General features: G+C 70.4%; 90 protein-coding genes. 32 read left to right on the top strand and 58 right to left on the bottom strand.

What is annotated here, in order from left to right; translation table 11 throughout:
* Positions 1-349: 349 nt before the first annotated feature.
* The 38 genes from ACSMTC_RS40475 to ACSMTC_RS40290 all read right to left on the bottom strand — a co-directional run bounded on the left by ACSMTC_RS40475 (position 350) and on the right by ACSMTC_RS40290 (position 25,222).
* Positions 350-793, bottom strand: coding sequence for a hypothetical protein (locus tag ACSMTC_RS40475; RefSeq protein WP_436565137.1), 444 nt, complete (start codon positions 791-793; stop codon positions 350-352).
* Positions 794-927: 134 nt separating this feature from the next.
* Positions 928-1,374: a hypothetical protein gene (locus ACSMTC_RS40470; protein WP_436565136.1), complete on the bottom strand. Its 447-nt coding sequence runs from the start codon at positions 1,372-1,374 to the stop codon at positions 928-930.
* A 79-nt stretch (positions 1,375-1,453) separates the two neighbouring features.
* Entirely contained in the window at positions 1,454-1,879 is a 426-nt protein-coding gene (locus ACSMTC_RS40465) for an ASCH domain-containing protein (RefSeq protein ID WP_436565135.1), read from the bottom strand.
* 87 nt (positions 1,880-1,966) lie between these two features.
* The gene (locus ACSMTC_RS40460) at positions 1,967-2,713 is read right to left on the bottom strand and encodes a hypothetical protein (protein ID WP_436565134.1); all 747 of its coding nucleotides are present in this window, start codon (positions 2,711-2,713) and stop codon (positions 1,967-1,969) included.
* Between the two features lie 43 nt (positions 2,714-2,756).
* Positions 2,757-3,605 carry a hypothetical protein gene (locus ACSMTC_RS40455; RefSeq protein WP_436565133.1) on the bottom strand — a complete coding sequence of 283 codons (849 nt, stop codon included), beginning with the start codon at positions 3,603-3,605 and terminating at the stop codon, positions 2,757-2,759.
* 107 nt (positions 3,606-3,712) lie between these two features.
* Entirely contained in the window at positions 3,713-4,423 is a 711-nt protein-coding gene (locus tag ACSMTC_RS40450; protein ID WP_436565132.1) for a GGDEF domain-containing protein, read from the bottom strand.
* Between the two features lie 27 nt (positions 4,424-4,450).
* Complete coding sequence (locus ACSMTC_RS40445; RefSeq protein ID WP_436565131.1) at positions 4,451-4,981, bottom strand: hypothetical protein; 531 nt, start codon at positions 4,979-4,981, stop codon at positions 4,451-4,453.
* 2 nt (positions 4,982-4,983) lie between these two features.
* Positions 4,984-5,841 carry an Lsr2 family DNA-binding protein gene (locus tag ACSMTC_RS40440; protein ID WP_436565130.1) on the bottom strand — a complete coding sequence of 286 codons (858 nt, stop codon included), beginning with the start codon at positions 5,839-5,841 and terminating at the stop codon, positions 4,984-4,986.
* Between the two features lie 3 nt (positions 5,842-5,844).
* A complete protein-coding gene (locus ACSMTC_RS40435; protein ID WP_436565129.1) occupies positions 5,845-6,255 on the bottom strand; it encodes a hypothetical protein in 411 nt (136 codons plus the stop codon).
* The gene (locus ACSMTC_RS40430; protein ID WP_436565128.1) at positions 6,252-6,449 is read right to left on the bottom strand and encodes a hypothetical protein; all 198 of its coding nucleotides are present in this window, start codon (positions 6,447-6,449) and stop codon (positions 6,252-6,254) included. Before ACSMTC_RS40430 ends, ACSMTC_RS40435 begins: the two co-directional genes overlap by 4 nt.
* Positions 6,446-6,721 (bottom strand): hypothetical protein, encoded by a 276-nt coding sequence (locus tag ACSMTC_RS40425; protein ID WP_436565127.1) that lies wholly within the window; start codon positions 6,719-6,721, stop codon positions 6,446-6,448. The genes ACSMTC_RS40430 and ACSMTC_RS40425 overlap by 4 nt, the downstream gene beginning before the upstream one ends.
* A 145-nt stretch (positions 6,722-6,866) precedes the next feature.
* The gene (locus tag ACSMTC_RS40420) at positions 6,867-7,580 is read right to left on the bottom strand and encodes a hypothetical protein (protein WP_436565126.1); all 714 of its coding nucleotides are present in this window, start codon (positions 7,578-7,580) and stop codon (positions 6,867-6,869) included.
* A complete protein-coding gene (locus ACSMTC_RS40415) occupies positions 7,577-8,008 on the bottom strand; it encodes an HIT family protein (RefSeq protein ID WP_436565125.1) in 432 nt (143 codons plus the stop codon). The genes ACSMTC_RS40420 and ACSMTC_RS40415 overlap by 4 nt, the downstream gene beginning before the upstream one ends.
* Positions 8,005-8,655, bottom strand: coding sequence for a RapZ C-terminal domain-containing protein (locus tag ACSMTC_RS40410; RefSeq protein WP_436565124.1), 651 nt, complete (start codon positions 8,653-8,655; stop codon positions 8,005-8,007). The genes ACSMTC_RS40415 and ACSMTC_RS40410 overlap by 4 nt, the downstream gene beginning before the upstream one ends.
* Positions 8,656-8,792: 137 nt before the next feature.
* Complete coding sequence (locus tag ACSMTC_RS40405; protein WP_436565123.1) at positions 8,793-9,104, bottom strand: hypothetical protein; 312 nt, start codon at positions 9,102-9,104, stop codon at positions 8,793-8,795.
* A gap of 33 nt (positions 9,105-9,137) precedes the next feature.
* Complete coding sequence (locus tag ACSMTC_RS40400; protein WP_436565122.1) at positions 9,138-9,620, bottom strand: hypothetical protein; 483 nt, start codon at positions 9,618-9,620, stop codon at positions 9,138-9,140.
* A 132-nt stretch (positions 9,621-9,752) separates the two neighbouring features.
* Complete coding sequence (locus ACSMTC_RS40395) at positions 9,753-9,989, bottom strand: hypothetical protein (RefSeq protein ID WP_436565121.1); 237 nt, start codon at positions 9,987-9,989, stop codon at positions 9,753-9,755.
* A gap of 92 nt (positions 9,990-10,081) precedes the next feature.
* Positions 10,082-10,825: a hypothetical protein gene (locus ACSMTC_RS40390; protein ID WP_436565120.1), complete on the bottom strand. Its 744-nt coding sequence runs from the start codon at positions 10,823-10,825 to the stop codon at positions 10,082-10,084.
* Between the two features lie 59 nt (positions 10,826-10,884).
* Positions 10,885-11,283: an RRQRL motif-containing zinc-binding protein gene (locus ACSMTC_RS40385; protein WP_436565119.1), complete on the bottom strand. Its 399-nt coding sequence runs from the start codon at positions 11,281-11,283 to the stop codon at positions 10,885-10,887.
* A 15-nt stretch (positions 11,284-11,298) separates the two neighbouring features.
* Positions 11,299-11,658, bottom strand: a complete 360-nt coding sequence (locus ACSMTC_RS40380) for a hypothetical protein (RefSeq protein WP_436565118.1) — start codon at positions 11,656-11,658, stop codon at positions 11,299-11,301.
* 30 nt (positions 11,659-11,688) lie between these two features.
* The gene (locus tag ACSMTC_RS40375; RefSeq protein WP_436565117.1) at positions 11,689-12,018 is read right to left on the bottom strand and encodes a hypothetical protein; all 330 of its coding nucleotides are present in this window, start codon (positions 12,016-12,018) and stop codon (positions 11,689-11,691) included.
* Between the two features lie 129 nt (positions 12,019-12,147).
* Positions 12,148-12,375, bottom strand: a complete 228-nt coding sequence (locus tag ACSMTC_RS40370) for a hypothetical protein (RefSeq protein WP_436565116.1) — start codon at positions 12,373-12,375, stop codon at positions 12,148-12,150.
* Positions 12,376-12,407: 32 nt separating this feature from the next.
* Positions 12,408-13,052 carry a hypothetical protein gene (locus ACSMTC_RS40365; protein ID WP_436565115.1) on the bottom strand — a complete coding sequence of 215 codons (645 nt, stop codon included), beginning with the start codon at positions 13,050-13,052 and terminating at the stop codon, positions 12,408-12,410.
* A gap of 145 nt (positions 13,053-13,197) precedes the next feature.
* Positions 13,198-13,953, bottom strand: coding sequence for a hypothetical protein (locus tag ACSMTC_RS40360; RefSeq protein WP_436565114.1), 756 nt, complete (start codon positions 13,951-13,953; stop codon positions 13,198-13,200).
* Positions 13,954-13,998: 45 nt separating this feature from the next.
* A complete protein-coding gene (locus tag ACSMTC_RS40355; protein ID WP_436565113.1) occupies positions 13,999-14,409 on the bottom strand; it encodes a hypothetical protein in 411 nt (136 codons plus the stop codon).
* A 78-nt stretch (positions 14,410-14,487) separates the two neighbouring features.
* Positions 14,488-16,617: a helix-turn-helix domain-containing protein gene (locus tag ACSMTC_RS40350; protein WP_436565112.1), complete on the bottom strand. Its 2,130-nt coding sequence runs from the start codon at positions 16,615-16,617 to the stop codon at positions 14,488-14,490.
* Between the two features lie 240 nt (positions 16,618-16,857).
* Positions 16,858-17,232: a hypothetical protein gene (locus tag ACSMTC_RS40345; RefSeq protein ID WP_436565111.1), complete on the bottom strand. Its 375-nt coding sequence runs from the start codon at positions 17,230-17,232 to the stop codon at positions 16,858-16,860.
* Between the two features lie 49 nt (positions 17,233-17,281).
* Complete coding sequence (locus ACSMTC_RS40340; RefSeq protein ID WP_436565110.1) at positions 17,282-18,424, bottom strand: hypothetical protein; 1,143 nt, start codon at positions 18,422-18,424, stop codon at positions 17,282-17,284.
* Positions 18,425-18,440: 16 nt separating this feature from the next.
* A complete protein-coding gene (locus tag ACSMTC_RS40335) occupies positions 18,441-18,986 on the bottom strand; it encodes a hypothetical protein (RefSeq protein ID WP_436565109.1) in 546 nt (181 codons plus the stop codon).
* 229 nt (positions 18,987-19,215) lie between these two features.
* A complete protein-coding gene (locus ACSMTC_RS40330) occupies positions 19,216-19,485 on the bottom strand; it encodes a hypothetical protein (protein WP_436565108.1) in 270 nt (89 codons plus the stop codon).
* A 232-nt stretch (positions 19,486-19,717) separates the two neighbouring features.
* Positions 19,718-21,433 (bottom strand): DUF2637 domain-containing protein, encoded by a 1,716-nt coding sequence (locus ACSMTC_RS40325; RefSeq protein ID WP_436565107.1) that lies wholly within the window; start codon positions 21,431-21,433, stop codon positions 19,718-19,720.
* 134 nt (positions 21,434-21,567) lie between these two features.
* Positions 21,568-22,146: a hypothetical protein gene (locus tag ACSMTC_RS40320; RefSeq protein WP_436565106.1), complete on the bottom strand. Its 579-nt coding sequence runs from the start codon at positions 22,144-22,146 to the stop codon at positions 21,568-21,570.
* A gap of 83 nt (positions 22,147-22,229) precedes the next feature.
* On the bottom strand, positions 22,230-22,382 hold the full coding sequence (locus tag ACSMTC_RS40315) for a hypothetical protein (protein ID WP_436565105.1): 153 nt from the start codon (positions 22,380-22,382) through the stop codon (positions 22,230-22,232).
* Between the two features lie 232 nt (positions 22,383-22,614).
* Positions 22,615-22,866, bottom strand: a complete 252-nt coding sequence (locus tag ACSMTC_RS40310; protein WP_014138019.1) for a WhiB family transcriptional regulator — start codon at positions 22,864-22,866, stop codon at positions 22,615-22,617.
* Positions 22,867-22,897: 31 nt separating this feature from the next.
* Positions 22,898-23,392 (bottom strand): hypothetical protein, encoded by a 495-nt coding sequence (locus tag ACSMTC_RS40305; RefSeq protein WP_436565104.1) that lies wholly within the window; start codon positions 23,390-23,392, stop codon positions 22,898-22,900.
* A gap of 92 nt (positions 23,393-23,484) precedes the next feature.
* Complete coding sequence (locus ACSMTC_RS40300) at positions 23,485-23,979, bottom strand: ATP-binding protein (protein WP_436565103.1); 495 nt, start codon at positions 23,977-23,979, stop codon at positions 23,485-23,487.
* Positions 23,980-24,246: 267 nt separating this feature from the next.
* Entirely contained in the window at positions 24,247-24,474 is a 228-nt protein-coding gene (locus ACSMTC_RS40295; protein WP_436565102.1) for a hypothetical protein, read from the bottom strand.
* Between the two features lie 103 nt (positions 24,475-24,577).
* Positions 24,578-25,222 (bottom strand): hypothetical protein, encoded by a 645-nt coding sequence (locus ACSMTC_RS40290; protein ID WP_436565101.1) that lies wholly within the window; start codon positions 25,220-25,222, stop codon positions 24,578-24,580.
* A gap of 439 nt (positions 25,223-25,661) precedes the next feature.
* On the opposite strand from ACSMTC_RS40290, the gene ACSMTC_RS40285 reads away from it, so the two are divergent.
* The 8 genes from ACSMTC_RS40285 (at position 25,662) to ACSMTC_RS40250 (ending at position 34,986) form a co-directional block, all read left to right on the top strand.
* Positions 25,662-25,988 carry a putative quinol monooxygenase gene (locus ACSMTC_RS40285; RefSeq protein WP_436565100.1) on the top strand — a complete coding sequence of 109 codons (327 nt, stop codon included), beginning with the start codon at positions 25,662-25,664 and terminating at the stop codon, positions 25,986-25,988.
* Positions 25,985-27,238 carry a helix-turn-helix domain-containing protein gene (locus ACSMTC_RS40280; RefSeq protein ID WP_436565099.1) on the top strand — a complete coding sequence of 418 codons (1,254 nt, stop codon included), beginning with the start codon at positions 25,985-25,987 and terminating at the stop codon, positions 27,236-27,238. The genes ACSMTC_RS40285 and ACSMTC_RS40280 overlap by 4 nt, the downstream gene beginning before the upstream one ends.
* A gap of 254 nt (positions 27,239-27,492) precedes the next feature.
* Positions 27,493-28,725 carry an NsdA family TPR-like regulatory protein gene (locus ACSMTC_RS40275; RefSeq protein WP_436565098.1) on the top strand — a complete coding sequence of 411 codons (1,233 nt, stop codon included), beginning with the start codon at positions 27,493-27,495 and terminating at the stop codon, positions 28,723-28,725.
* Positions 28,726-29,841: 1,116 nt separating this feature from the next.
* Entirely contained in the window at positions 29,842-32,160 is a 2,319-nt protein-coding gene (locus ACSMTC_RS40270; RefSeq protein ID WP_436565097.1) for a hypothetical protein, read from the top strand.
* A gap of 136 nt (positions 32,161-32,296) precedes the next feature.
* Positions 32,297-33,481 (top strand): DciA family protein, encoded by a 1,185-nt coding sequence (locus tag ACSMTC_RS40265; RefSeq protein ID WP_436565096.1) that lies wholly within the window; start codon positions 32,297-32,299, stop codon positions 33,479-33,481.
* A gap of 93 nt (positions 33,482-33,574) precedes the next feature.
* Positions 33,575-33,892: a hypothetical protein gene (locus tag ACSMTC_RS40260; RefSeq protein ID WP_436565095.1), complete on the top strand. Its 318-nt coding sequence runs from the start codon at positions 33,575-33,577 to the stop codon at positions 33,890-33,892.
* A complete protein-coding gene (locus ACSMTC_RS40255; RefSeq protein WP_436565094.1) occupies positions 33,889-34,188 on the top strand; it encodes a hypothetical protein in 300 nt (99 codons plus the stop codon). Before ACSMTC_RS40260 ends, ACSMTC_RS40255 begins: the two co-directional genes overlap by 4 nt.
* A 114-nt stretch (positions 34,189-34,302) precedes the next feature.
* Positions 34,303-34,986 (top strand): hypothetical protein, encoded by a 684-nt coding sequence (locus ACSMTC_RS40250; RefSeq protein ID WP_436565093.1) that lies wholly within the window; start codon positions 34,303-34,305, stop codon positions 34,984-34,986.
* A gap of 36 nt (positions 34,987-35,022) precedes the next feature.
* On the opposite strand, the gene ACSMTC_RS40245 is transcribed toward ACSMTC_RS40250, so the two are convergent.
* Entirely contained in the window at positions 35,023-35,436 is a 414-nt protein-coding gene (locus ACSMTC_RS40245) for a hypothetical protein (protein WP_436565092.1), read from the bottom strand.
* Between the two features lie 156 nt (positions 35,437-35,592).
* Between ACSMTC_RS40245 and ACSMTC_RS40240 the strand changes: the two genes are divergently transcribed.
* From ACSMTC_RS40240 to ACSMTC_RS40220, 5 genes are all read left to right on the top strand, one after another.
* Positions 35,593-37,224 carry a zinc finger domain-containing protein gene (locus ACSMTC_RS40240; protein ID WP_436565091.1) on the top strand — a complete coding sequence of 544 codons (1,632 nt, stop codon included), beginning with the start codon at positions 35,593-35,595 and terminating at the stop codon, positions 37,222-37,224.
* Positions 37,225-37,339: 115 nt separating this feature from the next.
* Positions 37,340-37,870, top strand: a complete 531-nt coding sequence (locus tag ACSMTC_RS40235; protein ID WP_436565090.1) for a hypothetical protein — start codon at positions 37,340-37,342, stop codon at positions 37,868-37,870.
* 17 nt (positions 37,871-37,887) lie between these two features.
* Positions 37,888-38,898, top strand: coding sequence for a quinone oxidoreductase family protein (locus tag ACSMTC_RS40230; RefSeq protein ID WP_436565089.1), 1,011 nt, complete (start codon positions 37,888-37,890; stop codon positions 38,896-38,898).
* Between the two features lie 339 nt (positions 38,899-39,237).
* Positions 39,238-39,798 carry a Uma2 family endonuclease gene (locus ACSMTC_RS40225; RefSeq protein WP_436565088.1) on the top strand — a complete coding sequence of 187 codons (561 nt, stop codon included), beginning with the start codon at positions 39,238-39,240 and terminating at the stop codon, positions 39,796-39,798.
* 153 nt (positions 39,799-39,951) lie between these two features.
* Complete coding sequence (locus tag ACSMTC_RS40220; protein ID WP_436565087.1) at positions 39,952-41,130, top strand: serine/threonine-protein kinase; 1,179 nt, start codon at positions 39,952-39,954, stop codon at positions 41,128-41,130.
* A gap of 814 nt (positions 41,131-41,944) precedes the next feature.
* On the opposite strand, the gene ACSMTC_RS40215 is transcribed toward ACSMTC_RS40220, so the two are convergent.
* From ACSMTC_RS40215 to ACSMTC_RS40205, 3 genes are all read right to left on the bottom strand, one after another.
* Positions 41,945-42,112 carry a hypothetical protein gene (locus tag ACSMTC_RS40215; RefSeq protein ID WP_436565086.1) on the bottom strand — a complete coding sequence of 56 codons (168 nt, stop codon included), beginning with the start codon at positions 42,110-42,112 and terminating at the stop codon, positions 41,945-41,947.
* Positions 42,113-42,152: 40 nt separating this feature from the next.
* Positions 42,153-42,953 carry a hypothetical protein gene (locus ACSMTC_RS40210; RefSeq protein WP_436565085.1) on the bottom strand — a complete coding sequence of 267 codons (801 nt, stop codon included), beginning with the start codon at positions 42,951-42,953 and terminating at the stop codon, positions 42,153-42,155.
* A 501-nt stretch (positions 42,954-43,454) separates the two neighbouring features.
* Positions 43,455-46,667, bottom strand: a complete 3,213-nt coding sequence (locus ACSMTC_RS40205) for a tetratricopeptide repeat protein (protein WP_436565084.1) — start codon at positions 46,665-46,667, stop codon at positions 43,455-43,457.
* A gap of 422 nt (positions 46,668-47,089) precedes the next feature.
* On the opposite strand from ACSMTC_RS40205, the gene ACSMTC_RS40200 reads away from it, so the two are divergent.
* The 4 genes from ACSMTC_RS40200 to ACSMTC_RS40185 all read left to right on the top strand — a co-directional run bounded on the left by ACSMTC_RS40200 (position 47,090) and on the right by ACSMTC_RS40185 (position 48,871).
* Positions 47,090-47,230: a hypothetical protein gene (locus tag ACSMTC_RS40200; protein ID WP_436565083.1), complete on the top strand. Its 141-nt coding sequence runs from the start codon at positions 47,090-47,092 to the stop codon at positions 47,228-47,230.
* Positions 47,231-47,842 carry a sigma-70 family RNA polymerase sigma factor gene (locus ACSMTC_RS40195; protein WP_436565082.1) on the top strand — a complete coding sequence of 204 codons (612 nt, stop codon included), beginning with the start codon at positions 47,231-47,233 and terminating at the stop codon, positions 47,840-47,842.
* Positions 47,843-47,845: 3 nt separating this feature from the next.
* The gene (locus ACSMTC_RS40190; protein WP_436565081.1) at positions 47,846-48,595 is read left to right on the top strand and encodes a hypothetical protein; all 750 of its coding nucleotides are present in this window, start codon (positions 47,846-47,848) and stop codon (positions 48,593-48,595) included.
* A gap of 111 nt (positions 48,596-48,706) precedes the next feature.
* On the top strand, positions 48,707-48,871 hold the full coding sequence (locus ACSMTC_RS40185; RefSeq protein ID WP_436565080.1) for a hypothetical protein: 165 nt from the start codon (positions 48,707-48,709) through the stop codon (positions 48,869-48,871).
* Between the two features lie 69 nt (positions 48,872-48,940).
* Here the strand turns inward: ACSMTC_RS40185 and ku are convergent, their stop codons facing one another.
* On the bottom strand, positions 48,941-49,759 hold the full coding sequence (gene ku, locus ACSMTC_RS40180) for a non-homologous end joining protein Ku (RefSeq protein ID WP_436565079.1): 819 nt from the start codon (positions 49,757-49,759) through the stop codon (positions 48,941-48,943).
* A gap of 99 nt (positions 49,760-49,858) precedes the next feature.
* Between ku and ACSMTC_RS40175 the strand changes: the two genes are divergently transcribed.
* From ACSMTC_RS40175 to ACSMTC_RS40160, 4 genes are all read left to right on the top strand, one after another.
* Entirely contained in the window at positions 49,859-50,230 is a 372-nt protein-coding gene (locus ACSMTC_RS40175) for a hypothetical protein (protein ID WP_436565078.1), read from the top strand.
* Positions 50,227-50,934: a hypothetical protein gene (locus tag ACSMTC_RS40170; protein ID WP_436565077.1), complete on the top strand. Its 708-nt coding sequence runs from the start codon at positions 50,227-50,229 to the stop codon at positions 50,932-50,934. The genes ACSMTC_RS40175 and ACSMTC_RS40170 overlap by 4 nt, the downstream gene beginning before the upstream one ends.
* Positions 50,935-52,020: 1,086 nt before the next feature.
* A complete protein-coding gene (locus tag ACSMTC_RS40165; RefSeq protein ID WP_436565076.1) occupies positions 52,021-52,989 on the top strand; it encodes a helix-turn-helix domain-containing protein in 969 nt (322 codons plus the stop codon).
* 49 nt (positions 52,990-53,038) lie between these two features.
* Positions 53,039-53,509 carry a sigma factor-like helix-turn-helix DNA-binding protein gene (locus tag ACSMTC_RS40160; protein WP_436565075.1) on the top strand — a complete coding sequence of 157 codons (471 nt, stop codon included), beginning with the start codon at positions 53,039-53,041 and terminating at the stop codon, positions 53,507-53,509.
* Between the two features lie 211 nt (positions 53,510-53,720).
* Here ACSMTC_RS40160 and ACSMTC_RS40155 read toward each other — a convergent pair whose 3' ends face one another.
* Positions 53,721-54,062, bottom strand: a complete 342-nt coding sequence (locus ACSMTC_RS40155) for a hypothetical protein (protein WP_436565074.1) — start codon at positions 54,060-54,062, stop codon at positions 53,721-53,723.
* 141 nt (positions 54,063-54,203) lie between these two features.
* Here ACSMTC_RS40155 and ACSMTC_RS40150 point away from each other — a divergent pair, with 141 nt between their 5' ends.
* Positions 54,204-55,772, top strand: a complete 1,569-nt coding sequence (locus ACSMTC_RS40150) for a hypothetical protein (RefSeq protein WP_436565073.1) — start codon at positions 54,204-54,206, stop codon at positions 55,770-55,772.
* 6 nt (positions 55,773-55,778) lie between these two features.
* Complete coding sequence (locus ACSMTC_RS40145) at positions 55,779-58,913, top strand: SNF2-related protein (RefSeq protein ID WP_436565072.1); 3,135 nt, start codon at positions 55,779-55,781, stop codon at positions 58,911-58,913.
* 541 nt (positions 58,914-59,454) lie between these two features.
* Here ACSMTC_RS40145 and ACSMTC_RS40140 read toward each other — a convergent pair.
* Both ACSMTC_RS40140 and ACSMTC_RS40135 read right to left on the bottom strand, forming a co-directional pair.
* Positions 59,455-59,709 carry a hypothetical protein gene (locus ACSMTC_RS40140; RefSeq protein WP_436565071.1) on the bottom strand — a complete coding sequence of 85 codons (255 nt, stop codon included), beginning with the start codon at positions 59,707-59,709 and terminating at the stop codon, positions 59,455-59,457.
* 40 nt (positions 59,710-59,749) lie between these two features.
* Positions 59,750-60,271, bottom strand: coding sequence for a hypothetical protein (locus ACSMTC_RS40135; RefSeq protein WP_436565070.1), 522 nt, complete (start codon positions 60,269-60,271; stop codon positions 59,750-59,752).
* 211 nt (positions 60,272-60,482) lie between these two features.
* On the opposite strand from ACSMTC_RS40135, the gene ACSMTC_RS40130 reads away from it, so the two are divergent.
* Together ACSMTC_RS40130 and ACSMTC_RS40125 are read left to right on the top strand one after the other, a co-directional pair.
* Entirely contained in the window at positions 60,483-61,646 is a 1,164-nt protein-coding gene (locus ACSMTC_RS40130; RefSeq protein WP_436565069.1) for a hypothetical protein, read from the top strand.
* 176 nt (positions 61,647-61,822) lie between these two features.
* Positions 61,823-62,113, top strand: coding sequence for a hypothetical protein (locus tag ACSMTC_RS40125; protein ID WP_436565068.1), 291 nt, complete (start codon positions 61,823-61,825; stop codon positions 62,111-62,113).
* A gap of 6 nt (positions 62,114-62,119) precedes the next feature.
* Here ACSMTC_RS40125 and ACSMTC_RS40120 read toward each other — a convergent pair whose 3' ends face one another.
* Entirely contained in the window at positions 62,120-62,368 is a 249-nt protein-coding gene (locus ACSMTC_RS40120) for a hypothetical protein (protein WP_436565067.1), read from the bottom strand.
* Between the two features lie 402 nt (positions 62,369-62,770).
* Here ACSMTC_RS40120 and ACSMTC_RS40115 point away from each other — a divergent pair, with 402 nt between their 5' ends.
* The 3 genes from ACSMTC_RS40115 (at position 62,771) to ACSMTC_RS40105 (ending at position 64,853) form a co-directional block, all read left to right on the top strand.
* Positions 62,771-63,406, top strand: coding sequence for a sigma factor-like helix-turn-helix DNA-binding protein (locus tag ACSMTC_RS40115; RefSeq protein ID WP_436565066.1), 636 nt, complete (start codon positions 62,771-62,773; stop codon positions 63,404-63,406).
* Positions 63,403-64,182, top strand: coding sequence for a hypothetical protein (locus ACSMTC_RS40110; RefSeq protein WP_436565065.1), 780 nt, complete (start codon positions 63,403-63,405; stop codon positions 64,180-64,182). Before ACSMTC_RS40115 ends, ACSMTC_RS40110 begins: the two co-directional genes overlap by 4 nt.
* Positions 64,183-64,310: 128 nt before the next feature.
* Entirely contained in the window at positions 64,311-64,853 is a 543-nt protein-coding gene (locus tag ACSMTC_RS40105) for a hypothetical protein (RefSeq protein ID WP_436565064.1), read from the top strand.
* Here the strand turns inward: ACSMTC_RS40105 and ACSMTC_RS40100 are convergent.
* The 6 genes from ACSMTC_RS40100 to mycP all read right to left on the bottom strand — a co-directional run bounded on the left by ACSMTC_RS40100 (position 64,810) and on the right by mycP (position 70,198).
* Complete coding sequence (locus ACSMTC_RS40100) at positions 64,810-65,727, bottom strand: IS5 family transposase (protein WP_436565063.1); 918 nt, start codon at positions 65,725-65,727, stop codon at positions 64,810-64,812. The genes ACSMTC_RS40105 and ACSMTC_RS40100 overlap by 44 nt on opposite strands.
* A 143-nt stretch (positions 65,728-65,870) precedes the next feature.
* Positions 65,871-66,374 carry a GNAT family N-acetyltransferase gene (locus ACSMTC_RS40095; protein WP_436565062.1) on the bottom strand — a complete coding sequence of 168 codons (504 nt, stop codon included), beginning with the start codon at positions 66,372-66,374 and terminating at the stop codon, positions 65,871-65,873.
* A gap of 494 nt (positions 66,375-66,868) precedes the next feature.
* Positions 66,869-67,177, bottom strand: a complete 309-nt coding sequence (locus tag ACSMTC_RS40090) for a hypothetical protein (protein ID WP_436565061.1) — start codon at positions 67,175-67,177, stop codon at positions 66,869-66,871.
* Positions 67,178-67,376: 199 nt separating this feature from the next.
* Positions 67,377-68,294 (bottom strand): zinc-dependent metalloprotease, encoded by a 918-nt coding sequence (locus ACSMTC_RS40085; RefSeq protein ID WP_436565060.1) that lies wholly within the window; start codon positions 68,292-68,294, stop codon positions 67,377-67,379.
* Positions 68,295-68,447: 153 nt separating this feature from the next.
* A complete protein-coding gene (locus ACSMTC_RS40080) occupies positions 68,448-68,846 on the bottom strand; it encodes a type 1 periplasmic-binding domain-containing protein (protein ID WP_436565059.1) in 399 nt (132 codons plus the stop codon).
* A 119-nt stretch (positions 68,847-68,965) separates the two neighbouring features.
* Complete coding sequence (mycP, locus tag ACSMTC_RS40075; RefSeq protein ID WP_436565058.1) at positions 68,966-70,198, bottom strand: type VII secretion-associated serine protease mycosin; 1,233 nt, start codon at positions 70,196-70,198, stop codon at positions 68,966-68,968.
* 826 nt (positions 70,199-71,024) lie between these two features.
* On the opposite strand from mycP, the gene ACSMTC_RS40070 reads away from it, so the two are divergent.
* The 4 genes from ACSMTC_RS40070 to ACSMTC_RS40055 all read left to right on the top strand — a co-directional run bounded on the left by ACSMTC_RS40070 (position 71,025) and on the right by ACSMTC_RS40055 (position 84,081).
* Entirely contained in the window at positions 71,025-82,814 is an 11,790-nt protein-coding gene (locus ACSMTC_RS40070) for a LamG-like jellyroll fold domain-containing protein (protein ID WP_436565057.1), read from the top strand.
* A gap of 1 nt (position 82,815) precedes the next feature.
* Positions 82,816-83,421 carry a hypothetical protein gene (locus tag ACSMTC_RS40065; RefSeq protein WP_436565056.1) on the top strand — a complete coding sequence of 202 codons (606 nt, stop codon included), beginning with the start codon at positions 82,816-82,818 and terminating at the stop codon, positions 83,419-83,421.
* Positions 83,422-83,599: 178 nt separating this feature from the next.
* Positions 83,600-83,920: a hypothetical protein gene (locus ACSMTC_RS40060; RefSeq protein ID WP_436565055.1), complete on the top strand. Its 321-nt coding sequence runs from the start codon at positions 83,600-83,602 to the stop codon at positions 83,918-83,920.
* An 8-nt stretch (positions 83,921-83,928) separates the two neighbouring features.
* Positions 83,929-84,081, top strand: a complete 153-nt coding sequence (locus ACSMTC_RS40055) for a hypothetical protein (RefSeq protein ID WP_436565054.1) — start codon at positions 83,929-83,931, stop codon at positions 84,079-84,081.
* Positions 84,082-84,258: 177 nt separating this feature from the next.
* Here ACSMTC_RS40055 and ACSMTC_RS40050 read toward each other — a convergent pair whose 3' ends face one another.
* The 5 genes from ACSMTC_RS40050 to ACSMTC_RS40030 form a co-directional block, all read right to left on the bottom strand.
* Positions 84,259-85,215, bottom strand: coding sequence for a replication-relaxation family protein (locus tag ACSMTC_RS40050; RefSeq protein ID WP_436565053.1), 957 nt, complete (start codon positions 85,213-85,215; stop codon positions 84,259-84,261).
* A gap of 349 nt (positions 85,216-85,564) precedes the next feature.
* A complete protein-coding gene (locus ACSMTC_RS40045; RefSeq protein ID WP_436565052.1) occupies positions 85,565-85,690 on the bottom strand; it encodes a hypothetical protein in 126 nt (41 codons plus the stop codon).
* Positions 85,684-86,046: a replication-relaxation family protein gene (locus tag ACSMTC_RS40040; protein WP_436565051.1), complete on the bottom strand. Its 363-nt coding sequence runs from the start codon at positions 86,044-86,046 to the stop codon at positions 85,684-85,686. The genes ACSMTC_RS40045 and ACSMTC_RS40040 overlap by 7 nt, the downstream gene beginning before the upstream one ends.
* A gap of 760 nt (positions 86,047-86,806) precedes the next feature.
* Positions 86,807-89,287 (bottom strand): helicase associated domain-containing protein, encoded by a 2,481-nt coding sequence (locus ACSMTC_RS40035; RefSeq protein ID WP_436565050.1) that lies wholly within the window; start codon positions 89,285-89,287, stop codon positions 86,807-86,809.
* Positions 89,288-89,399: 112 nt separating this feature from the next.
* The gene (locus ACSMTC_RS40030; RefSeq protein ID WP_436565049.1) at positions 89,400-89,918 is read right to left on the bottom strand and encodes a hypothetical protein; all 519 of its coding nucleotides are present in this window, start codon (positions 89,916-89,918) and stop codon (positions 89,400-89,402) included.
* Between the last annotated feature and the right edge of the window lie 209 nt (positions 89,919-90,127).

Raw genomic sequence — 90,127 nt, 5'->3', positions numbered from 1 at the left:
GCCTCCCCGCTAACGATCGTCGACGCCCTGGAGGCGCAACTCTCTCCTGGACATCTGACCGCCGTCGCGGAACTGCTGCTTGACCGTGTCGGGGCCAGCCAAGGCGCTCGTTGATGCCGGGGGTTGGAGGTAAGAGGCCCTTACCTTGAGGACGGCGTCGGCAGCCGTCCCGAACGCAAAAGAGGCCCTGTGCCAGCGGAACTGCGCTGGCACAGGGCCTCTGGGCATGCTGCTCGCTGATCGGGACTTGGAGTCAGACCCGGACGATGGGCTCCTTGAGGGTCAGGCTGGCCCCCTTCGGTGGCATCCGCTGCCTGTGCGTCGGGGACACCGACCGGGCCGAGGCGGGCTACCGGACGCGGCCGGGCCAGCGTTCGGCGAGGTCGTTGTCGCCCTGGACGTCGTAGCGGGCGATGATCCGCCAGGCTGTGTCGCACAGGTCGCGGGCGTAGCGCTCGCCGAAGGTCGGAAGGCCGCTACCGAAAAGCACGTACTCGCTGAGGTAGGACCACAAAGCCGGGCGGTCGCCGTCGAAGAACATCAGCAGGTGGTGACCGAAGCTGGCGACGGCGGCGGGGTTCTCGGCCTTGCGCAGGTGGGTGATGCCGGACTGCATCTTGGTGAGGATGTAGTCGAGGCCGACGGCGTTCGGATCGGCGTTTTCGAGCTTAACGATGCGCTCGGCGCCGTTGTTCACGGTGGCCCAGAAGGCGGTGTGGTCCCGGCCGGGGAGCATGGCGAGCAGCCGGGCGAGGTGGCGCAGGTCGGGGTCGGTGGTGAAGGCGTCGTTCACGGGTGTCCTTGTCGGTGGGATGGTTCAGCGAGCGAGGGGACGAAGCCGAAGGCGATCTGGCGCTGGAGGACTTGCTGGGCACGGCGAGCCGGTGGCCCGCCCGGTGCGGGCGGGCCACCGGTGATGGCGGTGGGTCAGTTCTGGAAGGTCTCGGTGCCCCACATGTCGGCCAGGCGCCCGTGGGAGGGGCGCCGCGCGTTGTGGGCCAGGTGCAGGCGCCAGGCGGTGGTGCGGATGTCGCGCAGGCACTCCAGGCCGGCCGCGCTCTCCTTGTCGTAGCCGAGGCCGCGGTTGACGACGTCGGCGACGGCCTGCTCCTCGCCGCCGAAGAACATCAGCACGTACTGGGCGAGCCATCCGGCCGACGCCTCGTAGTCGCTGCGGTTGCCCAGGCACTGCTGGATGTAGGGGCCGGTGTTGCCCAGGACGTAGGTGATGCGCTCGCGCTTCTGCTTCGGCGTCTCGTTCTCGCCGTCGGTTCCGGCGACGTCGAGGTCGATCCACCAGTCCTTGGCGTCCGGGCCGGGCAGCAGCGAGAGCAGGTCGAGCAGGTGGTCCAGATCAGTACGGTCCGTGCTCAATGGGTTCCCCTCCGTGGTGGTCTTGGTTCGCACCGTACGGGCCCCGGGATTGGGCCGGGGGGCTTTTGGTGATGTTCGTTCAGCTCGCTCCGCCGAGATCCGGCTGCTGCCGGGCGAGGGCGTCGTGCTGCTCGGGGTCCAGGCGCCACAGTCCGAGGCGCCCGGTGGCCGGGACCGGCCCGGGGAGCAGCTGGATGTCGGCCAGGCGCCAGTGGAACAGGCCGCTGTGGCCCCAGGGCCGGCAGCAGTCGCCGGTGTCCGGGTGGCAGTCGGTCAGGTTCGCGGTGGCGAGGATCGCGCCGCGGGTCGGGTGCGGTGCGTCCGGGCGGGCGAGGACGGCCTGGACGAGGGGGTCCGCTTGGCCCTCGCGGCTGGGGGTGCGGGCGGCGTGCAGGGCGATCGGGCCGCGATGGCTGGTGGGCCAGGACCGGTTCTCGATCTGCTTGTCTCCGGTGAGGATGCAGGCGAGCCAGGGCTGGCGGATCGTCAGGGCGGGAACGCTCACGCGATTGTCTCCGGTGTCGTGGGATGGGTACGGTCCCGGGCGGCCGGCGCTCCCTTTCGGAACGGCGGCCGCCCGGACGGGGCGCTGCTAGAACGGCGGTTCCTCGGAGTAGCCGGTCAGGACCTTGTGGTCCTGGTCGTCCTCGTCCTCGGGCTCGTCGTCGTAGTCGAGGTCCTTGTGGTCGATCGGGTCGGCGCCGTCGTCGGCTCCCTCCCACGGGTCGTACTCGTCGTCGTGCAGCGGGCGGCCGTCGGCCAGGCGCTCCAGGAACTGGGCGAGCTGGGTGACGGTGGTGACCACGGTCGGGGCTTCGCCGTCGGCGATCAGCTCGTAGTAGCGCGGCCGGCCCGCGTACTCGGCGGTGCCCGCGTCCTTGCCGGACGGCTGGTAGAGCAGCCGGGCGGAGGGCGTAAGTTCGCACGTGGCGGAGCCGTCGGCCGCGCCGAGCCAGTTCTCCGGCTTGGTGAGCGCTCCGCTGCTGAAGTCGAGGTGGATCGCCCCGGAGGCGGCCCTGGCGGCCGCGTTGGCGCTGGCGTCGGCGGAGATCTGCTCCGGCGAGGCGGCCAGCCGCGGGGCGGCGGGGAACCGCTCGATGCCGAGGTGGCGGCGCAGCGGGACCAGCACGTGGTGGGAGATCTGGTCGGTGAGGATGGCGGCGAGGGTGCCAGCGGCCAGGGCGAAGGTGATGCGGGTTTCGGTGGTGCGGGCCGTGAGGGCGCGGTAGGCGGTGAGGCCGGCGGCGGCTCCGGCGGCGACCGTGGCGGCCGAGTCGGCGGTGTCGACAATGGCGCGCAAGGTGCGGGTGCGCAGGTCAGTGGTCTGCTCGATGGTCACGGGGGTGTCCGTTCGTTCGGTGGTGCCGGGTCGGGGGGTGGGGTCAGCTGTTGGTGGGCCAGTAGCGGACCGGGCGGCGCAGGCGGTGGGCGTGGTCGATCTCGGCGCGGGTGCTGTCGCCGATGTAGCCGCCGGGGGCGACGACGAGGACCTCGTCGGCGAGGCGGATCTTGTCGCGGTGCAGCGCGTCCAGCTCCGGCTTGAGCTGCTCGCGGCTCGTCTCGTCGGCCCACAGGCCGTTCGGTGCCTTGAGGTTGCAGCCGGGGGCCAGGACGATGTGGCCCCGGGCGGTGAGTTCGGCGTTGGCCTGCGCCATCTCGGCCCAGAAGCGGGTGCTGCCGCAGATCGTGATGATGCGCCGGCCGCGGCGGGCCTGGCGGGTGCGCAGGTGCTCGACCTGGCGGTGGAGACGGTGGACGTCGTCGCGGACGGGCTGGAGGTCGAAGACGGTGATCGCGGTGGCGGCCGGGTCGTCGGGCGCCGCGGACTCCAAGTACCAGGCGCCGTCACCGGGCCAGTGGCTGACGTCGGTGCCGTCGGCGGGCTCGACGAAGACCGCCCACTTCTTGGCGGGTGGGTGGTTGAGGACCGTGAACAGCACGCCGGGGGTGGGGTCGTCGATGGCGTTGGCCCACTGCTCGGTGCTGCGGGCGATGCGGTTGGCGGTGGCCAGCAGGCGGCGCCGGTCGATGTCGTGGCCGAGCGCGACGTAGGCGGTGAGGCCGTCGTCCTCGTTCCCGAGCCACGTCACCGGCAGGCCGTAGGGCTGATCGAAGCCGTGCTCGGCGAGTTCGGTGGGGGTGGCGGTGGCGGGCTTCCAGACGGCCTCGATGACGTTGCCCAACTGGTCCACGGCCAGCTCGAAGTGCGGTGCGGTGCCGGTGTCGGTCACTGCGGTTCCCTCCGGGGTGTGTGATGAGGAGTGGGTGAGGTCCTGGTGGCGGCCCGCCAGGACGGCGGGCCGCCACCACGGGTCAGCAGTGCAGTTCCTTCCCGGTGTTAGGCGGCGAGAGTGTGGGCGGGGGTGGTCTGGCGGCGGCCGCGGCGGCCGCGGCCCTTGTCGGCGTACATCGCCTGGTCGGCGGCGTGCAGGAGCGCCGACAGGCCGAGGTCGGGGTGGTCGGGGGTGCGGGTGGCGGTGCCGATCGAGGCGCCGACGGCGAGGACCTGGCCGTCGTGCTCGACGGGCTGCTCAAGCAGGCCACGGAGCTTGGCGATCCGCTCGGGCAGGTCGGTGGAGTCGGTGTCGAGGACGGCGGTGAACTCGTCGCCGCCGAGTCGGCCACACGCGGCGGCAGGGCCGGCCCAGTCGGCGAGGCGGCGGCCGACGGCGGCCAGGACCGCATCGCCGGCCTGGTGGCCATAGGTGTCGTTGACCGCCTTGAAGTCGACCAGGTCCAACATCAGCGCAGCGGGCGCCGCTGCCGTGGTGAGCAGCTGCTCGGCGGCGGCGGTGAAGGCAGCGCGGGTGGGCAGGCCGGTGAGCGGATCGCGGCGCGCGGTCTCCAGGCGCCGGGCGAGGTCGTCGCGTTCGGCCAGCAGTGCCAGGGCGGCGGGCAGCAGGGCGGCGACGTCGCGGTGCAGGGTCCAGGCGGCGTCGATCGCCGGGTCGGAGTCCGGTCCGGGGCCGAGCGCGTGCTGGTAGCGGGCGAGGCTGGCCTGGGCGCGGGCTATCGCCTCGGGCAGGTCGGCGGTGATGGTTCCGGGCATGGCGGTGCTCCCCTCGATGGCGGGCGGTCAGGACTGCTTAGGCTGCAGGGCGATCAGGCGGCCGACGCGGACCTGGTGGTGACAGGCCCAGCCGCGGTGCGGATGGTCCGGGTCGACGGCGAGCACCACGTGCTGCTCGGTGGCGAGCGTCCAGGCCGCCCAGGGCAGGTCGATCACGTGCGGGCTGGAGGCGTTGACGCGGGTCGCGGTGGCGATGCGCAGCAGGAACAGCGCCATCCGCTGGCTGTAGGAGGCCGGGGACTCGCTCTTCGTGCGAGCCGGGGTGGAGGCGCTGGCGTAGTCGCCGAGCGGGCGGGTCGCGGTGCCGGCCGGGCCGTAGGGCCGTTGCTGGTGCAGGTCCCAGGCGGGGTCGAGCAGGTCGGCGTCGGGCGGGCAGTAGCCGATCACGGCCTCGCTGCCGCCGCCGGGCAGCGGCCGGGAGGTGTAGAGGAGGGCGTAGGCGCCCCAGTCGGGGCCGGCGCCGCCGCCGGTGCGGGACAGGGTGACCTGTCCCGCACCGGTGAGGTGGCCCGGCACTACGGTCGGGCGGGCGGCCATGGTCAGCCGGCGAGCGTGTCGGGGTGCGCGGCGTACCAGTCGCGCAGCACCGTCTGGGGGATGACGCCGCGGTCGGCGACCGGGCGGCCGGTCTGGTTGGCCCAGGCGCGGATCGTGTTGCGGACCGTCTTTTCGGCGGGCTGCGGCAGCTCAGCACCGCCGGCCGGGTTGGTCGGCGCCGAGGTGGTGGTCTTGCCGGCCTTGGCGTCGCGCAGGGCCTGCTCGGCGCGGGCCAGCTGCGCCTTGAGGGTGGCGACCTTGGCCTCGTGCGCGGCGACGGCCTGGTCGGCGGTGCGCTGCGCGGTGAGCTTCTCCAGCGCCTGGCGGGCCTGCTCGGCCAGGCGCTGGACCTTGGCCTGCGGGTGCTGGGCGGCCCAGGCGAGGAGCTCGTCCACGGCGGTGCCGAACTCCGATCCGGTCTCGGGGGCCGGGTGCTGGGCGGCGAGGGCCTGCAGCTCGTCCTCGGTCAGGCCGGTGGCGGCGAGGATCTTGAGCGGGCTGTCGCCCTTGGCGCGCATGGCGAGGGCGACCTCGCGGGTCACCGGGTCCACGGCCGCCAGGACGTCGGACGACTCGTCGGTGGTGGTGAGGGTGTCGGACACGGGGGTGCCTCCGTGGGTCTGGTCGGGACGGTCGGCGGTGCCGGCCTGGGTGGCGAGGTGCGGGCGCAGCGCTGCGAGGTCGTCCTCGCCGCGGGGCAGGCCGAGCGCGGTCAGGAGCAGGACCAGGTCCTCCTCGTCGCGGGCGCTGCGGGCGGTGCGCACCGCGGCGTCGGCGTCCTGCTGCGGCTCGGTGGGGGACAGGTCGATGCTTTCGGCGGCGATCATGACGGTGGCCGGGTTGGCGGTGTCGCTGGGCATCGGTCAGCCGATCGCGGTCGGCGCGGTGAGGAAGCGGACGTCCCAGGACGCCAGGGTGTAGAGGTGCAGGACCTCCAGGAGCAGTTCGTCGATCTCGCCGTCGCCGGTCGGGTCGTCCGGGTCGGACACGTAGAGGGTCGGCGGGCTGGTCAGGCGCAGGTGGATGGCCAGGCGGTGGGCGGGGGCGTCGTCGGGGTCGACGTCGTCGCGCAGCTCCCAGATCTGGCCGGGCGCGGCCAGGATGAGCGGGTCGCCGTCGGTGGCGCGCTCGCAGGCCAGGCGTAGCGCGACGGGCTCGGGCAGCAGGTCGTTGCGCTGGAGGGCGGTGGCGGCGCGGCGGATGATCTGAGCGGCCAGGTGCGGGCCGAGGATCAGGTCCAGCGGCACGGTGTGGTCGTGGTGGTCGGTGCTCATGCTGCGGTCCTCCTCGGGGCGGTGGTGCGCAGGGCGGCCAGGAGCTGGGCGCGGTGTTCGGCGGCGAGCGGGTCGGCGGCGACCGGACCGGGCTTGGTGGTGGGGGTGCGGCGGCGGGTGGGCGGGGCGGGGCACTGGGGGACGAGTTCGGCGGCCAGGCGCCGGTCGAGGTCCTCGGGCAGGTGGGTGCTCACCGCGGTCCCGCCTTCCTGGGGGTGACGGGGGCGAGCAGCAGCCGGTGGAGGAGGGAGGCGTCGTCGCGGGCGTGGCTGGCGGGCCGGCCGCATGACCAGCAGTCGGCCTCGGGCCCGGACCAGGCCACCGAGCAGGTGTCGCAGGCGTAGCGGGAGCGGTGAGGGCGGCGGGCGAGGCGGCCGATGGTGCGGATCGCGGTGGCGGCCTGGCGGCGCTGGTCGGCGGTGAGGGCGGAGGAGGGGAGGGTGTGGGTGAGGACGGCGGTCGCCATACTGGGGTGTCCTTCTGATCTCGTGTCGGAGGGTGGCCCGGGTTCGGCCGGTCGGCTGTGAGAGGCAGGGGTGGCCGGACCCGGGGAAGCCCGCGGCCCGCCTGATCCGTCAGGCGGGCCGCGGTGCTGTGGGTAGGGGCAGGTGTCAGCCCGGGTAGTCGTCCGCGCCGACGTACGGCGCCGCGCTGGCCCACGGGTCGTCGTCCGGCAGCGGGCGGGGCGCCGGCGGCAGGGTGGCGAGGCAGCGGTGCCGGTAGCCGCCCTCGAAGGTGTAGCCGCTGCCGCCGCACTCGCAGGTCTCGCCGTGGACGTGGTGGTAGCGGCCGATGGGGCAGTCGACGGGCTCCTGGTGGACCGGCACGAAGATTCCGTCGCCCTGGTCGTCCCAGGTCATGGTCTCCATCACCATCCCGGTTCCGCCGCACCCGCCGACGCAGTTCGCGTCGTGCGGCTCGTCCGGGCACGGGGAGCCGTCGTCGGCGTAGTCGACCTCGCCGAGGACGTCGGCGGCCCGGCGCAGCAACTGCTCGGCCTCGCCCATCTGGAGGGCGAGCCCGCAGTGGCCGGCGGCGCGCAGGTCGGCGGCCAGGTCGCGGACCAGGTCGCCGAGCAGGTGGGCCGGGGCCTGCTCCTGGAGGGCCTGGAGGACGTCGGCGGGGTCCGTCCAGTCGCCAGAGGCGAGCCAGTCGTGCAGGTGCCCGACGCCCTCGCGCAGCGGCGGGCAGGGCAGATCGCCCCACCGGTCCGCGCTCTCGTCCGGGACCGGGCCGGTGCTGGCCTGGCGCCGAAGGTGCAGCGTGATCCCCGCTGCGGCCAGCGCGGTGCCAGCCGCGGCGGTCAGGAGGGTGGTGCGCTTCATGCTTCTCCGATCCAGGCGCCGGTGGGGTCGTCGCTGACCGTCTGCGCCCCGGCTGCGGCGGGCGCGGCCGCCGTCCAGGGCAGGGCGAGGCCGTCGTGTGCGCGGCGGGGCACGAGGTGGATGTGCAGGTGCCGGACGGTCTGCGTGGCCTCGGTGCCGATGCTCGTGATGAGGTTCGCCGCTCCGGCGCTCTGGGCGAGCACGGCGGCCCGGCGCATCGTCAGGCCGGTGACCACCGGGTCGAAGGCCGCGTCGGGGACGTGGCAGGTCGGCAGGACGATGACGTGCCCGGCGGCGACCGGGTTCAGCGGGACGATCGCAAGCGTCTCCGGCCAGCGGCGCACGATCCGGGCGGGAGCCAGGCCCGCGCTGATCGCGCAGAACACGCATCCGCCGCCGGCGGTCTCCTTCGCGGTGGGGGCGGTCACCGGGCGCTCTCCTGGACGGGCAGGTGGGCGTGGCGGTGCGTCACGCTCACGGCGGCGCCGAGCGCCTCGCAGAGTTCACCGACCCTGCGGGCCAGGGTGACACTGCGGTGCCGACCGCCCCGGCAGTAGACGTGCAGGGCCACCGGCTGGCCGGGCAGGGCAGCGGCCTGAGCCAGGACGCGCAGCGCGGTGCGCTCGGCGATCTCGACGGCGCCGGGGGTGGCGAGCACGTAGTCGTAGACGACCTGGTCCAGCCCGGTGGAGGCGATCATCACCTCGCGCACCGCCGGGTCCTCCGGCGGGTTGCGCAGGGCGGTGGTCAGGTCGAGCGTCAGGGCGTCACCGGCGGGCGGGTCCTGGTGCAGGACGCCGTAGCTGGTGATCTCCACCCGGGTGTGCGGGGCGATCAGCGGCACGAGCAGCTCGGCGACCATCTGGACGTTGCCGCCGACCCAGCCCGTCAGGTCCCGGACGGTGCGGCCGGGGTAGTGCGCGAGGCTGGCCGCCGGGTCGGCGTGCTCGCCGGCGGTGCGCAGGTGGCCGATCGCGGCGGCCAGCTGGGCGATCAGCGGGGACTCGATCCGCTCCAGCCGCAGCAGTCGGCGGTCGCAGGACTCGGTGGTGGTGGCGCTGGTTTCGGAAGCCACGGTTCTCCGATCACAAGGAGTTGGGGTCCGGCCGGGCGGCCGCGCCGCTCGCCACGGCGCCCCGCCTGCCAGGCCTGGGCGGCCAGCAAGCGGGGCGCGGTGGCGGGCAGCGTCACTGCCCGGAGAACTCCGGTGCGTCAGTGGCCGGGGCGGGCCATCGAGCGGCAGGCCGCGGCGTGGCCGTTCGCGTCCTCGTGGGCCTTGTTCCGCTCGGTCGGCAGGTACGGGTCGCCGAAGGCGTTCACCGAGCCGCGGGTGTCGCAGCCCCGGCACGTCCAGGTGAAGCCGTCGACCTCGTACCAGCGGTCGCTGACGTAGGGGCGGCCCTGGGCGGTGTAGTTGGTGCGGAACCGGCGGGCCAGCAGGTCGACGTGAGCGCCGCCGACGGTCAGGTACCGGGCGAGGACGCCCTCGGGCCAGGCGGTGGCCCAGGTAGTGCTGGTGCTCATCGGGATTCCTTCCGGGTCTGTCGGTGGTGTTGGTCAGGCGAGGATGAGGGCGGCAGCGGCTTCCCAGCCGTGGTGCCAGGCCTGATCGAGCTCGAAAGATCCACAGATCGGGGTGAGGCGCTCGTAGAAGGCGCTCTTACCGGTGGCCTCGGCAAGACGGGCCAGCGGCCGGCGCCTGTCCGCGACGTAGTGCGTGGCGAACGAGACGGCCAGCGCGGCGGCGACGCGGCCCGGGTTGAGACGCAGGCCCAGTACGCGCGAGCCGACCAGGAGAGCGGCGGCCTGGGTGGCGGTGTAGGTCGCGCAGTGGTGGGCGCAGGCGAGTCGGCCTTCGCGGGTGCCGTGCACGGTCTCGGTGCCGGCCTGCTCGTCGCGGTCGATGACGGGGTTGGTGTCGGTGGCGCCCTTGATCCGGGCGCAGGTGTCGGTCTGGACCCACATGTCGCCGATCGCGGCGGCGGCGCGCAGGAGGGCGTAGCCGGTGGCGAAGCGGGCGGCGCGGTCGGTGGCGGTCACGGTGGTTCTCCGTCCGTTGCTGGTGTTGTCCGGCCGGGTGGCCGCGCCGCGCACCAGGGCGCCCCGCCGTCCGGCCGGGTGGGCCGAGCGGCGGGGCGCGAACTGGTGGGCAGCGTCAGTGCCCGGATCGGGTCAGCTGGCGAGGTGCCACAGGAAGAGGGCGACCAGGCCGAGGAGGACGAGCAGGATTCGCGGGTCGATGCCGCGGGAGCCTTCGAGGTCCTTGATCTCGGCGTAGATGGCGTTGACCTCCTTGGTCATGCCGTGGGCCGCGGTGCCGGGCGGCAGGTTGCCCAGGACGGCGGCGCGTTCGGCCATGAGGGCGCGCAGTTCGGCGAGGCGGGCGTCGCGGGATATGGCCCAGGTCATTGCGGGTTGTTCCTCTCGGTCAGGTCGATGCGGGGGTGTCGGCGGTGCGGGCCGGGGCCGCGCGGCTGGCGGCCCCGGCAGGTGTCGGTGGGTCAGTTCTGGTCGGTGTCGCCGCCTGTGAGGCGGCGGCCGTTGATGTCGACCTGCAGGCGCTGGACGTCCACGACCACGGCCTCGATCCGCGGCTCGGGCACCTGGACGGTGACCGGGATGACCGGCGCCGGCATCGGGGCCGGGGCCGGGGCGGTGGCGGGCGCGGTGGGCGCGGGCTGGTTGACGACGGTGAGGTGGGTGGTGATCCAGCTGCCGGTCAGGGCCAGGGCGGCGAGCACGGCCCAGGCGAGCGCGGCCAGGCCGGCGGCGACCGGCCGGGCCTGGGCGTTGGTGCCGGACCAGACCATGGCGACGGTCAGCGCGCCGAAGACCACGGCACCGAGCTGGACACCGACGGTGGCGCCCCGGCGCAGGGCCCGGATCAGGATGAGCACCCCGGCCACGGCCCAGGCGGTGTAGAGGGTGCGGGGCCCGGCCGCCAGTCCCGTGCTGTGCTGCGCCAGGTAGGCGTGGATCGGGCTGTTGATCGTGTTCCACAGCCGTTCCGCGGGGATGGTGGAGTGTTCGGGCTGGGTGATCCAGCGCAGGGCGTGCAGCACGTACGGGCCGAGGCTGAGGACCAGCACGGTCAGGATGAGCAGCGAGAAGATCGAGAGCACGACGGCCGCACGCGGGTCCAGCTCGTCGTAGGCGGCGCGCAGCCGGTTGGGGTGCGGGGCGTTCCTCAGGTCGGGCTCCTCGGTGTCGGGCTGCTGAGCGGTGGTGAAGCACTGCTGGGACATCGCTGGCTCCTTGTCAGGACGAGCTGGCCGATGGTGGTCGGGACGGAACGGCTGGGCGGTCAGGAAGCGGTGAGGGCGGCGAGCTGGTCGCGTTCGGCTTCGGTGAGGTCGGAGCAAGGCAGGCAGCTGCCGAGGGTCTTGAGTGGCAGGCAGTGGTCGTAGCGGGTGCGGCACACCGGGCAGGTCTGCCGCTTGGCCATCGCCCGGTCCAGGGCGGCGGCCCGGCGCGGCGTCATCGGTCGCACGGGCAGCGCCTGGTCGACGCGGTACAGGAACCCGACGCGCTTGCCGCGCCGGCACACCACCTGGGCGGCGACGTCCTGCCCGCCCGGGCGAAGGCCCATCTCGCGCAGCTGGCGCCGGGTGGCCAGGACCGCCTTGGCCGGGCCCTTGCGCCAGGGGTAGGTCGGCGTGCCGCCGTGCCGCTCGCCGGTCGGATCGAGGTCGGATGCGCGCACTGACGGGTCCTCCGGTCAGTCGCGATTCTCGACGCAGGGCTTGCAGTTCAGCGGCTGCGGCTCCTCGCTCTCCCAGTCGGGGTAGTAGAGGTGGCGGGAGCAGAAGTAGCCGCCGCAGCCGTCCTCGGGCGCGCCCGGCTCAGAGCCGCAAAGCTGGTCCAGGCCGCGGTCGATCTGCTCGGTGCAGCCGTCCTGCTCGCAGACGGCCTCGACGGCGTAGCCGGCCTCGATCTCGATGCCGTCATGGCGGGTGACGGTGTAGTAGGCGTAGCCCATCGGTTCCTCCAGGGCGGGGTCGGGTTGCGGCCGGTCGGCCGGCCCCGTCCCCGGACACACGCCGCCCACCCGGCCGGAGTACGGCGGGGTGGGCGGCATGCGGGCCGGAGGTGAGACCGGTCGACCGGATCAGCAGCTGAGTGCGATGTCCTGGGCCGCGGGCTCGGCGACGTTGATGCAGTTGTTCGCCTTGGCGAGGAAGGCGTGCTGGACGGGTCCGGGCTCGGCGGTCAGCGCGTCGTTGAGGTAGCGCGCGGCCTGGTGGAGCTCCTCGGCGTAGTCGAAGTACGGGTCGACGGGGATGCGGTCGAGGTAGTCGGCGGCCTCCTCGACGAGCTCGGTGAAGCGCTCGGGGGTGAAGCCCTCCTCGGGGACCTGCAGGGGGCCGTTGTCCCCGCCGGCGAGGTAGGCGACGTCCTCGGAGTAGCGGCGGATGAGAGTGGCGAAGGTGACGTCCACGACTGGGTGTCCTCTCGACTGGGGTTGCGGCCGGTCGGCCGGCCCCGACCCCGGACGCAGCGCCGCCCACCCGGCCGGAGTGCGGCGGGTGGGCAGCGTGCGGGCCGGAGGCGAGACCGGTCGGCCGGATCAGGACCCGGTCGCGGCAGTGCGCAGCCGGTCGGCTTCCGCGGCAGCGGCTTCATGGAGTGCCCGGACCAGGGGGCCTGCAGTGCACCAGACCGGTTCCGGGTCCGAGTCGGGGGCCGGCGGCTCTTCACCGGCGGGCAGGTAGACGCTGGGCAGGTCGTCGTCCTCCCACAGCGGGGCGGGGCGGCGGTTGAGGAACTGGAGCAGGCGGGCGAAGCGCTGTCGCACGGGGCGTCTCCTTCGGTCGGTGCCGGGTGGGCTCAGCCGTTGTGGTTGGTGATGGAGCCGCGCCAGCCGGCGGACTGGCGGCCGATGTTGGTCTGGTGGGTGCGGTGGACCAGGGCCAGGACGGTGCCGGTCGCGGTGGCGCCGTCGCCGGCGGCCGTGGCGGAGGCTCCGCTGCCGCTGGTGGCGCCGGAGGTGACGGCGCGCAGCTTGCCGAGCAGCGCGGCCGCGCCGATGACGACGGCGCCGACCAGGACGGCGGCCCACTTGAGGACCTCGCCGAGCTTGTCGGCGTGCGGGGCGACCTCGGCGACGGCGGCGCCGAGCACCCACACCGCGCCGCTGGCCGCGAGCGCCGTGAGCGAGCCGACGAGCAGGTACTGGCGCACCGCCAGCGGCATGCCCTGCTCGGCCGCCAGCGGCGCCGCGGCGGCCGGGGCCGGCTGCGGCTGGGGCTGCGCGGCGGCCGCGATGGCGAGCGGGTTGTGGACCGGCACCGCGACGGCCTCGCCGCCGACGATGGCGGGCACGAACTCGGGCCCGTCCGGGGCGGGGCGCAGCGGGACGGCGAGGATCTGGCCGTCGAGGATGACCGGGGTGTAGCCGGTCTCCAGGATGTTGATCTGGGGGTCCGCCGCCCGGTCGGCGGCGGTGTGCGGGGCGTTGGCGGGGGTGTTCACCGGGGGCTCCTTCGGGGGCTGTGTGCGGGGCGGGGAAGCGGGGTGTGGGGGCGGCTCGGCGCCTTCCAGGGCCGCCGGGCCCGGCCCGGTGGCGGGCGGGTCCGGCGGCCCCGGGAGAGGCCGGGAGAGGGCGTGTGGGGCCGGGTCAGCGGGTGGCGGGCGCCCAGGTGCGGAACGCCCGGGCGGGGGCGGCCGCGTGCGGGGCGAGGGTGCCCATGCCCGGGCCGTACTGGGGGTTGAGGTGGATCCGGGTGGCTCGCTTGAGGCGGTGGGTGATCTCGGCGCCGTCGATCAGCCGCACCGACCAGGTCGCCACCCGCAGCGCCACGCCGACGGTGCGGCCCGTCATGCAGATGGCGTGGGCCAGGCGGGCGATCTCCTCGTCGGCGGCGATCTCCGGCCAGTCGGTGAGGGTCAGGGTGATCAGCGGCCGGTCGGTGGTGGGCTTATAGGGCAGGTCGGGGTCCGTGCTGGGGCGGCGCCGGCCGATGGTGTCGAAGACGTCGCCGAGCATCTCGAGGGCCTGGCCGCGGCTGGTGGCGGTGCGCACGCCGTGGTCGGCCTGGCCGGTGGTGGCGAAGCCGTAGGCGACGGCGCGGCCGTTGACGAGTCGGGAGTCGATCAGGGGCGTGGCGTGCTCGGCGGCGGCCAGGTGGTCGAGCAGGGTGCTGGTGCCGGAGCCGGTGGGCGCGGCGATCAGGGTGTGGACGGCGCCGTACTGGTTCCACAGCGGCAGCAGCGCGGCGGTGCCGTCCGGGCGGTGCCCGATCGCGACGGTGCCCTTCGCGGCGTCGATGAGCCGGTCGGCCGGCGGCCGGGGCACCGGGTCGGCCAGGAGGGCGGCCTCCTCGTGCTGCAGGGCCAGGTCGGCGTAGCGGGCGGCGGCGTGGGTGGAGGTCATGGCGGAAGTTCCCTTCGAAGACGGGCCGGTGCGGTTGGCGGTGAGTCAGGATTCGGTGCGGATCACGCTGACGCGGCCGATGCCGACGAGCTCGCGCAGCAGGCGCGCGACCTCCGGCCGGTCCAACACGTCGCTGGTGAGCAGCGGCGCGGCCTCGTCGACGACGAGCACGACGGGGGGCCGGCCGGGCGGGAGCTGCGGGCGGATGGGAGCTGCGGGCAGGGCCGCGTGACGCAGGCCGACGATCGCCTGGGCGGCCGTCAGCATGGCGGTGGCGTCGGCGTACCGGTCGTCGCGGCCGACGGCGGGGAGCTCGGGCACGGCGGGCGCAGCGGGCTCGGCGCCCCGGGTGGCGGGGCCTGCGGCGCGGGCCGCCGCCTCGGCCTGGAGGATCAGGTGCAGGCTGGTCTTGCCGCTGGTGGTGGTGCCGGCGATGAGCGGGTGGCGGATGTCCATGGCGTTCGTCTCCTTCGCGGAGTGGGTGGTGCCCGCCGCCCCGGGGTTGGGGCGGCGGGCGGGGTGGGTGAGGGTGGGTCAGGCGGCGGCAAGGGCGGTGAGGGAGCCCCAGGCGCCGTGGCCGAGGTCGATGACCTCGCCCTTCTCGGCGGCGCGCTTGAGGGTGGAGGAGACGGTGGACAGCGGCATCTTGAGCTGGGCGGCGATGATGCCGGTGGTGGCCTGCTCCTCGCGCTCGAGGAAGGCGAGGATCGCCTTCTTCTTGTCACCGCGCACCGGGGCGCTGCCGGTGGTGACCGTGGTGGTGACCAGCTGGTCGAAGGAGGTGGCCGGGGCGGACAGCTTGTCGAAGGACACCTTCGCCGCAGCGACCGTGCCGGCGCCGCTGCCCTTCTTCTGCGGCCGGCTCTTCCCGGCCGGCTTGGCGTCGGCCACCGTCTCCTCCTGCGGCTCGTCGGTGACGCCCGGCACCGCCGGGAGCTCGCCGCGCCGACGGGCCGCCAGGCGGTCGCGCCACTCGGTGTAGAGCGGGCCGATCTCCTCGGCGGCCTCGGCGGAGACGACCGCCGGGGTGCCGCGCTTGGCCCACCGGGTGGCGATCCCCGACCGCTCGGGGGCCCAGCCGCGGAACATCGCGGCCCGCTCCTCGACGCCCTTGAGGTAGCCCATGCCGGAGGTCGGCACGCCCGGCTCGTCGGGCCACACCGCCGGGATGTCGTTCGGGTCGGCGGGCAGGTTGATCACGTATCCGGCGGAGCGCTCGGTGGTGCGGAACGCGATGTTGTTGCCCGCGGTCAGCGGCTGGCGCAGCTTCGGCGTCCCCAGCGAGTCGAGGGTGGGCAGGTGGGTGACCAGGCGCAGCTTGATGCCGACCTTGCGGCCCAGGATCGCGATGCGCACCGCGTAGTCCAGGGCCTCGGGGTAGTTGCCCCAGACGTCCTGCCACTCGTCGATGGTCACCGAGATGAGCGGCTCCTCCGGGGTGGGGGACCAGTCGGTGTCGCCGAACATCAGGTCGCCGTCCTCGTCGTACCAGACGGTCAGGGCGGAGGCCTTGGAGCGGCGGGTGAGCTCGGCGTCGGCGGCGATCAGCATGCCCATGCACTCGTCCACGCCGGGGGCGAAGTAGGACAGGTAGTCCTGCCAGAACCCGAAGGACTTGCCTTCCTGCGGGTCCCCGCCCCAGCTGGTGACCAGGCCGGAGTGCCGCTCGATGGCGAACAGCGAGCGCAGCAGCGCACTCTTGCCGGAGCCGGTCGCACCCGAGATGTGGGTGTGGACCGCGCCCCAGCCGGGCCGCCACATCTGGTACTGGGCGGGGCCACCGTCGATGTGCAGGCCGAGCCGGGCGATGCCGGTCTTCACGTCCAGGGCCTCGGGCCCGGGGAAGACCGGCACGTTCTTGAGCGGGTTCTTGTCGTAGACCAGCAGCTTGGCCTTGTCGGCCGCACCGCCCGGCACGCCGTCGACCGCGATGGAGGAGATCGGCAGCCCGTAGGCGGAGGCGATCATCGTGGTGGCGGAGATCGCGGTCGCGGTGGTCTGCCGGCCGCCGTCCAGCTCGATCACCGCCTCCCACGCCCCGTCGCCGGTGTCGACCGGGTCCGTGAGGGTCGAGCCGGGCAGCGCGCCGCGGCTGGCGCCGACCTTCTCCGCCCAGCGGGCGATCCGCGCCTCCTGGTCGAGCGGGACGTCCTCGGTGGTGGCGCGGATCCGGCGCCGCCACCACCACGGGATCGCGGTGGCCGGGGTGAGCGCCAGCCACCACCAGCCCGTCATCGGCGCCTCGAAGGGGCCGCAGTGCGTGATCGGCATCGCGGTCAGCAGCAGTCCGCAGGCCGTGGCGGCCGCCGAGGTGCGCACCAGCTCGGCGCGGCGCATCGGCCGGTCCGGCGGGGTCGGCAGCGCCCGGTGCCGGTGCAGGAACCTGCCGGTGCGCCCGGTGTAGGGCTTCTTCGCCCGCCAGGCCCGGGCCGCGAACACGGCGGCGGGCAGGGCGGCGTCGGCGGCCAGGGCGCCGACGATCCCGTGCGGGGCGTTGGTGAGGGCCTGGCCGTAGCCGGCCAGGACGACGGAGGCGGCCAGCGGAGGCAGGTGGCGCCGGTTGCGGTGCAGGCGCCGCCAGGCGCCGCGCGCGAGCCGGCTTCTCAGCGGTGCGCCCTGCTCGGCGGCGGTGTCCGTCCCGGTCGGGGCGGGGGTGCGCTTCATCGTGTGCGGGTTCCTTCCGGGTTCAGTGGGCGAGCAGAACGGCGAGCAGGACGATGACCGGCCCGAACATGCCGAGCGGGTAGATCAGGTCCATGGGGTCGCGGCGCATCGGCCATCTCCCTTTCGTTCGGCGGGTGCGGGTACCGGTTGTGGCACCTCGGCCGGGCACCAGGCCGCCCGCCCCACCTGGCTGGTGGAGCGGGCGGCGAGTTGGTGCCCGACCGGGGCGGCGCAGCCGTGTCAGAGCCGGTTGTTGTAGGCCTCGCGCTTGGCGGCCGGCACCGGTGCGGAGGCGACCGCCCGGTCGTAGCCGCCGTGGCGCCGCTCGATGGCCAGGCCGGCCTGGCGGGCCATGCCGTTCAGCTCGATCGCGCTGTTCGCGGCGGCCGCCACCGCGGTGGCCTGGCCGACGAGGGCAGCACCGACCTGCTGGAAGTCGTTCAAGGTCAGCGGGTCGAAGCCGAGCTCACGAATGGCGTGGTAGTTGCGCTCCGCCTCGCGGACCTTGAAGTTGACCCGCGCGAACCGCTCGCGGGCGGCGACCTCCTCGGCGGCCGTGGCGGCTGCGAGGGCTGCCAGGCCGTCCTGGATCTGGCCGTAGGTGATCTCTGCCATGCGGGGGTGGCCCCTTCTTCGAAGTGGTGACGGGAGGTCAGGCTGCTGGTCAGTCGCCGTAGGTGGTGGTCTCGGCCATGTCGACCTCCGACTGGTTGCGGGCCTCCTGCATGCCGCCGTGGCGGGCCCACACGTTGGCCGACGACTGGGCAGCGTTGCGCTCGGCGAGGTCGGAGGTGCGCAGGTCCTCCTCCCGGGTGGCCTTCAGTTCGGTGAGCTTCTCCACGATCGCGGCGAGCTCGGCGAGCGTCGCCTTGTCGTACTTGGCGGCCGTCGCGGCGTTCAGGGCGTGCTCGGCCTTGGAGCGCAGCTCGGTCAGGCGGGTGATCGCGGCGGTGGCGTCGTCCTTCTCCATCCGGGCCCAGCGCGCCAGCTGCGCCAGGTACTTCATCAGGGACTCGACGCCGTTCACCTCGGTGACCAGCGTGGTGGCGGTGGGCAGGTTGGTCATGGTGCTCCTCGGTGCGGTGGCGGTTGCGGTCCCGCCGCCACCAGCGGCGGGCTCGGCGTCCTTGACGATCCGCAGCGGCGGGTAATCCGCTCCAGCCGCGGGCGGGACCGCCCCGGCCGCGTCGGCCGGCGCGGCCGGAGCCGGGACGACCGGCGCGGCCGGGGCCGGAGCAGCAGGCGCGGTAGCCGGGGGCGGGGCGGTGGGCGGTGCCGACGAAGCCGGAGCCGGGGTCGGCGGCGGCGGGTCGGTGTGGACGTGGACGTGGACGGTGGCGTCGGCCTTCGCGGCGGCGTCGGCCGCCTCCTTCGCCTTCGCGTCGGCGATCGTCTCGGCGCTCGGCGCCTTCGGGCCGGAGGTGTTGACGACCTCGTCCTCGACGATCTCCGCGTCGACGATCCCGTCCTCGTCCGGCTCCGGCTGCCCGGCCGCCTTGGCTGCCTTGGCGGCCTCCTTGGCCGTCTTCCGCTCGGCCTGGTCGGCCTTCACCTTCGCGCGGCGCTCGGCGATGGCCGTCTTGGTCTCCGGCCATGCCTTGCGCCAGCCCTCCTTCGCGCCGGAGGTGAAGGTGTAGACGCGGGCGACCGAGTTGATCGCACCCTGGGCGATCTTCTTGCCCGTCTCGGTCCGGTCGATCGGCTTCGGCGGCTTGGGGGTCTTGGTGTGCTGCGCCGCGGTCTCGCGCCCGGCGGTGACCCCGCCGCCGAGCGCGTACGCGAGCGCCATCATGATCAGCAGTTCCATGGAGGGTGCTCCTCTTTCACTGCATGCCGAAGGCGGAGGCCACCAGGTGGCCGACGAAGTGGGCGATGGCGCTGATCGCGGCGGCCGCGCCCTCGCCGACCTTGCCGGGGATCGCCGTCACGAAGAACGGCATCGACGCGGCGAGCGCCAGGGTGCGCGGGGTGCACCGGTCGTCGCGGATGTCGATCAGCAGGACCACCGCCGCACCCAGCGACACCAGCCAGCCCAGCCCGACACCGACCCAGTCGGTCATCAGGCCGGCGACCGCGTTGTTGGCCCAGGTCGTCGCCGTCGAGATCAGGTGCCCGAGGCCGGTGCCAGCCAGGCCCACCCCGCCCGCGGTGAACATCGCGATGTGCAGCCGGGGCATCTCCAGCTTCGCCAGCGCGCCGTTCAGCGCTCCGGTCACCCCGCCACCGGAGCGGCCGGCGCCGCCGCGGTGGCGCCGGCCCATGCCGGCGGTGACGGTCTGCCCGCCGTTGGCGAGCACCTGCATCGCCACGGACAGGGCCATGCTCGCGACGCCGACTCCGGCGCCGACAACAGCCTCGATGACAGCCATGATCGGTCCCCTCCCAAGGGGTGTTGTGGATCACCAAACAGGGGTCGTGGGCCGCCTGGTGACGGCCCGGAAGATCGGGTGCGGCCGCCGTGGGCGGCGACTTGCGGTTACGCATAGTGGGCGGGTACTCTCGCGCGCGCCCGTGCGCCCGCCTACGCGTTAGGTGCGGGCAGATACGCGTACGTTGCGTAGGTGGATGCGTAATTCGCATCCACCCGCCCGAACGCGGTTACTTGCTGTGACGCTTCGCCAGGGCCATCGACAGGCTCTGCAGGGCGGTGGCGAGCTGCATCCACTCGCCGTCCTGGGCCGCCTCGGGCAGCCGGCTGATCGTCGATCGCAGGATGTTCCACTCGGCTGCCGCGGCCCCCTTCGGGCCGTCGGCCGCCGCCTCGCTGCGCAGTCGCGCGGCGTGCGCGCCGACCCGCTGGGCCCGCTGCTCGCTGCGCTTCTCGGTCCGCTCGCGCCGCCAGGCCGGCGGCTGGGCGGTGCTGCTCACCGGTTCCTCCTCTGGTCTTCCTTGCCGGCCGGACGGCCGTGACCGCCCCCGCACCCACCCTTCGTCGGGTGGTCGGGGACGGCTACGAACAGCCGGACGTGACTGCGGTGGTGACGTGCTGTTTCGCCGCGCGGGGCGCGCGTGGCGTGGTTGGATGAAGGCCCGGACGGGGGCGACATCAACGCCCCCGTCCGGCCTGACGACCGGCCACCGCCGGGGTACCCGGCGCTCTTCAGGGCCGGTAGCCCTTGGTGAGCAGGTCCGCGGCCTCCTGGCGGTACTCGGAGGCGGTGGCGGAGGAGGAGACCGCCAGCTCGCTCATGATCTCCGCGAGCGGCAGCTGCTCGGCATCCTGCTCGGGCGTGGCCAGGATCATCCGGGCGACCTTGCGCACCGCCCGCTCGCGCGGCTTCAGCTTGGCGACGTCCTCCGCTTCGACCGCGCGCCGCTCGATTTCGGCGACGGCCCGCCGCGTTTCGGCAGCAGCCCGCTCGGCTTCGGCAGCGGCCTTCTTCGACTCCTCGATGGCGGCGAGAGCGGCCTCTCGGCGCGCCTCCTCCTCCGCTGTCTTGCGGTTCGCTTCGGCGACGGCCCGCCGTGTTTCGGCGGCGGCCTTCTCCTTTTCGGCAGCAGCCGCATCCGCTTCGGCCGTGGCCCGGCGGGCCACGGCGATCGTCTGCGTGTCGATCGCCTGGGCCTCCGCGGCGGCGACCTTGTCGGCCTCCGCCGCCGCCCGCCGCTCCTCGGCCGCGGCCCGCTCCAGCTTGGCCGCCTCCAGGTCGGTGTCGGCCTTCGCCTTGCGCTCGATCGCCTCCTGGTGCTCGGCGGCCGCGGTGCGGGCGCGGGCCTCGGCCATGACCGCCGTCTCCAGCGCCTGCTCCTCCAGCGCGGCGGCCCGCTCGGCCGCCGTGACCTGCGCCCTGGCGTGGGCGCGGGCCTGCCCGGTCTCACCCTCGACCTGGGCGCGCACCGTCTCGACCTGGCCATCGGCGCGCAGCGCCTCGGCCTGCGCGTTCGCCTCGGCGAGCTTCCGGCGGGTCTCGGCCTCCAGGCGCCGGCGCTCGGCAGCCTCTTCGCGCTCGGCTGCCGCCTGCTCCTGCTCGTCCGGCATCGCGAGCGCCTGGGCGACGGTGTAGCCGTAGCGGGCCATCGTCATCGGCAGCAGCTCGTCCTCGGTGGCTTTGCCCAGGTCACCGCCGTGCTTGCGCTTGAGCCACAGCTCGTAGGCAATGAGCTCCTGGTCGCGGCGGACCATCTCCGGGTAGGAGGTGATGCCGTACAGCCGCATCCGGCGGTAGAACCTCGGGGTGTCCCGCGGGGCGAGCAGCCAGCGGTGCAGCGGCACCCGGTCGGCAGCGGTCCCGGCCTCCAGCCTGGCCTTCTGGATGACCAGGCGGCGGCCGGCCTCAACCCCGATGACGAACAGGAACGGCATCGCACCGTGCGCCACCGCCCGCACCGGATCGGCCTGGATCGAGCCCTGCGAGCTGGCGTTCAGCCAGATCGTCACACCGGTCATCGTGTGGGCGGCCAGGCGCAGCACCGGCCAGGCGGTGCCCTTGCGGACCAGGTACAGGTCCAGGGCCAGGAACGCCACGATGCTCGCGTCCACGCCGACCGGGAACCACGGTGCGAGCTGCGCGCTGAAGCCCCAGGAGTTGAGGGCGACGCCGGACAGCGTGTCGTAGGACATCGCGAATCCGATGGCGCCCACCAGGATCCCGCCGACGGCCGCCACACTCGTCAGGGCGAACATGAGGATCTTCATCGCGCGGCCGGCGCCGGGTGCTCCCGAAGCGGCCGGGGCCGCTTCCGAAACGGTGTCGGGCGCCTCCGAAACGAACTCGGGCGTTGCCGAAGCGGGCCCCGGCGGGAGCGAAACGAAGCCCAGCGGGGACGGGTCGGGATCGGTCGGGGCCGCGTTGCGCGGCCAGTCGGTGATGGTCACGGTGGCCTCCAGAAGGCTCGTTCAAGGTGATGCCGAAACGGCGGCCGGTGCTCCCGAAACGCGATCACGCGCTTCCGAAACCGGCCGCCGCTGCGGGCGAAGAGGAGGCAGCCGGGCCCGAAACGCGGCCTCGGTCAGCTGCGGACGCCGGCTTTCCCGGCGGCGGTCCCGGTCGGGATTGCCCGGCAGACGGCGGCGTGCTCGTTGGCCCACCGGCGACCGTCTTTCATCCGGAAGGCGCCACTGGCCTCGTCGCCACACGTCAGGCACTGGTAGCCATAGATGGGATGGCGGTCGTACCGGTCCTCGTCCGGTACGGCAAGCAGTGTGACCAGACCGCCGCCCAGGGTGCGGAAGGCCATCACCGCGTGCTCGGGCAGGGCCGGGTCGGCCGGCTGACTGGCCCGCGCCTGTTCCAGTTCGGCGCGCAGTTCGGTGATCGTGCGGTTCTGGTCGGCGAGCCGCTCGCTCGCGTCCTTCAGCAGGAGACGGGTCACGGCCTCACTGGCCTTCGTCTTGGCAACGAGACTCTGTCCGGAGTCAGACTGCGCGGTCTGGAGGTCGGCGCGCGCGGAGTGCGACTCCAGGTCGCGGGTCCGCAGCTCCTCCCGGGCGTCCTCCAACTGAAGGTTGGGGGCCGCGAGGGCGGTCTCGGCCTGGAGGGCACGGTCGCGCAGCTGGGCGATCCTGCCGGTGGTCGTGATGGTGAGCACGGTGCGTTCCCCTTCGGTTGTTGGTGTGGCGGCCAGCGCCTTCATCGCGCCGACGTCGGACGTGCAGATGTCGGAGGGACCGGTCAGGAACCGGCCTCCGGGGCGGTGTCGTCGAGGCCGTCGTCGGCCTGCGAGGTGAAGGTGGTGGACAGGGCGGCGAAGGTGGCCGCCACCGCCAGCAGCGGGTGGCGCACGGCGTAGAACTCGTCGGGTTCGATGTCGACCGGAGTGCTCACGACGCACCCCCGGTACGGGTACCGTGGGACATGCGGTTCGCTCCTCTACAAGCGGATCGCGCGAGAGGCCCGCGGCGAACGGGCCTCTTTTTCTTGCTGGAGCCGCCGACCGGCAGGCTCTCCGGCCTGTCCGGACCAGGTCCGGACAGGCCGGAGAACCAGCGGCCCCGCCCCGGAGGCGGTGTTCGCCTGGGGTGGGGCCGCTGGGTGAGCGGATGTCGGGCACGGGTGGTCAGGCGGTGCGGGCGCGGTTGCGGGCGGCGCGGCGCTTCATCGCCCGCCGCTCGTCCTCGCTCATGCCGCCCCAGACGCCGGCGTCCTGGCCGGTCTCCAAGGCCCACTGGAGGCACTGCTCCATGACCGGGCAGCGCCTGCACACGGCCTTCGCCTCCTCGATCTGCAGCAGGGCCGGGCCGGTGTTCCCGATCGGGAAGAACAGCTCCGGGTCCTCTTCGCGGCACACCGCGCGGTGGCGCCAGTCCATGGCTCTGTCTCCTTCTGCGTCGTGGTGCGGGTCAGGCGATCTGGGCGGTGTGGGCGAGCCGCTGGAACGCGGCGATCGTGTCCGGGTGCGCGATCTCGTCCAGGAGGTGAAGCTGCTCGCGGAAGGCGCCCGTACTGACGGTGAGCGGGCACACGGCCGTCTCGGCGGGGCGCACGCTCTTGAGCCACGCGACCGTGCTGGCGTGGTGGGCGTGGGTGTGATGGGCCCAGACCGTCACGGCGGCGGGGCCGTCGATGACCACGTCGCGCCCGTGGTCCCAGGCGGTGCAGTGCTGGCGGATCCGGTCCTCGCCGAGGGTGCGCACGGTGATCTGCCAGGCCGGCCAGCCCTCGCGCGGGCCCGGGTCGATCGCCAGGACCTCGTAGGGGGTGTCGCTGACGTAGGGGCCCCGGTAGATGCCGCCGACGCGACGCGGGCCGATCTGCCAGGCGATCCAGCGGCGGTAGCTGGCGGCGTCGTAGTACGCGCGGCGGGCGGGGGAAGAGGTACGGGCGCGGTGCTTCATGATGTGGCCTCCGGCCGGGGAAGTTCACGGAGCGCCGCTGCGCCCCGGGCTGAGGTCCGGGGCGCAGCGGGCGCGGGGGGAGGGGCGGTCGGTCAGCCGGCTGCGGGGATGCGGCAGCGGATGAGCTTGCCGATCGGCGAGGGCTTGACGGTCCAGCCGGGGGCGAGGATGTCGAGGAGGACCAGGCCGCGGCCGGTCTCCGCCTCGTCGCTGTCGGGGGCGGTGCCGGTGCGGCGCGGGCCGGCGCCGAAGAGCGGGTCGTGGACGGTGACGACCGCGTCGTGCTCGGCGCGGTGGACCTCCACGACCAGCGGGACGTGCGCCCCGCAGGCGCGAACCGCGTTGCCGATCAGCTCAGACAGGACCAGCTGCGCGTCCCGCGCGGTGTCCAGGTCGACGCCGTGGGCGACCAGGACGGTCAGGGCCAGGGCCCGGACGGTGTGCACGGTGTCCTGGTCGGCCGTCAGGTGGGCGGTGATCCCGCCGAGGCGCTGGCGCAGGAACAGGCCCGGCCGGGGCGCGGGCAGCACGGGGTCGTGGGTGGTCAGGCCGGGCGCGGTGCCGGTGCCGAAGGTCGTGGTGGTCATCGCCGACCCCCGCCCTGGCGGACCCGGCGCAGCGCCTCGTCCATGTCCGGGTCGCTGTCCCCCGCGGCCGGGTTCAGCTCGGGGCGTGCAATCATGGTGTGCAGCACAGTCGTTGCCTCTCTGCTAGGCGCGACGATGACGGCCCCGGGATCGCCTTCCCGGGGCCGTCGCTGTTGGTGGGAGCAGCTCCTGCCGTCCCCCCGCCGTCGCCGCACCGGGGGTCCGGGGCGGCGGCGACGGGCAGCGGCGCAGGAGAACGCTGGCGGATCAGGCGTGGACGGGGGCCGGGGTGCCGGAGGCGTAGAGCATCGGCCGGCGGAACACCCAGCGCGGTCCGGACCGCAGCGGGCTGCGCGCGGCGACCAGCCGGTCCTCGGCGGGCGTGCGGCGCTCGTCGGTACGGGGCTGCTCGGCGTCGGCGTTCTTCTTCACCTTCGGGGTGCTGATCTCGATGAGCTGCTCGAGCAGGGCGCGGGGAACGATGGCGTAGCGCACGGGGATCTCCTGGGATGCGAAGCGGCGGCCCGGAGAGTTCCGGGCCGCCGCGGTTGGCTGGTGAGGGTGATTCAGTTCTGGAAGCGGGCCTGGCCCAGTGGTGTCAGGCGACGGACGCCTGGGCGGTGCCGTTGCCCGCCGACTTGCGGACCTTGTGCAGCGGGCTCGCCTCGCGGATCGCCTGGGCGGTGCGCGCCTTGGCGAGCGCCTGGGACTGCTCCTGGGTGTTGCGCTGCTCGGTCGGCACGCTGGCGCCGCGGATCGGACCGATGGCGCCCTTCAGCGGCTCCGCCCGCCGGTCGTTCGTGTCCTTGACGTGGGGCTGCAGCTTCTCCCACTGCTCGGTGCGCTCGCTCGCCGTGAGCTCGACGGTGGGCCGGGGGGTGGCCATGAGGTGGACCGGGCCGGGCACGGCGGGCAGTGGCTTGAAGTGCTGGCGGGCCGCGCGGCGAGTCTGCGCGGGCAGCGCCTCCAGCTGCTGGCGCCGACGGCGGGCCAGCCACTGCTCCGGCGTGATGTCGATCTGGACCTGCTGGTTGCCGCCGGGGCAACTCTCTCCGTTGCCGAGTCCGTGCTGGATCACCTTGAGGTCGGTCTTGCCGACGATGCGGTGCCAGCTGTTGCACTTCCGGCAGACGATGGAGATCTGCAGGCCGGGCAGCATGTCGATGTCGGCCGGGTTGAGCTTGCTGAGCTGGAGGGGCTCGCGGTTGTAGGCGCGGCGGGAGCGGGTGCGGTAGGTCGACATCGGGGTCCTCCCGGGGAAGGTCGAGGGGGAGAAGGGCGAGAGGTTGCTGCTCTCTCCGCCCGCCAGGGCCGGCCCGATGTCGGGTGGTCCTGGCGGACAGGCAGCGCAGCACGCTGCTCAGGGTCGTTCTGGTGTTGCTCGATATGAGGTACAGCCGTCCGGCGCTTGGGGGAGCTAGAGCTCAACCCCTCGACCTCGCCACCGCCCGAAGGCGGCTGACAGCCGCTGTTTTGCTCAGTGCCGGCAGCCGACGCCCACGAGGGCGCCGACTACCTGCACAGACACCGCTCTGACTCGGAGATCACTCTCCGTGCCGCTCGGCATACTTTGAAGCTACTAGCACTGTGAGTGCGAGTCAAGAGTCAGAGTGCTAGATAGCACTTTGCTGCCCAGTATGAGACTCTGTCCGTGACGTAATGGCAGATAGAGAGGCCAGCCCATGCCCAGCGGATATGCACTGACAGTGCGCTTCACCCTGCGAGACGCCACGGCTGCGCGGCAGTTCGACGACCTGGTGGCGCAGACCGCCGCAGGCATCCGCGCAGAGCCCGGGACGCTGGTCTACGCCGTGCATGTCCCGGTCGACGAGCCGTTGGTAAGGGTCTTCTACGAGCTCTACGCCGACCGCGCCGCGTTCCAAGCCCACGAGGATCAGGCGCACACCAAGCACTTCCTCGCGGCACGCGAGCAGTTCCTGGCCGGCATTGAGGTGACGTTCCTCGACGAGTTGGCGGGGCTCAGCAAGCGTCCTGGAGCGGAGGGATGATGAAGCCAACGGGAAGGGACGTTGATCCACAGGACCGTGCCTTCGGGCAGCGCGTCCAGAAGTACCGCAAAGAGCGGGGACGGACCCAGGCCGAGCTCGCCGCAGCGCTCGGAAAGACGAGTAGCTGGATGTCACAGGTGGAGCGAGGCATCCAACCGGTGCAGCGGGTTGACCTCCTCCAGCAACTCGCTGACGAGCTTGGCGTGTCTGTCCAGCAACTGCGCCCCAGCGCTCCGTCAGACCTCGGCGGACAGTCATCGGCTCCCGCCCCACTCGCGCTGTCCAATGACCTGGATGAGACGCGTCGGCTGCTCTCCGGGCACCCGGCACTCCGCACGCTGCTGTCCGGCAGCGGCGATGGCAGGCCCGTTGAAGCGCTGCGCAGCGATGTCGACGACCTCTGGGAACTGACGCACGGGGGACAGTTGGCTCAGGTCAGCACCCTGGCCGCAGACCTGCTCCCCAATCTGGAGCAGGCGGCGCGCTCCGTGCCCGAACAGGAGCGCGCCGAGCTGTACCTGCTGCTCTCCCGGGCCTATCAAGCCCTGTCGGCTGCGTTTGTACGCCAAGGCGAAGCCGACGCCGCTTGGGTGGCCGCCGATCGCGCCGTCTTCGCCGCAGAACGATCCGGTGAGCCGCTCCACGTCTGCGCCAGTGTGTTCCGCATGGTCCAGGCATTCGTCCGGTTGCGCAGCCTCGGCCAAGCCGAACACGCCGCCCGGACAGCCATCGAAGCCCTGCGAGAGCAGGGCGACAGCTCGCCGCAGGCGCTCTCCGTACTCGGGTCCCTCCACCTCGCGCTGGCGTTGGTGCATGCACGTGCCAGTGCCCGAGCCGAAGCCAAGGAGGAGATCAACGAGGCTCGGACGATCGCCGCTCGACTGGGTGAGAACAGGAACGATTTCAACCTGGAGTTCGGACCAGTCAACGTCGAGATCCAGGCGGTGAGTACCGCTGTCGACCTCGGGGACGCAGGAGAGGCACTGGACATCGGCCTCGCCATCAACACCGACGGCCTGTCGCCTGAGCGCCAAGGTCGGCTGCTGATGGACTTGGGGCGAGCCCACGCGCAGAGGCGCCACGGAGGGGAAGCCCTCGACTGCCTGCTGCGCGCCGAAGCCGTCGCGCCGGAGACCATCCAGACCCACCAGGCCGCTCGCGCCACCATCCATGAGCTGGTCCTGATCGCAGGCCCGAACGCCCCGCGAGACCTGCTGGACCTGGCGGAACGGGCTGACGCTCTTGATTAGGGCCACGGCGAGGGTCAGAACCGCCTCGGCGTTCCGCTCGCATAAGTCGATCGACACCTGTCACTCCCTCAATCCGGCTGCTGAGCCGGGTCGCTGGAGAACCCGGCAGAGATCACCGTTCCTCGATCGGAGGGCTACGGAAAGTGACGCGGAGCGGTGACAAATGAGATGTCACCGGCTTCTGTCACCTCCGCCTGACCGATACTCCGTGCCACACTCGCCGCGTCAGAGACAGTGCAAAGGGAGGGGTTGCGATGGTCGACGAACGTCCCGACTGGGCACGTCGGATGGTTGAGGAGCGTGCGGCTCGGGACTGGTCGCAGCTCGACGCAGTGCGGGCGCTGATGGCTCGTCTGCCCGCCGATCAGGAGGTCGGCGAGCAGGATCTGTTGCGGCAGTGGAAGCGCTGGGAGGCGGGGGAGAACCAGCCGAAGAAGTACCAGCCGTACATCGCCGCAACGTTCAGCACGACTACCGGCGCGTTCTTCCCGGAACGGAGCCGGCGGGACGGTCGTGCTGAGATCCTCCAGGTCAGCGGCATGGACACTGTGGACATCATCGCCCGGCTTCGCGCGAGCGACGTCGATGCTGCCACCTTGGACGCCCTTCGCATCACTGCGGACCGGCTGTGCTGCGAGTACGCCTACATGCCGGCGGACCAGCTGCTCATCGAGGGCCGGGCCTGGCTCGCCCGCGTGGTCGGCCTTCAGCACCAGCGAGTGAGCCTGGCTCAGCACCGCGAGCTGATCGCCCTCGCCGGGAAGCTGTCACTGCTGGTGGGGTGCGTGGAGTACGACTCCGGGCGGCCGCGGGACGCGGAGGCGACCCGCCAGGCCGCGCTGATGCTCGGCACGGAGGCCGGCGAACTCAGTGTCCAGGGATGGGCACACGAGATGCGGGCCTGGTTCGCTCTGACCCGGGGTGACTACCGCGGTGTCATCGCCGCCGCCGAGGCCGGGATCGCCGCGGCCCCGAACGAGTCGGTGGCCGCGCAGCTCTACGCCCAGCAGGCGAAGGCATGGGCGCGGCTGGGGGACCGTCAGCAGACCGAGGTCGCGCTGGACAAGGGCCGGCTGCTGCTGGAGACCCTGCCCTACCCGGAGAACATCGAGAACCACTTCGTGGTGGACCCCGCCAAGTTCGACTTCTACCGGATGGACGCATACAGGCGCGTCGGCGAGGACCGGCTCGCGGAGCAGTTGGCGAACGAGGTGATCCGTGCGAACACCGATTTCGACGGGACCGAGCGGGCTCCCATGCGCATCGCCGAGGCCCGAGTGACGCTCGGCGTAGTCGCCGCCCGTGAAGGCGACCTGGACACCGCGCTGACCTATGGCGAGCGAGCGTTGCGGGGCGATCGGCAGTCGCTGCCGTCGCTGGCGATGGTGTCCGCCGACCTGGGCCAGGTGCTCCACAGCCGGTACTCGCACGCACCGGAGGCGGTCGAGTTCATCGCGCATCTGCGTGAGCTGCGGAACCCCCGATGACCGAAACGAGCTTGTCGTTCTATCAGCGCTTCGCAGCGTCAGATCGACACGGACGGTTAGCGCTCACGTGCACCGAGTGTCGAGGGAGTAGTCTGATCCCCGACAACGATCAATACATGGTTAACCCCCGCGAGGCTGCACTCCGGGGGCACGGCCGACGACCTAAAGCCCAAGGCGGTCTCGACATGGATCAGCGTACCCGCACCCGCGCCCTTACACGCACGCGGCACCCCGCCGTGGAGGCGACTGCTTCTGAGTCGCTCCGGCGGGGTGCCGTCGTTGGTGTGTGCGGCCGCACCTCTCCCCCTGAGGGGGTTGTTGAGGTGACGTAGCCGACTTCGGGCGGCTCCCTGACCGGGACTTCCACCCGGTCTACACCGCCCGGCCGCTTCCCGGTCCTGGTGCTTCCAACACCAGCCCTGCGCGGCCTTCACTTCACCGCTCTCCGAGCTTCCAACTCGTTGAGCGAGGGCCTGACCTCCGGCTTCCAACCGGTCGGTCTGGCGATTTTCAGGTTCTACCAGGAACCAGCACCCACAAGGGGCGCCTTTGTTGTGCCCACCTACTGCTAGGAGGCGTTGTCATTTTGCAGCACCGCTCTGCGGGCTGCCAGTCTCGCCGTATCCGTGGTGCCGTTGTCGGTGCCACTGGTTTCGGCGTCCCTGGTCCCGTGCTCAGTCGGCCCGAGGGCCGTTTTCCCGCTCCCTGCCTGGCCTCTCGCAACGGACGGGTTGTCGGACCGGTTGTCGGGCGCCCGGCGCGCCGTCAGCCCGTCGTGACGCAGATCACTCTTTTGGGTGGGGCTGTCGTGTCACACGGGTGGGGGTTCTCGACCCCTGTATGTCGCGTGCGATCCGTCGACGTTCCTGCCTCCGCCCCGCCCCTGCCGTCCTCCGCCGCTCCTTCGGTGGCGGCCGCGCCGTCGTGCCCGGGTGCTCTCGGCGTCCGGTCGGGGGGTGTCCAGTGAGCGCGGCGGTCGCGATGGTGCCGGGCCAGCGCCAGGAGTCCGCTGGCGCTACTGGCGCGGTTCCGGCTCAGGCCGGTACGTCTCAGGAGTGCTCGTCGGCCGGCCGTGAGCGGCAGGCGGTGTTGGCGCCGTTGGCGTTGACTGGGGTGATGCGTTCGCGGCTGCGGGGTGCGGTGCGGGCGCTGCTGGCGGAGCCGGGTCTGGCCGGGGCGTCGGATGCGGTGCGGCTGGCGGCGGTGGTGCTGATGTCGCGTACGCCGGATGAGACCGGTGTGGTGGTGATCCGCAAGCCGGAGCTTGGCCGGTGGCTGGGGCTGTCCGCGGACCGGATGAAGGCCGTGGTGCGTCAGGTGCGTGCCAGCGGTTGCGTCTCGATGGAGACCTTCAAGGGCGACTACAACGACGACCAGGCGCTGAAGTGCCGGATGGGCGCGCTGTGGGCGGCCCGGGGGCAGGCGGGGCATCCGCTGAACCTGACGAAGAAGGAGTTCGCGGTGCTGCACGGCCTGGTGGAGGCGCTGTTCGCGCCGGGCTGGGCGCACCGGGGCGGCTCGGTGACCGATGCCGGGCCGCTGGCGGGCCGGACGGGTCGGGGGGCGGCGACGGACCGTCTTGCGGCGCTGCTGCTGGTGCTGGAGGCCAACGACAAGGGCCGGGTGCGGCTGTGCGGCGGTGTGGTGGACACCGAAGCCGGGCGGCCGGCGGTGACGCTGGCGCGGATGCTGGGCTGCGCCCCGGCCGGGGCGGTGCCGGTGCTGGCTCGGCTGGCGGAGGTGGGGCTGGTGGAGCGTCCGCGGCGTGGTGTCGGCGGTCTGCTGTCCCGGTCGCGGCTGGTGCTGCCCGCGGTGGCGGCCGCGCACCGGGCCGGGCTGGTGAAGCCGGCGGAGTCGGCCGGTTCCGTGTGCCGGGAGGCCGCCCGGGGCACTGCTGCGGGTTTCGCCAGCGACCTGGACGCTGCGACCCCCCCGGGTGAGGCGCCTGTGACTGGTGAGACTTCGCAGGTCAGCGGGGTGGAAGAGGTGGCCGAGGCCCAGATTTCAGACCTGGACGATACGACCCCCCTTCACGCCTCTCACTCTCCTGTGGCTGATGTAGTGGGTGAAGTGACTGTGGATGGTGGCTTTTCCGGCGGAGCCGACGTCGTGGTTGAGCACCGTCGGCCGGAGCGCGCGGGCGTGCGCGAGGAGCACGCGGGCACCGCCCTGGACGACACGGTCGATGGCCGGCCGGGCGTTCACCAGGGCGAGGGTGGCCCGCTGCGCGGGGACAAGCCCAACCCCAGCGCCATCGACCACCACGACCAGGAGCAGCCGGAGCTGTCGGGGCGAGGCCTTCGCCGACGGGTGGTTCCCCAGCCGCCGCAGGACCTAGCCCCGGTGCTGGCCTCGGTGGAGTGCCTGTGGCAGCGCCTGGACCGGGCCTGGGCGCGGCGCCGGATCACGGCCGCCGTACGGGCCGAGTTGGGCCGCATCGCTGCCTGGACCGGCAACGAGAACGCCGGTGCCGCGCTGGCCGACCGGCTCAAGTTCCGGCTGCGCGAGCAGGGCGGCAGCGCGCTGGTCACCGACCCGGTCGGCTGGCTGCTTGCCAAGGGCCTGCCGCAGCGCCGCGAGTGTGCCCACCTGGCCTGCGACGACGGGATCCGCCTGGACACCGGCACCGACTGCACGACGTGCGAGCAGCGCCTCGCCGACCGCCGCTCGACCCGCCGGGCCCTGGTCCACGAGGCGGTGGCCGTGCTGCCGGACAGCGCCACCGCCGAGCAGCGCCGTACGGCGGTCGACGAGCGGCTGCACCGGCACGCGATGCTGCGCGCCGAGCAGCAGGTGGCGGACCGTCAGCGGGCTGAGCAGCAGCGCGCCGAGGCCGAGGCCCGCCGTGCGGTCCGTGAGGCGCAGGCTGCGGCCGCCGAGGCCGCCCGGCAAGCGCTGCCGTGCGAGGAGTGCGGCGCCGAGCGGGCCGCTGGCCTGTGCGCCTCGTGCTGGAGCGTGCGGGCGACCCGGTCAGCGATCCGCGAGTGCGTGGCCCTGGTGCTCGCGGGATCCGCCGACCTCACCGACCGGGAGGACGTCAACGCCGTCGTCGCCCACGTCCGGGGCGAGCTGCGGGCCGAGATGCTCCGGAGCCGGCCCGCCGGCGCCGACCTGGCCGGTATCCGCGCGTCCGACCTGCTCACCGTCCAGAACGCCGCCGCCGAGTACCGGGCCAGCGCCCTCGTGCTGCTGACCCGCTTCCCGCAGGCCGACGCCGAGGCCGAGCTGGCCCACGCGGCCGCGATGCGCCGCGCCCACCGCCACCCCACCCACGCCTCGGCCGTGGCCGCCGCCGACCGCGCCGCCGAGCAGGCCCGCACCAACACGGCCCGCCACCTGCTCGTGCGCCGCCTCGAAGCGGTCCAGGCGCTGCGCCAGCGCGCCGAGCAGATCCATACCGCCACGGGTGCGGTCCGGGAGGCGGTGAACGGCTGATGGATCAGCCCAGCAGCAGCGTCGGCGGCAGGGAGTGGTCGAACGGGCGACAGGCGAAGACTCGCGGTCTTGCCGTCATCGTCGCGCTCGGTGCGGGAGACTGCCGTGCGGAGGCGTCGGGGACGAGGAGGGGCGTGTGACAGCGGCCGTCGCGACGCAGGACGAGTTCGCATGGTGGTCAGCCCTGGTCGGTGAGACCGTTGCGGCCCGAGCCAAGGCCTGCCGCCTCGAGGACGGCGTTCTTCTCCTGCGGTGCGCCAACGATCTCTGGCGGACCCAGTTGCGCCTCGTCACGCCGGCCTTGCTGAAGCGGATCGCAGCCGCCGACGGCACCCCCGAGGTCAGGCAGATCCGCTTGGCGCTGGACGCCCGGTGGATCCTGGTTACCGGTACGCCCACCCTCTTTGGCCGCGAGTTGGTCGAGCAAGCACTCCTGGAGGCATGGCACGACGCCACCCAGGACGACGGACGACGGATCGAGGTTGTGACCACCGGCCAGGACGGTCCCGAGACCTGGGCAGCGCAATGGGCGAAGAACAACGGCATCTATGCCACCCGGCGCACGGTCGCGTGGGCCTTCTGCTCGCCCGACTGCCCCACCGGAACCGGCCATCGGCGGGCCCGCCAACGAGACTGGATCGAGTACTGCCCGGACGCAGCCCGCCGCCGCGACGCCCGCCTGGTGGCAGACCGGCCGGACCTGGCCCTCGCCTTCTACCCGGACGGCTGCAACCCCTACACCGCGCAACTGGCACTGGACGTCCGGCAGGCCGGTACCCCGACCCGCTGGTTCGATCCCGCCGCGCCGCGCACCGACGATGTCGCCCTGGAGCGCGGCATTCGCAGCTCTCGGAGATACCGCATGATCAGCCGACCCGGTGCGGAACGACCAGCGGCTGAAGGCCAAGAGTGCCTCGGTGAGGGATGTCCCGCCTGCGCCCGGGGCCGCGACGGGCTCGACCGGTTCTTCGATGACGTCGACGAGCGCTGCCGTCGGTACGGGCAACCGGAGCTCTATCCCTTCGCAGCCGGAAGGCACACGCTCCACCGCACGCCATGCTCCAGCATTGTCCACGCGATGCGTGGTGCAGGGACCGGCTCGGCGCACGACCGGCCGGTGGGAAGTCGCTACGAGTTCTGCCTGCAGACCTACAGCCACTTGCCCGAGCAGAACCGCGACGACAACTTCGCAACCCGCTACCCCTACCCGGCCCTTCTCGCGATGACCAGGGAGGAAGCGCTGTCCTGGGTGAAGGAACACACCGGTCCGAAGGGCAGGAAGAACTACAAGTTCTGCCGAGTCTGCGTCCCCGAACTCTGATCCCTGCCGGCCGCTCCAGCACCCGCCCGCCAACCGCTACCGTCGAACCTGCAGCCCGTCGCCACGGCGGCCGCCACCACCGAGGAGGACCAGGTGACCACCCAGCCCGACCACCAGGACGCGGCCGCAACCCGGCCGGCCACCCTGCACGAGCTGCGCACCGCCCTGTCCCGCTACGGCCTGCCCGGCGACCGCGAGCAGTTCGAGCAGGACCTGGCCGCCGCCCTCGACGCCTCCCCGATCGGCGACTTCGCCGCCGTCGCCGAGGTCGTCGCCACCTACCGCCACCGCCTGCTCCTGCGCACCAACGAACAGGCGATGGCGTCGCTGGCCGCGCCGATCGGCGGCCAGCGGTGGACCCCGGCCGGCGACGCCTTCGCCCGGGCACGCGCCGCAGGCGGCGACCGGTGACCGACCAGCCCACCGAGCCGCGCGAGCCGCTGCACGTCTTCCTCTCCAACACCGCCGAAGCCGCCCTCGCCCAACTGCGCCCGGGCGAGCTGGACGCGGTGGAGAAGCTCGTCGAACGCCTCGCGCTCTACCCACGGCTGGGTATCCCGGTGCCCGGCGGCACCGACCCCGAGGTCGACGACTACACCGCCCGCACCGATCCCGCCTCCGACACCGGCGACCGCATCAGCGTCGTGTACCGGGTGCACGAGACCATGGCCAGCGTGTTCGTGACCTGGATCATCGCCGGGCCCTGACCACCTCGGTGTCGTGCCTCCGCGGTGATGCCGTCCGGGGGATTCGCCGGCCACGGCCCCGGCGGGGGTAGCGTGGGCGGCCGCGGGGCGTTGACCAACGGGGAGGGGTGAGCCGTGCGGTTTCCTAGTAGGGCACAGCTGGCGGTCCTGAGCGGTGCCGAGTTCGAGGCGCTGGCCTCGTTGCACTTCTCGATGACCGAGGTGCGGCACGAGTGGGGCAGTTCCCGGGCGGCACTGGACCGGCTGTTCGCGTTGTCCGATCACGCCGAGCACCTCGATGATGGTGCCCGGTTCACCTTCCGGTCGCGGGCGCTGGATGAGGTGCGCCGTGCCTCCTATCGGTACACCGATGCGGTGGAGGCGGTGATGTGGCCGTGCGTCAGCGCCTACACCGTGCTTGGTATCGCCATCCTGGAGCGGGTGGTCGACGGCAAGGATGCGCTGTCCGACCAGGTGGTGGCGGAGCTGGCGGAGGAGCCGACGCTCGGACAGCTGCACGCCGCGCTGTCCGTTCCGGTCTCGGCCCTGCTGATCGCGCGCGACGCCCAGTCTGTCGATTCCGCCCAGGAGCGCCGCGAGCAGCTGCTGGCCAGGGTGGAGGGCGTTTACGAAGCCCTCGCCGATCCGATGCTGCCCTCGCCGTTGACCCGGGAGCAGGCGCAGGCGGCCGTCAGCCGGCTGACCGGGGCGCAGCCTGAGGGCACCGACGCGCTCTGGGAGGGGCTGCTGGAGCCTCTCGCCCTGCTGGCCGGCCAGACGTCCTCAGATGTCGCCTTCCACCTTCGCCGGCGCGGCTGACCAGCGGCCGAGCCGGCGCCCCGGCGCGGGCCGGTATCAGGTCTGGGAGGCGTCGGCGATGCCCCGCAGCACGGCGTCGGTGTGCTCGCGCTCGGCCCGCTGCTTGGCGACGAACTCGCGCATCCGCTGGACCGCTTCCGGATCGTTGGCCGCCTCGGGCGTCATCACCACGGAGGCACCGTCACCGAGGTCGACGATGTGGTGCTCCAGCGTGCCGGTCGCCAGGATGGCCAGCGCCGCCAGAAGCTCCTTCTGCACCTCCGGGGTGTTGTAGACCTCGTCCTCGTCGGCGAGGTCGACCTCGCCTTCGCCCGAGCGCCCGGACAGCGCGAGCAAGGCCCCGTCCAAGAGGTGGCGCAGCACACGGAACTGGTCGGGGTCCATGCGGGCCCGCAGCGTCTCAAGGTAGAGGTGGACCTGCTCGGCTCTGCTGGGTACGGCTTCGTCCATCTGGTCATCCTTGCACCAGCCTGTGTCGGCGAGGGCCAGGCCGTCGCCGTGAGGGCGCACCGCTCCCGGCGGGCGATTTCTGCATTGCCCCGCCCAGGGCTTCGGTGCGGTGGCACGATGAGAGTCCGTGGTCAGGCGCCTGTTGGGGGGTTGTCGTTGCCGGGTGACAAGCGGCGGATCCAGACGGCGGTACTGGGCGGCGCGGACTCGGAGGAGCCGCTGATCCTGCCGCTGGAGGCGATCGAGTTGGACGCCTTCCGCCGGCGGCACGTCGAGGACACCTTCTGGTGCGGGCTGCTGCTCGGCGGCTGCGGCACCCAGCTCACCACGAAGCTCTACACCGACCGCGTCTGCCACTTCGCGCACCTGCCCGATCCGACCGGCCTGCACGTGTGCGAGCGCCGGGCCCGGGACGTCTCCAGCGCCGACCACCTCTACGTAAAGTCCGCCGCCATCGCCTGGCTCCTCGACCAGGACCACCCAGGCGCCGTCCACCTGCGCGAGCCGCTCGGCTCCGTCGTCGACATCGCCTGGGAACACGGAACCCGCGGGCTGCGCCTGCACCTGGACGGCGCGGTGGCGCCGGTGTGGGACGACGACCTGATCGAGCCGGTCCTCGGCGCGACGGTACCGGTTGACGTCGACACCCTGGTCCGGCGCCGGTACGTGCACCGGGTCCGGTTGGACAGCGCCGGAACCTCCCGCCGGGTGCGCATCGGCACCCAGGCCCCCGCCCGAGACACCGAGTGGTTCAGCCTCGACGAGTGCCACATGTCTCCAGATGGCTTCCGCACCCCCGCCGTGGAGGAGATCCTCGCCGCCCGCCGTGGTCCCCGATCCGGTGGCACCGGATACCGGTCGGCGGCGGGGACGCCCAACACGGCGGCCCGCGCCAAGGCGCTGCTGCGACGCCTCGCCGACGGCCGCAAGCTCGGGTCGGTGGTGGTCGTCACCGGCATCGTCGAGGAGATCCGCTCCCTGGGTCCGCTCGATCCGCTGATCCGTTCCCAAGTCGACCAGGCCCTCCAAGACCTCGACCAGTGGTTTGCCGTGCAGGCCAAGGCCCGCCAAGACCTGTTCGCGCGCATCGACCAGGCCGTCCGGGACCAGGAGAGCAACCGAGTGCACCAGCTGCTGCTGCTCGCCAACGCCACGGCCTCCCACGAACGCACAGCTTCCGAGGAGACGACCGTGGCGGCCGCCGCGGAGCACCTGGCCGCCACCGCCGCGCGTGGCCGGACGGCGCTGCCGGGTGAGATCTGGTTCGCCCAGCAGCGGGTGGACAAGCTCCTCGCCAACCTCGAAGGCCGGCGCACCATGATGACCGCCGAGATGTGCGGGCTGGTGGATCGACTCGTCCGGGAGGCGGCCATCGTCGGCGACGCGCTCGACCCCAGGCAGCAGGCGACTATCGAACGCTGGGTCGCCCGGGCCGAGGCCAGCAACAATCAGGCCGAGGCGCGGGCCTCCCGGTACCGCCTCGTACGCGGGTCGTGGACCCCGAAGGAGAAGGTCTCCCGCCGGTTGTGGATCGCACGCTCCTGCCCTCGCTGTGGCGCGGGAGCTGGGCAGAACTGCCATGCGACCGGACTGTTGGGGCCCCACGACGAGCGGATCCAGCCGATCCTCGACGAACGAAGGGCCCGCGGGCTGCGGGGCACCTGCCCGGCCTGCGGCCAGCCCCCCGGTGAAGCGTGCACCACCGCGAACGGCGGTCCGCACAACGAGCGCATCGCCCGCAAGAACAAGACCGCCGGCGGAACAGCGGACGGTCCCCGCGGGAAGTAGCAGGCGAAGCAACTGGCTGGCCTCACTGCGCGGTGTCCGGGCCGGCCGAAGGATCGGCTACCCGAAGTACAAGAAGAAGGGCCGGTGCCGGGACAGCTTCCGGCTGCACCACGATGTGAAGAAGCCCGGGATCCGGCTGCTCGGCTACCGCCGACTACGGCTGCCCAGCCTCGGCGAAGTTCGCACCCACAACTCCGGCAAGCGCCTGGCCCGGCTCATCGGCCAGGGTCAGGCTGCCATCCAGTCCGTCACCGTCTCCCGCGGCGGGCACCGCTGGTACGCCTCCGTCCTGGTGAAGGTCCAGCAGGAGCTGCCCGACAAGCCGATCCGGCGTCAGGCGGAGCGTGGCACAGTCGGTGTCGACCTCGCCGCCCTTTCCCGGCCGCTCGACCCCGACCGGCCCGGCAGCGACTTGGTCGCCAACCCCCGCCAGTCGATTTTGGACGCGGCGCCTGCTGAGGTGCGGCGCCAGCTCACCTACACGGCGGTGCGGAAGCGGCGGGTGGTGCATTCGTCGACCCTTGACGGCCTCGGTCTCCTGTCCCAGACCCGGGTGCAAAGCAGGCGTCTCAGCTTTCGGCGGGGGCGGCGGGCTGGTCTGCTTGCGGGGAATCGGATCGCCATCAACGGGGTTGGTGGGGGATGAGCCGTTATTGGAGGGTCATGCGAGCGATTCAGGTGTACGAAGTGGGCGGTCCCGAGGTGCTGCACGAGGCCGAGGTGGACCAGCCGCGGCCGGGTCCGGGCGAGGCGATCGTGGAGGTCGCCGCATCCGGGGTCAACTTCCTCGACGTCTACCACCGCGAAGGCCGATACAGCCTCCCGCTGCCCTTCACCCCGGGCACTGAGGGCGCCGGCACGGTCGTCGAAGTTGGACCCGGCGTCGCTGACGTCGCAGTCGGGGACCGGGTCGGTTGGGTGGAGATTCCCGGCACGTACGCCGAGCGGGCCGTCGTGGACTCCTCCCGGCTGGTGCCGCTGCCCGACGATATCGGCTTCGAGACAGCCGCCGCCGTGCTCCTCCAAGGCATGACCGCGCACTATCTCGTCAAGGACGCCTACCCGGTTCAGGGGGGCGACACGGTGCTCGTGCATGCGGCTGCTGGTGGCATGGGGCTGCTTCTGACCCAGCTCATCACCCATCTCGGCGGCAGGGTGATCGGCACGACGTCGACCACGGCGAAGGCCGAGCTGGCGAAGCGTGCCGGGGCCGCTGAGGTGATCCTTTCCTCCGCAGTCGACGATCTCGCAGCCGAGGTGAGGCGGCTCAACGGCGGTCAGGGACTGCCGGTTGTCTTCGACGGCGTCGGCGCGCACACCTTCGATGCGAGCCTCGCCAGCCTGCGAACCCGCGGCCATCTCGTGCTCTTCGGCGCGGCAAGTGGTGCCGTGCCGCCGTTTGATCCGATTCGGCTCGCCCACGGCGGTTCGCTGACCCTGATCCGGCCCAGCCTCGGGGACTTCATCGCCGATCGGTCCGAACTGCTCCGACGGGCCGCCGATGTGTTCGAGTGGGTGCGCTCCAAGGCGCTTGAGGTCACCGTAACGGGCCGCTACGCATTGTCCGAGGCCGCCCAGGCCCACAGCGATCTGGAGGCTCGGCGTACCACCGGCAAGCTGCTCGTCGTACCCGATGCGGCCGCTATTGGACGCCGCGAGGAGACGCAGAGCTGATCGCGGGTGACGAGGTCGGGGATCTTGGAGACTGAGATGTCGAGGGCATGGCCGACCGTCATCGCCAAGATCCCCGACAGCGCCAGGTACTTACCGCCACGGCCTGCTGCTGTGCACCGACGAACAGGCGATGGCGTCGCTGGCCGCGCCGATCGGCGGCCAGCAGTGGGCCCTGGCTGGCGACGCCCGCGCCGCCGGCGGCGACCGATGACCGACCAGCCCACCGAGCCGCGTCAGCCACTGCACGTCTTCCTCTCCAACGCCGCGTGACCCCAGCCTGGTACCGCCCACGGTCCCCGCCGGGGACAATAGGGGGCATCGGGTGAAGGGAAGGATGACGTGAGCGTTGCAGTCACTGAGCACAGCGGGCCGTGGACTGTCGAGGATGTCCTGGCGCTGCCCGAGGACCCCCGCAACCGGATCGAGCTGGTCGGGGGAGCGCTGCTGATGAGTCCGAACCCCGGCGTTCCGCACCAGCGGGCCAGCCTGCGCCTGGCCATGCTCCTGAGCCTGGCCATCGACAACGCCGAAGCCCCGTTCGAGGTGCTGGAGGCCGTCAACGTCATCGTGCCCGACGGCCTGCTGATCCCGGACCTGGTCGTCGCCGACGCAGCCGCGGCCGCCGACGCCGGCACCACCCTGAGCGCCCACGACGTCGCGGTGGCGATCGAGATCGCCTCGCCCTCCACCCGGGTCACCGACAAGAAGATGAAGCCGGCCCTGTACGCCGCGGCCGGCATCGAGCACTACTGGCGCCTCGAACTCGAACCCGCCCCGCGCCTGTACCTCGGCCACCTCGAGCGAGGCGCCTACGTCGACCGCCTCGTCCAGGTCGGCGAGACCACCGCGCTCACCGACCCGTTCCCCCTCGACCTCGACCCCGCGGCGCTGCGCCGGTAGTCCCGCACGGCACCGCGGATGGCCGGACACTTTCGACGAGGTGTCCGGCCATCCGCGTTCGGGCGACTGTCGGGTTTCCCCTCCCCGAGGGGGTACATCCGCGTAGCGTGACCGACGGACCGGACACAGCGGCCGCTACCGGAAGGGGAGTTCGTGCAGGCGGGGACCGTGCTGGACGGGCGCTACGAGCTCGGCGAGCGGATCGGAGCGGGCGGCTTCGGGCAGGTGTGGGAGGCCTACGACCCGAAGGTCGACCGCTGGGTCGCGGTCAAGGTCTTGACCAGCGACGGCAGCCCCGACAGCAGCCAGCAGGTCGCACGGTTCGCCCGCGAGGCCGCGGTCGCCGGAGGCTTGTCCCATCCGAGCATCGTCACCGTCCACGACTTCGGCTCCACCGTTCTCGACGGCCGCCAGGTCGCCTACCTGGTGATGGAGCTGATCGACGGCGAGCCCCTCACCACCACTCTGCAGCACGGGCCCCTCGGCCGCGCCGCGGCCCTGAACATCGCCTACAGCGTCGCCGATGCCCTGGCCGCCGCCCACGACGCTGGCCTGGTCCACCGCGACATCAAGCCCGCCAACATCATGGTCCTGGACACCGAGTCCGCCGCCGCCTCGGCGAAGGTGGTCGACTTCGGCATCACCAAGAGCGCCGACCCCGAGCACCACATCACCGCCACCGGCATCCTCATCGGCACCCCGGCCTACATGGCCCCCGAAGCGTTCAACGGTGCCCTCGACCACCGCTCTGACCTGTACGCGCTCGGCTGCGTCCTCCACGAAGCCCTCGCTGGCGCACCGCCGTTCGCCGGCGGCAACTTCTGGAACCTCGCCCACCAGCACGCCACCCAGCCGCCCCCGGCCCTGCGAACGCTTCGCCCGGACGTCTACCCCGAACTCGACGACCTGGTCGCCCGCCTCCTCGCCAAGAACCCCGACGACCGCCCCCAGGATGCCCACCAGGCCCGCACCGCCATCAACGAGATCGGCGACCGCTACTACGGCCGGCACGCGCCCCGGCGCGGCAAGGACTATCCCACCGACGTCACGCTCAGCCGGGAGGAGGCCCGGAACGGCGCCACCGTTCCCCTCCGGGTCAGCTCCCACACGACCTACCCGGACTGTGCCGGCAACCCGAAGTACCAGGACCAGGGCTGGTGCTCGATGTGCCGCGGCTCCGGCCGCGCGCCCACGCGGGTCCGGGAGCACCAGGTCCGCTTCCCCGCAGGCGTCCGCGAAGGACAGCGCCTGCGCCTGCGCGGCCTGGGCAACCCCGGCACCAACGGCGGCGAGAACGGCGACCTCTACGTCACCGTGCACATCGAGCCCTGACCGACCCTGCCTGCTGGTGGCCCGTCTGCCCCTCGCTCTCCCCGCCTTGTTGGTGACCCTGGTGCCCTGCCGCCCGCGCCGGGCCCGGGCGGCAACCACAACAACGTTGCGGCCAACAGCGGACCGGGCGGCTGAGCGCGGCGCGCTCCGCTACCGCACCCTGGCCAGCGCCCGGATGCGCTGGACCATCCTTCCCTGCCGCCTGGACTGCGCCGCCGGATCCGCCGTCAGGGCCGTGGCCGGCCCCGCCGTCGGCCCGTCACCGCACCGGCCGGACCGTGGACGGTCCGGCCGGTGCGGTTGCCCCCGGAGAAGGTGGCCGGTGCGCGTGCCGGGCGGAGCCGCCTGCCGGTCCGGTCCCTGGACAAGGTGCTGCGGCCTGCCCAACTCCGGGCGGTTACCGACGTCACGACCCACCTGACGACGAACCCTCGTTGCCCACCTTCATGGCCTGGGACGGGACCACCCGCTGGCCCGCACTGGCCGCCGACCGGCAGCACCAGTGGCGGCAGGGCACTGGCACCAGCTGCTGGACCTTGTAGGCATGGAAAGGGCCCCGGGGGCCCGGTTCCGGCGGCAGCCGGAATTCCGTGACTGGCGCAGTGACGCCCGCCAGCCCCCGCCAGTAGGTCGGCGTGGGTGCCCAGCGCATGTGGCGGCAGCGGCACGGACCGTCAGCCCGCCGGAGGCACTGTCGGCTGGGGACAGTGCGGCGGTTAGTTCTGGAGTTAAAAGAACGGGGAGTTACAACCCCCAGTTACTGACGAGTAATGACGGGAGCGGCGCGCCGATTGCGGGTTGTCGTCTGAAGGCATCAGCGCGGGAGTAGCGCCCACAGCCCTCCCCCGCCGCCGATCAGGACGGTGAGCAGCTTGAGGGCCTGCGGGGAGACGTAGAGGTTGATGGTGAGGTGGAGGTGGGTGCCGATCTCTACTTTGATCTTTCGGGGTTTGGGGCGATGGGCGCCTGGGGTGGTGGCCATGGCGAGATGCGGGTCCTCGGGTGGTCGACGCGGAGGTTTGCTACTGGGCGGTACAGCTGGTCGCCTGCTCACGCTCGGACGGAGCGCCGGGCGGTTGTCCCGTACTGCCCTCGCCCTGCGCGTTGATCGCTTCGTCGATCAGTTTGTCGATGTAGGCGCTCAGCTCGGCCTTGAGGTAGGGGATGTACGTGAAGATTGCGTCGCGGAGATCGTCGGGTTCGATCCCAGTGCGGGCCGCTGTCTTCAGCAGGTCCTGCAGGTCACTGTGGTAGGTCTCTCGTTCGAGGTAGAGCCGGGCGGCTGCTTCGCTGACCTCGAGCTCCAGGCAGAACCGGTTGAGTGGGCTCGGGCCGCCGGACTCCGGGAAGTGGTCGTAACACCGGCCCGATAGCTTGACTGTCTGGTTGCATCCGCGCCGACCGCACAGCCGGTAGCTCCTGTCTGCATCCAGCGAGATCACGAAGCGCCGGTCGCCGATCCGGACCCAGACGCCCCGGCCGGGGATGTGCTGTTCGATCACGAGCTCGGCATCCCGGTCCGCTACGCCTACGAGGCCCAACACGCTGTTCAGCGGCACCGGTTCCCCAAGCAACTGCGAAAAGTAGCGCCTCGGGTCCCGCGGCGGCTCGAACAACTCCTCCTCGTCGAACTCGTCGGACTCCACCCACCAGTCATCGCCTGGCGGCAGCAGCGGTTGGGTGGAGGCCTCCATCAGCAGCAGCCCCGCTGTCAACACACCCGTACCCGCCCGCACCTGGCGCAGCGCATCGGCGTAGCGCAGGTCGGCACTGGCGGCGAGGGCACGGGCCTGGGCGCTCGCGGTCGTCTTGCGTTTGGTCACGGTGCACTCCCACCCCGGCGGGTCTTCCCACGCTACCCGCCGGCCACGGAGGGCAGCCGGAGAACAAGAAAGGTTTGGAGCGCGGGTCCCGAAGAACCTTGGCCATCGGCGTCACCTGCGGCGTGGGCGCCGGTGACAGTGGCTCGGGCGGTGCGCGTCCAGCCCTGCCCGAGACTCTAACGCAACCGCCTCGCCGCGTGCGGCACGTTGTCCGTTCCGCGACCCAACGCCGAGGACTACGCCCGCCAGCTCTACACCCACGGCCCTGGTCGAGCAGGTCCTGCGCCTGGGCGGCGCGGCGCTTCATCGCGCGCCGCCAGTGCCTTGATGAGCTGGCGGTATCTCTGCGAGGGTGCGCGGTTCGGCGGCCGAGCCCGGTCTGGACGTCAGCGTGAGGTGATGGTGGCGCCGCGGATGCTGGACACCTCTGCGGCACCAGCCCGTCGCTGGGGCCAAGGCATGGGCCGCATCCTGCCCGGCGGGTCGGGTGTGCGCGCGGAGCTACGCGGTCATCGCCCGGAGAAACTCCACCGCTCGGTCCAGAAGGCGTTGTGAGCGCAGGGCCTGCGGTCGATGTTCGCGGACCGTGGAGGCAAGACCAGTCACCAGCTGCATGCAGTCGGAGATCAGGTCTGCTGAGGGCTGGAGTGCGGTGAGATTCCGGATTGGATCCTCCGTGTCGGGCCAGCGCGGTTCGTAGGAGAGGATCGCGACCGTCCGCAGTATCTCGGTGAGCGGGATGAGGTTGCGGGTCCGGTGTCGGCGGATCAAGTCAGATGCGGAGCGTGCGAGTTCGGCCCTGCTCACGTCGAGCCACCAGGTGATGGCCTGGCCGAAGTCGGTTTCGGCTTGGTCGTAGCGTCCGCGGTAGCAGCGGACGATGGCCCGTCCCATCATGGTCCACGGAACCGGCTTGTTGCCGCTGTCGATGACGGTGGTGAAGTCCTCGTCGGCTTGGGCGAGGTTCCCCAGCTCCCAGTGAATCCATCCGCGTAGGCTCCACGCTCCCGGTGGCGGGTTAGAGGCGGCCAGTGCCTGATCGATCTGGGCGAGGGCTTCGGTCTCGCGCCGTTGGCAGTGCAGTGTCCAGCCGTGCAGGCCGTGGATCCAGGGGTGGTCGGCGGTTTCGTTCTGAGGATCGGCCAGCCGGTCAAGTGCCTCGGCGTAGCGGCCGAGCGCGATGAGCCGACTTGACATGTGGATTTTGCTGTCCACGTTTTGGGGCTCCAGCTCGGCCACTCGTGAGAAGTCACGAAAGGTGCTTTCGAGGTCACCGGTGAGTTCGTGACAGCAGCCCCTGGCGGTTAGCCACTGGATCCAGTCTGGGCGTAGTTGCAGCGCTCGGTCGTAGGCCTCGACCGCCTGGGTGTGGTGTCCGAGAATCCACATCAATGTGCCGCGGGAGGAAGCGTACTCAGGGTTGTAGGGCGCCAGATCGATGGCCTTCTTGCTGAAGGTCTCCGCGTCGTCGAGCTGTCCGCAGCGGTGGGCGATCCAGGAGAGGCTTACGTAGGTGCCAGCCTGGTCGGGGGCCATCTGTTCGGCCTCCCGGGCGAGGGCCCGGGCCAGGTCTGTCCGGCCGAGAGTGATCTGGACGTCGGCGCACGCCAGGAGAACAGATACAGAGCGGTCGATCGAGAGTGCGCGCTCAACATCGGCTTTGGCCTCTTCACTCCGGCCTGTGGCCGCGAAGATCTCTGCGCGCTCGGCCACGCTGCTCGCCGATTCGCTGACTGCCAGGGCCCGCTCGCAGAAGGAGAGGGCAGTCTCCATGTCCTCAAGAACACTGTGCACCGTGCTGAGACCAAGGAGAACTGTCTCGTTCTCCGGCGCGACTTCCAAGGCGCTCGAGTACGCCGTCAGCGCTTCGGTAGTGTGGTTCATGCCGAGCTCGGCACAGGCGAGAGCGATATACGCATCCGTCAGGTTAGGTGCCAGCTCGATGGACCGGGTTGCCACGAGCGCGGCCTCTGGGAACTGCCCCATGGCCGCGTGGATCTCGCTTCTCAGGCAGAGGAAACGCGGGTTGCCCGGCCACGAGGCCAGAGCCTGGTCGCTGTCGCCCGCGGCCTCCGGGTACTGCCCTTGGAGGTAGCGGGCGCGGGCGCGGGCCGACAGGGCTGCGGCCCGGGCATGGCCCTCGAGTGCGGCGCCGTCGAGCAAGGCCGTGACGAACGTGGTGGACCACCAGGTGTCCTCCCACGCCTCCAGGAGTCGTTGCCCCCAGCGTCGGATCTCGGCATGGCCGGAGTCGACACCGGCCTCGAGGAGCATCTGTGCCCACGCGCGGGCGTCCTCTCGCCGGGATAGATCGGCCGCGAGTGCTGCCTCGGCCAGGGCCTCGGGCAGCCGGGCCGCACCGTCTGCGCAGAGCAGGTGGTAGAGCTCCTCCAAGCGGTGGCGCCGCCAGACATCCGTGGTCTCGCCCGCGTTGTGATTCTCGGCTGCCTGGGCTCGGAGCGCACCGAAGCGGTTCGCGAGCCCGCGGTGTGTCAGTTCCCACTGCGAGGGCAGAGCTATCCGCTGGTAGCGGATCATCGCGTCCCTTACCACCTGGTGGTAGCGCATCGCTGCACCCGACTCCCGCACGAAGGGCAGGGACCGCAGCCAGAGGTACGGAGCATCGGTCACGTCGGGATGCAGCACATCCAACACCGTGTGGTCCACCGTCCGCGGCAGAGCGCAGCGGATCGCCAGGTTCCGCCGCTGCGTGTCCGGCTCCCACTTCAGGAACCGCTGGACGGCGTCTCCACTGGGGTCACCGACTTCGTCCGGGCTCTGCGGACGGGACTGCGCCAACGTCGCGACCAGTACCGGCAGTCGTCCGGACAGGGCCAGGATGACTGACACGATCTCGGCGTCCGTGATCTGCCGACTCGCAAGGTACTGGCGGGCCTCAGCCTCGGTGAAGACCTCCAGCGGCAGGGAAGCGATGACGGCCAGGAATGGCGCCCACCGGTAGGTGTCCAGCGAACGCTGTCCGCTGACCACCAGCATGGTCTCGGCCGGCACCTCGCCGTAGCGGCCGCCTACCAGAGCCCGCAACCAGGAGTCGACGAGCGGTTCCAGGAGCTCATAGGTGTCGAAGCACAGCAGCACCGGCTTCGGCCCGGACTCCGCGCGCAGCCCTTCCAGGAGTGCAGAGGTCAGCATCGTCTCCACGCCACCGCCCAGGTCTTCCCCCCGACGGCGGCGCTCGCCAAGAACCGTGCTGATCCGATGCGCGCCCTCAGCTACGTGGTCAACGGAGACCATCCCGGCGATCGGCCCGACCACCGGGATGCTCTGCGCGGCCGCCAGGCCGACCCCAGCCACTATGCGGCTGACCGGAGAGGGCCCGGCATCTGCAGGGACGTCGCCTGTCTGCTCGCGTTGCTGCCGGACAGCGTCGAGCTGCTTCCGGAACGCCTTCATGCTCAGGCCTTGCCGCACCAACTGGTTACCTAGCGACTCGACGACCGCGAACAGACTTTCAAATCCCTCGTCCACCCGCGCACTGACCGCCTGGCCCTCCTGCTCGGCGCCCTGCCTCAACTGGTCGAGCAGATAGCTTTTCCCGACACCGGCGGTGCCATGGATGCTGAGAATGAACCGCCGCTCCTCGACCGGCAGTCGAAGGTTCTCCCGGAACCACTCCAGCTCCCGGTGCCGGCCGATGAAGCTAGCCTTCTGATGACCGCGGATCAGATCCTGCCAGCTACGCCCACCAGACACTTTTCCCCCTCAACTCTGAGCTGGACGGCCGACGTTACGGCCCGCTGCCCCATCCTTGCGCGCGCTCCGGGTGCAGACCACCGATTCCGAAAGCTTGCGCCCGCGACAATCAGCCTGGCGCTGTTGGTCCTGATGAACAGCCATAGTCGCCCTCATCGGATACGGGGAGCGGTGGACGCCCCGCACGACACTCCCCCAGTGGTCTCGCCGCTCGACTTCAAGCGGCTGCTTCGGTGCCGCGCGAATGGGGTGCTGATCAAACCTCGGAACGTGTTGCTCCGTTTGTTTTTACCTTCTTTGCGTGAACGAAGCCGGTGTTCGAACGGTTGGATGACCCACATCGGCACTCTCCGGTGATCATTCGGTACGTTAAGTTACTGACCGGTTGGGTGTCGCTCACCGCCCCGAGCCGAGGAACCCCTATGCCCATCGACCTGCACGCCCCCCAGACCGGCCGCCCCACCCTCCAACCCCTCGCCGCACCAGTCGCCCGGCCCGCCGGTCGGGACATGCGCTCCACCAAGCCGCGCGGCACCCTGCCGGACTGCCTGCAGGAGGCCTGAGTGAACGACGCCACCTCCACCGACGGCTTCAAGGGAATCCCGGAAGCATCCACGCTGCCCATAGCGTTCCAGGCCTTCCACGCCCTCCACGCCCCGGAGTACCTGATCTACGCGACCTCCCTGCTCTACGAGGACGACACCGCCCGGGACCTGGTCGACGAGGTCTTCGCCCAACTCGCCGACCACTGGGACCACGTGATGACCCAGGCCAACCCCGCCGCCTACGCCTGGGCCCTGCTGCGTCACGTCGTCGAAGCCGAGTCCAAGCGCCGCAAGGAACACCTCGCCCTGGTCCAGAAGCACGCCTTCTCCTACGCCCTGCGGCGCGAGTTCGAACCGATCCTGCGGGACATCGACACCCACGCCGTCACCGACCTGGAGATCGGCATCACCGTTGCCGCCGCCGTCCTGGAGCTGTCCGGCGCCAAGCTCGATGTCATCCTCCTGCACTGCCTCAACGACCTCAGCATGGACAAGACCGCCGCAGTCATGGGCATCGAATCCGCCACCGTCCGGTCCCTGCTCTGCCAGGCCAGGGCCAAGCTCGAAGCGCGCCTGGCCCCCCGCCGCCTGCTCCGCCTCAGCTCCACCGCCCACGCTGACGAGGAGTAAGACATGACCAGCGACCTCGACCGCCTGCTCCACCGCGCCCGCCGCACCCGCGCCGACCAGCCCAGCTACGACGTCGAAGCCGGCCGCCGCCGCATCGCCGAGAAACTCGCCGCCCGCCGCACCCCCCAGCAACTGCCCCCGCCACGGCTGCCCGCATGCCCGTGCGCTCCCGGTGAAACGCCCCTTGCCGCGGCCCCTGTGACCGATTCCCAGGGGCTGACCTTCCACGACTACGCCGAGCGTGACCTGCGCTTGCTGGCCACCCATGTCATCAACAATGACCAGGCGCCAGACTGGCTCGACAACTTGATGGAACCCGACCGCGACCGCATCGAGCCCCGCGGCGGCCTGGTCTTCGCCTGCCTGCTCCACCTGACCGGCCAGCCCCGCGAAGCCCAGTGGTGGTGGCAGTTCGCCGCCGGCGCCGGAAACGGCACCGCCGCCTACTGCCTCTACTTCCATCACGCCCGGCTCGGCGAACTGCGAGACGCCGAGCACTGGTTCGACCAAGCCGCCCGCCTCGAAAGCAGCCCCTCCGAGGCCATCGTCCCCACACCCCCCACAGTGCCCGAATACGCCCGCAACACCGCCTGGTTCGTCCAGTACCTCACCGACACCCACCTTCAGCGGCCGGACCCGGCCCTGCGCGAGGCCATCGACAGCCGACCCACCCTCCGCGACGAGATGTGCGGAGCCTTCCGACTCCCCACCGACGACATCGCCGACCACCTCCACGACCTCGTCGCCAACTGACCCGCCCGCCGCGGCCCATCCCACAGGCAACGGGCCGCGGCCCAGGGCAGAACCGCGCCGCGCCCGGCGCACCCCGCATCCGGTTCACCCGACCAGCGAAGGAACAACGCCATGCCCGTTCTCGACACGATCCTCAATACCGGCCTGACCTCCATTGCCGGCGGCTACACCCTCACCCTCACCCTGGTCGCGCTCACCGCCATAGCCGCCCCGAGCCCCGGCCGCCGCCGCGACGCCCGGCTCGTCCTCACCATCCTGCTGCGCAGGAAGAAGTGACAAGATCACTCCGCCGTGAGTCCGAGCGTAGGGGGCGATGCCAGCAAGGCACCGAAGAGAGGCCGCAGGTCAGGCCCCCCCACGGCGCGTCTTGGGGTGCTGCTCCTGGGCGTCGGCGATCGCGCGTTCCAGGATGGCGGTCAGGTCGGTGACGGGGCGGCCGGGCTGCAGGACGCGGGAGGCGGGGGCGTGCGGCGGTTCGATGCCGGCGAGGCGGGCTTCGACGACTTCTTCCAGGGCGCGGGCGTAGTCGTCGTGTTCGGTCTCGATCCGGAAGTCGGCGGTGACGGCGTCCATCAGTTGTCGGGCGAGCTGGACCTCCTTCGGGCTCAGCTCGATGTCGTGCGGGGCGAGGCCAGCGGACGGCCGGACCTGGTCGGGCCAGAGCAGGGTCCGGAGCACGATCATGTCGCCGTGCACCCGCAGCACGGCCAGGCTCTCCTTGGTGTGCAGCGCGACGCGGGCGACGCCGACCTGATTCGCCTCCCGCATGGCCTGGCATAGCAGGGCGTAGGGGCGCTCCCCAGCTGGCATGGAGGGGGCCAGGTAGTAGGCGCGGTCGTAGGCGATCGGGTCCACCTTGGCGGCGTCCAGGAAGCCGAGGACGCGGATCTCCTTGGTGGTGGCGAGGGGCAGGTCGGCGAGGTCGTCCCGGGTCAGCACCACGATGCGCCCGTCCGGTGCTTCGTAGCCGCGCGCGATGTCGCCTGCGGGCACCTCGCCGTGGACCTCGCACACCTTCGGCTGGCGGATCCTGGCGCCACAGTCGCCGCCGTGGACCAGGTGCAGCGGCACCTCGTGCCGGCCCGGGCCAGTCGCGGCGAACACGGTTACAGGCACAGAAACCAGAGAGAAGATGATCGACAGCTTGGCGATCGCGTTCGGCATCGCATCCTCCAGGATCTCGGCCCCCTGCTGCGCCGTGCTCTCTGCTCGGGCGCGTACCCATCCTGACCTCTGGTGACCGTGCCCTATTGAATCGAACATATGAGCGATATTCTTGAGGGTGTGACCCCCGCCGTTCCGTTCTCCCGCCCCCACCGCCCGGACCTGCTGCCCGGAGATGCGGTCTACGCGCCGCGCGACCTGATGAGCGGCCCCGGCCGCAGCTGGGACGCGGAGCCGAGGTGGCGGTGGGTGGAGATCCGGATCGCTGGCGAGTGGCGCCCGGGGCGGGTGGAGCGCTGGCGCCTGCACCAGGGATCCACCCGCTGGGTCGCCCTGGTCAGATGGGGCGACGGCTTGCTGGACTGGGGCTGGTACCTCTACTCCTCCGCGACGATCCACCCCGTCCCCACACCCCCGACCGGCACCACCAAAGACACACCGCCGAGCAGCCCGGCCGGGAACACGCCATGACCGCCACCGCCGTCCAACGGCCCTCCCTCGCCGAACTCCTCGAACAGACCTCACCCGCCACCCGGGCCACACAAGCCGCCGCCGCAACCGTCCCCGTCCTGCCCCCGCTCGCCCCGCTGCTCCCGTACGGCGGTCTGGCCAAGGGCACGGTCACCGAGGTCTCCGACACCGGCCTTGCCCTGGCTCTGGCGGCTGGACCAGCGGATGCGACGCCGGCCACCTGGTCCGCCGTCGTGGGGATGCCAGACCTTGGGCTGGCGGCGGCCGTCGGTTACGGATGGCCGATGGCCCGCATGCTGCTGGTCGACGATCTGCCGGACGAGAAGTTCGCCGAGATCGTCCGGACCCTGGCCGGACCCTGCGCTCTGGTGCTGGCGTGTCCGCCGGCCCGGATGGAGCCCCGGACGGCGGCTCGCCTGGGAGCCCACCTGCGCAGTACCGGCACGATCCTCATCGCTTGTGGAAACCCGTGGCCCGGCGCCCAGCTCAAGCTCACCGTCGCCGCCGCGACCTGGTCCGGCCTAGGGGATGGGTGGGGCCAGCTCCGGCAGCGCCAGGCCGATGTGATTGCCACCGGGAGGGGTAGCGCCTCCCGGCCGAGGAAGGCCCGGTTGCTGCTGCCGGACGAGTATGGACGGGTGAGCGTTCCGGTGGTCGATTCGGTGTCGCGGCCCGTGGCGGGAGCCGGTGCTGCCGCGGTGTGACGGCGGGCGGGGTGGCTTGGCGGTGGGGTTGACCGAACCGGCAACGCCCCGTGGGCCGGGAGGTGATCTGCTGGCCTGGCGCCGGGGAGGGCCTGTGAGCTGCGTGGATGCCCTGGTTCGGGGGTGTGGGGCGGGGAATTTTGCCGTTTCGTCTGCCGGAGGTGCCCTGTCCAGGCTGTTCTCCGGGGCATATTCCGTGCGATTTCTTTCCGATTTCGGCCGGATCTGATCGAACGGAGGGTGATTTATGGATTCATCACTCAGGTGTTACCGGACGGACGTACGACTAGTGTGACGGCTGGCTAACACTCCGTGGCGACGGGCTTGTAGGGTTCTGAGATGCGGAGAGCCCCGGCGGGGCGTAGGAAACCTGATTGCCGGGGCTCACCGTTGATTTGTCACTTGATCAAGGAGCTCATTGTGAGTCCTGACCTGAGCACTGGCCGGCACCCGAGGGTGGCGTCCGTTACTCGCGTGATCGAAACTAACATGTCCGCCTCGCATCCCCGGGAAACCCGGCCCGCCGTTGCCTGCTCGGCAATCGTGCGTTTGGGGGCTCTCGTGGCACCGGTGACCGCCGTCCTCATGGCGGCTGACGGGGCTCACCCGGGCCGGGGACTCGTGGCGCTGGTGTTCACCACGGGCGCCGTTGCCAACCGCAGCTACCTCTCCTACCGGCGTATCTGCGGCTGAAGCGAATCTGGGGGCGGCCGGATTTCCGGTTGCGTCCGGCGGCCACCCCCAGGCCGGCCTCTGATCATCTGCGGCGTCGTTTATTCGCGGGCCCGTCTGGAACTCTTCGCCGTCCGCGTACGAAAACCTCTCCGCGCCTTCACCCGATTGCGTGCACCCAGCCACGAGATGAGGACGACCCCTATGACGGAACCGGCCAAGCACAGCACGTGTGGCCACTGCAGCGAGCTTTTCCCGCCCAACAAGAGAGGCCGGCGCAAGACCTACTGCACGCCAAAGTGCCGGGCAGCAGCGAACCGGGCCGAGGCACGTAAAAACGCCCGCCGCGAACAACAGGAAGAAGACCAGGCAGCGGAGACCGGCCAGACGGCGGCCCCGATCTTCTCCGTCGCCGTGGCCAGGATCGCGGCATCCCTGGCGGCGGAAGCACGCCGCCTGCAGCACCTGGCCACCTCCACCGACCCCCGCAAGCTCCCGCTGGCCGAACTGCAACAGCTGGCCGCACTGCACACCGAGATGGAAGACCTCGACGCCGCGGTGGTGCTGCTCTCACGCGAGCGCAACATCGGCTGGAAGCCGATCGCCGACGTGATCGGGGTCAGCTCCGACACGGCCAGCAGCCGCTGGTCGAAGGAGAAGGCCGCCCGCAGGCTCCGCCAACGCAGCGAACGCGAGAACCGGCCCCGACGGGCCACCGCCCGGCGCCAGCCCAGGACCCGCCCCGGCCACACCGGCGCCGACGCCGGACCGGACGCACCCCCAGGCTCGGCGGCCGACGAGATCACACGCGCGCCGGCCGACCCCGAGGCGCAGCTGCGCAGCGCGCTGTCGTATCTGCAGCGCTCGTCGGGCAAGTCCGTGCGTGGCCTGGCCGGGGAGGTGGAGGTATCCGCGTCCTTCGTCTCGCGGCTGCTGTCCGGGGAACGGCTGCCGTCCTGGGACATCACCAAGGACCTGGTCAGCGCCTGCGAAGGGGACCCGGCGCAGGTGCGGTGCCTGTGGGAGGCTGCCCACGGCTCCCGCCCCACGCCCCCGTTCTTCGCCGCCCGCCCCGGCGCTTGGGACCAGGCCGTCGCGGACCTGCACGCCGCCCTGAAGGGTCTGTACCTCGCGGCCGCGAAACCCGACCCCCGGGATGTCGCCGCCAAGGAGCCGGCCCGTCTCACCGCGCATGCGGTGAAAGCGGTCCTGGAGAAGTCCGCCGTCCCCTCCTGGACGGTCCTCGAATCCCTGATCACCGCGCTGCGCGGCCGGGCGGAAGACATCAGGCCGCTGTGGGAGCGAGTCCAGCTCGCCAACGACCCGCGCTGGACACCCGAGAGCCCCACACAGGCACCTACCACCATCCCCACCTTCGGCTGAGCCCGGTTCCGGCCCGTACCCACGCCACGACCACTCGGGGGAGACCGACATGCCCTTCGCTCCCGCCTACGCGCCCCACCGTTACAACCGGCTGCCGCCGCTGGAGTTCACCGCGCTGTGCGAACTCCACCACCACCGCTATGTCCAGTACGCGCACCTCTTCCTCGCGGACCTCGCCCGCGCCCAGGCCGCGGTCCGATCGGCGCTGGAGTACCTCGCCGATCACTGGGAGGAGATCCTGACCACCTCCAACGCCGCCGCCTGCGCCTGGAAGGCGGTCACCCACCACGTACGCGCCGCCCACCCCGGCAGCCGCGCCGTACGGCGGCTGACAGACCACCAGCAGGACCTCGTACTCCTGCACTACGGCCTCGGTCTCCCGCTGCGGGACATCGCATACCTCACCGGCATCGAGGAGCCAGCAGTCCACAGCCAGATACGGGCCATCCGGATCGAGCCCGACCAGCAGGCCCACCGCCCAGACGGCCTGAGCCTGCCAGGCGGCGAGGACACCTGCTGAACCCGAGGCAGGAGCAAAGTCCCGGAGAAGCGAACCGCCTGGGACGCTGGCTGCGCTGTGTCCGCGGCATCGAGGCCACCGCAGTGAAGCGGGGACAACCTGACCGGGGACCGTAACGCGGCACGGTAGACAAGGCTGTATGAAGCGGCGACGCGCTCCGGCCGGGCCTGCGACCAATGCGCAGGCCCGGCCATCAGCGTACGGTGCGGCGTCAGATCAGGTAGATAGCCGCCAGCGCGATCGCTGTGAGCCCAGTGATGGATACCACCACAACCGTGCGCGCGGAGTACTCGGTCGGCCCTACCAGACCGCACCAAAGGAGTGCCATGAACACGCTGAACCCGACGAAGAAGGCAAGTCGGCCGCTGCCCACATCCCCCAGACCCAGCAACGAACTCAGTGGTACGGCCACCAGCGAACAAGCCCCGCCCGCCACGAAACTCGCCACGCCCCAGACCTTCGACCGGGTCTCGTGCCCTGCCTCACTGCTCCCCTGGACCCAGCGATGCGCTCTGTGGTGTAGGTAGCGGCGCAGCCGCAGCAGAAGGCTCACTGGCACAGTCTCCCGTTTCCGCCACGTCGGCGTGGGCGGGTTTCCGGATTCGTTTTCCTGTGCGGGACAGATCAGTTGGCCACTGTGGTGAGCAGGGGGCTAGCTTGAGGGCAGGAGCGTTCCTTGGCCTTGGGGTTTGTCGTGGAAGGCAAGACGTCCGTCACTTTCGAGGAATTGATCGGTCACGCGCGCGCCGGGGCGATTGATATCGCGGGGTTTCAGCGGCTCTTCGCTGTCAGGGACGCCATGTTGGTGGCGTCGCTCTTCCAGTCGCTGGCGCATGACCCGAAGATCGAGATCGGGCCGCTGTTCCTGTGGCGGCCGGCTCCGAAGGACCGGCCAGTACGAGGCAGGTATACGGCTGCGACGAAGGCCGAATACATAGTGATCGATGGGCAGAAGCGACTCACCGCGCTGCTGGCGGGACTGGGTGAGCGACCGTCGTGGTGGGATGAGACCAAGTGGAAGCGCATCGGCGGCCCCGGCCTGGAGATCGGCTTGGCCGTGTTCTCGCGTGACCGCTTGAGGTTTTCGCCTCTGGGGGACCATCGGGTGCCGCAGATCCCGCTGAAAGTCCTGCTGTCCGCCCGCGGCGACGGCACCTTGCTGCCGGTCCTGACCCGCGCAGGCGTCGTGGATCCGCAGGATTGCGTCCAGCCCGTGCTGCAGATGCTCGATCGGCTGTTGAATGCCTCGATTCTGATGGCCTGGGTGTACGGGGGTCCCCAGGACGCGTTCGAAGTGTTCTGCATCCGCAACGCCATCGGGTTCACCACCCTCCTGCCCAGAGCGCAGATCGATCTTTGCCGGTTGTCGCTTCGAGCTCCAGACGTCGTCGACGGGATCGACGCACTCATGCTGGACATGAGTGACCAAGGTCTCGAGGCCGTGTTCACCGTCTCGGCGGTCAACGAGCTGATCCAGCGGGGCCTGCCCGGCGCTGTGCGCCGCCGGAATGCGGTGAACGCCTCACCGGAGCAGATCGCCGGGGCGGTGGCGCAGGCCGATCACGGGGCCAGGCTGTTTGCCGAGTACGTGCGCAATCGGGGCGTCGTCGCGGACGAGTTCATCGTCCAGACCTCGGCGTTTCAGATCGTCTGCCACCTGTTCGTGCAGTTCCCCATCGCTGCCCATGACGACTTCGCCGGCCGATGGCTGGCGCAGGTCGTGGCCCAGGGCTTGTTCGTCACGCACGACAACGAGGCGCGCAGCGTCATCGCCGGGCTGAACCAGAGCGACACCTATGCCCAGGCGCAGCGGTTCCTGTCCGGCCTGATCCACCGCGCACCGGTCACCGAGTGGAGCACCGATCGGCTACATCGCCAAGGTCACGAGCGCTTTGGCGCGTCCGCTCTGCTGTACGCGATGGCGCAGGCGGCCGGCACCGAGGGCAGAGTGTGCGACCTGGCTCACTCCGACCTGGTCTTCCCGGCGACCCAGATGCACCTGGTCCCGTTGTGGCCCCAGTACCGGAACTGGTTCGCCGACTACGTCCTGGCCAGCGTCGACACCGGAGCCGTCCTGCGACGCCACGGCGGATGGAGCCGAGCGGCGCTTGACGACCTCGGCTGTGGCGACGACGCCCTGGCCACCCAGTTCATCCCGGTCCCGTCGCGCACCGACCCGGCCCAGCCAGCCGAGGCCATGCTCAAAACCCGCACCCAACAGATCGCCGCTTTCCTGACCCGCTTCCTGACCACCACGGGGTGATCCCCCATGGACCCGCCCTGCCGACCGCAGAATGAACTTCCCGACCTGCTGGTCAACCACCTTCCCGGCCGAACCGTGGCCGGCGACCTGGCCGCCTGGCTCAGGTCCGGCACCGACCGCACCCGCCTGCTGACCGTCGTCACCAGCTTCGTCAGCCTCTCCGGACTGCTCACCGTCGTCGGCTCGCTGCGCCGCCTGGTCGCCCGGGGAGCACGCATCCGGCTACTGATCGGCACCGACCAGCGCGAACGGGCCGAGATCATATGGCCAGACGAACCATTGCCTGACCAGGGCCTCGGGACCGAGCTGCGCCGCCAGGACCTTCTCCTGCACGCCAGTGTCAACGGAGCCAACCTCACCAAAGAGCGCGCTCTGCGCCTGGGCGAGCTCGCCGGCCTCCTCGCCGATCCTCGGGTGGAATGCCGCCGATACGAAAGCGACTTCCTCCACGCCAAACTCGCGGTCCGGCAGGGCGGCGCGGTGACCGCGGTCATCGGTTCCTCGAACTGGACCGCCCCGGGACTGCGACGCAGCATTGAGATCAACGCGAAGCTGCCCGAAGGAACCTCCCGCCAGGGCGCCGCCGCCGCCGATCACCTGTGGGACCACGCCAGGCCCTACGATCTGGCAGAGGCGATCACCCCCCTGTTCGCCGCCCACCCGATCGAGCTGGTCTACCTGCAGATGCTCTGGCACCAGTACGGCGAGCAGGTCAATGCGCCGGCCAGCCCACTGCAACTGGAGCCCTACCAGCGCGACGGGCTCGCCCAGATCCTCGCCATCTGCCGCCAGCACGGCGGAGCGCTGCTCGCCGACACCGTTGGTTTGGGCAAGACCTACATCGCCGGCGAGTGCATCAGCTACGCCGAGGCCAACCGTGACCACGACCCCGACCTGCCGTGCGGGCCTGTCCTCGTGATCACCCCGGCTGCCGTCAGGGAGACCTGGCTCGACCACCTCGGTCGCTGGGGACTCAACCCTGACGTCCTGACATACAACCAGCTGACCAACACCTACGACGACGTCAAGGCGGGGAAGTCAACGTGGCGCGACTACGGTTTGGTCATCTGCGACGAGGCCCACGCACTGCGCAACCCCAAACGCCAACGCACCGCGGCCCTGCGCTCCCTCCTTAATTCCGCCAAGATCCGCCCGTGGCTCCTCCTGCTGACCGCCACCCCGGTCAACAACGACACCGGCGACCTCTGGGAACTCCTCGCCCTCGCAGATTGCGACCTCGAACCCCACTGGAAACCCACCCGCACCTTCTCCCCGGCCCGGATCTTCCACCTACCGCAGGCCAGCAGGCCCCTCAACGCCGCCCTCCGCGACCTGCCCGCCCTCACACCACTCCAACTTCACCACCTCCATCGCGAACTCGACCACCGCCTCGTCCGCCGGGACTGGCACTTCATCGAGCACGCCTACCGCACCGCCCTGCACGGCATCACACGTCCCGCCCTGCGCACCCGCGCCGTGCGCTACCACCTGAGCGGGCACCAGAAGACCCTGCTGCTACTCCTGGTCGATGCCCTGTACGACGGATCCCACCTCAACAGCAAGGACCGGCGAACGTTGCAGCGGCTTCGCGGCTCGGCGCCGTCCATGGTGTCCAGGCCGCTGTCCATGGCCGCCTACAACCTGGACCGGTACCTGCTCGTCCCCACCGGGCGGATGGAGACCTCGATCGTCGGACTGATCCGTGCCCTGGTCCTCAAGCGCTTCGAATCCTCACTGGCGGCCCTTGCCTCCACCGCGAGCGTGATGGAGCAGCGCTGCTGGCGCACCTTGGCGGACCTCGACCGGGGCGGCGTGTACATCCCCAACAGGCGGCTCACCGCCGAGATCCGCACAGGCCTGTCCGAACCCGACGAGAACACGGATCTGGACAGCCTCCTGGCTGCCAGCGCTCGTGTGGGACACGACCAGGTGCGGGTGGCAGCCGAAGACCTCGATGCCGCAGCGCTCCGCGAGGACCTGGGGTCCGACGCCGCACTACTGGGCCGGATCGCCCAGATGGCTTTCGACCTCGCGCCCACCGATCCCAAACGCATGAGTATCCTGCGCTGCCTCTACGAGAGCGCGGCCAGCCCACTGGGCCCCAAGGTGGTCGTGTTCTCCAGCTCCCGAGTCACTATCAATGACCTCGCCCACTGGCTCGCCCAGAAGATCGACACCGACCCGAAGCTGGCCGTCTACCGCGGCCGGATCGCAGTCGTCGGCGCCGACAAGACACCCTCCCGTCCCAAGCTTGCCAAGATCCTCAGCCACTTCTGTCCCCGTACCGCGGCACTCGGACCAACCCGTGCTGGCCGCCCGACTCCCCACAACGACTACGACATGCTCCTGTGCACAGACGTCCTCTCCGAGGGCATCAACCTCCAGGAAGCCGCCTTTTGCATCAACTACGACCTCACCTGGAACCCCGAACGCATGGGCCAGCGAGCTGGTCGGCTCCAGCGCCTCGGCTCGTCCCACCCCGCCGTCACCTGCTGGACGGTCTTGCCCGACAAGGGCATCGACCTGGTCCTGCACATCATGGACCTCATCCTTGGCAAGGCCCAGATCGCCGCCGCGCTCGTCGGTATCGACGACCGGCTCTTCCCAGGCTGCCCCCGCCAGCCCCGCACCTTCTCCCGCCTGCTGCACCAGATCCGCGGCGACAAGGAGCGCCCCTACCGTCCTGTCTTCGCCGACCAGGTCCGGGCCTGGCTCGGCAACGCGATGCGCTCGCCGGCCGCTGACCGCATCAGGGTCAGCGGCACACCGAGCGCGGTCCACCCCGACCGGACCAGACCGCGCGGCATCCTCTACTGCTTCGCACACCAGCCGAGCCCCGACTGCCCGCACACCGCAGTGTTCGCACGCATCGTCGAGACCGGTCACGGCCCCACCTGCACCACCGACACCGCCAGATGCCTGGAAGAGGCCAGCGTCGACCCCACGGCCTGGACAGCCAACCCCACCGCGACCACGCCAGAACCCCTGCGCGCACCGGAGAACAACCTCGTGATCCGACACCTTGACCAGGCCCGCGCCCACGCCGCAGAACAAGCTGGCATCCCGCAGGCCGCGGCGCTCGATCAACTCCGCCTGACTAACTGGATCATCTACCCCGGTCAGACCAACCAAAATGCCTGAGGCGCATGGGGAACCGGTCACGTTCGGAGTGGAATCCGGCGGTGAGCCTTAGGCCCTGGCCAGCCGGTCCTCGGGGGTGTGTACGGCGTCGTCGGCCGACCCACTGACCAGGCCAGGTGTAGACGTCTCTTCGCGAGTCAGCCGGAAACTTGTCAGGTTGCTCATGGCGGAGCTCCTCGTACCGCTGGATGAAGATTTCGAGCGCCTCGTGGAGCGTGCAGCCGGAGGCCTCGCGGATCGCCTTGAGCGCGTGGATGATCCGGCGCTCGAATACGTCCTGGTCAACGCTCTTCGGCAGCTCTTTCATAGGCCCGGCAGCTTAGCGTCAATGGATCAAGATCTCGTGGCAATCGGTCAAGATCACCTGTCAGGGGACGGCCTGGCCACTGGTTCGATGGGCTGGGACAGCGGCGTCCCAGCCCCTGTCCCAGACACGTCCCACGTGTCCCTTCCGGGCGTTTTGCTGGGACGGGTCCCAGGCCGTTTCGCCTGATGGGAGCGTTTCTCGGCGGCGCTGGGACAGGCTGGGGCAGCCCATTGGCTACCGGCCGGGGGCGGCGTCCTCGATGGCCGCCATGAGGTGGGCGTGGACGGCGGCGGCGGCTTCTCGGGTGACCGGGTCTGCGTCCTCAAGGTGCGGGGCGATCAGCTCGGCTGCGGCCGCGATGACCGGCAACGGCAAGGTGGTCTCGCGCAGGTGCTGCATTTGGGCGGCGGCGCGCTCTCCGGGACTGGTGGCGCGGGATTGGGGGATGAGGGCGGTCAGGCCGCGTGGGGTGGGCTGAGTGCTGGTCACCGGACTATTCTCCCGGCTTTGGCACGGCTCTGGTACCACGTCAGGCTTCGGGAGCTGGCTCGACGGGTGGCGCTGCGTTGCGGCCGGCGGCGACGGCCAGGGCGTGGTCGATCGCCTCGCATAGCAGCACCAGGTCGCCGGCGAGGTCGTTGAGGACGACCCGCGGAGCGGACGCGGCGGTGAAGCCGACCGCGAGCAGCGCGACCCGCTCGGTGGCGGTCAGCTCCGGGCGGTGCTCGGCCAGGACGCTGCCGCGCAGCACGTAGGCGTCCAGGGTGTAGCGCAGCTCCTCCGTCAGCTCGCCCTCGCCGCCGGGGACGATCTCGCGGCGCAGCACCTGCTCGACGGCGTTGGCGTACCGCTCCAGGACCTGCCGATTGCCCTCGTCGTTCTGCCGGCAGGCGAGGGTGCGGATCCAGTCGGCGGCGCGCTGGCCAGTGACGGAGGCCTGGGCGATGGCCTCGCGCTCGCCCTCGGTCAGGCCGTCATCCGGCCCCTGGTGGTCATCGGATTCGGCCTGGTCGAGCCCGGTCGCAGCGGGCGGCAGCTGGGAGATCGTCATACCAGGTGAACCGCAACCGACCCCCGCCGGTTACGCATCGTTGGGCACATGAGCGCATGCGGACTCGCGGACCGGTTCGGGAACAGGACGAGGGGCAACCCGTTGCACCGCTAACCGTGCTGCGCTCCGAGCGGCGTGCTGTGCCTTGTTCGCGGCGCTGAGATTCGCCCCGGGGGAAAAGCCCAGCTCAGCGCGGGGTTAGCATCACCGCATGAGTTTCTCCCCGGGGGTAAATGCCGTGTCTGAGCCGATGCTGTTCGGCGCCCCGGCCTGTGCCGTGTGCGATGCGGAGCTGGAGTGGGGCGGCAAGGGCCGCCGGCCGAAGTACTGCTCCAAGAAGTGCTCGTCGAAGGCGGACCGAGCGCGGGAGCGGGAGCGGCAGGAGCGGGCGCTCGCCGCGGCCGCCGAAAGCCCCCGGGGTGAAACGACGCTGCCCGACGAGCTCACCGACAGCCCCGAGGCGGCCGAGCTGCTGGCCTTTAGCGAGGAACTGCGCCGGCAGGACGTCCGCTTCCTGCTCCAGCTCGACCGCGCGACCCGCGACGGCGATGGTGCCTTGGCCCGCCAGGCCCTGGCCGACGTCCTCCAGGCCGCCAACGTCCTGACCATCCGCCATCGCGAGCTCGCCGAACGGATGCTCGCCGCCCATCCCACCCAGCAACCCGCGCCCGGAGCGACCGCCCCCAGGCCCGCCATTTCACCCCGGGGCGAAACACAGCCCGCACTCGACGCCGCCACGACCACGGACGAACCAGCACCGAACGGCCTACCCGAACCCCGGCCCGCCCAGGCCACCACCGAACCGACCGCCACTGCGCCCCGGGGAGAAACGGCCGCGCTCGCGAAGGAGGCTCCGGCCGCCGGACAGACCCGCCCGGCGGCCGCCGAAACTCCCCGAGGGGAAACACCGCCCACCGCCACGCCCCCCGCCGCCGCGCCCATTGCGCCCCGGGGAGAAACAGCGCCCGCTCCGGCCAGCGGGCGCGGGCTGCGCGACCTCGTCGACCGCCGCCTCGCCCAGCAGACCGCGACCGGCCCCGCCCCGAAACCGCCGGTCGCCGAGATCACCGTCCCCACCGACCCCATGCTGCGCCGCCTGCCGGGCATCGATGTCTCCGTCGCGTTGGACTACCGGGTGTTCGGCGACTTCTGGTTGCTGGCCGGGTGGACCGTCAACCCGGACGTGTACCTGGTGCTCGGCGAGGGCCACCAGGTCGGCTGGGTCGAGCGGGGCCTGCCCGGGATCGGTGACCGGTGGGTGGCGGTGTACGAGGCATGCTTCATCGGCGATCAGGCCACCCGGGAAGCGATGCTGCACGACAGTCCGGAGCAGGCGGCCTTCACCGTCCGCGCCGCCTATCTGCAGAACCTCTGACGGGCCCCCGCTGAGCCCGGGCGGTGGCCAGGACGTCGGGTGCGGCCTTGCGCATGTAGGGCAGGCGCATCCGGCGCATCAGCTTGTCGAGCTCCTCGGGCAGGGCCGGGGCCTGGGGAAACGTCACGGTCGGAAATTCCTTCGTGGGTCGCGGTGGGCGCCGATAGGCTCGGCGGATGATCAATATGGCGGTGCGTGGTGACAGCGGGAACGTCGTGGCTCGCGCCGAGGCAGGCGTGGAGTGGACGGCCGGCTTCGCGGATCTGGACCCGGCGGAGTTCCCGATGTTCTGGGCCCTGACGCCGTATGGGGATGCCGTCTTCAACCAGCGGCAGGTGCTGCTGCTGCTGTCGGAACTCGACCGGCTTCCTGCCGACTTGGATGGCGACTGGGTCGGGCAGGCCCGCGAGCTGTGCCAGGTCGTGGAGCGTGGGCCGCACCTGTATCTGTGGTTCATCGGCGACTGACTCAGGTCAGTCGGCCCTCGACTCCCCGGCCGCCGTCTGCTGCCGGCCCAGGGCTTGCCAGGCGATGGTGCCGTTTTGGACGGAGTGGGCCTCGTCCGCGCGGACGACCTGGCCGACGGGCCTGTTCGCCGCGATGTGTTCCAGGATGGAGACGAGGTCGTCCTCTGCGAAGCGCCCGGCCGCAGCCGCGAGCCCGAGGGCCTGGTCGACCCGCTCGCTGCCCAGGTCGGCGGCGAGCTCGACGGCGTGGGCCATCTTGGCGCGGATGCGGGATGCCCCGGCGGGTCCGGCATCCTAGGCTGCGTGGGTGACTATCCCCGGCCCGAGCGCTGCTCGCGCCGCCGGTGCATCCGGCTGATACCAGCCGATCTGGTCACGTCCCGCTTATAGCCGGCGCCGCCGTACCACCTGGCGCTGGACGTTTTGACGGGGGCTTCCTGGTTCCCCTGCCCGGCGCCCGCCGTGCCACGCCTGCTGATCTATGAGTGGTTCCGGTTGAGTCACAGTTGGTCAAGATGGCTGGGCTTCTGTCAGATTTGTTCAGTTTCTCCATGGTCTGCAGATGTGAGGCCTTCGGCCTGTTCCCTGGTCCCAGGAGTCCCCGGGCGTTCCGGCCGATGGTCGGCCGGCGGGCGGGGCGGGAGGACGGGAAGACAGATGGTCGGCAGCCTCGATGGCGGTTGTGCTGATGCACATGGTGGCACTCCAAGCCAGCAGGGCCTGCCCGAGCGATTGCCTCTGGTCGAAGCCGGGAACCAGAAGGCAGAGACCACGCTGCCCGACGACCTGGTTGCCCTGATGGTGATGCAGGGCGAGGTGTACTGGGAGTACGCGCGGCTGCACCTGGATGATGCCGACGCGGCCGACGACCTGGTCGACGACGTGTTCGCGGATCTCGCCGCGCACTGGGGCATCGTGTTGCGCCAGGAGAGCGTCGAGGAGTTCTGCTGGGGTGTGCTGCGGGGGGCGGTTGACGCGGAGCTGGCCCGCTTGGGCCGACCGTCGGCGTTTACCGCCGCCGCGGCCTTCGCGTGCGCCATGGGCGATGCCCGCAGGGGATTCGCAGAGCTGGAGAGCAAGATCGGGCTGTTCTCGGCGATCGGCGACCTGCCCAAGCGGCAGCACGACGTGGTGGTGCTGACCTACGTGCTCGGCTACCCGCTCGGCACCGCCGCGCGGATCATGGGCATCACGCTGGCCGGGGTCTACAGCCTGCGCCGGGACGCCCGCCGCCGACTGGCCACGGCGCTGGGCCTCGACGTGCGAACCGCAGAGGAGGCAGAGGACCAGTGATCGACATCCGCCGCAGCGCAGCCGACACGCTCGCCGAGGACGTCGGCGAGGACGTCGGCGAGGACGAAGGCCGCCCGGTCTGGGAACCGCTGGCCGGAGCGCGCCTCCCGGCCCCCGAAGGAAGGGGCCGGGCCGCCCTCTACCTGGACGGCGCCCACACCCGGCTCACCACGCGCCTGAAGCTGAGGACGGCAGCTCAGCCATTGCTGTCGGGAGCGGCCCGTGCGGATCGCGCGATGTTCGAACTCATGGCACTGTGCCACCTCGCGGTCGAGGACTCCAGCGCGCCTGCCTGGCTCTCCGCCCTGACCAACGGCCCGGACATCGAACCTCACGGCGCCTACGTACTCGGCGCGCTGTGCCACCTCGCCGTCCACTACGGCAAGGACGAACACGGCAAGGAGCGCCGTCGCTTGCCGACAGACGGATCCCGGACATGGTGGCAACTCGCCGCCGGCGCCGGCGACTTCCAAGCCGCCTACACCCTCGCCCTCCTCGCCGCCAGCCACGGCGACCAACGCGAGGCACGACACTGGCACGACCAGGCACGCCAGTTCTCCCAAGACCCCGACATCCGAACAGCCGCCCTCGCCCCCTACAACGGCGGCCTCCAACCGGCCCAAGGCCTGTGCCCCACGCTCCGCCAGGTGCTCGCCGCCCTGCCCAGCAGCCGCGACGCGGACTTCGGACGCACGCCGGCCATCGCCCCCCACCCGCTCGCCGCAGCGCTCCACCACCACCAGACGGACCCGCGCTGCCATGCCACGACCTCATAAGCACCTAGGGAACCTGAGAAGCTGTTGTCTTTCTGGGCTTGAGGGCTGCGTTTTCGCTGGTCATGCATAGGGTCGGCGGTCTCGGGGAGTGGTGACGTGTCGAGTCGTCGCTCTAGTGGAGGTCGGGGATGCCGTCGGTCGTGGGGCTATTGGAACAGCGTGAGCTCACCGCTCGCCGTCGCATGGACGAGCTGCGGGAGGAGGCCGACCGCATTAACGCGGAGCTGGCCGCGGTCGAGCGGGAGTGGAACGAGTGGGTCATCGCCCGCTCACGTGTCGGTGAGGTGCTGGCTCCGGGCGGCGACGCCGACGACCCTGACGCCGCCGAGGACCTGCCAGATCGCGGTGAACCGCCGGTGCAGACCGGGCCTTCGGAGGCGGCCAAGCCGAAGTCGGTAGTGCCGATGTGGCGTGCGGGGTTGGCCTGGTCGGCGCTGTCGGTGGACTACCAGCGGATCCTGCAGGCTCTCGCGGACCGGGACCGGCTCGGCCAGGGGCCGCTGACGTGCCAAGAGATGGCCGTCTGCTTCGGCATGGATCCCGTGCCAGGGAAGGTGGAAGCGCTGCGGTCGAAGGCGAAGCGGCTGGTGGCACGGGGGTGGCTGGCCGAGCCGGCATCGGGCCGGTTCACGCTCGCGACGGGCATGGCCGGGCCAGGCGGCGGGTCATGAGCTGCGTCATCGACCAGTAGATCATCGCCTCGGCGGTGCTGGTGGATCGCTCGAAGTCGCGCACCAGGCGGCGGCTTCGCATCAGGTGGGCAAAGAACCGCTCCACGATCCAGCGCTTGGGCAGCACGACGAAGCCGCGCATGTCGTCGCTGCGCTTGACGATCGCCAGGACCAGGGCGAGGGCGGCGAGGCAGTACTCGACGAGGCTGCCGGTGTAGCCGCCGTCGGCCCAGACCAAGGCGAGCATGTGGTGCGCGGCGCAGACCGGGGTGAGCAGGGCCTGCGCGGCGGTGCGGTCGCCGACATTCGCGCTCGTGACCATCACGGCGAGCAGCAGGCCGAGCGTGTCGACCACGGCGTGCCGCTTGCGGCCGTTGACCAGCTTGCCGCCGTCGAAGCCGCGGCTGTCGACGTCGACGACCGCGTCCGCCTTGACCGACTGCGAGTCGATCACGCCCGCGCTCGGCTCCGGATCCCGGCCCGCCTTCTCGCGGACCCGGCGGCGGAGCCGGTCGTGGAACTCCTTGACCAGGCCGTGGTCACGCCAGCGGCGGAAGAAGGCGTAGACCCGGTCCCACGGCGGGAAGTCGGCCGGCATGGCCCGCCACTTGATGCCGTTGTCGACCAGATAGCGGATCGCGTCCAGCATCACTCGGTGGCAGTAGCCCTCCGGCTGGCCACCCCGGCCCCGCAGCCAGCCCGGCACCGGCAGCAGCGGCCGCACCACCACCCACTCCGCGTCCGACATGTCCGTCGGGTAGCGGCGCTCACGCACCCCGTGGTCGCCGGCGTTCCCGAACCGGTGAGCCAGGCAGTCACACGTAAGGGCGACCGAGGTGGACTCCGCCCCCGCGATGCCGTAGAACTGCGACAACAGGGCCTCCTGGACAGCTTGTTGGCGTAGACACCCTTCGAGCTACCAAGAGGCCCTGCCTTCATGCGCGGCCCCTGCCACAGTCACCCGATCGAGACTCCCGTTCGACCGACACTCCTCAAGATCGGAACGACAACAGCCACTTACGCGTCGGGGTGCGCCGGCAGAGCGAGCCAGCCCGACCAGGAGATCTCGCGGCCGAGGAAACGCGGCTGCTTGAACGGCCAGTCGGCGGCGATCCACTGCGGCACCAGCGCGTCCAGAGCCTGCTCGACCTTGCTGCCCACCAGCTCGTCCACCACCCACCAGGAGATCTCGCCGTCCGCGCCGGCCCGCTCTGGCGGGTCGATGTAGACGCAGCCGAGCAGGGCTGTCTCTGCTACGTCGAACAGCGCGTAGTTGAAGGACTGGTGTGCGGCGATCTCCCTCTCGTGCCGCAACAGGTCGGCCTGGTCGGCCTCGTAGGTCATGGTGGCCGCGGGCCAGCCCCAGGCCGGACCGAAGATGGTCCACAGCCGCTCGCGCGAGCCCATCACGGCCGGATAGTCGAGCGGGGTGTCCGCCTCCCGGATCGGCCGCAGGTGATGGCCGCCGCCCGGCAGCGGTACCAGGACGGGGTGGACGAAGTCATCGGGAAGCCAGCTCATGGCGCCCGACCGTAGCAGCGCGCGGCCGTCCGCTCCCCTGGTTTTTCTCCGTACCGACGTACGGACCGTCGTCCCGGCGCACCCGGGCCGAGCGAATTGCACCCGGTCGGCGTCAGCGCGTACAACGGCAACAACAGGGCCTCCTGGATCACTCGTTGGCGTAGACAACCTTCGAACTACCACGAGGCCCTGCTTTCATGCCGGGCAGCGACCGCGATCACTCGATCGAGACTCCCGTTCGATCGACAGACTCCGTGATCGGTACGACAACGGCCTCTGAAGACCCTGGCCTGCGTCGACTGCGGCGTGGTGCCGGCAGGACCCCCCCCGGGGAAAGCCTCGTTCCAAGCAACGGCGGCCGCCGCCCCGCAGCGGTGAACCTGACGGGAATCGTCCCCCGCAGCCACCGCAACTCCGCTAAAGAAGGGAGGACGACCAGCGGCTGCCCGATGCGATGCGGCGAGCGGCCGACCTGACGCAGGCCCGCCTTGCCCCTACGCCACCGCCTCCACCGAATCGTCGATGTGCTTGAGCTGGGTACGGGCGTCGACGCGGTCCGCACCGGACAGCATCGCCCAGTACCCGTCGGCCCAGACGGCATGTGCGGCCTGACGCTCGGCCTCCTCCAGCCGACCGGACTCAGCGAGCTGCTCCTCGCTCAGGCCTTGCCTGGCCGCCCCCAGACCCCCGTTCCACGCGGGCAACGAGGCCAGGTGGTCGCGGCGTTCGGCCTGCACAGCCGCCAGCGCCCGCTGCACTTCGATCAGATGGCCGGGGAACTCGAACGCCTTCTGCTCGCCCACGGCAGGAAATCGTACGCACGACCACGCCGACCGCCCGCTGCGCCCCATCCGTGCCTTGATGACTCCCTCCAACGGGCGTCCAGGTACCTTGATTGGCCCGCCCGGAGATGCGGGCAGGGCCATCAAGATTTCGGCGTCAGTGCTGGTCGAGCCTGGTATCGGTCAGCTCCCACCAAGGCACGGGGCCGTTGTCGACCGCTTATTTGGACTGGTCTGCCGCCACGGAAGCTCGGTTGTGTGTGTGGTCAGTAGTTCGGGTGAGCCACCGCGTGGGATCCTCAATCTCGTGAGCACGGGGGAGGAGGTCCACATCCGCCCAGATCCGGTTGACCAGGTCCGTGCCGCCGTGCGCCAGCACCTGGCGCACGAATTCCTCAGCGCCGTCTCGAAGACGCTGCAGTCTTCGGAAACCGGGCAGCGGTCCCGACAACCGGTCGACCATCGCCAAACGCAGCGATCCCCGAGGATCCTCCGGGAACCTGTCGGCCACGGGTTCGCCGTACATCGCCGACATCACCTCTCGGCTGCACCAGCGTGCATGCCCCTCCTTCAGGGCCGCCGACTGCGGCGCTGTCTCGCCTCGGCGGTCCGCGCTGTTGCGTGTGAGGATCGCCGAGAGGTACTCGATGGGATGCGCCGGGGCAGCGATGTGCTGTGCCGCGTGTGCGAGCTCGTGCGCGATCGTGAGTCGAAGGCTCCGAGCTGGCGGGCCGGGGTAGGACATGAAGGACGGGATCAGGAAGATCTCCGGGTGGCCGTCGTCGGCTGGCATCACCGATGCGCCGGGCCTGCACAGGAGCAGCCGGTGCGTGCTCGTCATCGGCCCCATGGCGGACGATCGGTTGAACCTGGCCTTGACTCTTGCTCGGCGGCGGGGGTCTTCGATCGCGTCCAGCACGCCGCTGGCCAGGATCCTCTCGGAGAGCCTACGAGCATGCTGCTCGAAGGCCAGCGCGAAGCCGTCTGTCGTCGTGAGGCGAACACGGATCGTGGAGCCGAGCCGTAGCCCGGTTGTCTCCTCAACCAGGTCAATTGTCTCGCCGACCGCTGACCGGGCGTCATCCGCCAGACGATTCCAGCGCTTCCCCGCCTCCTGGTACACAACGACGTCCTCCACGACGATCCTTCCCTGAACTGCGGCCTGCCAGGTCCGCGAAATCAACACCATACGATCAGGTCCCCACGTCGCCGGCCTGCGGTAGGTCCCGCTCAGACCGGCATCGTGCAGACGGAGGGGCGAACGTTCGAAGACGCCCGCTCCGGCCTCCGCTTAAAGCTCGGCAAGGCCTTGGATCTGGCGGGCCAGTGGTGCCGGGAGATCGGCGTCTGCCAGCAAGGTCAGGCCCATCTGGCCTGCGGACAGGTGTGAGTCGACAGCCACGAACCTCAGAGCGGGGTCGGCCTTATGCAGGTTGGGGATGGCCGCTGCGAAGGCTTGGCCTACGGTGACGATCAGGGTGCAGTGCTGGGCGGCGAGGCCGGCGAGGTAGGGGGCGGCCTTGTCGGGCGTGTCAGCGGGGACGACCAACTGCTGGACGTTGATGGCCTTGCCCTCGGCGGCCTCGCGCATCGTTGTCCAGGTCGAGTCCGCCGCGGTCTTGGTCGTGGTGCTGTTGTCTGCGGCGAGGCAGGCGCTGGGGCGGCCGGAGTAGTTGGCGGCGGTCACCATCGGTGGTGCAGAAGTCCTGGTGGCCGGCCACCAGATGATGGCAGCTGCGGTAGCACAGGCGAGAAGGACAAGGGTGGCGATCGCCGTACGCGCACGCGGGACCCTCGGGGGGCTGGGCTTCACGGGTTTCGGTGTCCCTTCGGGGTCTTTCGGGTGGACTGGTGGGGCGTTCCACTCGACGGTTTCTTGGCGGGGCGCGGCCGCGTCGATGCCGGTGTCACTGCCGGCGACGCGGGCTTTCGGCGCCGAAGCCAGAAGCGGGCAAGCATCGCGGTAGCGAGGATGGCGGCTGCCGCGCAGCCGATCCAGACGAACAGGGCTGGGGAGCTGGAGTCTTGGGATTCGGTCCTTGGGGCATGGAGGAGCGGGTTGGCGGGGTCGGTGCTCGGCGGGGTTGTGTCGGTGAGTGCGGCCAGGGGGTTGACGATGCCGTAGCCGAGGTGGGCATCGGGGACCTGATGGTGCTGGGACGCGGTGTCGATCAGGCGGTGGATGGTCTGACTGGCCGTCATGGCTGGGGAGTGCGCTCGGATGAGTGCGGCCGCCGCGGAGACGTAGGCGGCTGCGTAGCTGGTGCCATCGGCGTTGACGTAGGCGTTCTGGTCGTTGGTGGAGTAGATCTGCGCCGCAGGGGCGGCCAGGACGACACCGGTACCCGACTCGCTCGGTGCCCAGAAACCGCCGCTCCGATCGATGCCGGAGACTGACACCACACCGGGGAACGCGGCTGGGTACTGAGGGGGGTTCCCTTTGTCTCCTTGGTTTCCGGCGGCGGCGACGACGACCACGTCATGCCGGAGGGCATAGTCAACGGCCTGGCGGAGCAGCGGATCGGGCTGTGGGGTGCCGCTGGAGATGTTGACTACCTTGGCGCCGTGGTCGACGGCCCAGGTCAGCCCCTGAGCGAGAAGTGAGGGGGAAATCGCGGTACCGGCGGCGACTCTGACTGGAAGGATCCTGGCGGCGGGTGCCAGACCCATTATCCCTGAGACATGGTCAGGGCCGCCAGAGCCGGCGATGATCCCGGCGATTGCTGTGCCGTGGGAGTCGGAAGAACTGTCGGTGCGACCATCGCCTTGGTCGCCCAGGAGGCTTGTGCCCTCGGTGACCTGGCCGGTCAGATCAGGGTGAGAGGCGGCCACGCCGGTGTCGAGGACCGCCACGGTCACTCCGGCGCCTCTGCTGACCGACCAGATCCGTTCGGCGTCGAAGTGGGCGGAGTCCAGGGGCCATTCGGCGGAACGTATGGATTCGGCCTGGGCGGCCCCGGATATTTGGACTGTCATGGACGCGACAATGAGCGCGATGGTCGACGTCCAGGCAATGCGTGTGCGTCTTTGGTGGATGCGCATCGATGGCTCGACTCTCTGTGCTCAATGGCGAAAAGGAGGTGCTGCAGCGGCGGCGCACGGGCGATCTGACATGGGTGATCGCGATGGTACCGGCACGAGCTGGGACGTCCATGGGCAGCCCTGAAATACCATCAAATACCCAATGCTTATATAAGAATATGTAAAAATTGGGAGCCCTATATCAAGCTATTTGACGATTGATTAGGACAATCTAGGCTTGGATGCCGGGTGGTGGCGCTGTACAGATCCGATCGCCGCTGGATAGAACGATCGCTTGTCGATCACCACAGGGGTGGTGTGACTACTCTGTGGGGAGACGGCAGTGCGCCGCGCTTGGTTTCATGTGACGTCATTCGCATCTTCCGCCGCTCGTGCGAAAGGAATGAACGCCCACTCCGCTGGCCAAGGCACCCGGCTGACCGTCCTCCTGACCGCTCTGGCAGTCCTGGTAGCGCCCGGAGCCGGGGACGCGATGGCCTTCGCGGCCGCCCACACCCCACCCAACCTGAGCACGCCACTCACGCCGAGGCAGTTGAGCGGTTCAGCTGACGGACACTCGGGATCCGTTGCTTCGGCGGCGACTGAGACGAAGGACAAACCGCACCAAGGGCAACCGCACATACCGGGAGACGGCGAGCTACCGCCCGCGCAGGACGTCCACGACCTTGGCACCGGGCACCCGTCGACGGGCACCCAGCAAGAGGTGCCAGGTAAGCGAGTGCAGCCTCCCTCCACACTCCAGCCATCCCAACGTGCAGCGAAGACAGCCGGTGAACCGGATGCGGGATCTACCGAGATCCAGTCGCAGCGCACGGCCACGACCTCGGTGTTCGCCAACACCGACGGCACCAAGACAGTGCGCGTCTACTCCCGCCCTGTCCACTTCAAGAAGTCGGACGGTTCCTGGGCTGACATCGACACCACGCTGGTGCAGGGGGCGGATGGCCAATGGCAGGAGAAGGCCAACAACGCCGGCCCCACCTTTGCTCCGAAGTCCGACGCAGCCGCGCTGACCACCTGGCAGCTCGACGCCAGCCACAAGATCTCCTACTCCCTGCAAGACGTCCGACCGGTCGCCGCTCATGTCACGCAGGACAAGGTCACCTACCCGCTGGCAGCGCCGTCCGCCGACGTCGTTTACAACGCCCTGGCCAACGGTGTGAAGGAGTCCTTGGTCCTTCACGATGCCACCGCGCCAAGCAGCTGGATATTCCCGCTCGATCTCACCGGTCTGGAAGCCTCCGTCGGGCAGCACGGCGAGGTCCGCTTCACAGACCAAGCCGGGGCACTGCGACTTACCATCCCCGCAGGCTTCATGGAAGACTCCGCCAAAAACCCCGTATCCGGAGACGGAGCGATCTCGGGCGGCGTGCAGTACCGGCTCATCGAAGTCGGCGGCAAGCAGGCCCTCCGCATGGACCTTGACACCACGTGGCTGCACGACAAGACACGCGTGTTCCCGGTGACGGTCGACCCCACCACGTCCGCCAACGTCAACGTAGGCCAGTCCACCTACGTGATGACCGGAGTCACCGCGAACTTCTCCTCCGACACGGTCCTCAAGGCCGGTACCTACAACGGGGGCGGCCAGGTCGCCAACACCTACCTGTACTTCCCCGACGTCGCCAACCAGGTCGGTCGCAACTACGTCGTCGCTGCCTCCGTACACCTGGCCACCATTCACTCCTTCAAGTGCGACGCAAGGCCGGTCTACGTCAGCCAGATCGACAGCTCATGGGGCCCCGGGTCCATCTCCACCTTCCCCGGCCTGTCAATCGGCCAGCAGCTCGGCCAAGCCTCCTTCTACGCGGGCGACACCTGCCCCAACGGCATCCAGATGGAAGAGATCCCGATCGGCCGGAATCCGACCGACCCCGGATCCCAGCTGGTGAACAGCTGGTCCAACGGCGGCGACAACCATGGCCTGGCCGTCACCACCAGCAGCAGCGACTCCAACTCCTGGAAGGTGTTCGACAGCGTCAACACCAACTACCCGCCCTACCTCTCGGTCACCTACAGCGACTGGGCCGCCGACTACTCCACCAGCGGCTCCTACACGCCTCCGACCGCTACAGCCTCCGGAACTCAACAGGTCACCCTGACCAACCTGGCGGCGAACTGGTGGAACTCCACCAGCATGCAGATCAAGCCCCGCTTCTTCGACGCCAATTGGAACGAGCAGTCCATCGGCAACGACCCGCTCACCGGAGTCCCCGGCACGGTCAAAACCGGGGAGCAGGTGACCGTCAACGGTGTCATCCCGCCTCTCCCCCTCGGCCAGACGTACCAGATGTGCTGGGACGGCTACGTGAACGGCACCACGTCACTGCACGACTCCTACAACGTGCCGTACCGCAACTGCACCTGGGTCAGCGCCCAGAACATCCCACCGCAGATCGACAGCGTCGAACCACTCGGTAACACCGTCGTCGGCACCCTCTCCCCGCAGCTCTACGCCACCGGGCACGACCCCGACAATTACCCCGGCACCGGCCTGCAGTACCAGTTCCAGATCAAAGACGGCACCACCGTCCTCGCGGACTCCGGCTGGGTCGCCAACCAGTCCTGGTCGGTACCCACCGGCGTCCTTGCCTGGAACAAGGCCTACACCTGGACCGTGCGCCTATTTGACGGCCTAGCCTCAAGCCCTTGGGCCAACGACATCCCGCTGCGCACTGCGGTCCAGCAGCCGCTGGTGACCTCGCGCCTTGGCGGTGCGGTGGGCAATGGCACCACGCGGAACTTCGACGCGCAGGTCGGCAACTACACCACTGAGGCAACCGACGCCATGGTCAGGGCGATCGGGCCGAAGCTGGGCGTGGATCGGACCTACAACTCCCTCGACCCGCGCACCTCGACTCTCTTCGGGTCCGGCTGGTCGTCCCCCTACGACATGAGCGTGGTGCCGGACGGCGACAGCACCGGCTCCGTTGTCCTGACCACGGCCAGTGGTCGTGCCGAGCGCTTTGGCCGCAATGACTTCCAGCTCACCCAGCTGACCGGGATCGGCGACCAGACCGGTGACGGCGTCGACGACGCCGTGGCGGTGGACTCCAGCACCGGTCAGCTGTGGCTCTACCCGGGGCCCGACTTCTCCGCGGCCAACCGAAGGCTCGTTGGCAGTGGGGGCTGGAACAGTATGTCCCAGCTCACCGGCGCAGATGTGACGGGCGACGGCATCGGGGACCTGGTTGCCGTCCAGCCCTCCGACGGCACGCTGTGGCTCTACCCCGGCGTCGCCGGTGGCGGTTTCCTGCCGCGCGTGCAGATCGGCAGCGGCGGCTGGAACGGCATGAGCGGCCTCACGGTCACCCCTGCCTTGGTGGCAGGTGGATCCAAGGCGCTGGTCGCCACCGAGGTCAGCACCGGTTACCTGTTCGCCTACCCGTTCAACAGCGACGGCAGCCTCGGTAGCCGGGTGCAGATCGGTACCGGCGGCTGGAACGGCATGAGCAACCTGATAGGTGGTGACTTCAACCACGACGGGAAGGGAGACGTCGTAGCGGTCGAGAACGGCACGGGCAAGCTGTGGCTGTACCCGGGCGGGGGGAGCTCCGCCCTGGGTACCTCCACCCTGGGGGATCGGGTCCAGATCGGCACGGGCTGGAACACCATGCGCAACCTCGCAGCGGTCGGCGGCATATCCGGTGACACCGGAACCGACCTGATCGCGGTGGACAAGGCCACCGGTGTGCAGTACCTGTACCACTCGGCCGGACAGTGGTCCGGGCCGACCCGGACGACCACCGCCATGCCGCTGTACACCTCCGCAGCGGGCGAGTTCGAGACGCTGGCCGCCGCGGCGAACGGTGGCGGCTGGGTCCTGGCCGACAAGGCAGCCAACGTCTACACCTTCAACCAGCAAGCCGGCCAGGCTTATCTGCTCTCGAAGATCACCGACCGGGAGCATCACAGCCAGATTTTGCACTACACCGGCGGAAAGCTGGACACGGTCACCGACCAAGCCTCCAACCGCGTACTGCACTTCACCTGGACCTCCGACAGCCACCATGTCGCATCGGTGTCCACGGACCCGGCGACGGGCTCAGACACCAGCACCGCACAGACCTGGACCTACACCTACAACTCGTTCAACTCGGACCAGCTGGCCAAGGTGTGCTCCCCGCCGATGGGGACCGACACCACCACCAGGCCGTGCACCGCGTACACCTACGCCTCCGGATCCCACCTGCGCTCCACCGTCCTGGACGCCGACCCCTCGTCGTACTGGCGACTGGGGGAGTCCACCGGGACGACGACTGCTGCCAGTGAGGTGATCGCCAACCAAGGCACGGACAAGGCGACTTACAGCGGCATAGGCCTTGGAACAGCAGCCGGACCGCTGATGGGATCGGCGACCACCACCGCTACCTTCGACGGCACCACCTCCGTCGTCACCCTCCCCAACGCATCCCTGCGCAACAGCTATCTGGCCATCGGACTGTGGTTCAAGACCACCGCGCCCGGCGTCCTGGTCGGCTACCAGAACAGCGCCCTGTCGGGCGCGCCCTCGCACTCCTCCGCCCCGCTCTACATCGGCAGCGACGGCAAGCTGCGCGGCGAGTTCTCCGGTCCGGCGATCGGCATCAACCCCATCACGAGCACCACAAGCGTGACCGACGGCGCCTGGCACTTCGCCGTCCTCTCCGGCGCCGGCGACAACCAGACCCTGTACCTGGACGGCGCCGCAGTAGGCACTCTCAGCGGTGCGATCGACCACCAGGACAACGACTTCACCTACCTGGGCGCCGGCTACACCCGGGGCAGCACATGGCCCGCCGCCCCGGCCGCCGCCGCCGACGGCAACAACCACTTCTCGGGCCAGCTGGCCGAGGCGGCCTTCTACCAGCACGCGCTCGGCGCCCCCGCAGTGGCCTCGCAGTGGACCGCCGCAACGACCCCGTCCTCCGAACTCACCGCGGTGACACTGCCCTCCGGCAAGTCCAAGCTCGCCGTCACCTACGACACGGTCAAGGACCGCGCCTCACAGGTCACCGACGCCAACGGCGGCACGTGGAACCTCAATGCGCCCTCGGTGTCCGGGTCGGAGCAGGAGTACCGCAGCGCAGTGCTGGGCTCCCGCCCGGCCGGCTACTGGCGCCTGTCCGAGAGCGCTGCAAGCCAGGCCGCCAACACGGTCGCCGTACCCCGGCCGACCCCGAACAACGGCAGCTACTCCAACGTCACCCTCGGCGGCAGCGGACCGATGACCGGTTCGAATGGTGCGGCCGGCTTCGACGGCGCGACCTCGTGGGCCGAGATACCCGCGGCGTTCGCCCCCTCCGCCGGCCCTGGCGCGATCGGCGTGTGGTTCAAGACCTCCTCGCCCGGCGTCCTGGTCTCTTACCAGTCCTTCCCCATCGGCGTGCCCGCCGCGACGGGGCTGGATTGGAACCCGGCCCTGTACATCGGCACTGACGGGATGCTCCACGGTGAGCTGTGGGCCGGTACCTCGGGCAAGAGTCTGGTGTCGACCACCACGGTGACCGACAACAAGTGGCACTTCGCCGCACTGTCCGCCGAGACCCCCAGCAGCCAGAGCCTCTACCTCGACGGCCAGCTGGCCGCCGGACCGCTCAACGCCGCTATCCACCCCAACGGACGGGCCCACGTCTACATCGGCGCCGGAGCAGCCACCGGCTGGGCAGCCGCGCCCACCGACATAGCCGGGCACTTCAACGGCCAGATCGCCGACGTGGCCACCTTCAACCACGGCATCGGCAACAAGGTCGCCGACCTCTACAAGCAGGGAACCACCAACGGCGCTCACATCTACGACGTCGCCGTCGTAGATGCCCAGCCCACCGGCTACTGGCGGCTGAACGACGCCGTGGGCAACCAGGCGAACGAACTCCTATCCTCCGTTGCCCTCTCCCAGAACCAGGGCACCTACAGCAACGTCACCCTCGGCGCCGCCGGCCCGTACGCGAGTGGCGGCAGCACCGCCGCGTCCTTCGACGGCACCACCTCGCAGGTCCAACTGCCGGCGACCGCCGTCCCCGTCACTGGAGGCACGGCCAGCGTCGAGGTGTGGTTCAAGACCGCCGGCCCCGGCGTGATCTACGGCTACCAGTCCTTCCCTCTTGGAGCCGCCCACACCGGTGCGGACTGGTGGAACCCGGCCCTGTACGTCGGCACCGACGGCATGCTGCACGGCCAGCTGTGGAACGGCAGCGGCGCCAACACTGCCGTATCCGCCAAGGCAGTCAACGACAACACCTGGCACATGGCCACACTCGTTGCCTCAGGCTCGGGCAGCAGCATGTCCCAGCAGCTCTACATCGACGGCCAGCCCAGCGGCACCCCGGTGACCGGCCTGACCCGCTACTGCGGAGATGCCTACGCCTACCTCGGCGCCGGCACCGACAACGGATCGCCCAAGGCCCCCACCGACATCAGCGGCCACTTCAACGGGCAGATCGCCGACTTCTCCTACTACCCGTACGCGATGGCGGCCAGCACCGTCGCCAGCCACTACACCGCCGCCACCGCCCCGGCCGGCGAAGCCGTGTCGCAGTCCGCCAACTACCGGGCCGCCGTCACCCTGACGACCCCCTCCGCCTACTGGCGCCTGGACGAGGCGGCCGGTGCCACCACCGCACAGGACGAACTCGGCACCGCCCTGCCCAACCAGGAACACGGCACCTACACCAACACCACCCTCGGCACAACCGGCCCCTCCGGCAGCGCGGACGGCACCGCCGTCACCTTCAACGGCACCACTTCCTCCGTACAACTCCCCGCCACAGCCGCCGCAGTGGCGGGCCCGAACACCATCGAGCTGTGGTTCAAGACCACCACGTCCGGCACCCTCTACGGCTACCAGTCCTTCCCCCTCGGTGCCGCCCACACCAACAGCGACTTCTGGAACCCGGCCCTGTACGTCGGAAGCGACGGCAAGCTGTATGGCGATCTGTGGACAGGCGACGCTTCGACCACACTGAACTCCTCACAGACCGTCAACGACGGCAACTGGCACCACGCCGTCCTCGCCGATGACGACAGCGGCCAGACCCTCTACCTCGACGGTGCCCAAGCCGCGACCAGCAACACCGCCCGCCAGGTCTACTACAACGGCTCCGCCTACGTGTACGTCGGTGCCGGCACAGCCGACGGCGGCTGGCCCAACCACCCCACCAGCACCGACGGACACTTCAACGGCTCCATCGCCGAAGTCGCCTCCTACAAGACCCGCCTGACCGCAGACGCCGTCAGCGCCCACTACAAGGCCATGGGCAGCGCCACCTCGCCCACCAAGATCACGTACGCGTCCGTGACCGCCTCAGGCGGTTACGTCACCAGCTGGCGCTGGGACACCCGTACCGGACAGCTCACCACCGCCGTCGACCTCGCCGGCGAGACCACCCGATACACCTACGACACGCACGGCTACCTCTACAGCGTCACCGACGCCAACGGGCACACCATCACGACCGGGCACGACGACCGCGGCAACACCGTCTCCACCACCACCTGCACCACCGCGGCCGACTGCCACACCGCCTACGCCGGCTACTACCTCGATACCGTCAACCCGTTCAACCCGCAGAACGACCACCTGCTGACCTCCAGCGACGCCCGCTCCAGGGACGACCAGGACAGCACCTACACCACCAGCTATACCTACAACGCGGCAGGCGACCTGATCACCACCCATCTGCCCGCCACCCCTGACTTCCCCAACGGACGCTCCAGCAGCACCACCTACACCACCGGAACCGAGACCGCCGTCGGATCAAGCGGCCTCCAACCCGCCGCCCTCCCCTCGACCAGCACCGGACTGGGCGGCCAGGTCACCCACTACGACTACGACCAGGCGGGCAACCTCACCAGAACGACAAGCCCCTCCGGCCTGGTCACCACCTACACGTACGACAACCTCGGCCGCAATCTGACCCAGACCGGCAACTGCGCGGACTGCGGCACCGGACCGACCACCACTGCCTACACCTGGGACGGCCAGGGCAACCTGCTCACCCAGACCGACCCCAGCAGCACCGACGCGGTCACCGGCACAGTCCACACCCGCCAGACCCGTATCGCCTACGACACCGACGGCAACCAGACCAGCCAAACCATCGCCGACACGACCGGTGGCGATGCCTCCCGCACCATCACCTGGACCTACAACACCACCAACAACCTCGTCGCCAAGACCACCGACCCGGCCGGGCAGAGCATCTCCTACACCTACGACCCGTTCGGCAACGTCACCGCCAAGACCGACGCCGCCGGCACCAAGTGGTTCTACAACTGGGACGGCGTCGGCAGGCCACTGCGAACCGCCATCAGCAACTACACCGGCAGTCCCACCGCCCCGGTCACCTCGCGATTCCAACTCCTCGAATCCCGCGCCTACGATCCCGCGGGCCGCCTGGCGACCGTCACCGACGCGATGGGCCGCACCACCCACACCTACTACAACGACGACAACTCCGTTGCCGAGGTCGACCTCGACGGCTACCACAACACCGACGGCAGCCAGCGCAACATCGTCGAGCAGAAGAACACCTACGACGCCGCAGGCCATCTCACCCAGCAGGTCACCGGAGGCGGCAAGACCACCGTCACCTCCGCCTACGACGCCGCAGGCCGCCTCACCAGCGGCACTCTCGACCCGGCAGGACTGAACCGCACCACCTCCTACACCTACGACGCCAGCGGCAACACACTCTCCAGTGTCCTTACTGATGGCAAGGACACCCGCGAAACGGACTACACCTACAACCCCTTGGGCCAGGTCCTCACTCAGACCATGAAGAACCAGGGCGCCGACACGGTCGTCAAGAACACCTACGACCAGCGGGGCCTGCCCCTTACCACCATCAGCCCGCTTGGCAACGTCGCTGGTGCCGACCCCACCGCGTACACCACCACGTTCACCCACGACGCCCTGGGCCGACTGACTGTCACCACCAGCCCCCCGGCGGCCAGCACCGTCTTCAACACCTCGACCGGCACCGCCACCACTCTCCCGCAGAGCCGGGCCATCGCCCGTACTGGCTACGGCATCTTCGACAACCCGATATCCAGCCAGGACCCGAACGGCAACATCACCACCTTCACCCGCACCTACGACAGCACCGGCCAGCACGACTCCACCTCCCAGAACACCTACACACCGCCCGGCCAGAGCTCATCCATCACCCCGGTCACCCAGATCGACTACGACCCGCTCGGCCAGGTCAAGACCGCACACGACGCCAAGGGTCAGATCACCACCAACACCTACGACCAGCTCGGCAACCTGGTCGAAACTGACCTGCCACCGATCGGCGGCGCCGCCCGCAAGATTCTGAGCACCTACGACCTCGACGGTGAACTGCTGTCCGTCATCAGCCCCACAGGCGCGCAGACCCAGTCGACCTACGACGATCTCGGACGCCCCGCCACCCTCTCCCAGCTGGTCCGCCACCCCGCACAGAACACGGACGTCTTCACCACCAACTACGCCTACGACGACGCAGGCAACAAGATCAGCTCCACCAGCCCCACCGGCGCCGTCAACAAGGTGACCTACAACGCCGCAGGCGAGCAGACCAGTGTCACCAACCCGCTGACCTTCACCACCACCACCACTTACAACCTCGCCGGGCAGCCAATCCGAACTGCCCTCCCTGGCAACAAGCCGGGGGACACCGGCCCCTCCAACACCATCACCTACGACGCCGCCGGCCACGTGACAGGCACCACCAAGCTGTCGAGCACCGGCACCACCCTGGCCAGCACCAGCACCACCTACGACGTCGCTGGTAACCCGATCACCGCCACCGACGCCGACGGCAACACCACCACCACGACCTACGACGCACTCGGCCGACCGCTCACCCACACCGAACCCGTGGCCACCGGCAAGACCATCACGACGGCCTTCGCCTACGACCCGGCCGGACACCGCACCGCCTACACCGACGGCAACACCAACACCACCTACTACACCTTCAACAGCCTGGGTCTGCCCGAATCCACCATCGAACCAGCCACCCCCGCCTACCCGAACCTGGCCGACCGAGTCTTCATCACCAGCTACAACATCCTCGGCACGCCCGTCACCATGGCCGAGCCCGGCGGCGTCACCATCAGCACCACCTATGACGAAGGCGGACGCCTCACCCAACAAACCGGGACCGGCGGAGAAGCCCCAACCCCAAGCCGCACCTTCGGCTACGACCTCGCCGGAAACCTCACCAGCCTCTCCACCCCGACCGGCGCCCAGACCTACACCTACGACGATCGCAACCAGATCATCAGCGCCAACGGCCAAGCCGGCAACGCGACCTACGGCTACAACCCGGATGGCCAACTGGCCACCCAGACCAACGAAGCCGGAACCACCACGTTCACCTACGATCCCGCCGGACAGCTCAAACTCCTCACCGACCCTCAGACCGGCAGCACCCTCACCTACGGCTTCACCCCCCGAGGCCAGGTCAGCACCGTCCAGTACGGCAACGGCGACACCCGCACCCTCACCTACGACGACCTGGACAACGTCACCAACGACGCACTCACCACCACCACAGGCGCCACGGTCTCCTCCCTCGCCTACACCTACTACCCGTCAGGCCGCCTGAAGACCAAGACCACCAACGGCCTCGCCGGATCCGCCACCCACACCTACACCTACGACCAGACCGGCCGCCTCTCCACCTGGAACAACGGCACCGCCACCACCGCCTACGGCTACGACCCCAACGGCAACCTCACCACCAACGGCAACACCACCGCCACCTACAACCAGCGCAACCAGATCACCAGCCAAAGCACCGGCACCACCTACACCTACACCGCCCGCGGCACCCAGTCCGCCAGCACCACCGGCAGCACCACCACCAACGCCACCTACAACGCCTACGACGAACTCACCAGCCAAGCCGGCCAGACCTACACCTACGACGCCCTCGGCCGCCTCAACCAAGCCCCCGGCCACACCTTCACCTACGACGCCACCACCAACTCCCTCACCTCCGACGGCACCGAGAAATACACCCGAGACCCCGGCGGCAACCTCACCGCCATTGGCAACGGCACCACAGGAAACCTCGCCTACACCGACCTCCACGGCGATCTCATCGCCACCTTCACCCCCACCAGCACCGCCCCCAACAGCTCCACCGCCTACGACCCCTGGGGCAAGCCCACCGCCACCACCGGCACCACCCACAACCTCGGCTACCAAGGCGGTTGGACTGACAGCACCACCGGCCAGGTCAGCACCGCCAGCCGCTGGTACAACCCCGGGACCGCAAACTTCACCAGCCGCGACACCGCGAACCTCGCCCCCGACAGCTCCGTAACAGCCAACCGCTACGCCTACGCCAGCGATGACCCGCTCAGCTACGCCGACCCCAGCGGACACAGCAGCTGCTGGACCGTGCCGCCCGTCCACTTCCGCGGCAGTGGTGGCGGCAGCAACGACGACGATGACGACTCGGGCTACGACGACTCCCCGACACCCGTGCACACAAGTACGCCTTCCTGGAAGGCGGACGACTACGCTCGGGCTGCTCGAGCCTGGCTGAACCCCAACCGCTACAACGTCCAGTCCTACCTGGCCAGCGAACGACTTCGGCTCTCGACGTACGACCCATACACCTCACCGTGGTCGTTGAGCAGTCAGTATGACGCTTACGCCGACATGGGAGGGCTCGCCTTCGGAGCGGGATATGCCTTTGGTGGCTGGCTGGGCGGACTGAGCTTGCCCGAACTGGGCGTTGGACTAGCAGCCCTCGCTAGTAGCCACAGTAGCTGCGACACGCAACGCCCCGTAGAACCGCCACCACCGCCGCGCCGGGTCAACCAGACCACCGTCAAGCCCGGCACGACCGACGCGCGAAGCGACGGCGGCTCCGTCACCCCGGGAGCCAACTCAGGGCCCGAAAACGGCCAGACTCAGGCTGGGACCGCGACCGTGACCCCCGGAACGGCCTTCACGGTCCAGGGCCTTCCTCTCACTGGCCCGGACCCTGGCCGACCGGTGGGCGGTGGTACACAGGACGATGAAGGTGACTGCCGCAGCGCCTTCGGTGGCGGATGGCGCCAATACTCGCCGGTCGACGTCGCCAACGGCAGCCGTGCCACCGGTGTGGAGGCATGTCTAACCAAGGCGTTCATCGAGGCCAACAAGGGCACCGGTACCAAGGTTTCCGGCAGCAATGCGGTGACACCGCCCGCTTATGCGTGGGCGGCGGGCTACGCGTATGAGCTCGGAAACGGGCCAGCCAGGCTGTGGCGCAACGCCTGTCACCTGCTGGCCAGTTCGCTCGGCGGCGAAGGGACAATCTACGAGAATCTCGCTACGTGCTCCCGTACGGCGAATTCCACTCGTATGGATTTGAGGGGACCAGAGCACCACACCAAGAATATGGCCGGCTACGAGAAGGACGTCCGAGATGCTCTGAAAAACGACAACGTGGTCGTTCACTACCGGGTGACTCCGGACTATGACGGAAGCAGGGTAGTCCCGACTGATTTCCACATGCAGGCCACCGAGTACACCCCGGGCGTGGGTACTGTGACTCTCTTCGATGACTACGTACCCAATGACATGTACAGCCTTAAAGGCGGGGGATGGCGCAACATGGGTAAAGACGCGCCGACAGAATGGGAGCCATAGAGTGAACGTCAAGCAGCCCCACGTGCGAAATGTCATGGATGACATCAGGAAGTTTCTGACGTGCATCGGACCGACCTACGGAGACAGCCTCGATTGGAATGCGGTCAAAGCGGTGTACGGCAGGTCCTTCCCAGCCGACTATCAGGCCTTTGTGACGGCGTTCGGCAGTGGCTCGATCGAAGAGGTAGTGGGCATCCGTATTCCCGCCAGCACTCATGAAGAGTTGTACGAGAACAAGGTGTCGCCGCTCTCCACAGAGGCGCTCGCCGATGACACAGTGAACAGGTGGAGCGACCCTTCCCAGACGGGACGTCACCGCCTGGAGGACCTGCTCATCTGGGGGGAGACGGCTGCGGCCGACACGCTTTGCTGGATCGCCACAGATCCGGCTGCGGATCAGTGGCCGGTCGCCGTGTACTCGCGCAGCACGCTCGCCTGGTCGGTGTATCCCGGTGGGATGGCCGAGTTCCTGCTCAGGCTGCTCCGTGACGAGTTCGAGGAGTGGCCGATCAGCGACGATTCTCTTCGGGACATTTCCCGACCGCGCTTCCTGCATGACAAGGACGAGGAAGCCGCTTGGGAGCTGGGGGTCAATCCCTGGGACTGACCTGCTGAGGTTCCGGCTTGGGAGCGGCAGGGACACGTCGTTCTGACCGACCGCTATCCGCACCGGTCGTTAGGGAGACGAGGCGGTGGCCCACCAGATCGGTGGGCCACCGCCGACCGCACCCCGGCCTGCACCCGCTCTGCCCGACTGAGGGCGTGAAGGGCGTCTACCTGCGGAAATGCCTGACCGAACCCCGCTTCACCGCAGGGCGCCGGCCTGGGACCGGATCGCCGCCGTCACCGGACGCGACCCGATCCAGCTCCGGCAGATCCTGGAGACGATCGAGTGCGCCGAGTACGGCACCCCCGATCCGCCCGGCTTCCAGCTTCGGCAGTCGCCCCAGAACCTGCTCGACGGCCTGCCGCCAGAAGCGCTACCGCAAAGGCGTGACGGACTGGGAGAAGATCCTCTGCCGCGTCGGCGGCGTGACGCGCCCACCCGCAGCCGGGCCTCCGTCTTCTCCTGGGATAGCGGGGGCACGCCGCTGGTGGAACTCTGACCGGTCCGGTGAACCGTACCGGCCTCGGCGACGACTCGGCGTTCCGGCCCGGTACGTGGCTGCGCAAGCAGGTGGCGGCCCGCGCCGATGGGAAGCTGACCGGCCAGCGGAGCGCGCTCCTGGACGCGCTCCGCCAGCGTGCCGGGATTGTCACGGGCTGACCCGTCCCGCCCGCTCCTGGAGCGGTTCTTCGCGGAACTCTTCGACCGCTACGACGTCGGCATCCCACCCGGCCCGGAAACCTGACCGCTGCGCCCCGTCCTGATGCTCGCCTCCGTCAACCTTGATGCCCGCCCCGGAGCCTGGGCCGGGCATCAAGGTACGGCTCTCGGTCTGGGTCAGGGCCTGGTGCCGGTCAGTTTCCACCAGGGCATGGCCTCGGTGTCGGGGTCGTTCAGCGGCCACCAGACCTGGCCGTCGTAGCCTTCGGTCTCCAGGTCCTCCAGTCGGGCGGCGCCGGCCGGAACGGTGGCGAGCATTTTGGCGATGTGCCGGTCGTGGGCGTGGAGCTGGAGCTGGTTGACCCGGTTGAAGAAGCCGGTCTCGCCGGTGCCGGTGAGGACGAACAGCAGGCGCGGGAACCGCGTGTAGCGGCGTTCCCAGATCGGCACCCCGCCGCCCTGCGCCTCGGTGGTGCCGGGCCTCACCCCGGCTGGCAGGGGAGCGGTGGACCAGTAGCGGGCGTAGGTGTTCAGCTTCGACGCCAGGCGTTCGGCGCTCATGGTGCCGCGGTCGACCTCGACGAAGGCCCTCAGCCGCGCGGTGCCGTCCGGCTCGGTCACGCCGTAGTAGATCAGGCCGTCCGGGCGCACTGTGCCCTCGCGGCCTTCGGCGAAGCGGTGGGTGATCTCGGGGATGAAGTCGAACGGCCCGTAGAAGTCGCCCCGCTTGCGGGCGTCGGCGAGGAACGCCAGGTGGGTTCGGACGACGTCCAGCTGGTGCCACAGCGTGTACTTGAACGCCCTCTCGTCGCCGGGCAGCCGCGGGGCGGGGATGTCCGCCAGCTCGGGGAAGGCGCCGGCGATCCTCGTGCCGTGCTCGGTCAGGAACCAGCCCTTCGCCCGCCCGGACTGCGGCAGCACCAGCTCCTGGGCCAGGCCCTCCACCCGCAGCCGACGCAGGCGCGAGCGCATCTTCTCGATCCCGGCGTCCGGGGCGGCCAGCCGGCGCAGCTGCTCGGCGGTGGCGATCCGGAACTGGAACAGCGCGGCCATGACGGCCCAGGTGATCTCCACCTCCCGCGTCTCGCTGTCCGGCTCCGCCCCGGTCCTCGCCCGCTTCCTGCCCGTCGTCATCGCAGGGGCACCCCTCTCGGCTCGACGCGGAGCCCGATGCCCCACGCGGTCGCCGAACTGAACCCCGCACACCTTGGCGGATCCCTTGGCGAACAGCCCCCTCGGCCGCAACGATCACGTAACGGCCGCCACCAAGGTGAGGCCACCAACCTTGGTGGATTCCTTGATGACCTTCCCGGATTCCTTGGTGACCGGCGCCCGGAAACCTTGGTGCCCCGCGGACACCTCGATGGAGGGGCAGGACACCTTGATGCCGCCCGCCTCGGCACCTTGATGGTCCTCCCGGATTCCTTGATAGTCAGGCCGGGGCACCTTGATGCCGCCCTGGCCCGGACCATCCCGCTGCGCCCTACCGCTGCCAGGCCCCGCACAGGGGCCGCGTGTGGTCGGTGAGGGTGTGCCAGACCGACGCGCTGGTGCCGTGCTGCTCCAGGTCGTCCAGGCGGGCCACGCCGGCCTTCACGGTCATCAGCATCCGGGCGACGAGCGGGTGGCCGTCGGCGAGGGCCTGAAGGTCGCGGATCCGCTGCCGGGCGGCGCGCTCACCGGTGTCGACCAGGGTAGCGGCGGACAGGCCACGCCCTCCAGCTCCGGGAAGCGGGAGGCGATCCGCGCGCCCCGCTCGGTCAGGTACCAGGCCCGCAGCCGCCCGGCCTGCGGGAGGACGACCTCCTCGACCAGGCCCTCGTCCTTCAGCGGGCGCAGCCGTCGGCGCATCAGCTCCGGCTTGCTGTCGGGGGTGTGCAGGACGCGCAGCTGCTCGGCGGTGGTCATCCGGAACTGGTACAGCGCGGCCACGACCTGGTGGTCGATCTCGGGCGGCGTCGCCATCACGAGGCTCCTCACGATCGGATGCTCGCCGCTCCGGTGGCGGCGAGCACCGTATGGAAGCCCGCGGTTCTCACCACTCTTCTCCCCAAGACCGGCCGTATCGGTCACGATCCGACAACGGGTGTACTAACCGGTGCGTCAACCGGTGGTGAGAACCGGTGCACCAACCGGTCGGCGCCCCTCCCGCCCGCAGCTCCCGGATTCCGGTCATAATCCCAGGTCAGGGGTCGTGGTGAGTGGCCGTCAAGGCGAAACTCACTACTTCGACAACCCTCTTTTTCCCCTTCCTGTCCTTGGCTTTGTGGGTGGTGGTTGGGTGGGGCGGTGGCGGTGAGGGTTCGCTGCGCCTGCGGCGGGCCTTTTCTTCTCTCGCGTCCGGCTGGTGCCGGCCGCTCGCGGTGGGGGTGGGGCGGGCGCGGCGCGCGGGCGGCCCGGAAGGCTGCCTGGCCGCCCCGCCGGGCCCGGCTGCCGCCGTTTCGGACGCGGTGGGCGCAGGCAGGCAGCGGCGGCCTGGAGCGCTTCTCGCCGGGCCTCGGGCCCGACGGGGTCAGCGCCCCGTCGATCCGGACCACGGCGAGCCGGTCGAGCCGTTCGGCGGCTGCTCGCCGGAGGCTGTCGCGCCCCCCCTGCGCGTTTGCTGTCGCGTGGGGTGCTGTCGTGTGCTGTGAGCTGCGCAGATGGGTGCTTTCCCCCGTCTCTGGTCCGGGCGCGACAGCTCGGCGCGCCAGCCCGGTCCCCGGCCCGCCGCCCCAGTGCCGGCCTACTGCCACCGCATGCCGAGTTCGGTGAGTCGTTGCCTGCGTTCCGCGGGGATGGTGGCTTTGCGGCTTCTGCTGTTGGCGATGAACAGGCCAAGCGAGATTTCGACGATCCCGTCAGGGCGGCTGGGATTGCCCAGGACCAGGGTTTCGCGGTGCCCCCTGGGGACATCGAGGTTGCCGGTCCGTTGGTAGTACTGGGCGGCGGCGGCGAGGTTGCGCTGCTCCTTCTCCGCGTGGCTCACCTTCCCGGCCGGCTTCTGCTCGGCGGGCAGCGGCCCGATTCCGAGGACGTGCTCCAGCGCCCACTGCTGGGCGGGGCTGAGCTTGTCCCAGCCGGCCTGCTGGGCGCGGGCCCATCCGGTGAGGTCTTCGCCTTGGACGACGACGCTGCCCGGAACGGCCCCGGCCACCGTTCCGCCGTCCCGGGTGTGCCGCCAGGCCAGGGCGAAGCACCGCTGCCACTCCACGGACCAGGTGGGGCACCACGCCGGGTCGATCGCATCCAACGCCGCCTTCCGCTCGGCAGTCAGCGCCCCAGCCCAGTCCAGCCCCTGCTCGCCGGCCTCCGCCCGGCGCTCCAGGGCCTCGGTGCGCCGCTGCGCCGTGCGCAGGTTCTTCATGATGACCCCGACCGGCCGCCCGCCCCACACGGCCTCGTTCGGTGGGCAGGCGTGCCCGTGTTCGGCCGCGTACCCGGCCACCGCGGTCAGGTTGTCGGTGAATGCGGTGTCGAACGCGGACCAGATCATGCCCAGCGCGTCCAGCTCCTTGACGCGCTCCGGGTCCAGGATGTCGGCGGCCTTGTAACGGCGCTGGTCGGCCACCCACACCCCGAGCCGGTGCCCGGACGGCGCCCGGTAGGCGTACGGCACCTTCACATCCCCGAAGGCGGCCTTGTAGGCGAGCAGCTCCTCCAGACCCCGCCGGAACTCGGCCCGCTCGGGCTCCAGCACCCGGGTGCGGACAAACGCGGCGATGACGGCCGGATCGCGCTGGGTGGAGAACTGCAGCAGCTGCTCCCCGGCCTGGCCGGAGCGCCGCTCCTCCGGGTCGCCGGCGTGCCGCTGCTCCCGGGGGGGCCGGGTCTCGGACTGGGGGAGGGCCAGGCGCTCGACGGCGGCCGCGTCGTGCGAGCGCAGCGCCATCAGCAGCTTGGCCAACCCGTCGAACGCCCGGGAGGAGAGCAGCTGGTCCCCGCTCTCCCCGGCACCGAGGATGACCGGCACCACGATCGTGGCGACCTTCCCACTTCCCGGGCGCATCCGAAGCGCCCGGCCCACCGCCTGCACCAGGTCCACCATCGACCCGCGCACGTCGGCGAAGAACACGCTGTCGCAGTCGAAGGTATCGACGCCCTCACTCAAGACCTTGACCGAGGAGAGGATGTACCGCAGCAGCCGTAGCCCGTCGTCGGCGAGCAGCGAGGAGAAGTCGCCGAGTGTCTTGCGCCGCTCGGCGACGGTGTGCTCGGACTCCAGCCAGTTCGTGCCGATCAGCTCCGGGGACGGGTGCAGCGCGGGGTCCTGCTCGTTCAGCACCTTGGCCACGTCGTGCAGGCCGGTGCTGAGCGCCCGTGCCTCGGCCACCATGTGATGGAAGGACAGCACCCGGCCCAGGTCCCACTCGGCGGCGGCGGTCAGCAGAGCTGTCTGCAGGGCCGCCAGGCGGGCGCCCCGGTACTCCACCGACATCTCGTTCGCACCGCGCTGTTCCAGGCCCTGGAGGACGGGGTCGGCCACGTCGACGCAGACGATCCGGTAGGGGGCGATCACGCCGTCCGAGACTGCCTGGCCGAGGGGATAGTCATGGGCGATGGGGCCGAAGGCGGACAGGCTCTCGTCGTCCATGCTGGCGATCAGCTCGGCCGACTCGATGCCGGCCGCCGCTGCCCGCTCCCGGTCCCGCTCCTTGACGGCCCACAGCCTTGGGGTGGCCGTCATGAACAGCCTGCGGTCGCAGGGGATCCGGGTGTTGTCGAGGATCGCAGCCCACGGCTTCCCAGCCTGGCCACTGACGCGGTGTGCCTCGTCCACGACCGCGAGCGAGAACGGCTCCAGACCTGCCTGGTGCGCCTTCTCCAGGTGCCCCAGGCCCAGGCTGGCGTACGTGGCGAACACAGTCACCCGCCCCGGGCCTGCCGTCCAGCGGATCAGCTCCGCCGGGTCCGTGGTGCACGCGATCCCCGGCTGCTCGCTGCCCTTGAGCGAGCAGAGCCCCACCATCCGGCCACCGTGGCCCTCCCGCTTCCAGACCTCCACCGTCTGCTCCAGCAGCGGCAGCGAGGGCACCAGCACCAGCGTCCGCTCCGAACGGAGCCGCTCGGCGACGTGCACGGCCGTCAGCGACTTCCCCGAGCCCGTCGCCGCCCGGATCTGGCATCGCAGCCCCTCCGGCGGCAGCAGGCCCGACGCCGGAGGCGTCAGGAGTCGTACCGACGCATCGCACGCCTCTTCCTGGTTCAGGCGCAGCTTCTTCGCCATGATTCGTGTTTCCCTTTCCTGAAATTCGTGTGACACAGGCAGAGCCAGACGCAAGCCGTTTCCTATCGACTCCGATATTCAGCGAGGAAACGCGCCGGTTCCTTCCCGGCTGTCACAGCCAGGGGTTTTCCTCGGCGGCCACCGCCACCGCGGGCACGTGGACTAGGCCCTCGCCGCCGCCCTGGACGTGCTCCACCAGTACCGCCACCAGCCGCTCCGGCATCACACCCAGCTCCCGCGCCAGCGCCTCCAGGCGCCGCCCCACCGGCCCCGCCAGAGACAGACACAGCACCCGCTCCGCTGCCTCCTGCTGCTCCCGGCGGACCCGCTCCGCCCACTTCCGCTCTGCCGCAAGCAGGACCTCGCGTTCCGTGATCCAGGCCTGGGCCTGCCCGTCGAGCGCCACGTCGTAGACCGCCCACCCCTCGGCGCCAACGAGAGCGGCGATCCGCTCCCACTCGGCTGCCTCCCACATGGGGCGAAGCCCCGAGTCCTCCATGCGGCCGGCCTCCCGCTCCCAGACCTGCGCCTCCCACCGGCCGGCCTCGATCTGCTCGGGCGACTTCCCCTGAGCCCGTCGCTGCACCAGCCGCCGCGCGAAATCAGTTTGGTCAGCTTCGCTGCCTGCCACGTCTGCCTCCACGTGCTTCACTCTCGAATTCGAGAGAAATTATCGGGGCCGATACGGAGCGGCCGAACCGTACGACGACGCAACCGCCGAGAATCCCCCGGGGCCCTACCACCAGCCCAGAGCCTATCTGGCTGCTGTCTTTGATGCACAGAACGAGCGAAGCCCGTCCCTGTACCACCCCAACGAGTGACCCCACCACCTGACCACCC

It is taken from the genome of Kitasatospora sp. HPM-01-4, from assembly GCF_051374625.1.
GTDB lineage: Bacteria > Actinomycetota > Actinomycetes > Streptomycetales > Streptomycetaceae > Kitasatospora.
The sequence above is the reverse complement of the archived record's forward strand: the minus strand, read 5'-3'. Positions and strand labels throughout refer to the sequence as shown.

What these genes read in the sequence shown, in the direction of transcription:
- ACSMTC_RS40450 (WP_436565132.1), bottom strand. Translation starts at nt 4,423, where the DNA reads ATGCCCGGAACCATCACCGCCGACCTGCCCGAGGCGATAGCCCGCGCC.
- ACSMTC_RS40445 (WP_436565131.1), bottom strand. Translation starts at nt 4,981, where the DNA reads ATGGCCGCCCGCCCGACCGTAGTGCCGGGCCACCTCACCGGTGCGGGA.
- ACSMTC_RS40440 (WP_436565130.1), bottom strand. Translation starts at nt 5,841, where the DNA reads ATGCCCAGCGACACCGCCAACCCGGCCACCGTCATGATCGCCGCCGAA.
- ACSMTC_RS40435 (WP_436565129.1), bottom strand. Translation starts at nt 6,255, where the DNA reads ATGAGCACCGACCACCACGACCACACCGTGCCGCTGGACCTGATCCTC.
- ACSMTC_RS40425 (WP_436565127.1), bottom strand. Translation starts at nt 6,721, where the DNA reads ATGGCGACCGCCGTCCTCACCCACACCCTCCCCTCCTCCGCCCTCACC.
- ACSMTC_RS40420 (WP_436565126.1), bottom strand. Translation starts at nt 7,580, where the DNA reads ATGAAGCGCACCACCCTCCTGACCGCCGCGGCTGGCACCGCGCTGGCC.
- ACSMTC_RS40405 (WP_436565123.1), bottom strand. Translation starts at nt 9,104, where the DNA reads ATGAGCACCAGCACTACCTGGGCCACCGCCTGGCCCGAGGGCGTCCTC.
- ACSMTC_RS40395 (WP_436565121.1), bottom strand. Translation starts at nt 9,989, where the DNA reads ATGACCTGGGCCATATCCCGCGACGCCCGCCTCGCCGAACTGCGCGCC.
- ACSMTC_RS40390 (WP_436565120.1), bottom strand. Translation starts at nt 10,825, where the DNA reads ATGTCCCAGCAGTGCTTCACCACCGCTCAGCAGCCCGACACCGAGGAG.
- ACSMTC_RS40380 (WP_436565118.1), bottom strand. Translation starts at nt 11,658, where the DNA reads ATGCCGCCCACCCCGCCGTACTCCGGCCGGGTGGGCGGCGTGTGTCCG.
- ACSMTC_RS40360 (WP_436565114.1), bottom strand. Translation starts at nt 13,953, where the DNA reads ATGACCTCCACCCACGCCGCCGCCCGCTACGCCGACCTGGCCCTGCAG.
- ACSMTC_RS40355 (WP_436565113.1), bottom strand. Translation starts at nt 14,409, where the DNA reads ATGGACATCCGCCACCCGCTCATCGCCGGCACCACCACCAGCGGCAAG.
- ACSMTC_RS40350 (WP_436565112.1), bottom strand. Translation starts at nt 16,617, where the DNA reads ATGAAGCGCACCCCCGCCCCGACCGGGACGGACACCGCCGCCGAGCAG.
- ACSMTC_RS40345 (WP_436565111.1), bottom strand. Translation starts at nt 17,232, where the DNA reads ATGGCAGAGATCACCTACGGCCAGATCCAGGACGGCCTGGCAGCCCTC.
- ACSMTC_RS40340 (WP_436565110.1), bottom strand. Translation starts at nt 18,424, where the DNA reads ATGGAACTGCTGATCATGATGGCGCTCGCGTACGCGCTCGGCGGCGGG.
- ACSMTC_RS40335 (WP_436565109.1), bottom strand. Translation starts at nt 18,986, where the DNA reads ATGGCTGTCATCGAGGCTGTTGTCGGCGCCGGAGTCGGCGTCGCGAGC.
- ACSMTC_RS40310 (WP_014138019.1), bottom strand. Translation starts at nt 22,866, where the DNA reads ATGGACTGGCGCCACCGCGCGGTGTGCCGCGAAGAGGACCCGGAGCTG.
- ACSMTC_RS40305 (WP_436565104.1), bottom strand. Translation starts at nt 23,392, where the DNA reads ATGAAGCACCGCGCCCGTACCTCTTCCCCCGCCCGCCGCGCGTACTAC.
- ACSMTC_RS40300 (WP_436565103.1), bottom strand. Translation starts at nt 23,979, where the DNA reads ATGACCACCACGACCTTCGGCACCGGCACCGCGCCCGGCCTGACCACC.
- ACSMTC_RS40290 (WP_436565101.1), bottom strand. Translation starts at nt 25,222, where the DNA reads ATGTCGACCTACCGCACCCGCTCCCGCCGCGCCTACAACCGCGAGCCC.
- ACSMTC_RS40285 (WP_436565100.1), top strand. Translation starts at nt 25,662, where the DNA reads ATGCCCAGCGGATATGCACTGACAGTGCGCTTCACCCTGCGAGACGCC.
- ACSMTC_RS40280 (WP_436565099.1), top strand. Translation starts at nt 25,985, where the DNA reads ATGATGAAGCCAACGGGAAGGGACGTTGATCCACAGGACCGTGCCTTC.
- ACSMTC_RS40275 (WP_436565098.1), top strand. Translation starts at nt 27,493, where the DNA reads ATGGTCGACGAACGTCCCGACTGGGCACGTCGGATGGTTGAGGAGCGT.
- ACSMTC_RS40270 (WP_436565097.1), top strand. Translation starts at nt 29,842, where the DNA reads ATGCGTTCGCGGCTGCGGGGTGCGGTGCGGGCGCTGCTGGCGGAGCCG.
- ACSMTC_RS40245 (WP_436565092.1), bottom strand. Translation starts at nt 35,436, where the DNA reads ATGGACGAAGCCGTACCCAGCAGAGCCGAGCAGGTCCACCTCTACCTT.
- ACSMTC_RS40230 (WP_436565089.1), top strand. Translation starts at nt 37,888, where the DNA reads ATGCGAGCGATTCAGGTGTACGAAGTGGGCGGTCCCGAGGTGCTGCAC.
- ACSMTC_RS40215 (WP_436565086.1), bottom strand. Translation starts at nt 42,112, where the DNA reads ATGGCCACCACCCCAGGCGCCCATCGCCCCAAACCCCGAAAGATCAAA.
- ACSMTC_RS40200 (WP_436565083.1), top strand. Translation starts at nt 47,090, where the DNA reads ATGCCCATCGACCTGCACGCCCCCCAGACCGGCCGCCCCACCCTCCAA.
- ACSMTC_RS40190 (WP_436565081.1), top strand. Translation starts at nt 47,846, where the DNA reads ATGACCAGCGACCTCGACCGCCTGCTCCACCGCGCCCGCCGCACCCGC.
- ACSMTC_RS40185 (WP_436565080.1), top strand. Translation starts at nt 48,707, where the DNA reads ATGCCCGTTCTCGACACGATCCTCAATACCGGCCTGACCTCCATTGCC.
- ku (WP_436565079.1), bottom strand. Translation starts at nt 49,759, where the DNA reads ATGCCGAACGCGATCGCCAAGCTGTCGATCATCTTCTCTCTGGTTTCT.
- ACSMTC_RS40175 (WP_436565078.1), top strand. Translation starts at nt 49,859, where the DNA reads ATGAGCGATATTCTTGAGGGTGTGACCCCCGCCGTTCCGTTCTCCCGC.
- ACSMTC_RS40170 (WP_436565077.1), top strand. Translation starts at nt 50,227, where the DNA reads ATGACCGCCACCGCCGTCCAACGGCCCTCCCTCGCCGAACTCCTCGAA.
- ACSMTC_RS40160 (WP_436565075.1), top strand. Translation starts at nt 53,039, where the DNA reads ATGCCCTTCGCTCCCGCCTACGCGCCCCACCGTTACAACCGGCTGCCG.
- ACSMTC_RS40145 (WP_436565072.1), top strand. Translation starts at nt 55,779, where the DNA reads ATGGACCCGCCCTGCCGACCGCAGAATGAACTTCCCGACCTGCTGGTC.
- ACSMTC_RS40135 (WP_436565070.1), bottom strand. Translation starts at nt 60,271, where the DNA reads ATGACGATCTCCCAGCTGCCGCCCGCTGCGACCGGGCTCGACCAGGCC.
- ACSMTC_RS40130 (WP_436565069.1), top strand. Translation starts at nt 60,483, where the DNA reads ATGAGTTTCTCCCCGGGGGTAAATGCCGTGTCTGAGCCGATGCTGTTC.
- ACSMTC_RS40125 (WP_436565068.1), top strand. Translation starts at nt 61,823, where the DNA reads ATGATCAATATGGCGGTGCGTGGTGACAGCGGGAACGTCGTGGCTCGC.
- ACSMTC_RS40120 (WP_436565067.1), bottom strand. Translation starts at nt 62,368, where the DNA reads ATGGCCCACGCCGTCGAGCTCGCCGCCGACCTGGGCAGCGAGCGGGTC.
- ACSMTC_RS40115 (WP_436565066.1), top strand. Translation starts at nt 62,771, where the DNA reads ATGGTCGGCAGCCTCGATGGCGGTTGTGCTGATGCACATGGTGGCACT.
- ACSMTC_RS40105 (WP_436565064.1), top strand. Translation starts at nt 64,311, where the DNA reads ATGCCGTCGGTCGTGGGGCTATTGGAACAGCGTGAGCTCACCGCTCGC.
- ACSMTC_RS40095 (WP_436565062.1), bottom strand. Translation starts at nt 66,374, where the DNA reads ATGAGCTGGCTTCCCGATGACTTCGTCCACCCCGTCCTGGTACCGCTG.
- ACSMTC_RS40080 (WP_436565059.1), bottom strand. Translation starts at nt 68,846, where the DNA reads ATGGTGACCGCCGCCAACTACTCCGGCCGCCCCAGCGCCTGCCTCGCC.
- mycP (WP_436565058.1), bottom strand. Translation starts at nt 70,198, where the DNA reads ATGCGCATCCACCAAAGACGCACACGCATTGCCTGGACGTCGACCATC.
- ACSMTC_RS40060 (WP_436565055.1), top strand. Translation starts at nt 83,600, where the DNA reads ATGCCTGACCGAACCCCGCTTCACCGCAGGGCGCCGGCCTGGGACCGG.
- ACSMTC_RS40050 (WP_436565053.1), bottom strand. Translation starts at nt 85,215, where the DNA reads ATGACGACGGGCAGGAAGCGGGCGAGGACCGGGGCGGAGCCGGACAGC.
- ACSMTC_RS40045 (WP_436565052.1), bottom strand. Translation starts at nt 85,690, where the DNA reads ATGCTGATGACCGTGAAGGCCGGCGTGGCCCGCCTGGACGACCTGGAG.
- ACSMTC_RS40040 (WP_436565051.1), bottom strand. Translation starts at nt 86,046, where the DNA reads ATGGCGACGCCGCCCGAGATCGACCACCAGGTCGTGGCCGCGCTGTAC.
- ACSMTC_RS40035 (WP_436565050.1), bottom strand. Translation starts at nt 89,287, where the DNA reads ATGGCGAAGAAGCTGCGCCTGAACCAGGAAGAGGCGTGCGATGCGTCG.